The organism is Microbacterium lacus (assembly GCF_044794305.1).
Taxonomy (GTDB): Bacteria; Actinomycetota; Actinomycetes; order Actinomycetales; family Microbacteriaceae; genus Microbacterium; species Microbacterium lacus_B.
This window is the reverse complement of record NZ_CP084996.1, coordinates 228,011-343,353: the sequence shown is the minus strand read 5'-3', so window position 1 is coordinate 343,353 and position 115,343 is coordinate 228,011. Positions and strand designations below refer to the sequence as shown.

Here is a 115,343-nt window from a genome sequence, read left to right as displayed (position 1 = left end):
ATTGGTGCCGTTCGCACGGCACTCACTCTGCTGAGCCTCGGATTGGCGGGCGCTCTGTCGCTCCTCGCACTCGGTTCCGTGCGTATGGCCCGCAAAGTCGTGACCCCCGCTGTCCGGGTTCCCGATACCCGCATCATGGCGCTCGACACATCTGCGCAGACGATCACGCTGAGCCGGACACCCGATACCGAGCTTCCGGGTCGGTACGGACTCTTCACCACAGGAACCTCCTCGTATCTCAAACTCGGTTCCGTGCTCGCCCAGGACGCCACGAGCGTGAAGCGCAAGCTGCTCACCGAGGTGGGCACTGACGGCCATCTGGGCGCCGAGGCCACCTTCAGCGGCTGGTACTACATCCGCCCCGAAGAGCTTCACCTGCCGTACTCGCCCGAGCTGATCGGGTCGGGTGTCGGACCCTGCCCCGCATGGCTGTTCCCGGCGAGCGGAGGCACGAGCGACGTCTGGGTCATTCAGGTGCACGGTCGCGGAACAACGCGCTCGGAGTGCCTTCGGGCCGTGCCGGTGTTTCAGGCGTTGGGGATCACGTCTCTTCTGGTCTCGTACCGCAACGACGGCGAGGCCCCCCGCAGCCGAAGCGGCACCTACACGCTAGGAGCAACCGAGTGGCGTGACGTGGACGCCGCCGTCGGCTTCGCCCGGCGTCGCGGCGCGCGGCGCATCATCCTCATGGGGTGGTCGATGGGCGGCGCGATCGCTCTGCAGCTCGCGCTCAACTCCGCGCACCGCGCTTCGATCGCCGGCGTGATCCTTGAGTCACCCGTGATCGACTGGCGAGTGGTGCTCGACTACCAGGCACGGATGCTGCGGGTCCCCGCCGCTGTCAGCGGACTGGCGATGGGCGCGTTGCAAAGCGAGTGGGCCACCACGGTGACCGGCGCGAGCACAGCGATCCCGTTCGACCGACTCGATGTGGTCGCCCGGGCCGATGAACTGCGTCACCCGATCCTCATCCTGCACAGCGATGACGATGGCTTCGTGCCGTCGACCGCCTCACACGACCTGGTAGTCGCGAGACCCGATCTGGTGGAGCTGCAGGTCTTCGAGGTCGCCCGCCATACGAAGCTCTGGAATTACGACCAGGAACGCTGGAGCAGCAGCATCCGCTCGTGGCTCGAAGCTCGAGACCTCACGAACGTCTGACGCGCTTCTGCCGTCACGCCCGCTTGGCGCGCACCTGACGTTTCGTGCGCATGAGCATCCCGGTCATCCCTGAGATCCGCAACGGCGACACCGCGCGGGTGAGGCCGATGGTCTGCGGAAAGTCATCCGGGATGCTCAGAACCTCGTCGGCGCTCAGTCCGTGAATACCCTGCGCCAGAATGCTCGCGAACCCTCGGGTCGTCGGCGCTTCGGCGGGAGCCGTGGCGTACATCGCCACGCGATCGCCGTCATCGACGTCGACGATGATGTAGACCGGCGACTGGCACTCCACGACACGTTCTCGGAGCTCAGGGTGATCCTCATACTCGGCAGGCACGGGGGGCAATTCGTATGAGAATTCCAGAAGCAACTGCAGGCGATCGGTCTCGGGTAGCTCCAGGAACTCGTCGCGAATCTCGGCGAGCTTCGCCGGAAGGATCGTCTCGGTCACCTGATCAACTCTTCCATGCTCACTCTCGCGTCAGCGCGCGGAAATTTCGCCGGGCTCGTCGCCGGTCACGATGGGAACACGCACCGCGCTGCCCCACTCGGTCCACGAGCCGTCATAGTTGCGCACCGTGTCGAACCCGAGCAGATGGCGCAGGACGAACCACGTGTGGCTCGAGCGCTCGCCGATGCGGCAGTAGGCGACGATTTCGTCACCGTCGCTCAGTCCGGCTTCGCCGCGGTAGATGGCGTCGAGTTCCGCGCGGGTCTTGAATCCGCCGTCCTCGGCTACCGCCCGGCCCCACGGCACGCTCTGCGCGGACGGAATGTGCCCCGCGCGAAGGGCACCCTCTTCGGGGTACGCCGGCGCCGTGGTGCGCGTGCCGTTGTACTCCTCGGGGGATCGGACATCGATCAGCGGGTTGCCAAGGTGCACGAGAACGTCGTCCCTGTACGCCCGCAACAGGGTGTCGTTGCGCTCGACGACGGGATAGTCGGTCGGCGCCGGGGTCGAGGCATCCGTCGTCATCGGACGCCCCTGGGCGATCCACGCGTCGCGGCCGCCGTCGAGCAGTCGCACGTCTTCGTGCCCGAAGAGAGAGAAGACCCACAGGGCGTAGGCGGCCCACCAGTTGTTCTTGTCGCCGTAGATGACGACCGTGTCATCGCGGCTGATGCCCTTGCGGCTCAGAAGTTCGGCGAAGCCCGCACCGTCGACGTAATCGCGCACGACGGGGTCGTTCAACTCGGTGTGCCAGTCGACCTTGACGGCGCCGGGGATGTGACCGGTTTCGTACAGCAGCACGTCTTCGTCGGATTCGACGACGACAAGACCGGGGGTTCCGAGGCGAGCCTGCAGCCATTCCCCGGTGACCAGGCGACCGGGCTCGGAGTACTCAGCGAACTTGGGGGATGACGTGTCGAGTTCGACGGGCATCGGGGGCTCCTCGGGTCGGGGTGGAATGGGGGGACGGCGGTAGGGTGGAACCGTCCCTCTTGACCTTAAGTCCCGCGCAGGGGGAGCGCATTCCCTCGGTAAAGGGACGACACAGGATCGGGCACGAAAAAGATCACCATGGCAGCGCCCGCGACTCAGACCGGCATCGTTCATCTGACTGCCCTCACCCCGCAACTCAGTGGCGCGGAGATGGTCGCGGCGCTCACCCCTCCACCCCAGTTCGCTGACGCCAGGTTCGACACCTATCGCGCCGACCCTGCCTTCCCCTCTCAGCAGGAGGCAAAGGACGCGCTGATGATCTTCAGCGGCGTAGGCCCGGCTGAAGCGAAAGGCGGGTTGTTTCGCCGGACCAAGCGTGCCCCCGAGGTCAAGCCCGGTGTCTATCTCGACGGCGGCTTCGGTGTGGGCAAGACTCACCTCTTGGCCGCGATCTATCACGCACTCCCGGCACGCAGAAAGTACTTCGGATCGTTCATCGAGTACACGGCCCTGGTCGGTGCTCTGGGCTACAAGAACACCGTCGACCTCTTTCGCGGGGCCGACCTGCTCTGCATCGACGAGTTCGAACTCGATGATCCCGGCGACACGATGGTGATGACGCGACTCCTCGCCGAGCTCGTCGCCTCGGGCACCCGGCTCGCCGCCACCTCCAACACCCCACCGAACGCCCTCGGCGAGGGACGATTCGCCGCGCAAGACTTTCTGCGCGAGATCCATGCGATGTCGGCAAGCTTCGAAACCCTCCGGATCGACGGCACCGACTACCGCCAGCGCGCGGTCGACGGGCACGCCGCCGCACTTGCGCCCGCCGAGTACGAGGCGACGATTGCGGATGCTGCGCGCACAGGTCTCGTATCGGATGACGACTTCTCTGCTCTCGTGGCTCACCTCGCGCAGGTGCACCCCTCTCGCTATATCCGATTGATCGAGGGTCTCTCGACCGTGGGTCTGCGCGATGTGGTGCCGTTCACCGACCAGTCGGCGGCCCTGAGATTCGTCGCGTTCATCGACCGGGTCTATGACGCGCAGCTGCCGATTCGTGCGACCGGAGTATCGCTGGATGCGGTGTTCCCCGAAGAAATGCTGGCCGGCGGGTACCGCAAGAAGTACCTGCGCGCGACCTCGCGATTGGTCGCCTCTACTCTCGCGTGATGATCTCCGCACCGTGGCTGGAGTCATTCGCGGCGCGCTCCCGCTTGGACGAAACGTGATGTTTACGCGGGGGGGCATCGCGTAACCGACCCGAAACACGACTCTGACCGCACCGGAAACCGCGACTGGTGACACTGGGGGAACCCGACGCGCTCTGGCGTCACTGCAGAGAGGTTTTCTCCGAGATGGATCAAGGAAATACAGCATTCATCCTGATATGCGCGGCGCTTGTGCTGCTGATGACGCCTGGATTGGCGTTCTTCTACGGCGGCCTGGTCAAGGCCAAGAGCGTGATCAGCATGATGATGCTCAGCTTCGGAGCCATGGGGCTCATCGGCGTCCTCTGGGTCGTCTACGGCTACGCCATCGCATTCCCCGGCGCGGAAGGCGTCGTCTTCCCGTGGTCGATCGATGGATCGGCCATCGGCCTGACGAGCCTGCTCGAGGTGCCTGAGGGAGCGGCCTACCCGCCGCTCGCCTTCGTCGCCTTCCAAGCCACGTTCGCCATCATCACCGTTGCGCTCGTTTCGGGCGCGATCGCCGACCGGGCCAAGTTCGGCTCGTGGATGATCTTCGCCGCCATCTGGGCCACGATCGTCTACTTCCCGGTCGCGAGCTGGGTCTTCAACTTCGGCCTGGCCGATGACGGCAGCTTCGCGTACGGCGGATGGATCACCTACGGCATGCAGGAGACCTTCGGTCTCGGCGCGATCGACTTCGCCGGTGGTACCGCCGTTCACATCAACGCGGGTGCGGCGGCTCTGGCCCTCGCGCTCGTCCTGGGCAAGCGCGTCGGTTTCCAGAAGGGCGTCCACGTCCCTCACAACCCGCCGTTCGTCCTCCTGGGTGCCGGCCTGCTGTGGTTCGGCTGGTTCGGCTTCAACGCGGGCTCTGAGCTCGCCGCTGACGGTGTCGCAGCTCTCGCGTTCGTCAACACGATCGCCGCTCCCGCCGCCGCACTGCTGGCATGGTTGCTCGTCGAGAAGTTCAAGGATGGCAAGCCGACCTCGGTCGGTGCAGCTTCGGGCGCAGTGGCCGGTCTGGTCGCGATCACCCCGGCGTGCGCTTCGCTGACGCCCGGCTGGGCGATTCTGCTCGGTTTCATCGCCGGTGCGGTCTGCGCCCTGGCGATCGAGCTGAAGTTCAAGCTCGGCTTCGACGACTCGCTCGACGTCGTGGGCATCCACCTCGTCGGTGGTCTCATCGGAACGCTGTACCTGGGCTTCTTCGCCACCGGCACCGGCCTGTTCACCGGTGGAGACGGAACGCAGCTGCTCGTTCAGGCGATCGCAGCGTTCGCAGTCCTCGCCTACTCCTTCGTGCTGGCCTACATCATCGGCTTCGCGATCGAGAAGACGATCGGCTTCCGTGTCAAGAACGAAGACGAGATCGCGGGCATCGACACCATCGTTCACGGCGAAGAGGGCTACGTCCTCGCCGACTCGAAGGCGTAATACTCCGCGTCACATTCGGAAGGGCGCCGCATCTGGCCTGCGGCGCCCTTTCGTGTGCCCTGGAGCCGTGTGGCAGGGTAGCGGTGTGGCACAGCAACAGGGCATCCTCGGCGCGATTGTCCGCATGTTCTTCCCGAATCGCGGGCAGGCAGCCGGCAAGGGCGTCGCGTCTGCTCCGCAGGCACCAGGGGGCGTCCTCGACGAGCCTGGGCGCACTCGCGGGACCGAGACGATCGAAGTACGACCTCCGGCGCGCGATGCGCTCGTCATGTCGTACGCGCCGAATCGCGACGGTGATCCCGACGCGGGCGAGATCGTGTGGACCTGGGTGCCCTACACCGAGAACGACGGCCGAGGTAAGGACCGCCCCGTGCTCGTCATCGGTCGCCAGAGCGCAGACCGCGTCTATGCCGTGCGACTGACCAGCAAGGCACACGAAGGCGACCGGGACTTTCTGCCGATCGGCTCAGGCCCATGGGACTCACAGGGCCGGCCGTCGTGGATCGACATCGAGCAGGTCTACAGCGTGCACGCCGAGGGCATGCGGCGCGAGGCATCCGCCCTCGACCTCGATCGATTTGTGAAGGTGGCTGGCGCGCTACAACGACGCTACGGCTGGTCGGCAAGCGCCTGAGAGAGGGGTCGCCCCGATGGGTCGACCCCTGCTACGACCCCATGATCAATTGACGGCGTAGACGACACCGCTGATGAGGATCGCGACGATCGTGGTCCACCCGACGATCGCGATCGCCTGCCAGATCAGGATGCGGGCCTTGCCGACGCCGGCTGCGGCCAGCATCGTCGCCGTGAACTGCGTGGGAAGCAAGAGCGGCCCGAGCAGGCTCACTCCCGGCACGCCGTAGCGCTCAAACGCCCGCTGGAACTTCTGTGATCGCGTCGAGGTCGACACCTCGGGCTGCCCCGGCTCCGAGTCGATCAGCTCACCGGACCCTGCCGCAACACGCGCGCGCTGTCGAGCAACTACAGCTTCGCGCGCACCTGATCCGAGAAGCACGAGCGCGGCGACGCACACGAAATTGCCGATGATCGCGGCAACGACGGCGACAACCGGATGCACTCCGCCGATGATGCCGATCGTCGCGGCTCCCTCGCCTTCGATGAACGGAATGGCGCCGGCCAAGGCGACGATCAGCGGCTGGACGATCTCGGGGACTTGCGCCACAAGATCCTGGAAGTTTTCGATGAGGTTCATATCGCTCCTGTCGATGTCGGCGAGAGATGTCGGTGACCTCTGCGTGGGATGACCCCAGTCCACCTGCTCGTGCGGGAGTCGGGAAGTGTCCGATTGTCACCGGTTTCCGGGCGCTTCACCCGCCGGATCCATGACATCTGTCATGCCCATATGGTGGACGAATGGTCCGTGATCCCGCCTCCGTCGCCGACGAGGTCGCCGTGCGCGGTGCGCTTCGCCTGACTCGGGGTATCACGGCGACGTGGTGGTACACGTTCACCGCGATCATGTTCTTCGAGATCATGCTTGTGGCGGTCTGGGTGGGAACGCTCTTCGGCGGCGGCTTTGCGGCGTTACCTGTGCAGATTGTCACATTCGGTGGACTGCTGTGGTTCGCATCGACCATCCCGCTTCTGCTCGATTACCGGCACCGCACGGGTGGCGTCATCTTCGCGCGTTGGCGCCGACTGGTCGTGCCCCTCACGATCGCGGTGGCCTTCGGAGTCGCAGCGGGGATCTCTACGGGAATCTGGCTCATCGCGGTCCTCCCCGTGGTGCAGTCGCTGTCGCTCCTGGACTGGCAGCCGGGTGTGCGGCTGCGGGCGGTGATGGCGGGCACCGTGTTGCTGGGAGCGCTCTGGGTCGTCGACGCAAGCGGAGCGTTCGCGGGTGCCGCGGACCTCGACGGCGGTGCCAGCTGGTGGCTCCTCGGCTTCTACTCAACCTCCCTACCTGCGATGACGGTCGTGTCGCTGTGGTGGTGGGACGTGCTGGTCACCCTGGATCGCGCCCGCGCGTCCGAGGCGCGGCTCGCCGCAACGCAGGAACGCCTGCGTGTGGCCACAGACGTGCACGACCTGCAGGGACATCATCTCCAGGTCATCGCGCTTCAGCTCGAGCTCGCGGAGCGACTGATGTCGCGTGATCCCGACGCCGCGCTAGAACAGCTGCGAGCCGGACGAGCCAGCGTGGACGAAGCCCGCCAGGGCACACGGGATCTCGCTCTACAGTTCCGCTCGGTGCCGCTCCGCGACGAGCTCGCGAACGCCGTGGATCTTCTGCGCGCCGCCGGGATCACCGCCGACGCCACCGTTGACCGCGACGTGGCGCGTGCCCCCGCGAACGTCTTGGGCCCGGTCATCCGCGAGACCACAACCAACGTCCTGCGTCAGAGCGCCGGTAGCTGGGCTCGCCTGGCCCTCGAGCGAACCGCGAACGGCTGGCGCTACGAGATCTCGAACGACAGCGACGGCGAGGCTAGCGCGAGCACTGATGGCGCCGGACTCGAAGGAATCGCGCGCCGCGCTGAGGAAGCCGGGGGATCGCTCGACATTCGCCGCGAGAAGCAGACCTTCGCGCTGAGCGTCACCGTTCCAGATCAGCAGGAGGGCGCGCCGTGATCACCGTGCTCCTTGCCGACGACGAAGCCATGATCCGATCCGCCCTCGCTGCGCTGCTCCGTCTGGAGGACGACATCGACGTCGTCGCCGAGTGCGCGGACGGTGCCGAAGCGCTGGCCGAGGCTACGAGACTCAAGCCGGACATCTGCCTCTTGGATCTCGAGATGCCCTACCTCGACGGGGTGGAGGTGGCCGAGCGGCTGCGCCGCGCCGTTGCGACCCGGTGCATCGTGGTAACCCGCCACGCTCGCCCCGGAGTGCTACGCCGCGCACTCGCGTCTGGTGTCGCAGGCTTTCTCCCCAAATCGAGGGGAGCCGACCAAGTGGCTATGGTCATTCGACGCGTAGCCGGCGGCGCGAGGTACGTCGATCCTGAAGTAGCGGCCGACGCGCTCAGCGATGAACGCTGTCCGCTGACGGATCGCGAGTTGGACGTCCTCCGAGCGGGACGCCGAGGTGAGACGACGAGTGAGATCGCGCGCACGCTGTCGCTCGCCCCGGGGACAGTGCGCAACCACATCTCCGCGGTGCTCGCGAAGCTTGCGGTCAGCACACGCCAACAAGCGACCCTGCTCGCCGAGGAACGTGGCTGGCTCTGACGAAGAATGTGGTGGGCGATACCAGACTCGAACTGATGACCTCTTCCGTGTGAAGGAAGCGCGCTACCAACTGCGCCAATCGCCCAACGATCCTCGCGGATCGAGTCTCGATACTACCGGATGCCTCGGGTCTGACCGAACGCAGAACACCGGACACGCGCACGGCCCTCTCGGTTTGGCGCTTGCCAATTCGTCGGCTAAAGTCATTCAAGCGCCCGGAGCAATTCGGGAGCACGCGGATGTAGCGCAGTGGTAGCGCATAACCTTGCCAAGGTTAGGGTCGCGAGTTCGAATCTCGTCATCCGCTCGAGTGCAGAGGTCTCTCTCCGGAGAGATTTACGACACGTGGGTCGAACCACACACGGTGGCGTGGCCGAGCGGCTAGGCACCGGCCTGCAAAGCCGTTTACACGGGTTCGAATCCCGTCGCCACCTCCACTCATCAACTGAACAGCCCTCACGGGCGCGATTGGCGCAGCGGTAGCGCGCTTCCCTGACACGGAAGAGGTCACTGGTTCGATCCCAGTATCGCGCACAGATGAACCCCCGCCCCGGCGGGGGTTTCGTGCGTTCATGGCGCTATTCTCGCGGCATGGCCTCCGAGCTCGCGATAGCAATCCGTGAAGCCCTGCGGGATTCGGCGAACCCCGCACTCGCACCGGGTCAGCAGGCGTACATGAAGTCCGCCATGCCGTTCCTGGGAGTTCGGCTGCCCGAGGTCCGGCGAATCGCGCGGGTCGAAGCGAAGGTCACGGCGGATCCGGGGGAGTTGCTCGCGCTTGCGCTCGAGCTGTGGAACGAGGCATCGCACCGCGAAGAGCGATATGCGGCGCTTGCCGTGCTCGGAACGCGCCCGTTGCGGGGCAACCTCGCCCTGCTGCCGATGATCGACCACATGGTGCGCTCCGGACAGTGGTGGGACTTCACGGACGATCTCGCGCATCGCCTCGCGGAACTCCACGACGCCGAACCGGAAGAGACAGCTCAGATCGTGCGGGAGTGGAGCACGGACAAGGACGTCTGGATGCGTCGCATCGCGATCATTTCGCAGCTCGGTCGCCGGGACCGCGTGGATCGTGAGCTGCTCGCAGATCTTCTCCATCCGAACCTCTCCGACCGCGAGTTCTTCATCCGTAAGGCGATCGGCTGGTCTCTGCGCGAGTACGCGCGCGTCGATCCAGACTGGGTGCGCGCCTACGTCGAGGCCCACGATATGAGTCCATTGAGCCGGCGCGAGGCGCTCAAGCACTTCTGAGGTCGGCTCATCGACGGCTCGCTCCAGATGTGTCCCACGCGACGGTAGATTTGATTCCACGCCTTCTTCTGGAGTTTCTGTGACTGACCTTGCCATCCCCGCGGATGTGACCTACCCCGCCGACGGGTTCGCACTTTTTCCGTCCCGCTCTGTTGTCGCGCTGCGCGTGAACGGAGACCTCAAGGATCTCGCCACGGTGGTGAACGAGACGGATGCTGTCGAGCCCGTGACGGTCGACAGCCCGGACGGTCTCAGCATCCTGCGCCATTCGACGGCGCACGTGCTCGCCCAAGCAGTCCAGCGAATCCGCCCGCAGGCGAATCTCGGCATCGGGCCGCCGATAGAGAATGGCTTCTACTACGACTTCGGCGTGGAAGAACCTTTCACGCCCGATGACCTCAAGTCCATCAAGAAAGAGATGGAACGGATCGTCCGCGAGAACCAACGGTTCGTGCGCCGAGTCATCTCCGACGACGACGCCCGCACCGAACTCGCCGACGAGCCGTTCAAGCTCGAGCTCATCGGCCTCAAGGGAGGGGCAGACAAGACCGAAGGCGCGTCCGTCGAGGTGGGCGGCGCGGAACTCACGATCTACGACAACGTAGACCGCGACGGCGAGACGGTCTGGAAAGACCTCTGCCGCGGGCCCCACGTGCCCGGCACGCGCCTGATCGGCAACGGCTGGGACCTCACCCGCATCGCCGGGGCGTACTGGCGCGGGAGCGAGAAGAACCCGCAACTGCAGCGCATCTATGGCACGGCGTGGCCGACGAAGGACGAGCTTCGCGCCTACCAGGAGCGCCTCGCCGAAGCGGCCAAGCGCGATCACCGAAAGCTCGGCAAAGAGCTCGACCTGTTCTCGTTCCCCGATGAGATCGGCTCGGGACTCTCGGTCTGGCACCCGCGCGGCGGCATCGTCCGTCAAGAGATGGAGCAGCACGCCCTGCGTCGCCATCGCGCCGCCGGCTACACCTACGTCTACACGCCGCACATCTCGAAGCAGGATCTCTTCCTGACCTCGAACCACCTCGTCACGTACAAGGAGGGGATGTTCCCGCCCATTCACATGGATGAGGAACGCGACGAGCACGGAGAGATCACCAAGGCCGGGGTGGATTACTACCTCAAGCCCATGAACTGCCCGATGCACATCCTGATCTACAAGGAACGTGCCCGCAGCTACCGCGACCTTCCGATGCGTCTTGCCGAGAACGGCACGGTGTACCGCAACGAGCTCTCGGGCGCGCTGCACGGTCTCACGCGCGTGCGAGGCTTCACTCAGGACGATTCGCACCTGTTCGTCACTCCCGAGCAGCTCGAGGCCGAAACGATGCGCGTGCTCGAGTTCGTCATGTCAATGCTGCGCGACTTCGGGCTCGATGACTTCGAACTCGAACTGTCGATGCGCGACGACGAGAAGTCGAAGTGGATCGGGTCGGACGAGTTCTGGGAGTACTCGACGCAGGCACTGCGCAACGTCGCTCAGGCGAGTGGCGTGAAGTACACCGAGGTGCCGGGTGAGGCTGCGTTCTACGGCCCGAAGATCGATCTCAAGACGCGCGATGCGATCGGGCGAGTGTGGCAACTCTCGACCGTTCAGGTGGATGTGAATCTGCCCGAGCGCTTCGACCTGGAGTTCACCGACCGTGACGGCCAGAAAAAGCGGCCGATCATGATCCACCGTGCGCTCTTCGGCTCGATCGAGCGCTTCTTCGCGATCCTGCTCGAGCACTACGCCGGTGCCTTCCCCGTGTGGCTGGCGCCTTTGCAGGTCGTGGGCATCCCCGTCGCCGAAGAGTACGCCGACTATCTCGGCGACGTTGTTGCCGCGCTGAGCGCCGAGGGTGTGCGCGCCGAACTCGACCACAGCGACGAGCGCATGCAGAAGAAGATCCGTAACCACACGACCGGCAAGGTTCCGATTCTGCTGATCGCGGGGGAGCAGGACCGCTCGGGCAAGACTGTGTCGTTCCGCTTTCGAGACGGCACGCAGGAGAACGGTGTGCCGATCGCGGTCGCGGTTCGCCGCATCCGCGAAGTCATCGCCTCGCACGCACTCGTGAACACGGCAGTAGACCTGGCGTGAGCGAAGAAGAACTCATCGACGCGTCGCGCTTGGCCGGTGTGCCGGACGAGTTCCAACGTCTGTGGACCCCGCACCGGATGGCGTACATCCAGGCAGGCCCACAGGTCCTGCGCGATGCGTGTCCGTTCTGCGCGGCGCCCGATCTAGCGGACTCGGAAGGGCTGATCGTTGCGCGCGGGCGCACGGCCTACGTCCTGCTGAACCTGTTCCCGTACAACTCCGGACACCTTTTGGTGTGCCCGTACCGGCACATCGGACAGTACGACGAGGCAACCCCCGAAGAGGTCGCCGAGATTGGCGTGCTCACCCAGATCGGCATGCGCGTACTCCGGACAGTCTCACGTTGCGACGGCTTCAACATCGGCATGAATCAGGGCGCGGTTGCCGGCGCCGGCGTCGACGAGCACCTCCATCAGCACATCGTGCCGCGGTGGCGCGCAGACGCGAACTTCTTCCCGATCATCGCGAAGACCAAGGCGCTCCCGCAGCTGTTGGGCGAGGTCCGCGAGGCCGTCGCGCAGGCCTGGCCCGCCTGACTCCCCAGCGTTTGCGCGCACAACCGCAGGTTGCTCGTGCAACACGCCGCTCCCGCGGCGCGATGCGCGGCCTGTCGGGGGCGAAGCCGCAGTTATGCACACCAGCCGCGCGATCGCGGCGAGAGTCAGCGGAGCTGGCGGGCGGTGAACTGCATCCGGGGGTGCGCGTAAGCCTCTTGCGACTCGACCAGCTGAAGCTCACGCTCGCCGGAGTTGTGCGTGTACTCCAGCAGGTCGAACACGCTCGACGCCGTGCGCTCGAGTGCGACCTGGGCATCTTTCGTCGCGACGTATTGCGCGGTGAACAGCGCCGCGGTCACATCGCCCGAGCCGTTAGCCTTTATCGGAAGCCGAGGCGTCTGCACGATCCACGCGCCGGAGTCGTCCGCCACAAGCATCTCGATCGTGTCGGGTTCGCGGTCGGGCCGCTCGACACTCGTCACGAGCACCGTTCGCGGGCCCATGGCCCGGGCAGCATCGACGGAATCGAGCGTGGAAGCGATCGTGTCGGGTTCGGTTCCGGTGAGGAACCCCAACTCGAACTGGTTCGGGGTGATGATGTCCGCCACCGGAACGACGCGCTCTCGCAGCAGGACGGGGATCGCAGGGGCAACGAAGCATCCGGACTTCGCATTTCCCATCACCGGGTCACAGGCGTACTTCGCCGCGGGGTTGGCGGCTTTCACCCGTGCGACGGCGTCGACGATGACCTCGCCGATGCCTTCGCCACCCTGGTAGCCCGACAGGATGACATCGATCTCGGGGAAGACTCCGCGCTCCTCGATGCCGGTCAGCACCTCGCGAACGTCGGCCGGATCGATCATCGGTCCGCGCCACGCACCGTACCCGGTGTGGTTGGAGAAGTTCACCGTGTAGACGGGCAGCACTTCCACACCGATGCGCTGGAGCGGAAAGACGGCCGCGGAGTTGCCGACGTGCCCGTAGGCGACCGCCGACTGGATCGAGAGGATCTTCACTGGTCGATCATCCCACCCCGCCATCCCAGCACGCCGCGCACCGTACGCGATGGCACTTCCACCCCGTGACGCTGGACGACACGGAGAACGATGGGCCGCATCCCGCCCACTTAGAATTGACGCATGACTGAGAGCACCCCCCAGGTTGGCACCGGCCGCGTCAAGCGCGGCCTGGCGGAGATGTTGAAGGGCGGCGTCATCATGGACGTCGTCACCGTCGAGCAGGCGAAGATCGCGGAGGATGCCGGCGCCGTCGCCGTCATGGCACTCGAGCGGGTTCCGGCCGACATTCGCGCACAGGGTGGGGTGTCGCGCATGAGTGACCCCGACATGATCGACGGCATCATCGAGGCCGTCTCGATCCCCGTGATGGCCAAGGCTCGCATCGGTCACTTCGTCGAGGCACAGATTCTGCAGCAACTCGGCGTCGATTACATCGACGAGTCCGAAGTGCTCTCGCCTGCCGATTACATCAACCACATCGACAAGTGGAAGTTCACGGTCCCGTTCGTCTGCGGCGCCACCAACCTCGGCGAGGCCCTCCGCCGCATCAACGAGGGTGCAGCGATGATCCGCTCCAAGGGCGAGGCCGGCACCGGTGACGTCTCGGAAGCCACGAAGCACATCCGCACCATCTCGCGCGAGATCAACCGGCTCACGTCGATGACGAAGGACGAGCTTTACGTCGCGGCGAAGGAGTTGCAGGCACCATACGAGCTCGTCGCCGAGGTCGCAGATACGGGGAAGCTCCCGGTCGTCATGTTCGTCGCCGGTGGTGTCGCGACCCCGGCCGATGCCGCGATGATGATGCAGCTCGGCGCCGACGGCGTCTTCGTCGGCTCGGGAATTTTCAAGTCCGGCAACCCGGCAGAGCGTGCCGCGGCGATCGTCAAGGCCACGACGTTCTTCGATGACCCCAAGGTTGTCGCAGAGGTTTCGCGTGGGCTCGGCGAGGCCATGGTCGGCATCAACGTCAGCGACCTTCCGGCACCGCACCGGCTCGCCGAGCGCGGCTGGTAACGCCGGGCGCGGCACAGAGTGGTTGAACCTCGACGCGTCGGCGTACTCGCGCTGCAGGGCGACGTTCGTGAGCACCTGCGCGTCTTGAGCGATCTCGGCGCGGACGTCACCGTCGTTCGGCGGCCGGAGGAACTTGCCGACGTCGAAGGGCTGGTAATCCCGGGCGGCGAGTCCAGCGTGATCGACAAGCTCTCTCGTGCCTTCGGTATGCGCGAGCCGATCCGCGCGGCGATCGCCGACGGTCTCGCGGTCTACGGGACGTGCGCGGGTCTCATTCTCTTGGCGGATCGCATCACCGGCGGAATCGAGGGTCAGCAGACCTTCGGCGGGCTCGACGTCACCGTGCGCCGAAACGCCTTCGGCGGCCAAGTCGACTCGTTCGAGACGGACCTTGACGTCCCTGTGTTGGGGCCCGACCCCGTACATGCGGTCTTCATCCGAGCGCCGCTGGTCGAGCAGATCGGAGAGGGCGTCGAGTCACTCGCCACACTGGCGGATGGACGCATCGTCGCGGTGCGTCAGGGCCGACTGATCGGGACTGCGTTCCACCCCGAAGTCAGCGGCGAGCACCGGTTCCACCAACTCTTTCTCGACACCGTCGCACAGCACCGGTGATACGGCCCACACCGGCTAGGTTTTTCGCATGACGATCAACGACTGGTGGCGCGATCACCCCGAGGAGCGGTATTGGATGATCGCGCCCTCTCGCGGAATCGTCGGTGAAGCACTGACGGCCCCCAAAGCGCGTGGAGAGAGCCGATTCGAGTGGTCGCACGAGCTCGTCGGGTTCACCCAGCCGGGCGACACGCTGTTCGTGTGGGACCGGACGATGGGAGCCGCGGGAATCGGCGCCTGGGGAAGAGTGCTGGGTCCGCTCGGAGAAGAGAAGAGGACGCGCCGCGGAGAATCACTCGTGCACTGGCGTATGCCCGTGAGCGATACGGTGCGCCTCGCGAACCCGATCACGCTATCTGCTCTGCGTCGGATCGGCGGTGAGATCGTCGCCATCCGCGATGAGATCAAAGAGTCGATCGAGGGTCCGGTCTACTTCCCGTTTGTCGGCGCTACCGACACCCTGACGCCGGCCCCGGCGTACCTGTCGAAGGTGCCGCGCGACCTCGTCGCTCTCCTGTCTTCGAGGTTCGGTTTCGAGTTCGCGCTCTGAGGTCGCGACCTTAGACTGGAGAGCATGTCCGGCCACTCCAAGTGGGCGACGACCAAGCACAAGAAGGCGATCATCGATTCGCGACGTGCCAAGTCGTTCGCCAAACTCATCAAGAACATCGAAGTCGCAGCCAAACTCGGCGGTGCAGACCTCGCAGGCAACCCGACCTTGTACGACGCCATCCAAAAGGCGAAGAAGACGTCGGTCCCGAACGACAACATCGATCGCGCGGTCAAGCGAGGCGCCGGCATCGGCGGCGAAGCCATCGAGTACATCTCGATCATGTACGAGGCTTACGGCCCGAACGGTGTGGCGTTGATGGTCGAGTGCCTCACCGACAACAAGAACCGCGCCGCCGCCGAAGTTCGCACCGCGCTCAGCCGCAACGGTGCGACCCTCGCCGACCCGGGAAGCGTCGCCTACAACTTCACCCGCAAGGGAGTGATCGTCGTTTCGGGCGAAGGCACCACCGAAGACGACGTCATGCTTGCGGTGCTCGAAGCTGGTGCCGAAGAGGTCGAGCCCCACGCACAAGGTTTCGAGGTCATCACCGAGGCGCACGATCTCGTGACTGTACGCACGGCATTGCAGGATGCCGGCATTGACTACGAGTCCGCCGACGTCGAGTTCGTTCCGAATCTGAAGGTGGAGGTCGACGCCGACACCGCCCGCAAGGTCTTCCGGATCATCGATGCGCTCGAAGACAGCGACGACGTGCAGAACGTCTTCAGCAACTTCGATCTCACCGCCGAAGTTCAGGCCGAACTCGAGGCCGACGACTGAGCTTCCCCTGGCGCGCCTGTGCCTGGAGAGTGAGCGACCCGCCTAGCGTGGGAGGGTGGCTTCCCGCTCGGTTCTGCGTGTGCTCGGTGTCGACCCCGGGCTGACTCGCTGTGGCGTGGGAGTGGTGGATGTCGCGGCCGATCGCTCCGCCACACTTGTGCACGTGGGCGTCATCCGCTCAGATGCACATGCGCCGATCGAACAGCGACTTGCCCTGATCGCCGCCGGAATTCGGTCGGTGATCGACACTCACCGCCCACACGTCGTCGCTGTGGAGCGCGTCTTCGCTCAGCACAACACACACTCGGTCATGGGGACGGCGCAGGCCAGCGGCGTCGCTCTTCTGATCGCGGGAGAGAGCGGTCTCCCTGCGGCAACGCATACGCCCACCGAGATCAAAGCTGCGATCACCGGGTACGGCGCCGCCGACAAGCGCCAGGTCCAACAGATGGTCGCGCGCATTCTCCGACTCGACGCGGTGCCGCAACCCGCTGATGCCGCGGACGCACTGGCGATCGCGCTGTGTCACGCGTGGCGAGGAGAGGGCACGACATCCCCGGGCGCCGCACCTCGCACGGCGAGTATGACACCGGCCCAGCGGGCGTGGGCGGGCGCGGAACGCGCGGCCCGCCGGTAAGCGTGTCGCTCGAACAAATCTGCGAAGCCGCGCCTAGGCTCGGAGAATGATCTCCTCCGTCCGCGGCACCGCTGTGCACGTCGATACGGACTCGCTCGTGGTCGAAGTCGGCGGAGTGGGTCTACATGTCGCCATCACACCCCAACTCGCGCGGGCAACACCCGTCGGTGCCTCGGTACTCCTTCACACCACGCTCATTGTTCGTGAAGACGCACTCTCGCTCTTCGGCTTCGAGACACGTGACGACCTCGCCGTTTTCACGCAGCTGATCGGCGTCACCGGCGTCGGTCCGAAATCAGCGCTCGGTGTCCTCGCCACGCTCACGGTGGGCCAGATCGCCGACGCCGTCGATGCTGACGACGATGCACCGTTCCGCCGCGTGTCGGGAATCGGACCGAAGACCGCCAAGCTGATCGTCGTTCAATTGGCAGGCAAGCTCTCTCAGGTGCGATCTGCGACGGCACCGACGGCACCGCCCCGAGATACCGCCGCCCAGGTGCTGCAAGCCCTCATCGGTCTGGGCTGGACGGAGCGCACGGCGGCAGAGGCCGTAGCATCCGTCGCCGAAAGCGCATCGGACTCCGACCGCGCATCCGTCCCCGCGCTCTTGCGAATGTCGCTGGCTTTGCTCGGTCCAGCCCGCAAGGAGCATGCCGGTGGATGATTTTCGGGATGCGGCAGAACCAATAGACGAGATCGAACTCGCCGTCGAAGGAGCACTCCGCCCTGCATCATTGGCTGAGTTCGTCGGTCAGCAGAAAGTTCGCGGCCAATTGCAGTTGCTGTTGGATGCTGCGCGAATGCAGCAGCGTCCGCCTGACCACATTCTGTTGTCTGGCCCCCCAGGGCTCGGCAAGACCACGCTGGCGATGATCGTCGCCCACGAGAGCGGCAGAGCTCTGCGGCTCTCCAGCGGCCCTGCGATACAGCACGCGGGCGACCTCGCGGCGCTGCTGTCGAGCCTGACTCCCGGAGAAGTCCTCTTCATCGACGAGGTGCACCGCATGGCGCGCGCGGCCGAAGAGATGCTGTACCTCGCGATGGAGGACTTCCGCATCGACATCATGGTGGGCAAGGGCGCCGGAGCTACGAGCATTCCGCTCGACCTCGCGCCCTTCACCTTGGTCGGCGCCACGACGCGCTCGGGTCTCTTGCCCAACCCGCTGCGTGACCGATTCGGATTCACCGCCCACCTCGAGTACTACGAACCGCACGAACTGGAGCGCGTCGTCGAACGGTCGGCATCGATGCTCGGTGTGCGGATGCCCGCAGCGGCGCGGGCAGAGATCGGACGGCGCTCCCGCGGCACTCCCCGCATCGCGAACAGGCTGCTTCGTCGTGTCCGCGATTACGCCCTCGTCCACGGCGCTGGAACCGAGGCGGACATCGAGACGGTGGATGCCGCCCTCGACCTCTACGACGTCGATCGCATCGGTCTCGACCGACTCGATCGTGCTGTGTTGGATGCTCTCATCCGGCGCTTTCGAGGGGGACCAGTGGGGCTCAGCACGCTCGCGGTCTCGGTCGGCGAAGAAGCCGAAACCATCGAATCTGTGGTTGAGCCGTATCTCGTCCGCATCGGGTTCATGGGGCGCACTCCGCGCGGCCGAATCGCGACCCCGGAGGCATTCGCGCATCTGGGCATGGGGGTCTCCGAGGCAGTCCTAGGGTTCGATGACCTATAATCGCTGAAGGCTTTCGCCCCACCCCCCTTCTCAAGGCAGTGCCGCCTGGTGCGCGCCTCATCCGAAAGGTGCTCCCAACTTCATGAACCTCGCGATCTTCTTCGAGCAGTACGGCTTGATCATCCTTGTCATTGCGCTGTTGGGCTTCATGTTCTGGAGTTCCCGTCGACGGATGCAGAAGCAGAAGGTCGAGCAGGAAGCCAAGGCACGTCAGACCGTTCCTGGCGCCGAAGTCCTCCTGCAGGGTGGTCTTTACGGCACGATCGTCTCGTACGATCCCGACAACCTCGACCAGCCGGCCATCGTCGAGCTCGCTCCCGGCGTGGAGATCAAGGTTCACAGCCAGGCCATTCTGCGCATTGTGAACCCCACCGAGGACGCGGTCACCGAGGACGAGTTCCTCGCCGCGGAAGAGAGCCACAACGAGTATGGCGAGGCAGTCGCGCTCGGCGAGATCTCGTCGATCAGCGATGACCAGCACCGGGCTGCGGCCGATCACAACGCGTCCGACCCCGACGTTGAAACCGACACCAAGCCCAAGGCCTGACCTTCCGCCCTCACCTGGGCGTCTTTAGAAAGCTGAATCGTGGCGACATCCACCCCCGTCCGGCATGCCTGGCGTGCGCTGATCGCTCTTCTGATCACCACGGCAGTCCTGTTCGGCATCAACGCGCTCGGCGTGTACGTCCTCAAGGACGCCGATGGCAATCCCCAGAGTTCCTGGTCACCTGAACTCGCCCTTGACCTTCAGGGCGGCACGCAGATCATCCTCGAGGCACAGACGGCCGACGGCGTCGATCCCACGACGGAACAGATGAACCAGGCCGTCACCATCATCCGTCAGCGCGTGGATGCTTCGGGCGTCGGTGAAGCGGATGTCACCACCGAGGGCGGCAGCAACATCGTCGTCCAGATTCCCGGACAGGCAGATCAAGCCACACGCGACCGGATTGAAGCCTCTGCCCAATTGCAGCTGCGCGGTGTGCTCTACGCCGGAAACCCGGCCACGACGTTCGTCGGCGAGGATGGCCAAGAGACTCCCTTCCCGACTCCTGATCCCGCCCTGGAGTCGACGCCTTCGCCTGCCCCTACGAACGGCAGCGACCCGGCCTGGATCACCCCCGCACTGCAGGCCGAGTTCCTTGCCTATGACTGCGCAGACCCGGCCAATGATCCGGCCAACGCGCCCGCTGATGAGCCGCTGATCACGTGTGACATCGACGGCGTCTACAAGTACATCCTCGGCCCGGTGGAACTCGACGGATCGTCCATCTCCGACGCCACCTTCGGTCTTCAGCAGAACGACGGACGATGGGCCGTCAACCTCGTCTTCGACGGCGAGGGGTCGACCGCCTTCGGTGAGATCAGCCAGCGCCTCTACGGCGCCGAGCCGCCGCTGAACCAGTTCGCGTTCGTGCTCGACGGCTCGGTGCTCTCCGCTCCGTCGATGAACGGAGTCATCCTCGACGGCAAGCCGTCCATCACCGGAAGCTTCACGCAAGAGACCGCCAAGACGCTCGCCGATCAGCTCAAGTACGGCGCGCTTCCGTTGAGCTTCGCCGTGGTGAGCTCCGACACGATCTCGGCTACCCTCGGTTCGCAACAGCTCCAGATCGGTCTGATCGCAGGCCTCATCGGACTGGCGCTCGTCGCGATCTACTCGCTGATCGTTTACCGCGCACTCGGGTTCGTCATCATCGCATCGCTGATCGTGATGGGTGTCCTCACCTACCTCGCCATCTGCATTCTCGCGTGGCGCATGGGCTTCCGCTTGTCGCTTGCAGGTGTGGCGGGTCTGATCGTCTCGATCGGATTCACTGCTGACTCGTTCATCATCTACTTCGAACGAATACGAGACGAACTCCGCGACGGAAAGTCGATCACGGGCGCTGTCGAGGACGGGTGGGATCGCGCCAAGCGCACGATCTACATCTCGAAGTCGATCAACATCCTGGCAGCCGTCGTGCTCTACATCCTCGCGGACGCGACAGTGAAGGGTTTCGCGTTCACGCTCGGTCTCACCACGGTCATCGACGTGTTTATCTTCATCCTGTTCACTCACCCCGTGATGCAGCTGCTTGCCCGCACGAAGTTCTTCGGGTCGGGGCATCCGCTCTCCGGAATGGACCCGGCCGCCCTCGGTGCCGTGTATCGCGGTCGTGCGCAGTTCCGTGCGCCGGTCAGCGCAAAGGGCTCGACCGCCGCAGATCGACGAATCTCCAAGGCTCACGGCGAAGCGGTCCGCAGGCAGACAATCGCGGAGCGAAAGCAAGCAGAGCTCAACGCTGCGGGCTCCGACCGAGATAAAACGACCTCGAAGGTCAAGGAGGGAGAGCTCTGATGGCGCGTTCCATGAGCCAGCTCGGCAACGACCTCTACACCGGCAAGACGTCCTTCCCCTTCGTGGGGCGTCGCCGCCTGTGGTTCATCATCGCCGCGATACTTGTGATCGGCTCTGCACTGGTGCCGTTGGTGCGCCCGATGCAGTTCTCGATCGAATTCACCGGCGGATCGCAGTTCACCGTTTCAGGGCTATCCAACCCGACCCAGTCGGTGGCAACCGACGCGGTGCAATCCGTCGTCCCGGACGCCACCACGAAGGTGACGACCGTCGGCGGCACCGCCATCCGCGTGCAGACCGATCAGCTGAGCCCGGAAGAGACCCAAGAAGTCAGCGCGGCGCTCGCTGAGGCCTATGGCGTTCCCGAAAGCGAAGTCACGTCCTCGTTCATCGGCCCCAGCTGGGGTGCCGACGTCACACGGCAGTCGCTGTGGGGATTGGCGATCTTCCTCGCCCTGACCTTCTTGATCCTGGCTCTGTACTTCCGCACCTGGAAGATGTCTGCTGCGGCGATCATCGGCCTCGTCGACGTACTGGTCATCACCATCGGTATCTACGCGCTCTTCGGCTTCGAGATCTCGCCTGCGGCCGTCATCGGGTTCTTGACGATTCTCTCGTACGCGCTCTATGACACGACGGTCGTCTTCGACAAGATTCGAGAGAATACGACCGAAGACGGCGAAGTTTCGGGGCGGACGTTCGGAGAATCGGTCAACCTCGCGGTGAATCAGACTCTCGTACGGTCGATCAACACGACGGTGGTTGCGGTCCTCCCCACGGGTGCGATTCTCTTCATCGGTGCGTTCTGGCTCGGCGCTGAGACGCTCACCGACATTTCGTTGTCGATCTTCATCGGAACGATTGTTGCGGCCTACTCGACGATCTTCGTCGCTGCTCCGCTCTATTCGCTCCTGCGTGAAACCGAACCTGCGGTGAAGGCGCGCGACGAGCGCGTGCGTGCCGCGCGTGAACTGGCCCGCGTACCCGCGTGAGGAAAGGGGCGACCCCAGCCCGGGCGTAGGATTGAGTGATCCGGCGGAGGGAGGAGACAGGTGACTGAGACCGTCCCTCCCGCGCAGTCTTCGTCACTCCGGCGCCTGGTGCCGAGGATCTTCTCTCGTTCGGTTCGTCGCGACGGTGTGGAGCAATTGCTTCGCACCGTTCGCACACACCACCCCAAGGGTGATCTGTCGATCATCGAGCGTGCGTATGCGACGGCTGATGTCGCCCACGCGGGGCAGACGCGTCAAAGCGGCGAGCCGTACATCACGCACCCGCTCGCGGTGGCGCAGATCCTGGCCGAGCTGGGCCTCGGCCCGAAGGCGATCGCTGCCGCCCTGCTGCACGACACGGTCGAAGACACCGGGTACGCCCTCGACACTCTCACCGCCGAGTTCGGTGATGAGGTCGCAATGCTCGTGGATGGCGTCACCAAACTCGACAAGGTCAAGTACGGCGAAAGCGCGCAGGCAGAGACCGTCCGCAAGATGATCGTTGCGATGTCGCGAGACATTCGCGTGCTCCTGATCAAGCTGGCCGACCGCCTGCACAACGCGAGGACGTGGGGATTCGTTCCGCCCGAGAAGGCGCACAAAAAGGCCACCGAGACTCTCGAGATCTACGCTCCGCTGGCACACCGTCTTGGCATTCAGGCGATCAAGTCCGAGCTCGAAGACCTCTCGTTCGCGGTGCTGCATCCCAAGCTCTACGTCGAGATCGAAAGTCTCGTCAAGCAGCGCACACCGCAGCGCGAACAGTACGTCCAAAACGTGATCGATTCCGTCGACGAGGATCTACGCACACTGCGCATCCGTGGACGCGTGATGGGCCGCCCCAAACAGCTCTACTCCGTGTACCAGAAGATGGTCGTGCGGGGCCGCGAGTTCGACGACATCTACGACCTCATCGGCATCCGCATCCTCGTGGGGAGCGTCCGCGACTGCTATGCGGTCCTGGGTGCCATCCACGCCCGCTGGACGCCGCTGCCTGGTCGGTTCAAGGACTACATCGCCACCCCGAAGTTCAACCTGTACCAGTCGCTTCACACCACGGTCATCGGTCCGGGCGGTCGCACAGTCGAGATCCAGATCCGTACGAACGAAATGCATCAGCAGGCCGAGTTCGGTGTTGCCGCGCACTGGAAGTACAAGGAACGTCAGGCGGGCGGCAAGGCCGGAGCCAAGTCGGTGGATGCCGACATGGCGTGGCTCGCGCATATCTCGGACTGGCAGGCCGAAACGGCCGACCCGGGGGAGTTCCTCGATTCGCTCCGGTTCGAGATCGGCGCAAAAGAGGTCTACGTCTTCACCCCGAAGGGGAGGGTCATCGGCCTTCCCACCGGCGCGACGCCGGTGGACTTCGCCTACGCGGTGCATACCGAGGTCGGCCACCGTACCATGGGTGCGAAGGTCAACGGACGCCTCGTTCCGCTGGAATCCGAGCTTGTCAGCGGCGACGTCGTCGAGGTGTTCACCTCGAAGAATCCGGATGCGAGCCCCAGTCAGGACTGGCTCGGATTCGTCAAGAGCACCCGAGCGCGCAGCAAGATTCGCGGATGGTTCACCAAGGAGCGCCGTGAAGAGGCGCTAGAGCAAGGCAAGGAAGCCATCGCACGTGCGATGCGGCGCCAGAACCTCCCGCTGCAGCGGTTGATGAACCAGGACTCGTTCACCGAGGTCGCCCAGCAACTTCGTTACGAGGACGTCTCTGCCCTGTACGCCGCCGTCGGCGAAGGGCACGTGTCGACTCAGTCGGTGATCGAGAAGGTCACGGCGCTGATCAGCGCCAACGAGACGGCGACCGGCCCGATCGAGATGCCGCAAGTAGGGCGCCCACGCGCGCCTCGCGGGGGGGACTCCGGGGTACTGGTGCGCGGCGCTCCGGACATCCTGGTAAAGCTCGCGAAGTGTTGCACCCCGGTTCCTGGCGATCAGATCATCGGCTTCGTCACACGGGGAAGCGGCGTGTCGGTGCACCGTGGGGATTGCACGAATGTGAAGTCACTGCTGGATGACCCCGACCGCATCATCGATGTCGAGTGGGCACCTACCACCAAGAGCATCTTCCTCGTGCAGATTCAGATCGAGGCCCTCGACCGTTCGGGCCTGCTCAGCGATGTGACGCGCGTGCTGAGTGAGCACCACGTCAACATCCTTTCGGCCACCGTTTCGACGACCAACGACCGCCTGGCGCTCAGTCGTTTCGTTTTCGAGATGGGAGACATCGTTCACCTTGAGCGTGTGCTCAACGCCGTTCGGCGCATCGACGCCGTCTACGACGTGTACCGCGTCACGTCGTCATAGCGGATTCACGCTCGCCCAAACCCTGGAGAAACGCCAGGGCGGGCCGCTTGTGGGGGAGTACTCCACTCCTCTTGAGCCACGCGATCGACTCCGCGCGGAGACCGGGGAATCGCTCCGACATCTGACGCGCAGCGCACGCATGAAGGTCGTCATTCACCCGAGCTAAGTCGACGAGCGTGCGCTCGGGTGTGGTGACCCACACCCCGCCGATCAAGAGCAGATCGTCAAGAGCGACATTGGTGTCGCGATAGACGATTCGGCGGCTCAGAACGTGATTCACCCGTCGGCTCACCGCGCGTTGCACGGTGTGCCGCGCGGGCGGCTCGTCCACACCCCCGTGGATCCACGCCGCGCTCAGGTGCGTCGCAGCGAGCGTGACCCCGAGCGTGCCGCGGAGCGACCCTGCTCGAAGTCCACGGGTCTCGACGGCGTCAGCCGGAATGTAGGCATCGCCGAGCTCAACGAGGTCGCCATCCAGTCGCGCAGCGGAAAGTTCGGCGACCGAAAGACGGTCGCCAGCGAAGTACAAGAACGGAGATGCCATGTATCGAAGTGTGCAGGAGCGAGACCTGCCCCGATACGCGGAACGGCCGGGTTGTGGACAACCCGGCCGTTCTTGATCACGAGGAGGAGCGGTCAGCCACCCAACGCCGTCAGCCATGCGCGACGTGCGTCGAGGGCCTCGCTCGCCGCAGCGATCGCACGCTTGTCGCCGGATGCCTTCGCCGCCGTAAGCTCGTCCTCCAACTTGCCGATCGCCTCGGTCAGCTGGCGCGTCATGTCGTTGGCACGCGCCTTCGTCTCGGGGTTGTTGCGCTTCCAATCGGACTCTTCGCGCGTGCGTAGGGCCTGCTCGATCTTCCGAAGGTCGTCGTCAAGCCCACGCTCGACGTCGCGCGGGAAGACACGGCCGATGTCATCCCATCGGCGCTGCACGCTGGTCAGCAGGGCGCGCGCCTTGGCGATGTCGGACTCGTCGGCCACAGTGCGCGCCTCGACGAGGAGTTCACGCTTCGCGTCGATCTTCTCGCGGGACGCCTGGACATCGGCCGCTTCACGCTCGATCCGCGCGCCGTAGAGTGCGTCACCCGCGGCCTTGAACCGGGCCCACAGTGCGTCATCAGCCTTCTTGCCGGCACGGCCTGCGCTCTTCCACTCCTCGAGCAGATCCCGGTAGGCGCCGATCCCCTCCTCACCCTTGGGTGCGAGGGCCTCAGCCTTCTCGACGAGCTTGGTCTTGCGGTCACGCACCGACTTGTGAGCGTCGTCGAGCTGCGCGTAGAACTCACGGCGGTTCTTGTCGACGATCGCGCGGGCGTCACGGAATCGCTTCCACAGTTGCTGGCCGGTCGTCTTCGGTAGCCGCGGGCCGTTCTGCTGGTGCGCCTGCCACTGGTCAAACATCGCCGAGAGATCAGCCGACGCCTGCTTCCACTGCACCGACTTCGGGTCGCGCGCGGCTAGCGCCTCGGCCTTCTCCACAAGCTCGGTACGCTCGCGCACGGCGGCGTCTACCGCTTCACGATTGGCAGCGGCCTCGGTTGCTGAGGCGGCGCTGAGCGCCTGCGAAAGCTTGGCGACACGTGCCTCCAAGCTCGCGAGGTCACCAACGGCCGCAGCATCCTTCAGTTTTCCTTCGACGATGCGGGCTGCCGAACGGATGTCGGACGCCGAAGCTCCGCCACGATGGTGACGAACCTCGAGCAGCCCGACCTCGCTGGCGAGATCGGAGTACTTGCGCTCGAAGTAGGCGAGTGCTTCTTCGGCGGATCCGTCGGGATACTGTCCGACAACGCGCCACCCCGCCGCTTCGCGGACAGAGACGGTGCCGTCTTCGTCGACCTTGCCCCAGGGTTCTTTCGACGAGGCGGGTGTCAGGTCTGCGACCTCGGATGCCTCGGCCTCTGACTCGCTGACCTCGGGCTCGCTGGCCGCGACGTCTACGTCCGGCGTGGACGGGTCGTGCTCAGCGTCAGCTTCGAGCGGTGCGTCGACCTCAGGTTCAGCCGTGACGATCACATCTTCTGTGACGGGATCGGAAGCTGCGCTGTCGGCGACGGATTCAGGAGTGGATTCGGGGGTGGCTTCTGCGTTAGCAGTCACGGGATGCACCTCAATGCGGCGCTTGCCGCCTGTGGGGGATGGACGACAACAAGCCTATCGCGACGTTATTCGCTTGCGCTCGGCTCAGGGCTCGGAGTCTCACTCACCGTCGGCGTAGGTGAGAGAGTCGGCGTGGACGACGTCGTGGGAGTCGGCGACGGCGCACCCGGGCCGGCGGTGAAATACACCGTCTGCGCAATCACGATGGCGAGAATTACTGCGCCACCGGCGATGGCCGCAATCAGGTTGTCGCGGACGCGGCGACGCTGCCGACCGTCGTGGAAGGCCTGGCGGGCCTGGTAGACGCGTGCGCGCTCACGGGCCTCACGGCTACCGCGGTCTTTGCCACCGGTCGTCACGGGTCCTCCCTCTTCCCAGGGCATCCTGGGCCGCGTTGATCCTATGCAGTGCGAGCGGCGCCGACCAAACCTCGCGCCGACATAAGCAGCGCCCCGCCGCGTCGGCGGTCGCGACTAGCCTGGTTAAGTGCAAGGACAGACCGCGCTCTTCCAAGGGCAGACACCCCTCGCTGTGCGCATGCGTCCGACCTCACTGGACGAAGTCGCAGGGCAAGATCACCTGCTGCGCCGCGGTTCACCGTTAGTGGCGCTCGCCGATCCGGATGCTTCGACCCGGGCCGCAGCATCCGTCATTCTGTGGGGACCTCCCGGGACCGGAAAGACCACTCTTGCGCAAGCGATCGCCCGCTCATCGGGCCGACGGTTCGTGGAACTGTCGGCGGTGACGGCTGGTGTCAAAGACGTGCGCGAAGTCATGCAGGAGGCACTCACCCAGCGCGATCTGTACGGGCAGTCGACAATCCTGTTCCTTGACGAGATCCACCGCTTCACCAAAGCCCAGCAAGACGCCCTACTACCGGGTGTCGAGAATGGCTGGGTCGTGCTGATCGCCGCGACAACCGAGAACCCCTCGTTCTCGGTAATCTCGCCGCTCCTCTCGCGGTCGCTTCTGCTCACGCTCAAACCGCTGACGGACGCGGACGTCTCGACCCTGCTCGAGCGCGCTGTGACGGATGCGCGGGGACTCGCTGGTGCCGTAACTCTGACCGATGAAGCCCGAGATGCGATCGTGCGACTGGCGTCGGGTGATGCGCGGCGGGCACTGACGACTCTCGAGGCCGCCGCCGGCCTCGCCGGCGACGCCGAAGACGCGGACGACGTGCCAGCGATCACACCTGAGCAGATCTCACAGGCCGTCGATCGAGCGCTCCTGCGGTATGACCGACAAGGGGACGAGCACTACGACGTCATCAGCGCGTTCATCAAATCCATCCGCGGATCGGATGTCGACGCAGCAATGCACTACCTCGCGCGCATGATCGAGGCGGGGGAGGACCCCCGGTTCATTGCCCGCCGGCTGATCATCTCTGCGGCCGAAGACATCGGGCTTGCCGATCCGCATGCGCTGCCGCTCGCGATCGCCGCCGCAGACGCCGTGCAGTTCATCGGCATGCCCGAGGGGCGCATCCCTCTCGCCGAGGCCACCGCCTACCTCGCGACGACCGCCAAATCCAACGCCGCGTACCTCGCCATCGACAAGGCCATCGCCGATGTTCGCGCTGGCGGGTTCGGGCGGGTTCCCCCGCCGCTGCGGGACGCGCACTATCCCGGTGCGAAGCGCCTCGGCCACGGCAAGGGCTACGTGTATCCGCACGACTCCGACATCGGCGTCGTCGCGCAACAACATCTGCCCGACGAGCTCACTGGCCGCCGCTACTACGAGCCCACGAACCACGGCGCAGAACGCGACGTTCAGGCTCGTCTCGAGAAGATCCGAAAGATCCTCGAAGGAAACTGAGGGCTGATCGGGGCGAAGTCCGGCAGATGCTAGACTTGACCGGCACGAAACGGAGTTTTCGGGCATCCCCTCTCTTCTTCACTACCTTCCGGCGTGCCCCGGCGTGCAGTCCAGAAGGGCGAAGAGAGGCGATACGTCCGCGAGCCGTGAAAGACACGGCCGCGTCATTGGAAGGAATCTTCGTGGCAACGAAGTCCCAGGACCGCCGCAAGGTGCGCCTCTCGCGCGCTCTCGGCATCGCCCTTACCCCCAAGGCCGCCCGCTACCTCGAGAAGCGTCCCTACGCTCCGGGCGAGCACGGCCGCACCAAGCGCAAGCAGGACAGCGACTACGCCGTCCGCCTTCGCGAGAAGCAGCGTCTGCGCGAGCAGTACGGCATCCGCGAGAAGCAGATGCGCAACACCTTCAACGAGGCACGTCGCAAGGACGGCCTGACCGGTGAGAACCTGGTCGAGCTGCTCGAAATGCGTCTGGACGCCCTCGTGCTCCGCTCGGGTTTCGCCCGCACCACGGCACAGGCTCGCCAGCTCGTCGTGCACCGTCACATCCTCGTTGACGGCGAGACCGTGGACCGCCCCTCCTTCCGCGTGAAGCCGGGTCAGCTCATCCACGTCCGCGCAAAGTCCGAGGGCACAGAGCCCTTCCAGGTTGCAGCAGCCGGCGGTCACGCCGACGTCCTGCCCCCGGTTCCGGCTTACATCGAGGTCGAGCTCGACAAGCTGCAGTCCCGTCTCGTGCGTCGCCCCAAGCGCGCCGAGGTTCCGGTCGTCTGTGACGTCCAGCTCGTTGTTGAGTATTACGCGGCGCGCTAGCGAGATTTCGCAAGATCGAAGGGCGTCGGGGAAACCCGGCGCCCTTCGGCGTTTCCGCCTACGATGGACAGGTGCCGCGCGCTGGCGGCCCGCGAGGGAGTGGTGTCATGAAGAATGTGTTCTGGTTCCTGTTCGGCATCGCCGGTGGGTTCGTTCTGGCACATGTGGTCAACAAAGACCCGCGAGGTCACGAGGTTCTCGCCGAGGTCGACGCGCGTATCAGCGAGTTCACCGACCGCATCGGTGACGCCTACCGCGAGCAGGAGTCCCGCTTCGCCGGCATCGTTGAAGAAGTAAAGGATGCCGCCGCCGACGCCGCAGGCGCTGTCAAGGACGTAGCATCCGATGCCGCCGGAACCGTCAAGAACGCCGCATCCGACGCTCTCGATTCCGCGAACGACGCGGCACGCAAGCTCACCGACTGACTCTCTTCACCCGTCGCTTCGGCGCGCTTCGCGCCGCGCATTCTTGAGGAATCCCCACGCATGAAGACCGCCGAGATCGCTCAGCGCTACCTGGACTACTTCGAGAAGAACGGCCACGTCATCGTGCCGTCGGCCTCTCTCGTCACCGATGATCCGGCTCTCCTGTTCACCGTCGCCGGCATGGTGCCCTTCATCCCGTACCTGAGTGGCGACGTGCCCGCGCCCTACAAGCGCGCGGCGGACGTGCAGAAGTGCCTGCGCACGCTCGACATCGAGGAAGTCGGTCACACGCCCCGCCACGGCACGTTCTTCCAGATGCTCGGCAACTGGTCGTTCGGCGACTACTTCAAAGAGGGTGCCATCCGCTTCGCGTGGGAGCTGCTGACGACCCCCGACGCAGAGGGCGGCCTCGGGTTCGACCCCAAGGATCTGTGGGTCACCGTCTACGAAGACGACGATGAAGCGCACGACCTCTGGCTGACGCTCACGAACCTGCCCGAAGAGCGCATCCAGCGTCTTGGGAAAGACACGAACTACTGGTCGACCGGCCTGCCCGGCCCCGCGGGACCGTGCTCCGAGATCTTCTTCGACCGTGGTCCCGCGTACGGCGTCGATGGCGGCCCCGCCACCGACGATGACCGCTACGTCGAGATCTGGAACCTCGTGTTCATGCAGTACGAGATCACCAACGTGCAGTCGAAGTACGACTTCGACATCGCGGGGGAGCTGCCGAACAAGAACATCGACACCGGCATGGGTCTCGAGCGCGTCGCGTTCATCAAGCAGGGCGTCGACAACATGTACGAGACCGACCAGGTGCGGCCGGTCCTTGACAAGGCTGTGGAGCTCTCGGGACGCACCTACGGCGCGGTACACGAGGACGACGTCCGTTTCCGGGTCGTCGCCGACCACGTGCGCTCATCGCTGATGCTTCTCTCGGACGGCGTCACGCCCTCGAACGACGGTCGCGGGTACATCCTGCGCCGCCTCATGCGTCGCGCGATCCGTTCGATGCGACTGCTCGGTGTCGACGGACCGACCTTCAAGGATCTCTTCGCTGCGTCCCGCGACGCGATGAAAGACGCTTACCCGATCGTGGTCGAGGACTACGCGCGCATCGAGCAGTACGCCCTCGCCGAAGAGGCGACGTTCCTGCGCACGCTCGCCGCGGGTGAGGTACTTCTCGACGACTCCGTCGCGGACGCGAAGGCAACGGGCCGCCCGACCATCGGTGGCCCGGAGGCATTCCTCCTCCACGACACCTACGGCTTCCCGATCGACCTCACGCTCGAGATCGCCGAAGAGGCGGGTCTCACCGTCGATCGCGCGGCATTCGATGAGCTCATGCTCGAGCAGCGCACCCGGGCGAAGGCTGACGCTCGCGCGCGCAAGCGCCAGCTGGCCGATACAAGCGTCTACCGCGATCTGCGCGCGCAGGGCGAGACGATCTTCACCGGCTTCACCGACCTCGAAACCGAATCGAGCATTCTCGGGATCCTCGTCGACGGCGTGTCGGTCGATCGCGCAACGAGCGGCCAGATCGCCGAGGTCATTCTCGCGGAGACCGCCCTGTACGCCGAGTCCGGTGGACAGGTCGCCGATAAGGGTGTCATCGTCGGCCCCGGCTTCGAACTCGAGGTTCTCGACGTGCAGCGGCCGGTCGCCGGCCTGATCAGCCACACCGTGGAAGTGACCACCGGAGAAGTCGGCGTGGGCCAGCCGGCGACGACGGTGGTGGATGCTGTAAACCGCCGTGCGGCACAGCAGGCGCACTCCGCGACCCATCTGGTACATGCCGCACTCCGGGACACCCTGGGCAAGACCGCGACACAGGCTGGTTCGCTGAACCGCGCCGGCTACTTACGATTCGACTTCTCGTGGGGTCAAGCCCTTTCGGACTCGACGAAGAGCGAGATCGAAGAGATCGCCAACAACGCCGTGCGCGACAACCTCGAGGTCACCACGCGAGTGCTCGCGCTAGACGAGGCGAAGGCCCTCGGCGCACAGGCGCTGTTCGGTGAAAAGTACGGCGAGGTGGTCCGCATGGTCGACATCGGTGGCCCCTGGTCACGCGAGCTCTGCGGTGGCACGCACGTTGCTGCGAGCGCCCAGATCGGACTCATCAACCTCGTCGGCGAATCGTCGGTCGGAGCATCCAACCGTCGCGTGGAAGCGCTCGTCGGCCTTGACGCCTTCCGATCGCTCGCCGCAGAGCGGGCTCTCGTCTCACAGCTCACCTCGACGCTCAAGACGCCTAGAGAGCAGCTTCCGGCGCGCATCGCCGAACTCACGGCAAGCCTGAAGGCCGCCGAGAAGAAGATCGCTGCGTTCGAGGCGAAGGCCCTCGGTGACCGCGCTCCGCAACTGGCGGGAGCCGCGACGGCGGTTGGCAACTTCCGCGTGGTGGCAGAGAATGCCGGAGTCGCGGCCTCGGGTGACGACGTCCGCACGCTCGCGCTCCAGGTGCGCGACCGCCTGGGCACCGATCCTGCTGTCGTCGCGATCGGCGCAGAGGTGGGCGGACGGCCCGTCGTGATCGTCGCCACGAACGACGCAGCTCGCAGTGCCGGCGCCAAAGCCGGAGTACTCGCAAAGGCCGCCGCCGGGATCCTCGGTGGCGGGGGAGGCGGCCGCGATGACGTCGCTCAAGGCGGTGGGGCGGATGCTTCGGCACTCACCGCGGCCCTCGCGGGCATCACTGCAGCTCTCGAGGCTGTGTGAGCGGGTTCCGACGGGGCACGCGGCTGGGCATCGATGTCGGCCGGGCTCGCATCGGCGTCGCAAAGTGCGATCCTGACGGGCTTCTGGCCACGCCGGTAGAGACCGTTCCGCGCAACGAGGGATCGATCGCGCGCATCCTCGTGCTCGCAGACGAGTACTCGGCGACCGAGATTCTCGTCGGGCTGCCCCTCAACATGCGCGGCGAAGATACGGCCTCCACCGTCGATTCCCGGGAGTTCGCGGCGGCGCTGGCAGAGGCATCCGCCCTTCCTGTCCGACTGGTGGATGAGCGCCTGAGCACGGTCTCTGCGCACGCTGTTCTAAGAGATTCGGGCAGATCACAGCGTTCATCTCGTAGCATTGTGGATCAGGTCGCCGCCGTCGTGCTTCTGCAACAAGCTCTCGATGTCGAGAAGAGCACAGGCACCCCGGCCGGTACCCCCGTTCTCCAGGAGCCCGCCTGAATATGCCCGATCCCACATTCGACGATCCGTTCGCGGAACTGTTCGGCAAGCTTCCCGACCCTCGCGCACGCGATGCCGCCTCACCTCCGTCCGTCGAGTCGCCAACCGCACGTGACGCGCCACCGTCGTCGAAGAGCACCGCGCCGCTCTCACGACGCGCTGCGCGAGAGGCGGCAAACGGCCAGACGGGCCCTGTCGCACCGACAACACCTTCCGCGCCGCAGACCCCTGAGCCCGTTTCAGCACCCGCGTCAGCGCCTGTTTCAGCGCCTGCGTCGGTTCCACCCGTAGAGGAGCACGACCCGGCGGATGCCTGGCTCTTGGCCGGCGCGGCGCGCGGGGGAGCGAATCGCTACAGCGCTGCGTCTGCACCGGGCACTGGCTACGCGCGCACCGGGTCCGGGCCGATCGCGATGGCAGCGGCCTCGCGCTCCACCGAGACTCCTACGGGATCGACGCTGGAAGATCTCTTCACCGGCAGTGTCTCGACCGATGACCTCGGATCGGTGCCTCCTCCGCGTGACAAGCGCAAGCGACGCATCGGCGGCTGGATCGCCCTCGGCGTCGTGCTGGCCCTGATCGGCGGAATCATCGCTGGCGGGTTCTACGTGTGGAGCAACTACGAAGACAACATCCGCGAACTCATGGGGTGGGAAGAGCCCAATGACTACGCGGACGGGCTCGCCACGGGCGAAGCGGTCCTGACGATCAACGAGGGTGACATCCCCACGACGATCTCGCAGTCGCTGTTCGACGCAGGCGTGACGATGACCCCGACGTCGTTCTACGACATGCTCATCAAGACGTCGCAGAACCCCACGTTCTACCCCGGCGTGTACGCAATGCAGCAGAAGATGACCTCCGCTGCCGCTCTCGCGGCTTTGCAGGATCCAGCGAATAGGCTCGAGAATTCCGCTCTCATTCCCGAAGGCCTGACCGTTGATCAAACACTGACGATCCTCGCCGACGGCGTGGGGATCCCGCTCGAAGACCTGAATGCCGCCGTGGCCGACCCCGCCGCCTACGGTATTCCGGTCGATCAGGCAGTCGTCGCAGCGGGCGGTAACCCGCTCGAGGGCTGGCTGTTCCCCGCGATGTACACCTTCAATCCCGGGGTCACCGCGCCTGAGGTCATCCAGACCCTGGTGAATCGAACGATCAGCTCGCTCGACGGCGCGGGTGTGCCCGTCGAACGGCGCCAAGAGATCCTCACGACCGCCGCGATCATTCAGCGCGAAGCGCGCTACGCCGAAGACATGGCGAAGGTGTCGCGGGTCATCCAGAACCGAATGGATCCGAACAACCAAGAGACGTTCGGCTACCTGCAGATGGACTCGACCGCGCAGTACGGCTACGGCGAGTTGAACGCCGGGAGCGTCAGCACCTCCGAAGAGGCGCAATACGACAACAACCCGTGGAACACGTACGTGCTACAGGGATTGCCGGTCGGGCCGATCGCCAACCCCGGAGACGTCGCGATCGAAGCGGCGATGAACCCACCCGAGGGCGATTGGCTGTACTTCGTGACGGTGAACCTCAACACCGGCGAGACGGTGTTCACCTCCAATTACGCCGACCACAATCGCGCCGTAGAGCAGTGGTTGTCGTGGTGCGCGGATAACCCAGGTTCCGGGTGCTGAACGAGCACTCGACCAGCCTCGAGGTGTGGGGTGACCCGATTGCGCACAGCAAGTCACCCGTGATTCACCGTGCTGCCTACGCAGTGCTCGGCCTTGATTGGTCGTATGACGGACGTCGGGTCGACGAGCATTCCTTCGGTGCGACATTGAACACCGCCGAAACATCGTGGCGCGGGCTATCGGTGACCTATCCGTTGAAGGCGAAGGCGTTTGCCGCCGCGACGAGCCGTCACCCGCGGGCTGAACTGACAGGCGCCGTCAACACGCTGCGCGCGACGACAGTCGGCCCGCGCGGCTTCAACACCGACGTCGATGGGCTTATCGGCGCGTTGCGAGACTCGTCGATCGAATCGGTCGATCGTGCGCGCATCGTCGGCGCCGGCGCGACGGCGAGTTCCGCGTTGGTCGCACTGGCCACGCTGGGCGCGCGTTCGATCCACGTGGTCGCGCGCAGGCCGGACGCAGTCCTGCCTCTTGTCGAACTCGGTGACCGCCTCGGGGTCACCGTGGTGGCAGCATCCTTCGCCGAAAGCTCTTTCGCCCACGCAGACGTGACGATTTCGACTCTTCCGGGTGATGTTCGGATAGCGGATGCCGCAGCCCAGTCCCTCGCAGAATCAGGCGGATTCCTGCTGGACGTCGTCTACGGCACGTGGCCGACGCCCCTCGCGAGCGCATGGGAGAGCGCGGGCAGAAGCGCCGTCTCGGGGCTCGGGATGCTGCTGCACCAGGCTCTCGTGCAGGTGCGCATCTTCGTTCACGGCGACCCGGATGTTGCCGTCGATGACGAAGTCCTCGTCCTCGCCGCGATGCGCCTGGCGGTCGTGGGAGACTAGAGCAATGCTCCGCGTGCTCACGGCCGGCGAATCGCACGGCCCAGAACTCGTCGCCATCATGGAAGGCCTGCCCTCGGGCGTGCCGATCTCCCGTGCCGCGATCCAAGCCGACCTCGCCCGTCGCAAGCTCGGCTATGGCCGCGGTTCGCGAATGAAGTTCGAGGAGGACGAGCTTTCGATCTCGTCCGGCGTCGTCCACGGCCTCAGTCTCGGTAGCCCGATCGCCCTGCGTATCGGGAACACCGAGTGGCCGAAGTGGGTTGAGGTGATGAGCCCCGACCCTGTGGATCTCACCGACAAGTCCCGCGGTCGTGGCGCCGCCCTGACGCGTCCGCGCCCAGGCCACGCCGACCTCGTCGGCATGCAGAAGTACGACTTCGATGAAGCACGGCCAATTCTCGAACGGGCGAGCGCGCGTGAGACCGCCGCTCGTGTTGCCCTCGGTGCCGTCGCCCGTGGCTTTTTGGGCGAGCTCGGCATCCGACTGGTCAGCCACACACTCTCAATCGGGCCGGTGCGGGTGCCCGACGGCTCGGCATTGCCGACGCCCGACGACGTCGACACGCTCGACGCCGACCTGTTGCGCTGCTTCGACCCGGCCACCTCCGAAGCGATGGTCGCCGAAGTCGACGCCGCCCGCAAGGACGGCGACACCCTCGGCGGAATCGTCGAGGTGCTCGCGTACGGCCTGCCGCCCGGGCTCGGCTCGCATGTGCACTGGGATCGCCGCCTCGATGCGAAGCTTGCGCACGCGATCATGAGCATTCAGGCGATCAAGGGTGTCGAGGTCGGCGACGGCTTCGAGACCACTCGGCGTCGCGGTTCGGCCGCACACGACGAACTCTTCGTCACCGACGATGGCATCACGCGCTCGTCCGACAAGGCCGGCGGTACCGAAGGCGGAATGTCTACAGGCACGGTGCTGCGCGTGCGTGCGGGTATGAAGCCCATCGCCACGATTCCCAAGGCTTTGCGCACGGTGGATGTCTCCACCGGCGACACTGCGGCCGCCCACCACCAGCGTTCTGATGTGTGCGCCGTCCCGGCCGCAGGTGTGGTCGCCGAGGCGATGGTCGCGATCGTGCTGGCTGAAGTGGTGCTCGAGAAGTTCGGTGGCGACAGCGTCGGCGAGACGCGCCGCAACCTTCAAAGCTACCTCGCGGCGATACCCGCGACGCTACGCACCACCGACGCGAGCGACGCCGCGCTGGCCAATGACCTCGCCCTTTAGCACGGTCGTCCTGATCGGGCCGATGGGCGCCGGCAAGACAAGCGTCGGTCGGCGTGTCGCGAAGCGGTTGGGTCGCCCGTTCTTCGACTCCGACATTGCGGTCAAACTGGCCCACGGTCCGATCGAAGACATATTCGCGACGTCCGGAGAAGCGCACTTCCGCGAGTTGGAACGCGCGGCTGTCCGCGAGGGTCTCGCTACAGGTGGCGTCGTGTCTCTCGGGGGAGGAGCCGTGCTGGATGCAGCAACCCGCGCAGATCTCGCCCACCACCGGGTCGCTCTGCTGACCGTCGAGTCGACAATCGTCGCAGCGCGGGTGAAGGGCTCGCTACGCCCGCTCCTGCAGGGCGAGGATGCCGCCGCGCGGTGGAACGACATCTACCGCGAGCGACTGCCCATCTACGAAGAACTGGCGGATGCCACATTCGACACCTCCCACGGCCCCTTGCAGGACGTGGTTGATGCCGTGACCCAGTGGGTGCGCAGCACCGAAGACGAGGAGAACGTGTGAGCGATACGACGACGATCAGTGTGAGCGGCGACGCGCAGTACGACATCACCGTGGGCCGCGGCATCCTGTCGACACTCGGCGACGTCCTGCCCCCCGACGCGCGCAAAGTGCTCATCGTTCACCCGCCGACGCTGTCGGCGCAGGCCGAGAGCTTGCGCGCACACCTTGGCGGCGACAGGCAGGTGCTGCTGGCCGAGATTCCCGATGCCGAGCAGGGCAAGCGCATCGAGGTTGCCTCGTTCTGCTGGCAGGTCATGGGTCAATCAGACTTCACGCGCAACGACGTCGTGATCGGCTTCGGCGGGGGAGCGGTGACTGACCTTGCGGGCTTCGTCGCGGCTACCTGGTTGCGCGGCGTCGCCGTCGTTCAGGTGCCGACGACGGTCCTCGGGATGGTCGACGCGGCGGTCGGAGGCAAAACCGGCATCAACACCAACGAGGGCAAGAATCTCGTCGGCGCGTTCTGGCCCCCGACGGCCGTGATCTGCGATCTCGACCTGCTCGACACGCTTTCGCGTCACGAGACGGTCGCCGGCTACGCCGAGGTCGTCAAAGCAGGCTTCATCTGGGCTCCCGAGATTCTCGACCTGATCGAGGCCGATCACGAGGCGGCGACCGATCCGCGCAGCGATGCCTTCCGCCGCACGATCGAGCTCGCGATCGACATGAAGGCCAAGGTAGTCAGCGACGATTTTCGCGAGGCAGGACTTCGCGAGATCCTCAACTATGGGCACACACTCGGACACGCGATCGAACACGCCGAGCGCTACCGCTGGCGCCACGGTGCGGCGATCTCGGTCGGTATGGTCTTCGCCGCGGAGCTTTCGCGTCTTGCAGGGCGGCTTCCGGATGCCGCAGCCCAGCGTCACCGCGACATCCTGACCACTCTCGGCCTGCCGACGACGTACCGCGCCGGGGCATGGGCGACACTCAAGGCGACGATGCAGCGCGACAAGAAGACGCGAAGCGGGATGCTGCGCTTCATCGTGCTGGACGACATCGCGCGGCCCACCGTCCTCCAAGCGCCGGATGAGTCATTGCTGTTCGCGGCGTACCAAGAGGTCGGGGCGTAGGTGCGATCTGGTCGCGGCGAAGCATCCGCTAGGTTCGGGGCATGACGACCCCGCGCCGCCTGCTGCTCGTGAACGGCCCCAACCTCAATCTGCTCGGCACGCGTGAGCCCGAGATCTACGGGACGGCAACCCTGACCGACGTCGAGCGAATTGTGTCGGATGCCGCGACCCTCCGCGACTTCGAAGTTCGCGCCGTTCAGAGCAATCACGAAGGCGTACTGATCGACGCCATCCACGCCGCGCGCGATGACTGCGCCGGCATCGTCATCAACCCCAGCGGCCTGACTCACACTTCCGTCATCCTGCGGGATGCCCTCACCGCGGTCGCGGTGCCGGTGGCCGAGGTTCACATCACGAACGTCTACGAACGTGAGGCGTTTCGTCACCATTCGTACGTGCACGACGTCGCGGTTGTCCACGTGATCGGCGAGGGCGTCTCAGGTTACGCCACCGCCACACTCGCACTTCTGGACGTAATCGAGCAGGTCGCCGCGGGCTGAAGAGTACGGTCCGAATGCCTCGCCGCGATCCTTCACGGTGGCTGTGGGCGAGGCATCCCGTAGAATCGAACGTCGGCGCGTCTCTTTGCTGTGCGAAATGCACACCGCGCCCCACTGACACGAACGGATTCCCACCCTCATGGCTTCGACTGCAGACATCAAGAACGGCGTCGTCCTTTCGATCGACGGACAGCTGTGGAACGTCATCGAGTTCCAGCATGTCAAGCCGGGCAAGGGTGGCGCGTTCGTCCGCACCAAGCTCAAGAACGTCGTCTCGGGTAAGACGGTCGACCGCACGTACAACGCCGGCGCGAAGATCGAGATCGAGAACGTCGACCGTCGCGATTTCACCTACCTCTACAACGACGGCGAAGGCTTCGTCTTCATGGACGTCGAGGACTACGACCAGCTCACCGTCCCCGCAGCTGTTGTCGGCGATGCGTCGAACTTCCTGCTTGAGAACCAGCAGGTCCAGATCGCACTGAACAACGGCAACCCGCTGTACATCGATCTGCCGGCGTCCGTCGTGCTCGAGATCACGTACACCGAGCCCGGTCTGCAGGGTGACCGCTCGTCGGCGGGCACCAAGCCTGCGACAGTAGAGACCGGGTACGAGATCCAGGTTCCGCTGTTCCTCGAAACCGGCACCAAGGTCAAGGTCGACACCCGCACGGGTGACTACCTCGGCCGCATCAGCTGATCGGGCCGCGCCCACTTATGAGTGCACGCACGAAGGCGCGCAAACGCGCGCTCGACATCCTCTTTCAGGCCGACGTTCGTGGCGATCAGGTCGCGACGGTGCTGGCCGCTGAGGCCAAACGCGCTGCGAGCGAACCCTCGCGCGAAGCGTCCTGGTTGTACGCCCGTGAGATCGTCGACGGCGTCATCGACAACGGCGACGCCATCGACGAGCAGATCACCACGTTCGCCAAGGACTGGTCCTTGGAACGGATGCCGGCGGTCGACCGCGCGGTGCTCCGCATCGCTGTGTGGGAGATCCTCTACAACGACGAGGTGCCCGCCGCCGTGGCCATCGATGAGGCCGTTGATCTCGCCAAGGAATACTCGGCCGACGAGTCCGGCCCGTTTGTGCACGGAGTACTCGGTCGCATCGCGCGCGCGTCCTGACCTCTCCGAATCGCAGCGTCGGCGGTCAAGGCGATGATGGATGCTGTGAACCCCCCGTTCGTCGATGACGCACACCTGCGCCGCTTGGGCGTGGGTGGAGCGTACGAACGAGGCTCGGCGTACTTCCGCGACGGCGCAGTGCGCAATGTGAAGTGGGACTCCCACGAGCACTTCCTTCGCGCGACGGTGGATGGCGGCGGTCCGCAGCCATACCACTGCATGATTCGACTAGATGTGAGCTCCGCGGATCGTCCGGTCATGTCGGCGGCCTGCACGTGTCCGGTGCAGCGCGACTGTAAGCACACGGTCGCCGCGCTGCTGGCGTCGAACCAGAACTTCGGAGGCGCGGCACCTGAACGCGCGCCGATCGAAGCATGGCGAACGCTCGTTGCAGTTTCCGATGCTCGCGCCGTCGTAGGTCCGCGGCTGTTGGCCCTGGGCGTGGAGCTCCGCCAACGAGTGCGTCGTTCCAGCTCGGCCTGGGCGCCGATCCGTGTCGAGACGGCAACCGCTCGGGGGCTACATACGTTCGGATCGGATGTACTCGTGGGTTTGCGTCCCCTCGAAGGCGGCTCTCGGCCCGGCACATGGATCAAGGGCCAGGTGTCGTGGGAGAGTCTGCGACGACCCGGGCATGGGAGCGATCCGCGGCAGTCGCGGTGGTTCGCTGAGCTGTTCAGCATCGCGCGCGACATTCGCACGCTCGGCACGTTTACGGATGCCTCGGAGTGGGTCACGCTCGACGATGTCGAATCCGGCCTTTTCTGGGGGCATCTCGACTCGGCTCGCAACCTCGGGGTTCCGCTGATCGCCACCAAGCGCACGCAGAGCGTGCGTGTGACGTCCGAGGCATCCGTCTCGATACAGGCGTCGTCCAACGCGTCGGGCATCACGCTTACGCCAGAAGTGATCATCGACGGCGAGGCGGTCGACACAGCGAGCGTTCGACCCATCGGTGGCATCGGGTTGTACTCGTTTGTGGTACATCGCGAAACGATCGCGCTCACGCTCGCGCCCGCCGCAGTGCCCCCAGCGGCATCCGCCCTTCTCGCGGGAAAAGAGCCCATCGTCGTCCCCGCGAAAGACGCCGACGAGTTCGTTCGCGACCACCTCCCGGCGCTGGTCAGACAAGTGGCCGTGCGAGCGACCGGCATCGAGGTGCCTGACCCCGCAACGCCCACCCTGCGAATATCAGTGCACTTTGCCCCATCTCACCGCCTCGACTTCACCCTCGCCTGGACCTACCCTGCAGCCGAGTCCTTCGCACTCGGAACGCCGACGTCGCCGGGGCGCGACGCCCTGGCCGAAGAAGCGATCCGCTCCCACGTCGAAGGTGTGTGGACGCAGAGCACGACCGTGCCGTTCGCTGCGACCGGCACGCTCACCGGCCTCGAGGCGGCGGCGTTCTCGGCGAACGCGCTCCCGCAGCTCGAGGCGATCGGTGACGTCACTCTCGTGGTCTCCGGGTCCCGTCCGCGTTACCGCGAACTCACCGGCGACCCGCACATCACAGTGACAACGGTTGATTCGCCCGATCCCGACTGGTTCGACCTCGGCATCATGGTCACGATCGACGGACGGGTCATCCCGTTCACGTCGCTGTTCACTGCTCTCTCGCGCGGGAAGAAGAAGCTTCTCCTGAGCGATGGCGGCTACTTCTCGCTGTCGCATCCCGCTCTCGGGCGGCTGCGCGACCTCATCGATGAAGCCGGAACGCTCGCCGAATGGGAGACCGGCCCACGCATCAGCCGCTACCAGACCGCGCTGTGGTCGGACTTCGAAGATGTCGCGGATGAGACTGATCCCGCCGTGTCATGGCGGGCGACGGCCGCGGCACTGCGCGACGCGGATGCTGTGCCGGAGACGCCCCTGTCTTCCACACTTCGTGCGGCGCTCCGCCCGTACCAGCGCGCCGGGTTCAACTGGCTAGCCTTCCTCTGGCAACACCGTCTCGGTGGGATCCTCGCCGACGACATGGGTCTCGGCAAGACCCTCCAGATGTTGGCGCTGATCGCGCACGCCCGCGAGTCCGGTGAGACCCGACCATTCCTCGTGGTCGCTCCCACCTCGGTCCTGTCGACCTGGAAGAACGAGGCCGCACGGTTCACTCCTGACCTCAACATCGAGATCTTGGGCGCCACGCGCGCAAAGCGCGGAACGACGGTGGCGGATGCTGCCGCCACCGCCGATGTCGTCATCACCAGCTACACCGTCCTGCGCCTGGACACCGAAGGTTTCGCAGAGGTCGAGTGGGCGGGCGTGGTCCTCGATGAGGCGCAGTTCGTCAAGAACGCCGCAACGCGGGCGCATCGAGCGGTCCGCGATCTTCGCACCGACGTCATCTTCGCGATCACTGGAACCCCGCTCGAGAACAGCCTGACCGAGCTGTGGGCGCTGCTCTCGCTCACTTCTCCCGGGCTCTTCGCTTCGGCTCGGCGCTTCCGCGACGAGTACGTCGGTCCGATTGAGAACGGCAAGGTGCCAGAAAACGAAGAGGGCGGTGAGTATCGCGCGGCCCGGCTTGCCCGGCTGCGCCGCCGCATCCGCCCTCTCGTTCTTCGGCGGACGAAAGAGCTCGTGGCGCCCGAACTCCCACCGAAGCAGGAACAGGAGATCCGGGTAGAACTTGGCGCCGCGCATCGTGCGCTCTACGACGCCGTGCTGCAGCGCGAGCGGCAGAAAGTACTCGGACTTCTGGACGACCTCGATCGCAACCGGTTCATCGTCTTCCGATCGCTGACACTGCTCCGGATGCTGAGCCTGGCGCCGGGACTGGTGGACCCCGCGCACGCGCATATCACCCCGAGCAAACTCGACGCGTTGTTCGAGCAGCTGGATGAGGTTCTGGCCGAGGGGCACCGAGCCCTGGTGTTCAGCCAGTTCACGTCGTTCCTCGCGCTGGTCGCCGTCCGACTCGAGCAACGCGGCATCCCGTACGCGTATCTCGACGGGTCGACCCGCGATCGCGATGCGGCCGTGGCGGCGTTTCGCGAGGGCGAGGCGCCGGTGTTCCTCGTGAGTCTGAAGGCAGGCGGATTCGGCCTCACACTCACCGAAGCCGACTACGTCTTCTTGCTCGATCCGTGGTGGAACCCCGCCGCGGAGGCTCAGGCGGTCGACCGCGCCCACCGCATCGGACAGACCCGGAGTGTCATGGTCTATCGCCTGATCGCCGACGGGACGATCGAAGAGAAGGTGATGGCGCTGCAGCGCCGGAAGGCGCGGCTGTTTCAGTCTGTGATGGATGACGACGCACTTTTCGGTGGCGCGCTCACTGCCGACGACATCCGAGGTCTGTTCGACGAGGGAACGTAGACTGGGCAAGGAAGGAGCGAGCATGCGCATCACGGGTCTCGGCCACGCCGGAATGTTCATCGAGACAGCGGGGGGAAGCATTCTGTGCGACCCGGTGATCGGGCCTTCCTTCTTCGGCTCCTGGTTTCCGTTCCCCGACAACCGGGGCCTTGACTGGGAGCGATTCGGTAGGGCCGACTTCCTCTACATCTCGCACCGCCACCGCGACCACTTCGATCCGGCGCTGATGAAGAAGTACATCTCGACCGACGTCAGAGTGCTCCTGCCCGACTACCCGACCGACGACCTGGAGCAGGATCTGCGTGGCCTCGGCTACGACAACATCATCTACACCCAGTCGGGTGTGCCGCTGGAGTTCGGCGATCTGAAGGTCATGGTGACGCCGCTCCGGGCTCCCAGCGACGGCCCGATCGGGGACTCGAGCCTCTCGGTCGACGACGGCACCGCGAGCATCCTGAACCAGAACGATTCGCACCCGCTCGACCTCGAGAAGCTGCTGTCGTTCTCCCACCCCGAGGCGTACTTCACCCAGACTTCCGGCGCGATCTGGTGGCCGATGGTCTACGACCTCCCCCAGGACGCGAAGCAGAACTTCGCCCGTCTCAAGCGCGATGCGCAGAACAAGCGGGCGATGTATTACATCGAGAAGGTGGATGCTGAGCACGTCTTCCCGATGGCAGGACCGCCGATGTTCCTGCGCGAAGATCTCTTCCGCTTCAACGGCTTCGGCCTCGAGGACGACTCGATCTTCACCGATTCCCGTCAGTTCCTCGCGCATATGAAAGAGCAGCGTCCCGAGCAGAAGGGGTACGAGTTCGTCCCCGGCACGGTAGTCGAACTCACCCACGGCGAAATCTCGGTAACGCAGTCCCTGTACACGGACGCCGAGATCGACCGGATGTTCGACGACAAGTGGGCCTACCTCGCCGCGCAGCGAGACGCGCGACAGAGCGAGATCGCTGCGGAAGAAGCATCCCGCGCCGCAATCCTGCCGCCCGACGAGATGCTCGCCGCGATCAGGGATTGGTGGGAGCCGCTGCTGCGCCGCGCGCGCACGATCCGCAACGGGGTCGGCGGCAACGTGAGGTTCCGCATCGGTGACCTCGACATGGTGGTGGACTTCCCGAAAGCCAAGGTGCGCGAGTACGCGGGGGAGGAGTGCATCTACTGGTACACGATCCCCGCTGACCTGGTCTCAACGAACATCGCTGAGCACGAGATCGACTGGTCGAACTCGATCTTCCTGTCGATGCAGTTCGAAGTCGGCCGCAGCGGCAAGTTCAACGAGTTCCTCACCACCTTCCTCAAGTGCCTCTCGCGCGATCGGATCGAGTACGTCGAGAACTGGTACTCCGAGCAGTCCGATCAAACCGAAGACGCGCAGCTTGGCGAATGGATCGTGCAACGCCGGTGCCCGCACCTGCGCGCCGACCTCACGAAGACCGCGAAGATCGAAGACGGTGTGCTTACGTGCAGCCTGCACGACTGGAAATGGGATCTCGCTTCGGGCAGGTGCCTCACGACTCAGGGCCACCCGATCCGCTCGAGCCTCGCCGACGAGGACGTGCGGCAGGGATCGGTGTCGGCGGTTTCTTGAGCCGTCCACGTATCACAGCGCGATCTTCTCGTTCTTGATTCTCAGGTCCGCATGTCGCGGGCCAGACAATCACCGAGGAGTGACGTCATGACCACTGTTCCCGCCTCACGCGGCGCCGCCGGCGTCGCGTTGCCCGCTCGCCCCAGCGGCACACATCCCGTCCGCGCCGCGCTCGCCTTCGAAGCACGCGCAGAAGCCGGCCTCAAGGCCCTGCTGGAGCGCTGGAGCGTTCCCGCACTCCGAGTCGCACTGGGCGCTGTCTTCGCCGTCTTCGGCGCACTCAAGCTCATTCCGGGTGCGAGCCCACTCGAGGCGCTGGTCATGCAGACATGGGACAAGCTCACTTTCGGCATCGTCGGCGGCCAGACCGCGATGATCGCCACCGCCACGATCGAGGTCACTGCCGGAATTCTGCTCATCATCGGCGGCGCATTCGCTCGCGTCGGTCTGGTCGTACTCGTCCTCGCGTTCGTGGGCATCCTGTCACCGCTCGTGCTGCTTCCGCAGGACGTCTACTCCGCCGCTGGCCCCACGCTGACGGGGCAGTACATCATGAAGAACGCCGTCCTGATTACGGCGGCACTGGTCATCGCGTCGAAGGTGCTGCACGGCCCGAAGAAGGCGTGAGGGCCAGTTCATCCATCAACGCCACACAGCAGCATGGCGGGCCGGTCCGAGCGCGGACCGGCCCGCCATGCGACTAGACTGGGTGGGCACCAGCAACCTTTAACACCGTCCTGTGAGGCGGAGAAGGGAGCGGCAGATGAGCACGCGAACCGTGTTGCACGAAGCCGACATTGCCCGAGCGTTGACTCGGATCTCGCACGAGATCCTTGAGTCGAACAAGGGGCCCGACGGTCTGATCCTTCTCGGAATTCCCACGCGAGGCGTCGCACTCGCGCACCGGATCGCAACCCTCGTCGGCGAGTTCTCGGACACCACCATCCCCACGGGCGCGCTCGACGTCACGATGTACCGGGACGACCTCCACAGGAACCCCACGCGCGCGCCGCAACCCACGCAGATTCCCGCCGGTGGGATCGACGGCAAGACCGTGGTGCTCGTCGATGACGTGCTCTTCTCCGGGCGCAGCATCCGTTCCGCGCTCGATGCACTCCAAGACATCGGGCGGCCCGCAGCCGTGCGCCTCGCGATCCTCGTTGATCGAGGCCATCGGGACCTGCCCATCCGCCCCGACTTCGTCGGCAAGAACCTGCCGAGCTCCCGCGACGAGCGCGTGAATGTGCGCCTCGCCGATGTTGACGGCATCGAGGAGGTGACGATCGAATCATGAGGCACCTGCTCGATACGAAGACACTCTCGCGCGCAGACGCGCTGCGCATCCTCGATGTTGCCGAGGACATGGCCGACACCCAGCAGCGTGAGGTCAAAAAACTTCCGACGCTGCGCGGCAAGACGGTCGTCAACCTCTTCTTCGAGGACTCCACCCGCACCCGCATCTCGTTCGAGGCCGCAGCGAAGCGCCTCTCGGCCGACGTGATCAACTTCTCGGCCAAGGGCTCGAGTGTCTCCAAGGGAGAGTCGCTTCAAGACACCGCGCAGACACTGCAGGCGATGGGGGCGGATGCTGTCGTCATTCGCCACGGTGCGTCCGGCGCTCCTCGAACACTCGCGACGAGCGGCTGGATCACGGCGGGTGTGGTCAACGCGGGCGACGGCACGCACGAGCATCCGACCCAGGCGCTCTTGGATGCCTTCACGATCCGCAACCGCCGTCACGGTGCCGACAGCCGCGGGCGCGACCTTGAGGGCATGCGAGTCACGATCGTCGGTGACATCCTGCATTCGCGCGTCGCGCGTTCGAACGTGTGGTTGTTGTCGACACTCGGTGCCGAGGTCACGCTCGTCGCACCACCAACCCTGGTGCCGCAGGATGTCTCGGCCTGGCCCGCCCGCGTGCGGTACAACCTCGATGACGCCATTGACGCAGACCCCGATGCACTCATGATGCTGCGCATTCAGTCCGAACGGATGAATGCGGCGTATTTCCCCACTGAACGGGAGTATTCCCGCCGCTGGGGACTCGACCCCGCACGGCTCGCACGGCTCGGTGCCGATAGCATGGTCATGCACCCCGGCCCGATGAACCGCGGCCTGGAGATCTCTGCCGAGGCGGCCGATTCGGCTCGCTCCACGGTGCTCGCACAAGTGACCAACGGCGTGTCGGTGCGCATGGCGGTGCTGTATCTGCTTCTGGCAGGCACCAGCGGCGAAACGGAGGACGCACGATGAGCGAAGTATTCCTGTTTCGAGGGGCGCGCCCAGAAGGCGGCGAAAGCGCTGACCTCATTGTCGACGGCGGAACGATTGTCGAGGCCGGCGCCGGTCTTTCGCGGTCCGGTGCGACGGTGATCGATGTCGACGGCCTCGTCGCGCTTCCTGGCTTGGTCGATCTGCATACGCACCTGCGCGAGCCCGGGTTCGAGGCATCCGAAACCGTCTTGACCGGATCGCGCGCCGCGGCGGCGGGCGGCTACACCGCCGTATTCGCGATGCCCAACACCTCCCCGGTTGCAGACACCGCCGGCGTGGTCGAGCAAGAACTCGCGCTCGGCGAAGCCGCGGGGTACGTCACCGTTCAGCCCATCGGCGCGGTGACGGTCGGGCAGAAGGGTGAGCGGCTCGCCGAACTCGGCGCCATGGCGGATTCGCGCGCTCGCGTGCGCGTGTTCAGCGACGACGGCTTCTGCGTCTGGGATCCGCTGATCATGCGGCGAGCGCTGGAGTACGTGAAAGCGTTCGACGGTGTCATCGCTCAGCATGCGCAAGACCCTCGGCTGACCGAGGGGGCGCAACTCAACGAGGGTGCGATCTCAGCAGAGCTCGGGCTTGCGGGTTGGCCTGCCGTCGCCGAGGAGTCGATCATCGCGCGCGATGTGCTGCTGGCCGAGCACGTGGGGTCACGCCTGCACGTCTGTCACCTCTCGACTGCCGGTTCGGTCGAGATCATCCGCTGGGCCAAAGAGCGTGGCGTGAACGTCACTGCTGAAGTCACTCCGCATCACCTCCTGCTGACCGACGAACTGGCGCGTGGGTATGACGCCCGGTTCAAGGTCAACCCGCCGCTGCGGCGTGAAGAGGATGTCATGGCTGTTCGTGAGGGCCTGGCCGACGGCACGATCGACATCGTCGCGACCGATCACGCCCCGCACCCCGCCGAGGCCAAGGCCTGCGAGTGGCAGGCAGCCGCCAACGGGATGGTGGGACTCGAGAGCGCATTGCGGGTCGTGCAGGTCGCCATGGTCGACACCGGGATGCTGAGCTGGAGCGACGTCGCACGCGTGATGTCGCGTGAGCCCGCCCGCATCGGTCGCCTGAGTGGCCACGGCACTCCGCTCGTTGCCGGGCAGCCCGCGTCGCTCACGTTCTACGACCCTGAGCCGATCCGCCCATTCGGAGTGGTCGATCTGAAGGGCCGCAGTCACAACTCGCCCTACCTCGGCAGGGAACTTCCGGGCGAAGTACGGTGGACACTCCACCGCGGAGTGCCGACGGTGGTCAACGGTGCGCTCCTGGATACTCCCGGAGTGCGATCGTGACCCGCGAGGCCGCGATCGCGGTGATGATCACGATCGCCATACTGATCGTCGCTCTGGGGGCCTTCGGCTGGTGGCGGCGCACGCGCCGCGACCGTGGCACGTCTGCGCCCTTCGGCGAAGCGCCTGATTCGGCACACGAGCTCAGTCGCTTCACCGTGCTCTATGTGGCCACTACCCGGCATGGCGAGCCCCTGGAACGCTTGGCAATCCGTGGTCTGGGCTACCGATCGCGCGGGACGGTGACCGTCGCGGACTCAGGCGTCGCGCTCGACCTCACCGGGCAGCCTCGTATGTTCTTCGCCACGGGCCGACTCCTCGATGTCGCCCAGGCGACCGTGGCCATCGACCGCGTGGTCGAACGTGACGGTCTCACGCGCCTCACGTGGCGCACCGACGATGACACCATCGTCGACTCCTACCTTCGCCCTCAGGATGCTTCGGCGCTCGCTCTTGCGGACGCCGTGCGAAGCATCCTGACCCCTACACCGACGGGAAACGACGCATGATCTCGCCGCATCTCCAACCACCCGCTGTTCTCGTGCTCGAGGATGGCACCCGCCACACCGGCCGCTCCTACGGCGCGGAGGGCACCACACTCGGTGAGGTCGTCTTCGCCACGGGGATGACCGGTTATCAAGAGACCCTGACCGATCCTTCCTACGCCGGACAGATCGTGCTGCAGACCGCTCCGCACATCGGCAACACCGGCATGAACGACGAAGACCCCGAGTCTCGGCGCATCTGGGTCGCTGGGTACATCGTGCGCGACCCCTCGCGCGTCGTGTCGAACTGGCGCGCTGACGAATCTCTCGACGAGGCGCTGATCACCGACGGGATCGTCGGCATCAGCGGAATCGACACACGCGCGGTCACCCGCCACATCCGTTCCGCCGGCAGCATGCGCGGCGGAATCTTCTCGGGCGAAGCGGCATCGCTGGACGCCGAACAGCAGCTTGCACTCGTACGCGAAGCGCCCGAGATGTCAGGTCAGAACCTCTCGGCCGCCGTATCGGTCACCGCCGCAGAGGTTACCGAAGCTGTGGGGGAGCGGGTCGGCAACCTCGCCGTCCTGGACTTGGGCGTGAAGCAGGCCACCGTCGACAACCTCGCGTTGCGCGGGTTCGAAGTGCATGTCCTTCCGCAAGACGTCACGATCGATGGCATTCGTGCGATCGACCCGGTCGCCGTGTTCTACTCCAACGGGCCCGGTGACCCCGCAGCATCCGGCGACCACGTCGCGCTCCTGCGCGCGGTCCTCGATGACCGCCTGCCGTTCTTCGGGATCTGCTTCGGCAACCAACTGCTCGGCCGTGCACTCGGACTGGACACATACAAGCTGCCGTTCGGCCACCGCGGCATCAACCAGCCTGTGCTCGACAAGACCACCGGCCGCGTCGAGATCACCGCGCACAACCACGGGTTCGCCGTGGACGCCCCCCGCGAGGGCGCCTTCGACTCACCCAACGGCTATGGACAGGTCGAAGTGAGCCACATCGGCCTCAACGACAACGTCGTCGAGGGCCTGCGTGCACTCGAAATCCCGGCCTTCTCGGTGCAGTACCACCCGGAGGCAGCCGCCGGACCCCACGACGCCAACTACCTCTTCGACCGATTCCGTGACCTCGTCGTCGCGACTCTGAAGGAAAAGAATGCCTAAGCGCGACGACATCAAGAGTGTCCTGGTCATCGGATCTGGCCCGATCGTCATCGGCCAGGCCTGCGAGTTCGACTACTCGGGCACCCAGGCGTGCCGAGTGCTCCGCGAAGAGGGCGTGCGCGTCATCCTGGTCAACTCGAACCCGGCCACGATCATGACCGACCCCGATTTCGCCGACGCCACCTACATCGAGCCCATCACGTGGCAGGTGATCGAGACAATCATTGCCAAAGAGAAGCCGGACGCGATCCTGCCGACACTGGGTGGCCAGACCGCGCTGAACGCGGCGATCGATCTGCACAACAACGGCGTTCTCGAGAAGTACGACGTCGAACTGATCGGGGCGAACTTCGAAGCGATCAACAAGGGCGAAGACCGCCAGATCTTCAAGCAGTTGGTGTTGGATGCGGGAGCCGATGTCGCCGACAGCCGGATCGCGCACACCATGGACGAAGTGCTCGCCGCCGCTGACGAACTCGGCTACCCGATGGTTGTGCGCCCGTCGTTCACGATGGGCGGGCTCGGCTCGGGTTTCGCGTACGACGAGAAGGACCTCCGCCGCATCGCCGGCGCGGGCCTGCGCGATTCGCCGACCACCGAGGTGCTCCTCGAGGAGTCGATCCTCGGATGGAAAGAGTATGAGCTCGAACTCATGCGCGACACCGCCGATAACACTGTGGTCGTCTGCTCGATCGAGAACGTCGACCCGGTGGGCGTGCACACCGGTGACTCGATCACGGTCGCTCCGGCGCTGACCCTCACCGACCGTGAGTACCAGAAGCTCCGTGACATCGGCATCGACATCATCCGCGCCGTCGGCGTCGATACCGGTGGGTGCAACATCCAGTTCGCCGTGAACCCCGACACCGGACGCATCATCGTGATCGAGATGAACCCGCGCGTCTCGCGGTCTTCTGCGCTGGCTTCGAAGGCGACGGGCTTCCCCATCGCCAAGATCGCCGCGAAGCTCGCCATCGGCTACCGCCTCGATGAGATCCCCAACGACATCACCAAGGTGACCCCCGCAAGCTTCGAGCCCACACTCGACTACGTCGTGGTGAAGGTGCCCCGGTTCAACTTCGAGAAGTTCCCCGCGGCCGACACCACACTGACCACGACCATGAAGTCCGTCGGTGAGGCCATGGCGATCGGCCGCAACTACGCGACCGCACTGCAGAAGGCGCTCCGTTCGCTCGAGAAACGCGGGTCGAGCTTTCACTGGGGCGATGAGACCCGCTCGGCCGAGGAGCTGCTCGAGATTTCGCGCAAGCCCACCGATGGCCGCATCGTGGTGCTCCAGCAGGCGCTTCGCAAGGGCGCGACTGTCGAGCAGGCCTTCGAGGCCACCAAGATCGACCCGTGGTTCCTCGATCAGATCGTGCTGATCAACGAGGTTGCAGCCTTCGTCGCGGACGCAGATGATCTGGACGAAGGCACCTTGCGCCTCGCGAAGGAGCACGGCTTCAGCGATGTGCAGATCGCGCAGCTGCGGGGGATCGGCGAGACCGAGGTCCGCAGCATCCGGTACGCCGCAGGCCTACGGCCCGTCTACAAGACGGTCGACACGTGTGCGGGGGAGTTCCCGGCGCTCACGCCGTATCACTACTCCAGCTACGACTTCGAGACAGAGGTGACGCCCTCCGAGCGCACCAAGGTCGTCATCATCGGCTCCGGTCCCAACCGCATCGGCCAGGGCGTCGAGTTCGACTACTCGTGCGTGCACGCCTCGTTCGCACTCTCGGACGCCGGCTACGAGACCATCATGGTCAACTGCAACCCCGAGACGGTCTCGACGGACTACGACACCTCTGACCGGTTGTACTTCGAGCCGCTCACACTCGAAGACGTGCTCGAGGTTCTGTACGCCGAAGCACAGTCCGGCAAGATCCTCGGCGTGATCTGCCAGCTCGGTGGACAGACGCCTCTGGGTCTCGCCAAGGGCATCGAAGAAGCCGGCTACACGATTCTCGGCACGAGTCCGGCCGCGATCGATCTCGCCGAGGAGCGCGAGCTGTTCTCGCAGCTACTCGATGCAGCCGGCCTCATCGCGCCACGCCACGGCACGGCGATCAACGCGGACGGCGCCGTGCTCATCGCCGAAGAGATCGGGTACCCCGTGCTCGTGCGCCCGAGCTTCGTCCTCGGCGGACGCGGCATGGAAATCGTCTACGACACCGCGAGCCTGCGCGAGTACTTCGTGCGCACCGCCGGCGAGGTCATCATCGGGGAGGGGATGCCGCTCCTGGTCGACCGCTTCCTCGATGACGCGATCGAACTCGACGTCGATGCCCTCTATGACGGTAACGAGCTGTACATCGGCGGCGTGATGGAGCACCTCGAAGAGGCCGGCATCCATTCCGGCGACTCCAGCTGCACGCTGCCTCCAGTGAGCCTCGGCCGCACCGAGGTCGACCGGGTGCGCGAAGCCACCCTGGCCATCGCTCGGGGAGTGGGGGTCCGCGGGCTGCTCAACGTCCAGTTCGCGATCTCGGCGGGCGTGCTCTATGTGATCGAGGCGAACCCTCGCGCGAGCCGCACCGTGCCCTTCGTGTCGAAGGCGCTCGGAATCCCGCTCGCAAAGGCGGCGAGCCGCATCATGGCGGGCTCGACGATCGCCGAGCTCAAGGCCGAGGGAATGTTGCCGCCGCAGGACGGCTCTCGCGTGCCTCTGGACGCTCCGGTGGCCGTCAAGGAAGCAGTGCTGCCGTTCAAGCGGTTCCGCACCGCCGACGGCCAAACCGTGGACTCGATCCTCGGCCCCGAGATGCGCTCGACGGGCGAGGTCATGGGGATCGACCGCGACTTCCCGACGGCGTTCGCCAAGTCGCAGGAGGCCGCGTATGGCGGTCTTCCGTTGACGGGGACGGTCTTCATCTCGGTCGCCGATAGCGACAAGCGTGCCGTGATCCTCCCCGCGCACCGCCTGCAAGAACTCGGCTTCACGCTCGTCGCGACCGAGGGCACCGCAGAAATCCTCGCCCGCAACGGCATCGAGGTGACGGTCGTGAACAAGTACTCCGACACACAGGAGTCCGGGGCATCCAACATCGTCGACCTCATCAATGCGGGCGATATCGACATCGTCGTGAATACCCCGAGCGGTGGCACGGCTCGTGCCGACGGCTACGAGATCCGCGCGGCCGCAGTCGCCGGAGACAAGGCGCTGTTCACCACCATGGCGGTCCTCGGTGCGGCTGTCAGCGCTCTTCCGGTGCTGCGCGAAGGATTCCGAGTGAGGAGCCTGCAGGAGTACGCGGCGGATCGAGCGGCGCGCGCGTGACAGGCTTCGGAGCGCGGTTACGCACGGCTCTCGACCTCTACGGGCCCCTGTGCGTCGGAATCGATCCGCACACCCACCTGCTGGAGCAGTGGGGGTTGGATGCCGCGGCATCCGGTGCTCGTGACTTCGGACTCCGGGTCGTCGAGGCGGCGGCCGGGCGGGTTGGTGTCGTCAAACCGCAGGTGGCGTTCTTCGAGGCGTATGGGTCTGCGGGCTTCGCCGCGCTCGAGGACGTCCTTGCTGCCGCACGCGATGCCGGGCTCGTCATCATCGCCGATGCCAAGCGTGGCGACATCGGTTCGACGATGGATGGGTACGCGGCCGCGTGGCTGACCCCCGGTTCTCCGCTGGAAGCAGACGCGGTGACGCTCAGCCCCTATCTCGGGCCGGACTCGCTCCGCGAGACCCTCACCTTCGCCGTGCGTCACGGCAAGGGCGCGTTCGTCTTGGCGGCGACGAGCAATCCCGAAGCGTACGCCGTGCAGAGTGCGCGCACGATCGATGTCGCGTCGACGCAGGACCAGTCCGTCGCTGAGCGGGTCGCGCGCGATGTCTCGTGGATCAACGGCTCCGCCGCCTTCGAGGGTGGCCTGGGCCCGATCGGACTCGTCGTGGGCGCGACTGTCGACCGCACGGCACTCGGACTGCCCGACGAAGCCCTTCGCGGTGCACCCCTGCTCGCTCCCGGATTCGGGGCGCAGGGTGCGGCCCCGGCCGACCTGCAGAAGCTCTTCGGGGCGCTCTCACCCAATGTCGTCGCCTCCGAGAGTCGCAGTGTGCTCTCCGCCGGACCGACTGCACTCCCCGCGCGCATCGCAGAGCGCACGGCGATGTACCGTGGAAGCTCCCATGGCTGATTCACGCACACCCCCCGATGTTGACCGGGTCGCGGCATCCCGTCGCGCCGTCGCAGCACGCCGCGAACGCGCCGCGCTGAAAAGAGACGTCACGATGCGCGTCATTTCGCCGCAGGAGCTCCTGCGGCGAGCGCTGGGCGCCCCGGATTCTGCGGCCGGCGCCATGCGCGTGACCGAGTTCCTCACCGCGATCCCCGCGATCGGCGCCGGCAAACGCGACCGAATTCTCGCTGATCTTGAGATCTCTCCCGTCAAGCGACTCGGGGGTCTCGGTGCACGCCAGCGAACCGTGCTGCGAGCCTTCCTCGACGAGCGCGTGCCAGAGGTCGAGCCCCGCGGTGGTCGTAGCCGACTCGTCGTGCTCGCCGGCCCCACAGCTGTGGGCAAGGGAACGGTCGCCGCACACATCAAGGCACACCACCCCGAGATCCACCTGTCGGTCTCGGCGACCACGCGAGCGCCTCGCCCGGGCGAAGTCGACGGTGAGCATTACTTCTTCGTGGACGACTCGGAGTTTGACCGCATGATCGCTGCCGGTGAGCTTCTGGAGCATGCGACGGTCCACAACGCGTATCGCTATGGCACGCCGCGTGCTCCGATCGACACTGCGCTCGCTCAGGGTCACGCTGTTCTGCTCGAGATCGATCTGCAAGGCGCCCGCCAGGTGCGTGCGGCAGAGCCGTCAGCAACCCTCGTGTTCCTGCTCCCGCCCAGCTGGGACGAACTCGTTCAACGACTTGTCGGGCGCGGCACAGAGGGCGATGCCGAGCGTGCCCGCCGCTTGAAAACCGCCAAGACCGAACTCGCGTCACAGAATGAGTTCGACTTCCGAGTCGTCAACGACGACGTGGCGCGCGCCGCGGCCGCGGTGGCAGAACTCGCCGAGTAACTCACGGACGCGGGGGAGCACCCGTCTGGCGTAGAATGGTGGGATGCCTCGGCACCGCCGAGCCCAGATCCACGCACTCGCGTCTTCAACGCCGTATCCGAACCAGGAGGTTTCCCATGGCCGGAACCAACCAGGGAATCATTGATCCCCCCATCGACAGCCTGCTCGAAAAGGTCGACTCGAAGTACCAGCTCGTGATTTTCGCGTCCAAGCGTGCGCGCCAGATCAACGACTACTACTCCGATCTTCACGAGGGCAACTTGTTCGACAACGTGGGCCCGCTCGTGGACTCGAACGTCGAAGACAAGCCGCTGACGATCGCTCTGCACGAGATCCACGAAGACAAGCTGCGTCTGCGTCCGATCGCAGAGTAACCATTTCGCTGTGATGCCCCCGAGGCGGCTCTGTCCGCCTTCGGGGGCATACTTATGTGTGCCCGCAACCGACCTGGAGTATCGATGACCGAACTGCGCCTGTTCACATCCGAGTCCGTGACCGAGGGCCACCCCGACAAGATCTGCGACCAGATCTCGGACGCGATCCTCGATGCGATCATCACCGATGATCCCGATGGGCGCGTCGCGGTCGAGACGCTCGTCACGACCGGTCTCGTGCATGTGGCCGGTGAAGTCTCCACGAGCGCATACGTCGAGATTCCGGCGATCGTGCGCAAGGTCGTCAACCGTATCGGCTACACCTCGAGCGAGGCCGGCTTCGACGGCAACTCTTGCGGAGTGAGCATCTCGATCGGTGCACAGTCGTCCGACATCGCCGCCGGTGTTGACAAGGCCTTTGAGCGTCGCGAAGACGGCTCAGAAGACCCCCACGACTTCCAGGGCGCGGGCGATCAGGGAATCATGTTCGGCTACGCCACCGATGAGACACCACAGCTCATGCCGATGGCGATCTGGACGGCGCACCGCATGGCCGAGCGGCTCGCGGAGGTGCGCAAGTCGGGTGAACTGGCCTTCCTCCGCCCCGACGGCAAGACCCAGGTGACCTTGGGCTATGACGGGTCGGTTCCGAAGACGGTGCAAGCTGTTGTGCTGTCCACTCAGCACCACGGCGACATCGACCTTGAAGATGTGCGCACCGAGGTGCGGCGTGCTGTCATCGATCCTGTGCTCGCCGAAACGGGCCTCGAGCAGCCGAACGTCAAGTACTACGTCAACCCGGCCGGTCCCTTCGTGATCGGTGGCCCCAAGGGCGACGCGGGCCTCACGGGCCGCAAGATCATCATCGACACCTATGGTGGCGCGGCGCGCCACGGTGGCGGGGCCTTCAGCGGCAAAGACCCGTCAAAGGTCGATCGTTCGGCCGCGTACGCGATGCGCTGGGTGGCCAAGAACGTGGTCGCCGCCGGTCTCGCGAAGCGCCTCGAGGTGCAAGTCGCGTACGCGATCGGCAAGGCTCAGCCCGTCGGTCTTTACGTTGAGTCGTTCGGTACGGGGACCCTGTCAGATAAAGCGATTGCACGGGCGATCCGCGAGGTGTTCGACCTGCGCCCGCGCGCGATCATCGAACAGCTCGACCTGTTGCGCCCCATCTACGCGCAGACTGCCGCGTACGGGCACTTCGGCCGCGAGCTGCCCGATTTCACCTGGGAGCGCACCGACCGCGCAGCAGATCTGCGCTCAGCCGCCGGAATCTGAGGTGTCTGCGCGGCGCGTCGCGCGCGTGCTGATCGATTCGCCCCTGCCCCAGCTCGACCGTCTCTTCGACTACGTCGTTCCCTTGAGTCTTCTCGAACAGGCGCAGCCCGGGGTCCGCGTGCGCGTGCCGTTGCGCACGGCTGGTCGAGTCGTGGACGGCTATCTGGTCGAGCTGGCCGATGAAGATGACGCCGACCGGCCACTGTCTGAGCTCGACGACGTCGTATCGCCCGTCGCGGTGCTCACCCCGGCGCTCTACGCGCTGGCGAGGCGCGCGGCCGACCGAGCGGCGGGGTCCGCCAGTGACATCCTTCGGCTGGCGATTCCGCGTCGGATGGTGCGCGCAGAGAAGGCTTGGCTCGCCGGGGAAGAGGCATCCGCCCTCGCGGTCTCGGACGAATCCGTCACCCGATCCTCGAAAACCCTCGCAGGCTTTCCCTCGCTCGCAGAGGAACTGTCGAACGGTGCGCGCGTGGCCGTGGATGCTGCACCCGGCCTTGTGCGGTTGCCCGATGGTACCGACGTCGGCGCCTGGGCGGCCCTTCTCGCCGCTGCCGGCGTGCAGACGCTCGCGCGTGGCAGGAGCGCGATCCTCGTTGTCCCCGATCACCGGGACCAGGCCCAACTCGTCGCGGCGCTGTCAGCGATCGCGCCAGCGGGTTCAGTGATCGAGACCGACGCACGGCAAAGCGCACCGGCGCGCTACGCCGCGTTCCTCCGCACGCTGAGTAGAGTGCCGTGCATCGTGGTCGGTAATCGCTCGGCCGTCTATGCACCAGTGCACGAACTCGGTCTCATCGCGCTCTGGGACGACGGCGACTCGCTCCTGTCAGAGCCCCTGAGCCCCGGAGTTCATGCACGCGATGCGGCCCTCATCCGGCAAGAACTCGACGGCGGGGCACTCCTCTTCGCCGGTCACACGCGCACGAGCGACGTGGAACGACTGGTCTCGGTCGGCTGGGTGACCGAGATCACCGCGAAGCGGCGCACAAGTCCACGGGTCGTGCTGAGCGCGACGCGCGAGGGGGAGTCGCGGGGCGCCAGGGTCCCGTCTGCCGCCTTCGCCGCCGCGCGCGAAGCACTAGCCCACGGGCCGGTACTCGTACAGGTGGCGCGTCCCGGCTATGCGCCGGTACTCGTCTGCGCCGAGTGCCGCAACCCGGCGCGTTGTCCACACTGCGCGGGGCCCCTCCAGGCCGCGCGAGCGGGCGCGGTGCCGGTCTGCGGCTGGTGTGGCCGCTCAGCGCACGCCTGGACGTGCCCGGAGTGTTCCTCCACCAAGCTCCGGATGGCTTCCGCCGGGAGCGAGCGCACCGCCGACGAACTGGGCCGCGCCTTTCCCGGGGTGCGGATCATCGTTGCCGACGGAGAACACCAGGTGCTGCGTATCGATGACCGGCCGGCGCTCGTCGTCGCGACCCGTGGGGCAGAGCCGATCGCCACCGGAGGCTACCGAGCAATCGTGCTGCTGGATGGCGACCGGATGCTGATGGCCGACGATCTTCGTATCGGTGAGTCGTGCCTGAGGTGGTGGAGCAACGCCGCCGCTCTCGCCGCTCCCGGTGCGCCCGTTCACCTGGTCGGAGTCGCAGGCCCGGTTGCTCGTGCCTTGGCCACCTGGACCCAGCCCGCCTACGCTCGGGCGGAGCTCGCCGATCGAGCACCGCTCCGCATGCCGCCGACCGTGCGCGTCGCGAGCGTCGAAGGCGAACAGCGCAGCGTGCTCGGTGTGGTCGAGCACCTACGCAGCGAGGGAATCGTCGCAGATGCCGACGCGCTCGGGCCCGTGACAAGCGACAACGGCGTGCGAGCACTCGTGCGGTTCGACTACGGCCACGGAAGCCGCGCGTCCGAGATCCTTCGCGCTGCGGTCGTTGCCGAAGCGCTGAAGTCCCGTCGCAGACCCGCGAAGGGGCGACCACCGACGCCCCGCAATACACTCAGAGTGCGGGTCGATGTACCCGATCTTGACCTGTAAGGACAACTTCATGCGCCTCGTCTTCGCCGGGACGCCGTTTGCCGCGGTGCCATCGCTACAGCGGCTCGCGGCATCCACCCACGACATCGCCGCAGTGGTCACCCGACGTGACGCTCCCCTCGGACGCAAACGGGTCATCACGCCGTCGCCGGTCGCCTCTGCGGCGACCGAACTGGGCCTCGAGGTGATCCGCACGGATCGCCTCGACGCGGCAGCCACCGAGACGATCTCGGGGCTCGCTGCCGAACTCGGAGTGATCGTGGCCTATGGCGGGCTGGTGCGCGAACCTCTGCTGTCACACCCGCCGCACGGCTGGATCAACCTGCACTTTTCGCTCCTCCCGCGTTGGCGCGGTGCGGCTCCGGTTCAGCATGCGCTCATCGCCGGTGACCGCATGACGGGCGCAAGCGTGTTCCAGCTCGTGGCCGAGCTCGATGCGGGCGAGGTCTTCGCTGAGCGGTCGGTCACCATCCCTTCCTCTGCCACGGCCGGAGACGTGCTCGAATCGCTCGCCGGGGTCGGGGCCGAGCTCCTGCTCGAGGTCGTGGATGCGATCGCCGACGGCACAGCCGTGGCCGTTCCGCAGGTAGGCACACCGACGCTTGCGCCGAAACTGTCCGACGAAGACGGTCGCATCCGTTGGACCGATGCAGCGGAGGGCGTGCTCGGCCGCATCCGGGGGACCACCCCCGAGCCTGGCGCCCATACGACAATGGACGGAGCTCGCCTGAAGATCCTGGCGGTCGCAGACGCCCCGGCGGACGCGCCGACACTGATGCCGGGCGCTCTCGTGGGCGTCGGAACGACCGTGCTGGTCGGTACCGGCACGCGACCGATCGCTCTGGAGACGATTCAGCCGGCCGGAAAGGGAGCCATGCGCGCAATGGACTGGTGGCGCGGGCTTCGCGTCGAGAATCCGGTGGTGGGCTCGTGAGCCCCGTTCAGCCATCGAGGCGAGTCGCCTTCGAGACGGTGCGTGCGGTGCACGAATCGGATGCGTTCGCCAACCTTCTTCTTCCGGTGGCGATCAGGCGTGCGGGGCTCAACACCGCTGACGCTGCCCTCGCCACAGAACTGACCTACGGAACCCTCCGGCGCGAGGGCACCTACGACGCCGTCATCGCCTCGGCCGCGGGTCGTGGCGTGGACGAGATCGATCCCGCCGTCCTTGACGCGTTGCGGCTCGGAGCCCACCAGCTCCTCTCGACACGTGTGCCCTCGCACGCGGCGGTGAACGAGTCGGTCGAGCTCGCCCGCTCGGCCGGGAGTCGCGGCGCAGCCGGGTTCGCGAATGCCGTGCTCCGGCGCATCACGCGTGACACTCCGGGGGACTGGATGTCACGCATCGCCGAATCCGCCCGCTCCGACGACGAACGACTCGGACTCGTCTTCTCTCATCCTGTCTGGGTCGTGCGCGCGTTCCGGCGGGCTCTTGCGGCCGAGGGACGGGCCGACGAACTCGAAGCGTTGCTCGCCGCCGACAATGCTTCCCCCCGGGTGACGATGGCCGCGCTCCCCGGTCTTGCGGAGGTACCCGACGACGTTCGCCGCACGCCGTACTCGCCCTTCGGATTCCGCCTAGGTGGCGGCGACCCCGAAACGACGATCCGCGAAGCCGGTGGACGCGTGCGCGTACAGGACGAGGGTTCGCAGCTCGCGGCCCTCGCGCTGACCCGCGCAACCCCGATCGCAGCGGGCGAACGCTGGCTCGACCTGTGTGCCGGGCCGGGCGGCAAGACGGCGATCCTCGCGGCTGAAGCACTGGCAAGCGGCGCGATTCTCGAGGCCAACGAGATCTCCCCGGCACGCGCCGGGCTTGTCCGCAACGCCATCGCCGGCATCCCGCTCGACGTTCCCGTTTCCGAAGAAGACGGCCGTACACGAGCGGACGACGCGCCCGATACCTACGATCGCATCCTCGTCGATGCGCCGTGCACGGGGCTCGGCGCCCTGCGAAGGCGACCCGAAGCGCGCTGGCGGAAGTCACCCGCCGACGTCCCCGAACTGACCGCGCTACAGCGCGAGTTGCTCTCCAGTTCGGTGAGCGCCCTGAAGCCCGGAGGAATTGTCGCCTACGTCACGTGCTCGCCGCACTTGGCCGAAACTGCCGGTGTCGTCGCCGATGTCCGGCGGGAGTGGGGGGCAGCGCTCGAGGAGGTGTCGGCGCGGGAAGTGCTTCAGCGCATCAGTACAGCCGACCCCGTGCTCGGCGAGCAAGCCGACGGGTCGGGACGCGCACAGCTCTGGCCGCACCGGCACAATACCGACGCGATGTCGATCTCGCTGCTGCGCCGGGTATGACGTCGTTCACTGCGTGAGCTGAAAGCCCTCGGGCATATCGTCGAACTCCGCGCGCAGGGCGGACAGGGCGCCGGGGTGCACGCGGCCGAGTTCGCGGGCGTCCACGATCACCGGGGTTCCGGCCGACGCGGATCCCACGAGATCCCGCAGGACTGCGGCGACCCGTTCCGTGCCGGCGAAACCCAGCTCGCCACCGAGTGTGACCCGCAGTCCGCCACCCTGATTCGCCTGCACGTGCACGCCCGGTGCACCCAGACCTTCGTGCGTGTCGAGCAGATGCATCCCGAAACTCTCCGACAGGGTGCGCACGACCGCGCTTGCGCGCACGCTGTTGCCGTGCTCGTCCAGCCGAGGGCTGAAAGCAGCGACCCCGAATTGCGACGGTGCGACCGCGAGCAGACCGCCGCTCACGCCACTCTTGGCCGGGACACCGACGCGCAGGAGCCATTCTCCGGAGAAGTCATACATTCCGCAGCTCGACATCACCGAGAGCACATGACGTGCCGACGTCTCGCTCACCACGCGTGCACCGGTGACGGGATTGACCCCTCCGAAGGCGAGGGTCGCCGACATGACCGCGAGGTCGCGGACGCTGACGAGCACCGAACACTGACGAAAATACGATTCGACGGTGTCGTCGACCGGACCTTCGAAGATGCCGTGCGAGCGGAGGAGGTGGGCAAGGGCCCGGTTACGGTCGCCGGTGGCAGACTCCGAGGCGTACACCGATTCGTCGATCCACAGCGACCGGCCGGCGAACGCCGAGAGCGTGGCGACGATCCGCCCTGTCCGATCGTCGACGTCTGTGCCCTCAATCAGCGACGTTGTCGCAATGGCGCCCGCGTTGACCATCGGGTTGACGGGCCGACCGGTGATGTCCTCAAGACTGATCGCATTGAAGGGCTCGCCGCTCGGCTCTGCCCCCACATGGTCGAGCACCGCATCGAGGCCACGCTCCTCCAATGCCAGGGCCAGGACGAACGGCTTGGAGATCGACTGAATCGTGAACTGCACGCGATCGTCGCCCACACTGCGCACCCGTCCGCGCGGGCCGACCACCGCGAGCGCCAGCTGATCGGGGTCAGCGGTGGCAAGTTGGGGGATGTAGTTCGCGACCTCTCCGGCATCGAGGGGACGGACTTCTTCGAGTACGCGCTCAAGCACGGCGCTGATGGGGTCCACGGCTCGACCATAATGGACGCGTGCACAGCGACGCCCCCGGAGCCCATGACGGCGTCCGCATCAACCCCAGCATCCTGGCCGCAGACTTCGCGAACATGGAGGCATCCCTCGCCCGCATTCAGGGCGCGGACTTCGTCCACGTCGACGTGATGGACAACCATTTCGTGCCCAACCTCACGTTCGGGCCGCAGATGGTGCGGCGGATCCAAGAAACGAGCACCGTTCCGCTCGATGTGCATCTGATGATCGAGGCGCCCGAACGCTGGGCTCCCGAATACGCAGAACTCGGCGCAGCATCCGTCACTTTTCACCTCGAAGCATCCGCCGAACCGGTCACGCTCGCTCGTCGGTTGCGCGCGATGGGCGCCCGCGCGGGTGTCGCGGTCAAACCCGCCACACCGGTCGAGAACCTCTACGACGTGCTCGACGAGTTCGACCAGATCCTCGTCATGACCGTTGAACCGGGATTCGGCGGTCAGTCCTTCATGCCCGAGACCATGCCCAAGCTCACCGCGCTGGCTGCCGAGGCACGACGTCGAGGCTCGGCGGTGTGGCTCCAGGTCGACGGTGGCATCGGCGAGTCGACGATCGCACAGGCTGCCGAGGCGGGTGCCGATACGTTCGTCGCCGGGTCTGCGGTGTTTGGGGCATCCGATCCCGATGCGGCGATCACCTCACTCCGTGCGGCCGCGGCGTCACATCGTCACGCGCACTGAAGGGGCGATACCCTTGCAGGGTGAAGACGTTCGACACTCTGTTCGCTGAGCTGGCCGCGAAGGCCGCCGAGCGACCCGAAGGATCGGGGACGGTCGCGCAGCTGGACGCCGGCGTACACGCCATCGGTAAGAAGATCGTCGAAGAAGCGGCCGAGGTATGGATGGCCGCCGAGTACGAGTCGACGGATGCGGCAGCCGAAGAGATTTCGCAGCTGCTGTACCACCTGCAGGTGATGATGCTCGCGAAAGGACTGACCCCCGAGGATGTCTACCGACATCTGTGAGCTGCAGCCCACCGACCGTCCTGAAACCTGAAAGCCATCCCGCCATGCTGCGTATTGCTGTGCCGAACAAGGGGTCGCTCGCCGACACCGCTGCCGAATTGCTCCAAGAGGCGGGGTACAGCGGTCGCCGAGACCCGAAGGACCTCCACGTCATCGATCCGGCGAACGAGGTCGAGTTCTTCTACCTCCGCCCGAAAGACATCGCCACATACGTCGGCTCTGGCGCCCTGGATGTCGGCATCACCGGCCGTGACCTGCTGCTGGACGCGCGGATGCCGGGAGCCAAAGAGATCGAAGCGCTGGGCTTCGCCGGCTCGACGTTCCGATTCGCCGCACCGACCGGGACCTTCTCGAGCATTGAAGACCTCGACGGCGCTCGGGTGGCGACGTCCTACCCGGGCCTTGTGGATGCCTTCCTCGACCAGCGGGGTATTGCGGTTGACCTCGTCCCGTTGGACGGGGCCGTCGAGTCGGCCGTACGCCTCGGCGTCGCCGATGCGATCGCCGACGTCGTCGAGACCGGCACCACGTTGCGCCAGGCGGGCCTCGAGATATTCGGTCCGGTCATCCTGCAGTCCGAAGCGGTTCTCATCCAGTCACCGGCGGCCGCAGAAGGCACCGAAACGCTCCTCCGCCGTCTGCGCGGCGTCATGGTCGCCCGGCGGTACGTGCTGATTGACTACGACCTCCCCGCCGATCTCATCGACGCCGCTGTCGCTCTCGCGCCTGGCATCGAGTCCCCGACGATCTCACCGTTGCGCGATGAGACATGGGTCGCGGTGCGGGTGATGGTGGCGCGCAACGGCGTGAACCAGATCATGGACGCCCTGTACGCGATCGGCGCCCGAGCCATCCTGGTCACGGCTATTCACAACGCGAGGCTCTGATGAGTCTCGTGTGTCGCGTCATCCCGTGTCTGGATGTCGCCGCCGGACGCGTCGTGAAGGGCGTCAACTTCGAGAACCTCCGCGATATGGGCGACCCCGTCGAACTCGCCCGGGAGTACTTCGCCCAGGGCGCTGATGAACTCACCTTCCTCGACGTGACCGCAACTGTCGACGATCGCGCGACGACGTACGACGTTGTTCGCCGGACGGCCGAGGAGGTCTTCATCCCGCTGACGGTGGGCGGGGGAGTGCGCAGCGCTGAGGATGTCGCCCGACTGCTGTCGGTCGGTGCCGACAAGATCGGTGTCAACTCCGCCGCGATCGCTCGGCCGACACTCATCGATGACATCGCAGACCGCTTCGGGGCGCAGGTTCTCGTGCTTTCACTCGATGTGAAGCGAACCCTTCGCGGGCCGTCCGAGCGGATTCCTTCGGGGTTCGTGGTGACGACCCACGGCGGCCGCACCGAGACTGATCTCGATGCCCTGGCTTGGGCCCGCGAGGCGATCGAGCGCGGTGCCGGTGAACTGCTGGTGAACTCCATCGATGCCGACGGCACCAAGCAGGGATTCGACCTCGAACTCGTCGGTCTCATGCGCGAGCTCTCCAGCGTTCCCGTCATCGCTTCGGGCGGCGCGGGGCGGGCCGAAGACTTCTCGCCGGCGATCCGTGCGGGCGCGGACGCTGTGCTGGCAGCATCCGTCTTCCACTCCGGACAGCTGACCGTCGGCGACGTCAAGGCAGCGATGATGGCCGACGGCATCGAGGTGCGCACATGAGCGACGACCTCGACGCGCGCATCGCTCGAGTCACCTTCACCGACCAGGGGCTCGTTGCGGCGATCATTCAGCAGTGGGACACCCGCGAAGTGCTGATGCTGGGATGGATGGATGCTGAAGCCCTGCGCCGCACACTGACCGATGGCCGCGTGACTTTCTGGTCTCGCTCCCGCGGCGAGTACTGGCGCAAGGGCGATACCTCGGGCCACGTGCAGTACGTGCGCGGTGCGCGGCTCGACTGCGACGGCGACGCGATCCTGATCGACGTCGAGCAGGTGGGACCCGCCTGCCACACCGGCACCCGCACGTGCTTCGATGCCGACGATCTGCACCCGGACGTGACCGGCCTGGGGCACCCGCGATGAACCGCCGCGGTCGCCTCCTCGCCGTGCTCGTCGCGGTCGCGGTCGGGTCGTTCGGCGTGATCTCCTCCACACAGACCTGGCTCACCGTCGTGCTCGACGACGGCTCCGCCCAGGCGTTATCCGTCGCGGGCGACGCGGCTCTCCCTGTGCTCGCACCGCTCAGCCTCGCCGTGCTCGCACTCGGGGGCGCGTTAGCGGTGGTCGGACCGGTGCTGCGATACGTGTTCGGCGCGCTCACGGTCGCGATCGCCGCAACCCTGGCGGCGCTCACGTGGCCCATCGTCACCGGCCCTGGGGCGACGCATGTCGCATCGTCGGTCACCGAGGCGACCGGCATCACCGGCGAGGCCGCGGTCGGGCAACTCATCGCGTCGATCACCACCACGCCGTGGCCCGCGGTGACCTTGGCCGCGTGGGTCCTCCTGCTGGGGAGCGGCGTCCTGACATTCGTGACCGCGCACCGCTGGGCCGGGGGAGGCCGCCGGTTTCGGACGGAGTCCGCGACTCCGAATTCCGTTGCCTCACCCGCTGGATCGTCACGCCCGCACGACGCGATCGACGACTGGGATGACCTCTCACGTGGCGACGATCCCACGAGGTGACCGCTAGACTGGGCACACCCGCGACACTCGGAGGAGCACCATGAGCAACGACATCGGCGACCCTGGCCACGGACACTCGCCGGCTGCGTGGACGGCCGTCGTGATCATGCTCGTAGCCGTTGCGCTGGGCACCCTTTTCTACTGGCTCGACCTGCCGGTTCTGGTCTGGGCATCCGCCGGTCTGCTCGTTGTCGGCCTCATCGTCGGGTGGGTCATGTCCAAGAGCGGCTATGGCGTGAACGGGACGAAGTACACCCCGAAAGCGCATTGACGTGCTCGCCGACCTGACGGCCGGCGCGGTTCAGGATGCCGAGGCTCGCTCTGCCGAAAGGCCACTCGCGAACGTAGAGCGCGCCGCTCTCGCTCACGCTCCTGCTCTCGACGCCCGCCTTGCACTCGCACCCGCCGACGGTGTGAAGATCATCGCCGAAGTCAAGCGCGCCAGTCCGTCGCGCGGTGACCTCGCCGCCATCCCCGACCCTGCCCTCCAGGCGCGTCTGTACGAACAGGGGGGTGCCTCCGCGATCTCGGTTCTCACCGAGGGACGCAAGTTCAAAGGCAGCCTCGCCGACCTCGAAGCAGTGCGGGCCGCGGTGGGTGTTCCGGTGCTGCGCAAGGACTTCATCGCCACGGAGTACCAGGTTCTCGAAGCGCGCGCCGCCGGCGCCGACCTCGTGTTGCTGATCGTGGCGGCGCTCGCACAACCCGTCCTGACGCGCCTGCACTCGCTGATTCTCGATCTCGGAATGACCCCGCTCGTCGAGGCGCACTCCGCCTCGGAGGTCGACACCGCCGTAGACCTCGGTGCCGACCTGATCGGCATCAACGCCCGCGACCTTTCGTCGTTCGCGCTGGACCGCGACCTGTTCGGCAAACTCGCCGGCCGAATCCCCGCGAGCGCTGTGCGCATCGCCGAATCCGCCGTCCTCGTCCCCGACGACGTCGCCCACTACCGCGCCGCTGGCGCCGATGTCGTGCTGGTGGGAGAAGCGCTCGTGACGAATGACCCGATCACGACGCTTTCCGCCTTCCTCGCCGCCGGCGCCACGGCGAACGACCGAAGGGACTCGTTATGAGTCTGCGCGAAGCATCCGGACCATATTTCGGCGATTTCGGCGGACGATACATGCCCGAGTCACTCATTGCCGCGATTGATGAACTCACGGCGGAGTACGAAGCGGCGAAGGCAGATCCTGCTTTTCACAGCGAGTTCGTGCGCCTCTTGCGCACCTACGCCGGACGACCGTCGATCATCACCGAAGTTCCGCGGTTCGCCGAGCACGCCGGTGGCGCGCGGGTCTTCCTCAAGCGTGAAGACCTCAACCACACCGGTTCGCACAAGATCAACAACGTCCTCGGGCAGGCGCTGCTCACCCAGCGACTGGGTAAGACCCGTGTGATCGCCGAAACCGGGGCCGGTCAGCACGGCGTCGCCACCGCGACTGCCGCTGCGCTGTTCGGTTTCGACTGCACGATCTACATGGGCGAGGTCGACACCGAGCGTCAGGCGTTGAACGTCGCCCGCATGCGACTGCTCGGTGCCGAGGTCGTCGCCGTGAAGACCGGCTCGCGCACGCTCAAGGACGCCATCAACGACGCGTACCGCGACTGGGTTGCCTCAGTCGAGAACACCAACTACATCTTCGGCACCGCCGCGGGTCCGCACCCGTTCCCGGCGATGGTCCGCGACTTCCAGAAGGTCATCGGCGACGAGGCTCGGGCGCAACTGCTCGAAGAGGTCGGCCGCCTTCCCGACGCCGTCATCGCCTGCGTCGGCGGCGGCTCGAACGCGATCGGCATGTTCGACGCGTTCTTGGACGACGCGGACGTGAAGCTCTACGGCGTGGAGGCGGCCGGCGACGGCGTCGACACCGATCGGCACGCCGCATCCATCGAACGCGGACGAGTCGGAGTGCTGCACGGCGCGAAGACCTTCGTCCTTCAGGATGAGGACGGCCAGACGACGGAATCGCACTCGATCTCGGCAGGCCTCGATTACCCCGGGGTGGGCCCCGAGCACTCGTGGCTCGCAGCGATCGGCCGTGCGGAGTACATTCCCGCGACCGATGACGAGGCGATGCAGGCATTGCGACTGCTCTCGCAGACCGAAGGGATCATTCCCGCGATCGAGACAGCGCACGCCCTCGCGGGCGCGCTCCGCCTGGGACGCGAGATGGGACCCGATGCGGTGCTCGCCATCTGCCTTTCTGGGCGCGGCGACAAAGACATGGACACCGCCGCACGCTACTTCGACCTCTACGACGGAGCGAACGCATGACCTCGCGCGTAGCCGCAGCGATTGCCGCCGCCAAGGCCGAGGGCAGGGGAGCGTTCGTGGGCTATCTGCCCCTCGGCTTCCCCGACCTGCAGGCAAGCATCGACGCCGCGGTGGTGCTCGCCGAGAGCGGCGCCGACATCCTCGAGCTCGGCCCGCCGTACTCCGACCCGGTGATGGACGGGACGGTCATCCAAGAAGCCACCCAGCACGCTCTCGCCGGTGGCTTCCGCCTGCGCGACACCTTCACCGCCGTGCGTGCGATCGCCGAGCGGGTCGACGTCCCGATCCTCGTCATGACTTACTGGAACCCCGTGCTCCAGTACGGCGTCGACCGCTACGCCGATGACCTGCTCGCCGCCGGCGGCGCGGGCCTGATCACTCCCGACATCACGCCGGACGCAGCATCCGAGTGGATCTCTGCCAGCGAGCGCACCGGTCTCGACCGCGTGTTCCTCGCGGCACCCACATCGACCGACGAGCGACTGGCGATGATCGTCGCGAACTCGACGGGTTTCGTCTACACGGTCTCAACGATGGGCATCACCGGCGAACGTGCGGAGTTGGATGCTGCCGCCCGCACACTCGTCGCGCGTTTGCGCGAGCACGGCGCCGAGCACGCGTGCGTCGGCATCGGCATCTCGACTGCCGACCAGGTCACGAGCGTGCTCGAGTATGCCGACGGAGCGATCGTCGGCACCGCGCTCGTCCGCGCATTGCGAGACGGCGGCCTCTCTGGACTGGCGGAGACCACTCGCGCACTCACCGCAGGCACCCAGAGCCCGGCGAACTAGACTTCCTCCAGCGGCTCTCACCGCCCCTCCCTCCAGCAAGGACACGTTCCCCATGATCACCGCCGCCAGCCTTCTTACGCAGGGCGTCGCCACCAGCATTCCGAGCCCCGAGATCTCGGGCGTTCAACTCGGGCCGTTCTTCATCCACTTCTACGCCCTATGCATCATCACCGGAATCATCGCCGCGGTGCTGCTGACGAACCACCGTCTGACCAAGCGGGGCGCCGAACCGTGGGTCGTGATCGACATCGTGCTGATCGCCATTCCGCTCGGAATCATCGGTGCGCGGATCTATCACGTGGTCACTCACCCCACCTTCTACTTCGGTCCGGGCACCAATTTCTGGGAGGTCTTCGCCATCTGGAATGGTGGCATCGCGATCTACGGAGCGTTGATCGGCGGTGCGATCGGCGCGTGGCTCGGCTGCAAGTGGACCGGCATCCGGTTCTGGAGCTTCGCCGATGCCCTCGCCCCTGGCCTGCTGCTTGCTCAGGCGTTCGGGCGTTTCGGCAACTGGTTCAACCAGGAACTCTTCGGCCTGCCGACCGATCTGCCCTGGGGGCTCGAGATCGATTCCGACAACCCTGCGTTCCCGGCGGGCCTTCCCGAAGGCACGCTCTTCCATCCCACCTTCCTCTACGAAGTCATCTGGAACGTCCTCGGCGTGCTCGTCTTGCTCTACATCGGCCGCCGCTTCCACCTCCAGTGGGGTCGTCTGTTCGCCGTCTACCTCATGTGGTACAGCGCAGGTCGCATCGTGTGGGAGTCGATTCGCATCGATCCGAGCGAGATCTTCTTCGGCATCCGCACCAACGTGTGGGCCGCGATCTTCGGCGTCGTCATCGGACTCGTGCTGTTCTTCGTCCAGAAGCGTCGCCACCCGGGCATCGAGCCTTCGCCGTATATGCCGGGTCGTGAGCCGAAGTCAGATGGCACGGTACAATCGCAGAACGACTACGTCGATGTGAGTGAACCGCCCACAGATGAAGTCTCAGAAGGCACCGCCACAAGCACTGTCGCCACGAAGTAGCGCACGCATTCGCGAGCACGGGCCGACGTCGTCCCACCTTTAGCATCAATGTGAGGACGGTAGGTATGGCTTCGATGACCTCGTTCCCGGTCAAGCAGGGCATGTACAACCCCGCTTTCGAGAAGGACGCCTGTGGCTTGGCCATGGTGACGACCCTGCGCGGCGAAGCCGGCCACGACATCATCGAACTGGCGCTGACAGCGCTGCGCAATCTCGAACACCGCGGCGCGATCGGCAGTGACGCAGGTACCGGCGACGGTGCAGGCATCCTGACGCAGATGCCGGATGCATTCCTCCGCGCTGTCGTCGGCTTCGAGCTCCCTCCCGTCGGTGAGTACGCCGCGGGCATGATCTTCCTGCCGCGTGACGACGAGGAACGAGCGGCTCAAAAAGAGGGCATCGAGCGGATCGCGGCATCCGAAGGTCTCACCGTTCTCGGCTGGCGCACCGTGCCGACCGACGAAGAGCACCTCGGCAAGCTGGCGTTCAACGCGCGTCCGGTCTTCGAGCAGATCTTCATCTCGCACCCCGACGCGCTGTCCGGGATCGCACTCGACCGGCGCACCTTCCGTATTCGCAAGCGTTCACGCACGGAACTCGGCGCGTACTTCGTCTCGCTGTCGTGCCGGACGCTCGGCTACAAAGGCATGGTCACGACGCTGCAGCTCGAGCCGTTCTATCCCGACCTGTCGGATGAGCGCTTCGCTTCAGAGCTCGCTGTCGTGCACTCTCGCTATTCCACGAACACGTTCCCCTCGTGGCCACTCGCCCAGCCGTTGCGCATGCTCGCGCACAACGGCGAGATCAACACCGTCGGCGGCAACCGCAATTGGATGCGAGCGCGCCAGTCGCAGCTCGAGTCCGAACTGCTGGGCGACATCCGTCCGCTCCTGCCGATCTGCACGGAGGGCGCGAGCGACTCTGCGTCGTTCGATGAGGTTCTGGAGCTTCTGACTCTCACGGGCCGTAGCCTGCCGCACGCCATCATGATGATGGTGCCCGAAGCGTATGAGAAGCAGGCTCAGATCGACCCGCAGCTGCGTGCCTTCTACGACTATCACTCGATGCAGATGGAGCCCTGGGACGGCCCGGCCGCGCTCATCTTCACGGACGGAACGCTTGTCGGAGCGACCCTGGACCGCAACGGCCTGCGTCCCGGCCGCTGGACCGAAACCACCGATGGACTCATCGTCATCGGCAGTGAGACCGGCGTCCTCGACTTCGCGCCCGAGCGCATCAAGCGGCGCGGGCGGCTGCGCCCCGGTCGCATGTTCCTCGTCGACACCGCTCAGCGCCGGATCATCGAAGACGACGAGATCAAGGCCGAGCTCGCAGCTCTCGAACCCTGGCAGGAGTGGTTGGACGCAGGGCGGGTTCGCCTCGCAGACCTGCCCGAGCGCGAGCACATCGTGCACCCGATCGCCTCGATCACCCGCCGTCAGCGCACGTTCGGGTACACCGAAGAAGAGGTCAGGGTTCTGCTGACCCCGATGGGGCAGACCGGAGCCGAGCCGTTGGGCGCGATGGGCTCCGACACGCCGGTGGCAGTCCTCAGCGACCGTCCGCGCCTGCTCTTCGACTACTTCACGCAGCAGTTCGCACAGGTGACGAACCCTCCGTTGGACTCGATCCGCGAAGAAGTGGTGACGTCGCTCGCCCTGGGACTCGGCCCGGAGAAGAACCTGCTCGAGTGGGGCCCCGACCACGCGCGAAGCATCACCCTGGACTTTCCCGTCATCGACAACGACGAACTCGCGAAGATCCAGCACGTTCACAGTGCTCTGCCCGGTCGCTCCTCGGTCACGATTCGTGGGCTCTACCGCGTCGAGTCCGGCGCGAAGGGTATGCAGAAGCGCCTCGCGCAGATGTGCAAAGAGGTCGACCAGGCGATCGAGGACGGTGCGGAGTTCATCGTGCTCTCCGACCGAGACTCGAACAAGGACCTCGCTCCCATCCCGTCGCTGCTCATGCTCGCGGCGGTGCACCACCACCTCATCCGCAACGAGACACGCATGCGCGTGGGGCTCGTGGTCGAAGCCGGTGACGTCCGCGAAGTCCACCACGTCGCGACCCTCATCGGCTACGGCGCATCGGCGGTGAACCCGTACCTTGCGATGGAGACCGTCGAGTACCTCGTCCGCGCGGGGTACATCACCCGCATCACGCCCGAGAAGGCCGTCCGCAACCTGATCTACGCGCTCGGCAAGGGAGTGCTGAAGATCATGTCGAAGATGGGCATCTCGACGGTGTCCTCCTACGCGGGCGCCCAGGTGTTCGAAGCGGTCGGGCTCTCCGAAGAGTTCATCGAGACGTACTTCACCGGCACCGAGTCCAAGCTCGGTGGCATCGGCCTCGACGTCATCGCGACCGAGAATGCACACCGCCACACGTACGCCTATCCGCAGGATGCCGCAGTCCGTGCGCACGAGCGGTTGTGGACCGGCGGCGAGTACCAGTGGCGCCGTGACGGATCGCCGCATCTCTTCAACCCCGACACGGTCTTCCGACTCCAGCACTCGACGCGCACCCGTCGGTACGACATCTTCCGCGAGTACACCAAGCTCGTCGACGATCAGGCGCAGGAACTCAAGACGCTGCGAGGCCTGTTCCGCCTGCGCACCGAGGGCCGGCCCTCGATCCCCATCGACGATGTCGAGCCCGTATCGGCCATCGTCAAGCGGTTCTCCACGGGCGCGATGAGCTACGGCTCCATCTCGAAAGAGGCACACGAGACGCTTGCCATCGCGATGAACCGCATCGGCGGCAAGTCCAACACCGGCGAAGGCGGCGAAGACGTCGACCGCCTGCTCGACCCCGAGCGCCGCAGCGCGATCAAGCAGGTCGCGTCGGGCCGGTTCGGCGTGACGAGCCTCTACCTCACGCAGGCAGAAGACATCCAGATCAAGCTCGCCCAGGGTGCGAAGCCGGGGGAGGGCGGCCAGTTGCCGCCCACGAAGGTGTACCCGTGGATCGCGCGCACGCGCGGCGGTACGGCCGGTGTCGGCCTCATCTCTCCGCCGCCGCACCACGACATCTACTCGATCGAAGACCTCAAGCAGCTGATCTTCGACCTGAAGCGCGCCAACCCGCTCGCTCGGGTGCATGTGAAACTCGTGAGCCAATCGGGCATCGGCGCGGTCGCTGCGGGCACCGCGAAGGCTCTTGCCGACGTCATCCTCGTCTCCGGGCACGACGGCGGTACCGGTGCGAGCCCGATGAACTCGCTCAAGCACGCGGGAACCCCGTGGGAGCTGGGGCTGGCAGAGACGCAGCAGACCCTCATGCTCAACAACATGCGCGACCGCGTGGTCGTGCAGGTCGACGGGCAGCTCAAGACGGGCCGCGATGTCATCATCGGTGCCCTGCTCGGGGCCGAGGAGTTCGGCTTTGCGACCGCGCCGCTCGTTGTCTCCGGTTGCATCATGATGCGCGTCTGCCATCTCGACACCTGCCCGGTGGGTGTCGCGACCCAGAACCCCGTCCTGCGCGAGCGGTTCGCCGGCAAGCCCGAGTTCGTCGTGAACTTCATGGAATTCATCGCCGAAGAGGTCCGTGAGCACCTCGCTGCGCTCGGATTCCGCAGTCTGGATGAGATCATCGGCCACCACGAGCTTCTCGACGTCGACGGTGCCGTTCAGCACTGGAAGGCCGGTGGAATGGACCTCGCGCCGATTCTCGCCGGTCCCGACTTCGGCGAAGACCAGTCGCGAAGGAACACCCGCGCGCAGGACCACGAACTCGACAAGCACTTCGATGTCGCCGTGATCGAACGCGCTGGTGGCGTGCTCGTGGACGGCGGACACATCGAGATCGATCTTCCGATCCGCAACACCGAGCGCGCCGTCGGCACCCTGCTGGGTCACCATGTGACACGGGCGCATGGCGAGAACGGGCTGCCGTCGGGGTCGATCGAGATCAATCTCACGGGCTCGGCCGGCCAATCCTTCGGCGCGTTCATGCCGGCAGGAATCACCCTGCGCCTCGAGGGCGACTCGAACGACTACGTCGGCAAGGGTCTGTCCGGCGGGCAGATCGTGATCCGCCCGCCGCGCGGAGCAAGTTTCGATGCGTCGAAGAACGTCATCGCAGGAAACGTGATCGGCTACGGCGCGACGCAGGGAACGATGTTCCTGAGCGGTGTCGTGGGGGAGCGGTTCTTCGTGCGCAACTCCGGTGCGACCGCGGTGGTCGAAGGAGTGGGCGACCACGCGCTCGAGTACATGACCGGAGGTCTTGCCGTGATCCTCGGCGCCACGGGCCGCAACCTCGGCGCGGGAATGTCGGGCGGAACTGCCTACATCTACAAACTCGACACTGCGTTGGTCAACCGCGAGGCGATCGCCGCCGGTGAGCTCGAACTGGGCCCCCTCGGCTCGGGCGACGCCGAGATCCTCCGCGATCTGCTGACCCAGCACGTTGCCGAGACGGACTCGCTGCTCGCAGCATCCCTTCTCGATTCCTTCGATTCCGAGGTCGAGAACTTCGTGCGCGTTCTCCCGCGTGACTACGCAGCCGTGCTGCAAACCCGACAAGATGCCGTGGCCGAGGGGCTGGACCCCGACGGCGATGTCGTCTGGAACCGCATCCTGGAGGTGACGGGTGGCTGACCCGAAGGGCTTTCTCAAGGTAACCGAACGCGAGTTGCCGCCTCGGCGCCCCGTACCGGTGCGCATCATGGACTGGAAAGAGGTCTATGAGCAGGGCGACTCTGCGACGCTCCGACGACAGGCCGGGCGCTGCATGGACTGCGGTGTTCCCTTCTGTCACCAGGGGTGTCCGCTCGGCAACTTGATCCCGGAGTGGAACGACCTCACCTGGCGCGGCGAAGGACGCGCCGCGATCGAGCGACTCCACGCGACGAACAACTTCCCGGAGTTCACCGGTCGACTGTGCCCTGCGCCGTGCGAAAGCTCGTGCGTGCTCGGCATCAACCAGCCTGCCGTGACGATCAAGCAGATCGAGGTCTCCATCATCGACGAGGCGTTCGGCAAAGGCTGGGTCGAACCCGAGCCGCCGGGACGCCTCACCGGCAAAACCGTGGCAGTCGTGGGCTCGGGCCCTGCGGGCCTCGCTGCCGCTCAGCAGCTCACACGCGCCGGCCACACGGTCGCGGTGTATGAACGAGACGACCGCATCGGCGGGCTCCTGCGGTACGGAATCCCCGACTTCAAGATGGAGAAGAAGCACCTCGAGTCGCGCCTTCGCCAGATGCAGGACGAGGGCACCCGCTTCCGCGCGGGGGTCGCCATCGGTACGGACATCACCTGGAGCGACCTGCGTGCGCGCTACGACGCGGTCGTGATCGCCACGGGCGCAACCATCCCGAGGGAGCTGCCGATTCCGGGCCGCGATCTCGCCGGGGTGCACTTCGCGATGGAGTACCTCGTCGAATCCAACAAGGCGACAGCTGGCGATTCGGTCCCACACCAGATCTCCGCAGCAGGCAAGCACGTGGTCGTCATCGGCGGCGGTGACACCGGCGCCGACTGCATCGGTACCGCGCACCGCCAGGGCGCGCTCAGCGTTACCAATCTCGCCATCGGCAAGCAGCCCCCGGGCGATCGACCCGAAACGCAGCCGTGGCCCATGGCCCCGACGCTTTTCGAGGTGTCCTCGGCGCACGAAGAGGGCGGCGAGCGCGCCTATCTGGCGTCGACCGTCGAGTTCCTCGGCAACGATGTGGGCGAAGTCCGCGCGTTGCGGGTCGCAGAGACCGAGTTCGTCGATGGACGTCGTGTGCCCAAGAGCGGCACCGAGCGCGACATCCCTGCCGACCTCGTGCTCATCGCGATGGGCTTCACCGGTCCCGAGCGCGCGGACCTCGAAGACCAGCTCGGCGCTCAGTTCACGGAGCGCGGCAACGTAGGCCGCGACGACCAGTACCTCACCACGGCATCGGGCACTTTCGTCGCGGGCGACGCTGGACGCGGACAGTCGCTGATCGTCTGGGCCATCGCCGAGGGTCGCGCAGCGGCCGCGAGCGTGGATGCCTATCTCATGGGTGAGACCGAATTGCCTTCGCCCGTCCGCCCGACCGATGTCGCCATCGGTCTCCAGCACGCGTAGTCTGGCCACGGCCTTTCTGCCACCTACCCCACCGGAGAGTTCACGGATGAGACGCGCCAAGATCGTTGCAACACTGGGTCCCGCCACATCGACGTACGAAATGGTTCGCGCCATCATCGACGCCGGTGTGGACGTCGCCCGACTCAATCTGAGTCACGGGGACTACTCGGTCCACGAGAACAACTTCGCAAACGTCCGCAAGGCGGCAGACGACGCCGGCCGCGCGGTCGCCGTGCTGGTCGATCTGCAAGGACCGAAGATCCGCCTCGGCAAGTTCGAGAACGGCCCCCACGACCTCGCTGAGGGCGACATCTTCAAGATCACCACCGACGACATCCTCGGCACGAAAGAGATCGTCTCGACGACGTTCAACGGCCTGCCCGCTGACGTCACGCCGGGCGACTTCCTCCTCATCGACGACGGCAAGGTGCGCGTCGAGGTCACCGAGGTCGAAGGATCGGTCGTCACCACGAAGGTGATCGTGGCCGGTGCGGTTTCGAACAACAAGGGCATCAACCTCCCGGGTGTGGCCGTGAACGTTCCTGCCCTCTCCGAGAAGGATGAGGCCGACCTGCGATGGGGACTCCAGGCGGGCTGCGACATCGTCGCCCTGTCGTTCGTCCGCAGCGCGAAAGACGTCCAGCGTGTCCACGTGATCATGGCCGAAGAGGGACGTCGCGTTCCGGTTATTGCAAAGATCGAGAAGCCCCAGGCTGTCGAGAACCTCGAAGAGATCATCGACGCCTTCGACGGCATCATGGTCGCCCGTGGCGACCTCGGTGTCGAGCTTCCGCTCGAGGCTGTTCCGATCGTGCAGAAGCGCGCTGTCGAGCTGTGCCGCCGGATGGCGAAGCCCGTCATCGTCGCCACCCAGATGCTCGAGTCGATGATCGACAACCCGGTCCCCACGCGTGCCGAAACCAGTGACGTCGCCAACGCCGTGCTGGATGGTGCCGACGCGGTGATGCTCTCGGGCGAGACCAGCGTCGGCAAGTATCCCGTCGGTGTCGTCGAAACCATGGCTCGCATTGTGGCCTCAACCGAAGACCACGGCCTCGAGCGCATCGCTCCGCTGACCAACAAGCCCCGTACGCAGGGTGGTGCGATCACACTGGCCGCCATGGAGGTCGCCGACTTCGTCGAGGCGAAGTACCTCTGTGTCTTCACCGAGTCGGGCGACACCGCGCGTCGCATGTCGCGCCTGCGCCCGAAGATCCCCATGATCGGCTTCGCCACCGAGCCGGCCATCCGTCGCCGCATGGCGCTCACGTGGGGCGTGCAGTCCACGCTTGTCGAGCATGTCGCACACACCGACCGGATGTTCATCCAGGTGGATGACTACTTCCTGTCCAACGATCTCGCAAAGGTCGGAGACAAGGTCGTCGTCATTTCGGGATCCCCTCCCGGAATCATCGGCTCCACCAACGACATCCGCATCCACAAGATCGGTGACGCCGTGCACGGCAAGGCACCGATCTACAAGACCAGCGACTGAATCAACACGCTGCAACGGTCGCGCTCACTATGCTGAACGCGACCGTTGTCGTGTATCTGAGAAGGAGCCGTCATTGTGATCTGGGATCTGCTGTGGTTCTCCCTGTGGAGCTTCTTCTTCGTCGCCTACCTGTGCGTGCTCATCTACGTCGTGATCGACATCTTCCGCGATCACGATCTCAGTGGCGGTCTGAAGGCCGTCTGGATCGTTTTCCTTGTGTTCGTGCCGTTCGTCACTTCGCTCGTGTACGTCATCGCGCGAGGCAAGGGAATGGCGGAGCGTTCGGCCGTCCGCTCGGGCGTCGTCGCCGAACAGGACAGCTACCACCCACGCGCGTCAGCCAATCCCACCGACGACATCGCCCAGGCTGCTGCGCTCCTCGCGGCGGGCACGATCACTCAGGGAGAGTTCGACGCTCTCAAGAGCAAGGCTCTCGGCAACCAATACTTCGGCGCCTGAGCCCGAGGCGAGTCTGTACCGGTGGTGGGAGTCGAACCCACACGCCCTTTCGGGCAACCGAGTTTGAGTCGGTCGCGTCTGCCATTCCGCCACACCGGCGCGTGCAGGCCATCCGCACGTCCGAGAATCGACCATACCGTAGGATTGCTCCTGTGACTGAGTTCGACCAGCCCGCAGAGGCAACGACCAACGCCCCCCGACGCGTCGTTGTCGCGGAGGATGAGTCGCTCATCCGCCTCGACATCGTCGAGATCCTCCGTGACAACGGCTTCGATGTTGTCGGAGAGGCCGGTGACGGCGAGACCGCCGTGCAACTGGCGACCGAGCTTCGCCCCGACCTCGTCATCATGGACGTCAAGATGCCGCAGCTCGATGGCATCTCCGCAGCCGAGAAGCTGAGCAAGAACCACATCGCTCCGGTTGTGCTGCTGACGGCATTCAGCCAGAAGGAGCTCGTCGAGCGGGCGAGCGAAGCGGGGGCCCTCGCGTACGTCGTGAAGCCCTTCACCCCGAACGACCTGCTGCCGGCGATCGAGATCGCCCTGGCTCGCTACGAGCAGATCATCACGCTCGAGGCCGAGGTCGCCGACATGGTGGAGCGCTTCGAGACGCGCAAGCTCGTCGACCGTGCCAAGGGTCTGCTCAACGAGAAGATGGGTCTCACCGAGCCCGAGGCGTTCCGCTGGATCCAGAAGGCATCCATGGATCGCCGCCTGACCATGCAGGATGTGGCCAAGGCCATCATCGAGCAGCTGGCTCCGAAGAAGGCGTAACGCCTATAGATCGCGGATCATGTTCGTGATCCGGATCGTCGAGAGCCTGCGGCCCTCTTCGTCGCTCACTGCGATTTCGTGAACGGCGACGCTTCGGCCGAGGTGCACCGGCGTGCACACGCCGGTGACGATGCCCGACGTCGCCGAACGCGTGTGCGTGGCATTGATATCAACTCCGACGGCCAAACGGCCGTGCCCCGCGTGCAGGTTCGCAGCCATCGACCCGAGTGATTCACCGAGAACGACATAAGCGCCACCGTGCATGAGCCCCACGGGCTGAGTGTTGCCCTCTACGGGCATGGTCGCGACGCAGCGATCCACCGTGAATTCGACGAACTCTATGCCCATCTTGTCGGCGAGAGCACCCAATCCGCGCCGCGCCGCCCACTCCATTCCGTTGACGTCGGCGGGAGGAAGATCACTCATGAGGGGCTCCTTCGATGGCGCGGCGCGGGGTGTCGGATGCGCTGACTAGAGTGTCAGAGTGACGGACTCCGCAAAGCCTACCCTTCTCGTCGTCGACGGCCATTCGCTGGCGTACCGGGCCTTCTTCGCCCTCCCCGTCGACAACTTCACGACGAAAGACGGCCAGCACACGAACGGCATTTACGGGTTTCTCGCGATGCTGATCAACCTCATCAAGGCCGAGAAGCCCACGCACTTGGCGGTCGCATTCGACACCTCGCGTGAGTCTTTCCGCACGCGCGAGTATTCCGATTACAAGGCAAACCGTTCCGAGACTCCGTCCGAGTTCAAGGGTCAGATCCCGCTTCTTCAGGACTGCCTGGCCGCGATGAGTATTCAGGTCTTGCAGAAGCCCGATTTCGAAGCCGACGACATCCTCGCCACGCTCGCTACACAGGGCGCCGCGCAGGGTTACAACGTTCTGGTCTGCTCAGGCGACCGTGACACGATTCAGCTCGTCACCGACGACGTCACGCTGCTCTACCCCAACGTCCAGGGCGTCTCCCAGCTCAAGCGGTACGACACAGATGCCGTGATCGAACGTTACGGCGTGCGGCCCGAGCAGTATCCCGACATCGCGGCACTCGTCGGCGAAACGAGCGACAATCTTCCCGGTGTGCCTAAGGTCGGCGAGAAGACGGCGGTCAAGTGGCTGACGCAGTTTGGCTCGCTCGACGCGCTGTTGGACGGTGCGGACGGCGTCACGGGTGTCGTGGGCAACAATCTGCGCGAGCACATCGACGCCGTGCGCCGCAACCGCACGCTCAACCGGCTGTTGACCGACGTCGAACTGCCGGTGACGGTTACCGACCTCGAAGTGCAACCCATGGACGCACAGGCCGTACGCGACATCTTCGCTCGGCTGGAGTTCAAGTCACTGATTCCGCGGGTAGCCGAGCTCGCCGGCATTGAGCAGCAGATGGCGGCCGTCACTTCAGCCGCTGCGATGCTCGCTCCCGTGGCTGTCGAGCCGTCGCCGTCCGACCTCGCCGCATGGCTCGACGAGGCCTCCGGCGAAGTGGCGGTCACCGTAACAGTCGACGGCGGTCTTCCGCACCGCGTCGGTTTTTCTACGGCGGATGCTTCCGCCGAAGCGACCTGGAACGCCGAGGTGGCAGCATCCCTCACCCCCTGGTTGTCATCGGACGCGCCCAAGGTGTTCAGCGACGCGAAGTCGCAGGTGAAGGCTCTTCGCCGCGCGGGAGTCGTACTCGGCGGGTTGACTTTCGACATCATCGTCGCCGGATGGTTGATGCGCCCGAGCTTCCCCGACAAGACGCTCGCACACCTCGTCGATCGCTATCTGGACGAGAAGCTGCCCGAGGCAGATCCCACCCAGCTCGTGCCCGAGACCGAAGGCGCAACGCCCGGGCAGTTGTCCTGGTACACGCTGCGGGTGGCCGCCAAAGTGCGCGAAGAGCTCGCTCCGAGCGTGGCATCCGTCCTCCACGACATCGAGCTCCCTACGCTGCAGGCACTCGCCGATATGGAGCTCGCCGGCGTCGCGGTGTCGCACGCCAAACTGTCGGGCTTCTCGTCCGAACTCGCGGAGCGCGCCGACGCGATCGCGCAGGACGCGTACGCGACCATCGGTCGAGAGGTGAACCTGGGGTCGCCCAAGCAGCTGCAAGAGGTGCTGTTCGAAGAACTTCTCCTCCCGAAGACCCGCAAGACCAAGACGGGCTACTCCACCGACGCCGCGGTGCTCGCCGATCTTCAAGAGAGCAACCCGCACCCTTTCCTCGACCAGTTGCTGCAACACCGCGAAGCCACCAAGCTCCGGCAGATCATCGAGTCGCTCGACACCGCCATCGGTCCGGACGGGCGCGTGCACACGACATATGTGCAGACCGGCAGCCAGACGGGCAGGCTCTCGAGCACAGACCCCAACCTGCAGAACATCCCGGTGCGCACCGACGAGAGCAAGCGCATCCGCGAAGCGTTCGAGGTGGGGGACGGCTATGAGACCCTGCTGACCGCCGACTACTCCCAGATCGAGATGCGCATCATGGCGCATCTTTCGGCCGACCCCGGTCTCGTCGAGGCGTTCAACTCGGGCGAGGACCTCCACCGATTCGTCGGCGCACGGGTCTTCGCTGTCGATCCTTCCGAGGTCACCCCGGCGATGCGTACGAAGGTCAAGGCGATGTCATACGGGCTGGTCTACGGACTCTCGGCGTTCGGTTTGTCCAAGCAATTGCGTATCGAGCAGTCCGAGGCCAAGCAGCTCATGATGGAGTACTTCGCGCGATTCGGTGCCGTGCGCGACTATCTGCGCTCGTCGGTCGAGCAAGCGCGCATCGACGGCTACACCGAGACGATCTTCGGCCGCCGTCGACCCTTCCCTGACCTGACGAGCCCGAACCGCGTTCTGCGCGAGAACGCCGAGCGCGCCGCACTCAACGCGCCGATTCAGGGCAGCGCCGCCGACATCATGAAGATCGCCCTGTTCCACATCCACCACGACTTCGCGGCCGAGAACCTGCGCTCACGGGTGCTCATGCAGATCCACGATGAGCTCGTCGTCGAGATCGCGCCGGGGGAGTGGGATGCTGCCGAGAAGATCGTTCGCGAGCGGATGGGCGACGCGGCTGACCTCACGGTTCCGCTCGACGTGCAGATCGGCCGGGGCTCGGACTGGAACATCGCGGGCCATTGAGCTCACGCGGGTTCACGCCCGCGCGGTTGGACGGCGCGAACGCGGATGCCTAGGCTCGAAGGCATGACTGATGCACCGCGCACCCCCACGCCGATCGACACGATCGCTGACGCATGGGTGGACACCCTCGCCGAACTCGAACCCTCGCTCGCGACCTACATCGGTCGATTCGAGTACAACGATCGCTTCGGCGACTATTCACCCGCAGGGCAGGAGCGTCTCGCCGACGAGGCGCGCACTGTCCTCACCGCGCTCGACGCAGCGACCCCCGTCGACGCCATCGACGCAGTGACGAAAGAGGATCTCTCTCGGGACCTCCGCCTGGAGCTGGATCTCTACGACGCGAAGGCACACCTGCGCGACCTCAATGTGATTGCATCGCCGGTGCAGAACATTCGTGCCGTCTTCGACCTCATGCCCACCGCCAGCGTCGACGACTGGTCGGTCATCTCGACGCGTTTGAGCGCTGTTCCCGGCGCGATCAGCGCGTACATCGAGACACTCCGCGAAGGCATCGCCGAAGGCGTTGTTCCGGCACGGCGACAGGTGACCGAAACGGTTACCCAAATCGCCCGTTACACCGCAAAGGACGGTTTCTTCGCGACGTTCGCCGGTGATGCTGCCCCCCGTGAGGGTCAATTGCCCGCCTCGATCGCGCGTGATCTCGCCGATAACTCGAACGCCGCCCGCGTGGCCTACGACGAGCTGGCCCAGTTCCTCGCGACAGAGCTCGCACCCGCTGCTCCCGAGAAGGATGCTGTCGGACGCGAGCTCTATGCCCTGCACTCCCGCAGGTTCCTCGGCGCGACGATCGACCTCGACGAGACCTACGAGTGGGGCCGCGAAGAGCTCGCACGCATGGTTGCGGAGCAGACCTCGATCGCGAACGAGATCAAGGCCGGCGCGAGCGTCGAAGAGGCGGTCGAGTTTCTCGAAGCAGACGCATCACGCAAGCTGGTCGGCACCGAAGCGCTGCAGCGGTGGATGCAGGAGACCAGTGACCGCGCGGTCGAAGAGCTCGGTCGCAGTCACTTCGACATCGCGGAACCGATCCGCCGGCTGGAGTGCATGATCGCGCCGACGAAAGAAGGCGGGATCTACTACACCGGCCCTACCGATGACTTCTCGCGTCCGGGCCGGATGTGGTGGTCAGTGCCCGAGGGCGTCGAGACCTTCGATACGTGGCGCGAGCTCACGACCGTGTACCACGAGGGAATTCCCGGGCACCACCTGCAGATCGCGCAGGCCGTGTACAACCGCGCACAGCTGAATTCCTGGCGTCGTCTGCTCGGCGGAACGTCGGGCCATGCCGAGGGGTGGGCGCTCTACGCGGAGCGTCTGATGGAGCAGCTCGGCTACCTGGATGACCCGGCAGACCGGCTCGGGATGCTCGACGGACAGCGCATGCGTGCCGCTCGTGTGGTGCTCGACATCGGTGTGCACCTCGAGAAGCCGCGACTGGACGGCGAGGGTACGTGGGACCACGACTACGCCCTCGACTTCATGCGCCACAACGTCAACATGTCGGACGAGTTCGTTCAGTTCGAGGTGAACCGCTACCTCGGCTGGCCCGGACAGGCGCCGTCCTACAAGGTGGGTCAGCGCATCTGGGAACAGCTGCGCGATGACGTCAAGGCTCGCGAGGGCGCCGACTTCGACATCAAGGCCTTCCACAAGCGCGCACTCGACATCGGCGGTGTCGGGCTCGACACCCTGAAGGCGGCGTTGGCTTCCTGACCGGGAATGGGACGAGGCCGGGGGAGGTTCACATTCACATGAATGAAATCGAACTCGGCCTCGACACTTTCGGTGACGTCACCCGCGGGGTGGACGGACAGCTTCTGTCGGATGCCGAGACCATCCGCAATGTGATCGCACAGGCGGTACTCGCCGACGAGGTCGGCCTGTCGTTCTTCGGCGTGGGGGAGCACCACCGTCACGAGTTCGCGATCTCGAGCCCGGAGATCGTGCTGGCGGCCGCTGCATCCGTCACGAAGCAGATCCATCTCGGGACCGCGGTCACCGTGCTCTCCAGCGATGACCCCGTGCGCGTATACGAGAAGTTCGCGACCTTGGATGCCGTGAGCAACGGGCGCGCCGAGGTCATCCTCGGGCGGGGTTCGTTCATCGAGTCTTTTCCGCTGTTCGGATACGACCTGCGCGACTACGAGGTGCTGTTCGAGGAGAAACTCGATCTCTTCTCCCAGTTGATCACCGAGAAGCCGGTCACCTGGCAGGGCACCACCCGGGCATCGCTCGAGAACGCCGATGTCTACCCGAAGACCGAATCGGGGCTGAAGGCGTGGGTCGGCGTCGGTGGCAGCCCCGAGTCCGTCGTTCGCACCGCACGCTACGGGTACGGGCTGATGCTGGCGATCATCGGGGGACCGTCACACCGCTTTCGCCCGTTCGTCGATCTGTATCACCGCTCGCTGGACTCGTTTGGACGCGAGACACTGCCGGTGGGCATCCACTCGCCGGGTCACATCGCCGAGACCGACCAGCAGGCGTGGGACGAGGCCTACGACGGTTTCGAAGCGCTCAACAACACGATCGGGCGCGAGCGTGGCTGGCCTCCGTACAACCGCCTGCGCTTCCAGCACGACGTGGGGCCTGAGGGCGCCATCTACGCCGGGTCACCCGAAACGGTGGCGCGCAAGATCGCCGACACGGTCCGCACGCTCGGGGCTCAGCGCTTCGACATGAAGTTCTCGACCGGAACGCTCTCGCACGAGCACATGATGCGGTCCATCGAGTTGTACGGCACGAAAGTCGCCCCACTCGTCCGCGACATGCTCGCGTAGCTCACGGGCCGGCGACGGCATCCGTACGATGTCGCTATGACCGACGCCGAGACCGTTCAGGCATCCACTCTCTCCGAGCGCCTCGACGCACTGCCCTTCACCCGGCGACACCTCAAGGTGCTCACCGGCTCGGGACTCGGCTGGGCGTTGGACGCGATGGACGTCGGGCTGATCTCCTTCATCATCGCCGCGCTCGCGGTGCAGTGGAGTCTTGAGCCCACCGAAACAGCGTGGATCGCCGCCATCGGGTTCGTCGGTATGGCCATCGGCGCCACTGTGGGCGGACTGCTGGCCGATCGGCTGGGGAGGCGCCAGGTCTTCGCGGCGACGCTGCTGATCTACGGCCTCGCGACGGGAGCCAGCGCCCTCGTCGGCGGACTGACTGCGCTGCTCATCCTGCGCTTCCTGGTGGGGCTGGGTCTCGGTGCGGAGCTGCCGGTCGCCTCGACGTATGTCAGCGAGTTCGCGCCCGCGCGCATACGCGGACGCCTGATCGTGATTCTGGAGGCGTTCTGGGCCGTGGGCTGGACGGCCGCAGCGCTCATCGGCTTCTTCGTGATTCCCGGCTCCGACAACGGATGGCGGTGGGCATTCGCGATCGGCGCGATTCCGGCGCTGTACGCCCTGATCGTGCGTTGGGGGTTGCCCGAGTCACCGCGCTGGCTCGAACGCCAGGGCAAGAGCGCTCAGGCCGAGGCCATCGTCGTCTCGTTCGAGCAGTCGGCGGGGGTCACCTCTCCGACACACACCACGCCGTCGCCGCCGCCCGCGAAAGCCGCGTCCGCCCGCGCGCGACTCGCCGCGCTCTGGTCTACAGAGTTCCGCATCCGCACGGCGAGCCTCTGGCTGGTGTGGTTCTGCGTCAATTTCTCGTACTACGGCGCCTTCATCTGGATTCCCTCGATCCTCGTCTCGCAGGGCTATGACCTCGTGCGGTCCTTCGGCTTCACGCTCATCATCACGCTCGCTCAGCTCCCGGGCTATGCGGTCGCGGCCTGGCTCATCGAGGTGTGGGGGCGCCGCCTGACGCTCTCGGTCTTTCTGGTGGGATCCGCGATCGCAGCAATCTTCTTCGGCACCGCCACGACCGAGAGTGCGGTGATCGCCGCCGGCATGGCGCTGTCGTTCTTCAACCTCGGCGCATGGGGCGCGCTGTACGCCGTCACTCCCGAGCTGTACCCGACCTCTCTGCGCGCGACCGGATCAGGCTGGGCTGCCGGCGTCGGGCGGATCGCCTCGATCGTCGCACCGCTGACCGTGCCGGTGGTGCTCGTGGCGGGCGGAGCGCCGATGCTCTTCGTGGTCTTCGCGGTGTTCTTCGCGATCGCCGCGATCGCCGCCTGGGGGCTCGTGGACCGCAAAGGCGAGGCTCTCGACGACCGCTGAGCGCGCCGTAGGCTGGGGACGTGGCATCCATTCGTTTCGTCGCTATCGGAGACTCCTTCACCGAGGGGGTGGGAGATGACCTTCCTGATGGTCGCGTCCGCGGGTGGGCTGATCTTGTCGCGCAGGGATGGGCGGATGCTTCGGCACAGCCCATCGAGTACGCGAACCTCGCCATCCGGGGCAAGCTCGTCTGGCCGATCGTCGAACAGCAACTCGAGCCGGCCCTCGCGCTGAAGCCGACGCACCTGTCATTCAACGGTGGCGGAAACGACATGTTGCGCCCGCGCTCGAGCGTGTCGCGCATCGTGGACGCGTTCACGCACGTCATGCGGCGGTGCGACGAAGAAGGCGTGCAGCTGATCCTGCTGTCGGGAGCGAACCCGTCGGGTCAACTCCCGCTCGGACCGGTTTTCCAGCGGCGCGGCGACATCCTCACTGCAGCGGTCAGCAAGAGGATTGAAGACCGGCCCGACATCATGCGGGCATTCAACTGGCCCGATCGAGAGCTCTCGACACCGCCCTACTGGTCTCAGGACCGCCTCCACATGAATTCCCGCGGTCACCACCGCGTGGCTGCGCGTGTGCTCACCGCGGCGGGGATCGAGCCGCCCGCCGACTGGTGGTCGCTCCCTCAGCTACCGCTCATTTCTCCGCGCGGAGCGGCGTACTACCGCGAGTACGTCGGGCCTTGGGTACGGCGCCGCCTGACCGGCACCTCATCGGGCGACAACCGCGAGCCGAAGCATCCGGAGTGGATCACGGTCGGCTGACCGCGTAGACGAGTTCGGCGAACTGCGCGTTCTGACGCACGGATTGCAGGCGCAGGCGATCTGCACCGAGCACGCGGGGCAGAAGAGACCGGCCCGAACCCAGCGTCGCCGGCGCGACAGAGACGCGGAGTTCGTCCAGCAGTCCGGCATCGGCGAACTGGCCGGCGAGATCGCCGCCACCGACGACCCACACGTCGCGATCACCGGCGGCGGCCATGATCTCGTCCCAGTGCTTCTGGGGGGTGCCGCTGACGAATCGCACGTCTGCGCCGGGGACGGATGGGAGCTCTCGCGTGGTGAAGACGTAGGTCGGGCGTGAGCCGTAGAAACCCGGCCACTTCTCGGGGTGTGTCACGAGGTCTTCGTGCTCGAGCACCCACTCGTATGTGGTGGAGCCTTGGACGATCACCCCCACTCCTTCGAGGAAGACGTCGAATTCTGCGGCGCCGTCACCTCGTTCGACGACGAAGAGCCAATCCAATGAATCGTGCTCGTCCGCAAGGAAGCCGTCGAGGGTAGTGGCGGTGTTGTAGATCACTCGTGGCATGCCGATAACGGTAGCGGCCGGGTCGGACACTGGACAGGTATTCAACCATCTGGTATTTTACTAATCAGTTGAACACGAAGGGAGACGCGATGGCGACCGATCAACTCAGCCTGACCTTTTCGGCACTGTCCGACCCCACGCGTCGCGCACTCCTGGCCCGCCTCGCCGGGGGAGAGGCGACCGTCAACGAGCTCGCTGAGCCGTTCGAGATGACCCTGGCCGCCATCTCGAAACACCTGCGCGTCCTCGAGGGCGCGGGTTTGATCAGCCGCAGCAAGGATGCGCAGTATCGACCTGCTCGGCTCGACGCCCGGCCACTGGCGGCTGCATCCGAATGGATCGGCGACTACGCCCGCTTCTGGGAAGCGAATATGGACGCCCTCGACAGCTACCTGAATGCACTGCAACAACTCACCACGAACACCCCATCCACCGCAGGAGAAACCAAATGACTGAGTACTTCACCATCACCCGCGAACTCGCCGCTCCCCGCGCGCTTGTCTTCGAGACGCTTACGCGCCCCGAGCACTTCGCCGTCTGGTTCGGCACCGCGGCCGTCGAGGTGCCGCAGGACTCGCTCACGATGGATGTTCGCCCCGGTGGTGACTTCCGCGCGGTGATGCTGCTGCCCGACGGCAACCGGATCAACTGGTCGGGGGAGTACATCGCCGTCGACCCGCCCTCGCACCTTGCGATGACTCTCTCGGATCAGCCCGGCGATGACGCGGGACTGCCTGTGCTGTTCGACCTCGAAGAAACCGACACCGGCACACGCTTGACGATCCGACAGGACCGCGCAGACTTCAGCGACGAGCAGGTCGAGATGACGATCGAGGGCTACAACGCCTTCATCGACGACATCGCGAACTTGCTGACGCGCCTTCAATCGGACGCCAGCGCCTGAGCGCGGTCTAAAGTGCGCCGGGGCGGCGCAGTGCCTCCATCGCGAGGGCGCTGCCCGCTTCGGCGGCCGCGAGGGCATCCGCGCCGGCGAGAACGGCGACAAGGTAGCCCGCGGCGAACGCGTCGCCGGCACCCGTCGAATCCAGCACATCATCGACGCGCTCGACCGCGACCTCGGCGGTCACCCCGCCGTGCCGCACGTGCACGGGGTCGCCGCCCCGCTTGACGACGAAGACTCCCGAGGGACGCAGCATCCATTCGTCTGCGAGCGCAGCCTCGTCTGCGTTCGCGAAGGTCACGGACGGGCCGATCGCGTCGAGCATCTCAGCGAGAAGGTCGGGTCCGAGATCACGCATCGTCGCGGTACTCGACAAATCGAGACTGATCGGGATGCCCCGACCTCCCACTCTCGCGCACATGTCCAGCAGAGCCGCCCGTGTCGTGGGCGCCGCGAAGCCGTAGAGCGGCAGATGCACCCAGTCGGAGCCTTCCCACCAGTCATCGTCGATGGTGTCCAGCTCGGCAGAGGCGCCGCGGTCGGTGATCATCGTGCGCTCGCCGTCGTCATCGACGAGGATCACGATCGCGCCGGTTCGTCCCACGCGTTGCACGCGCACCTCGACTCCCGAGTTCTCGAGTTGACGCGCGAGCGTCTCACCGAGGGTGTCGTCGCCGACTCGACCGATGAATCGCACCGGATGCTGCGGCGCCGCCGCGACGGCAACGTTCGCGGCACTCCCGCCACGCGTGAGGCGCACTTCGGCGGTGTTGTCGGTTCCGCGCTCCAATCGTGCGCCGCCCAGGACGATGAGATCGGCGACGAGATCGCCGATGACGGTCAGCATCAGACCGCCGACGAGACCGCGGAGAGGGCGAGCGCGATCTGGGCCCCCAGTTCGACGTTGCCGCGGTACACCGCGACATTGACGTCGAGACTGCGGCCGCCGGTCTCGCGCTGCATGAAGTCGAGCAGGAACGGAGTGGTGTCATGCCCCGACACCCCGTGCTCCTCGGCCGCGGCGAGCGCCCGTGCGAGCACGTCGTCGTGCAACTCGGTGTCGAGCTGGAGGTCTTCGGGGACGGGGTTTGCCACGAGCAGCGTCGACGAAATGCCCAGCCCATCGCGGACGCTCGACACGCGGGCGATTTCGTCGGGGGAGGAGACGGAGTACTCGATGTCGTAGCCGGAGTCCGAGATGTAGAAACCCGGGTAGTCCGTCGTCCGATAGCCGACCACGGCGAGATTGAGCGACTCCAGCCGTTCGAGCGTCAAAGGGATGTCGAGGATCGACTTGACACCGGCGCTGACGACGACGAGGGGGAGCGTCGCGAGTGTGCCGAGGTCGGCCGACTCGTCGAAGGTCTCCTGGGCCCGGCGATGCACCCCTCCGAGACCGCCGGTGGAGAACACCCGGACGCCGGCCAGATGCGCCAGATACGCGGTCGCGGCGACGGTCGTGCCGGCGCTCAGCCCTTTGACCGCGGCAACCGCGAGGTCGCGCAGGCTCGCCTTGACCACCCCGTCGGCCGTGGAGAGGTGCTTGATCTCGGCAGGGGAGAGGCCCACGGTCGGTACACCATCCACGACCCCGATCGTGGCCGGAACCACCCCCAGCGAACGCACACGGTTCTCAGCCTCGGTCGCGACCTCGAGATTGCGCGGCCTGGGCAGGCCGTGCGTGAAGATCGTCGATTCGAGCGCCAGCACCGGCTGTCCGGCGTCGACGGCGGCGCGCACCTCGGGTGAGATGGCGAGAGGGGCAGAAGCCACGGCGGTTCCCTTCGAATGGATGTCTCCACAGTACAAAGCAACTGGTCGCATCAAAGGCACTGTCCCGCCTATACAGAGCACGCACCTGTTGTCAACGCCTTGCGCGTACTCACAGCGCTTGGCAACGTTGTCCGGTGGACGAACACGTCCCATCACGAGTGGCTCACGCCACACCACGAAAGGACAGCACATGAGTATCGGAGCTGGCATCCTGCTCTTCGTCATCGGAGCGATCCTTGCCTTCGCCGTCAACGTCGAGGTCGAATGGGCGAACCTCGACATGATCGGCTACATCCTGATGGGCGCGGGCGCGCTCATCGCGCTGATCGGCATCGTCCTGCTGGCACGCCGCCGTCAGTCTGACACCGTCACCCGCACCGCCGTCGACCCGGCCGCAGGCGAGCAGGTCACCCGCAAGACCACACGTTCGACTGACGACACCGCCGGCCTCTGACCGCTCGGCGCTCCCGGTGGCTACTCGTAGCCGATGAGCCACCGGATGCCGAATCGATCGGTCACCCGACCGTCGTGTGCGCCCCACGGGCGCTCCTGCAGCGGATCTGACACGACCCCACCATCTGAAAGCTTGGCGAACCACCGAGCGAGGGTGGTGGGGTCTGCTGTTCCCAGCAGCGAAAAGACGGCGCCCTCGATGCGAACAGCATCTTCATCGGGGCCGGCGTCGGCACCGAAGAGGTTGACATCCCCCGAAAGGATGCCGTGGGCAACGGCGTTCGCCGGGCCATCGGTGCGGCCGAAGTCGGCGTACGTGTGCAGCGCGAGGTCACCGCCGAAGACGCCGTGGTAGAACGTCAGCGCCTCTGTTGCCGTGCCCGGAAAGAAGAGATAAGGAACCAGTCCAGCCATTCGCCGACTGTACACCCGGGGCCTCGACACGTTCATTGACGCGTCGAGCGGGTGCGCTTCGGCGGATCCATACCCAGGTGAATGCGCGTGCGCTTGCGCTCGATCACGATGAAGACGATGCCGAGAATCCATAGCGGAAACTGGGTGAGGAACGCCAGTCGGAAGGCATCCAGCGAATACGTCGCCGTTGTTCCCGCGCCCTGGAGGTCGAGTGCGAGTCCGATCATGAAGATCGCGATCAGCGCCGCGAGGAACCCGCCCGCGTTGGTGAGGCCGGTCGCCGTACTCAGTCGGTGCGCGGGGTTGTGTGTGCGTGCGTGGTCGAATGCGATCATCGACGCCGGTCCGCCCATCGCGAGGCCTACAGCGAGCACGATGAGCAGCCACAGGGGAGCGGGGCCGGGGTAGAGGATTACCGCGAGCCACACGGCCATCTGTGTGATGACGGCGGGGAGCACCAGTCCGCGCGAGCGGTGGTGTGGCATTCGCCGAGAGAGTTCACCCATGACGGGGCCGAGCGCCATACCTACGATCACGTAGATCGAGAGAATGGATGCAGCTTCCGCCGTTGATCGCCCCTCTCCGGCGGTGAGGAACGGCATTCCCCACAACAGCACGAATGCGGTGCCGGCAAAGGGCGACGCGAAATGGGACCAGAAGGCGAGCCGAGTACCCGGGTGCGCCCAGGCCGCGCGAATGCCGACGCCGGTATCGATCGACGACGTCACGATGCGAATGGCACCCGTGTCGGTGTTGACGCTGACGTCGGCGGAGCGGTTCTCGGGATGATTGCGGATGACCGCGAAGACAAGGACCGCGAAGAGGATGCCGAGACCGGCGATACTGCCGAATGTGATCGACCACGACGTGGCGTGCAGCAGCGCCGCCAGAGGAATCAGGGCGATGAGCTGGCCGGTTTGCCCGAGGATGCCCGTGAATTGCACCATGATGGGGCCGCGCTGCGCGGGAAACCACGTCGCAATGAGGCGCAACACGCTCGGAAAGACCGCTGCGTCACCCGCACCGAGGAGCATCCGGGCAAAGATTGCGACGCCCACGTTGGGGGAGAACGCCATCGTCAGCTGACCGGCAGCCATCAGGATCATCCCGATCGTCATGATCGGTCGGGAGCCGAATCTGTCGAGGAGGACGCCGATCGGAATCTGCATTCCGCCGTAGACGGCCAATTGCACGACGGCGAACATAGACAGGGTCGAGGCATCCGCCATGAAACGATCTGCCGCGTCAACGCCGACCGCACTCAACGACGAACGGTTCGTAATCGCGAGCACGTACGCTGCGACACCGATCGACCAGATGACCCACGCGCGGAGCGACGGTGAGGAGGAGATGGAGACGGTCACGGCGATCCGGGAGTGAGGGAGTGGATACTGCCAGCGTACCTCGCGGCTCGAATCCCTAAGTTGACATAATGTGCATTATCAGCGAACGACCGATCGCTAGCCGAGCTGGATTCTTGGTCCGGAACGCCCCTTCTCTAGGCTCGAAGCATGTTGGAGTCGCTGACCGGGTTCGTCGTCGTCGGCGTCGCCATCCTGGTGGGCTGGATCATCGGGCGTATCGACCTTCTCGGCGAACACGCGAAACCGGTGCTCGCGCGCCTGACGTTCTTCGTCCTGTCGCCGTTCTTGCTGTTCGTCGTACTGGCCCAGGCTGATGTCCGCACGCTGTTCTCCGCACTTCTGCCGGTGGCTGCCATCGCCGCGGTGTCGATCTTCGTGATCTATGCGCTGATCGCCCGGCTCGCCTGGAGGCGCCCGCTCGGCGAAATCGTCATCGGTGCGCTGAGTTCCGGGCAGGTCAACTCCAACAACATCGGCATTCCCTTGTCGCTGTACCTGCTCGGCAGTGCCGCCTACCCGGCGCCGGTGATCCTGTTGCAACTGCTGATCTTCACACCGATCACGATGACGATCCTGGATGCCGTCACCCACGGCCGCACCTCGCCGGGGCGCGCGCTCGTGCGCACGATCTCGAACCCGATCGTCCTGGGGTCGCTGCTCGGGACCATCGTGTCGATCAGTGGGATCGAGTTGCCGTCGGTGGTCCTGGAGCCCGCGATGCTCATCGCAAACGCCTGCGTGCCCGTCATGCTGATCAGTTACGGCATCTCTCTCTACGGACAGCGCGTCCTCGCGCCATCCGGGCGCCGGCGCGACGTGATCCTCGCAACGACACTCAAGCTCGTCGCCATGCCGCTGATCGCGTGGGTGGTCGCGCAGTTCGTGTTCGGTCTGTCGGAGCGTGATGTGCTCATCGTCGTCGTCCTAGCGGCCCTCCCGACCGCACAGAACGTCTTCAACTATTCGCAGCGCTACGGGATCGGCGAAGCGATCTCGCGCGACACGATCTTCCTCACGACCATCGGGTGCGTCCCGGTGCTCATCGCGGCAACCCTGATCCTCGGTTGACGCGTCAACTGCGGAGGAACCCGCGCCGAAAACTGCTCAGTGACGCGATCATGACCCGCACGCCGCTGTCGTCGCGCATGACCGTGAACAGAGTGTGCGAGCATCCACGGCATCGCACGATCGCCGCGACCTCGTCGATCTCTACGATCGCTTCAGCGAGCGGCGCCTGCGAATCGCAGCCCGCGCACACGCCGATGATCGTCGTCACATCACCCGTGAACACGTCCGACAGCAGCCCGGCGAGGACATTTCCGTCGACCGTCGTTGCCGCGATCTCGGCCCTCATCACGCACCTCCGAATCGTTCGGTCTTGATTTGTGCGGCCGAATGGCCGAGTTGCACGAGCGCGTCTGCGACGTGTTCGACGAATCCCGTCGGCCCGCAGACATAGATCGTCGGATGCTTCTCCCGCGGCCACACCGCGTCTGCGATGGCCGCAGCATCCAGTCGTCCCACGCGTCCTTCCCACCCGTCCGGCGCCGAACGTGTATACGCCCACGTGAGATCGACGCCCCCGGGCCCACTCGCATCGTCGAGCAATTCGCGATATATCGCGTCCTGCGCGCGTCGAACAGAGTAGAGAAGTCGGACGGATGCCGCGGCCCCGGCGTCCGTCGCCGCCCGCACCATCGCGGCAAGCGGCACAATTCCCGACCCTCCCGCGATCAGTTGAACAGGCGCGTCGCCTTCGGCGCGCCAGACGAAGTAGCCACCGAGAGGACCTTTCACCTCGAGTTGGTCGCCGAGCACGACGTCCCGCACCAGATAGGGCGAAACCTCACCGTCGGGCACCTCATCCACCGCGAGTTCGATCGTCGCGCTGTGCCCATAGGAGCCGAGCGAGTAAGAACGCACGGCTTGATAGCCATCCTCCGCCGTCAGTCGGACGTCGACGTGCTGGCCCGCATCGCTCCCCGGCCAATCTTCGACGGCGAGCTGGAGGACACGAGCAGTCGCGGTCACGTCGTCGATCTTCGCGATCGTCGCCGACCGCCACCCGCCGACGATCACCAATAGCGCTCCTCCGTCCACGGGTCGCCATGCATGTTGTACCCGTTCTGCTCCCAGAATCCGGGGGCATCCTCGTCTATCAATTCCAGGCCGCGCACCCACTTCGCGCTCTTCCAGAAGTAGAGGTGCGGAACCAGCAGTCGCGCGGGTCCACCGTGTTCGGGGTCGAGAGGCTCTCCGTCGAACTCGAAGGCAACCCACGATCTGCCGCCGAGCAGATCTTCGAGGGGAACATTGGTTGTGTACCCGCCGTAGCAGTGGGCCATCGCGGCCGCAGCATCTGTTTCGACGTGCTCCATCAGGGTGTCGAGCGAGACACCGCGCCACGACGTGTCGAGCTTCGACCAGCGGGTGACGCAGTGGATGTCGGTGTCGACGTCCTCGATCGGGAGCTCCAAGAACTGCTCCCACGTCCACGAGACGGAGGAGCCGGACTCGTTGCGGATCGTGAAAGTCCACTCCGACGTGTCCACCTGCGGAGTGGGACCTGCCGACAGGACCGGAAAGTCATCGGTCAGATACTGGCCAGGTGGCAGCCGCGGATCGCTCTCTCGACGGCGTGCGCCGAATCCTCTTGAAAAGACCGCCATCTCTCCCCCACGCGGTTCGGAGTGTTCTCACGCTCACGCTAACGTGATCACGCCACTCGGCGCGAGGGTAGGCGCCTCCGGAGGTGTTCTACGGATGCCTCGACACACGCCGTTACTTCTCCCGCGTTCTTCACCCTCGGGTCTAGGCTTTAGCCGCATCTCGTTCAGCAAACTCCCAGAAAGGACACTCACATGTCCACCTCCCCCGCTGAAACCTCAGCAGTAAACGGCATCCGCACAGCGCTCGGAATCGGCGGCGTGCTGTCGGTCATCGTCGGTATCTTGATCCTGGTGTGGCCCGGTAAGACCGCAATGGTCGTCGCCGCCATCATCGCGATCTACGCGATCGCCGCTGGTCTCGTCTACGCGGGCCTCGGCATTTTCTCCAAGTCGAAGGGCGGGTGGGCGCGCGTCGGTCACATCGCACTCGGCATCCTGTTCATCATCGCCGGTGTGATCGCGTTCGCGAATCTTGGCGCTACGACCACGTGGCTCGCGATCTTCATCGGCATCCTCGTCGGAATCATGTGGATCATCGAAGGAATCGTTTCGCTCTCCACGCTCGGTGACGCGAGCTCCAAGGGATGGACGATCTTCTTCGCGATCCTCAGCCTGATCGCTGGTATCGTGCTGCTCTTCTCGCCGCTCTACATCGTCGCTCTCTGGTGGGTGCTCGGCATCTCGCTGGTCGTGCTGGGCATCATCCAGATCGTTCGCGCGTTCACCTTCTCGGCGAAGAGCCTGTAACAGATCGAGAAGTACGAATGAGGGGCCTCGAGGATCGTCCTCGAGGCCCCTCCTTCCGTGCCTCATACTCAGCTTGAGGGGAGCATCCGCGCCCACCACTCGAGCACCGCAGCGAACCGCTCGACGCGGTGCCGTGGCTGCCCCGCCCGTGTGAGCTCGTGGTTCTCGCCCGGAAAGACCAACATCTCTGCGGGTGTCCCCTGGCGCTTCAGCGCCGCGTAGTACCGAGTGGCCTGCTCCAGCGGGCATCGGAAGTCCAGTTCGGAGTGCAGCACCAGAGTCGGTGTGGTCACCTGAGCGACAACCGCCGCAGGGCTCTGCCGGGCGATGTCGTCGGCCGACGTGCCGACGTACTCGTCACCGAAGAACGTACCGATGTCGCTGGTGCCCTGAAAGGACGTCGGGTCCAAGAACCCGCGCTCCACGATCGCACCGGCGAAGCGGTGCTCGTGCGCGATGATCCACGCTGTGAGGTAGCCGCCGTACGATCCGCCCATGATTCCGACGCGATCGCCGTCCAGGCGCTCATCGGACGCGATCACTGCGTCGAAGAAGTCCATCACGTCATTCATGTCGAGCGTGCCCATCCGCTGACGAATGCTGCGCCCGTGCGCCCGTCCGTACCCTGCTGATCCGCGGGGATTGCTGTAGACCACGGCGTACCCTGCATCGACCAGCACCTGAGTCTCGTCGAAGAGGTGTATGCCGTAAGACGCATACGGCCCACCGTGGATCTGGAGGATCACCGGGAACGGCCCCTCCCCGGCTGGCGTTGCGACCCACCCGTGGACCGGGTAGCCGTCGCGACCGGCGACTTCGAGTTCGACGGGCACGACGATGTCGCTCGCGGCCGCCCCTCCCCCGAAGGCCGTGAGGGTGCGGGGCGTGTCCTCAGTCTCGACGAGAACAAGCTCGCCATACGACTCCGGAGTGGCTACGGCAGCGACCACTTTGTCGCCCGCGACGCCGTGCCCGAGCACCTCGACGTCGCCGCCGAGAAACTCAGCGACCTCTCCCCCGCGCGAGACCCGCAGCATCCGTACGCGTCCTCGACGGCGATCCTGCACGACGAAGTCGTCGCCTATCGGCGAGATGTGGCTGCCCACTTCGCCCAGATCAATCGTCTCGGCGTCCGTGAGTCGGCGAGGGCCATCGGACTCGACGATCCAGAGCGCGACGCCGGGGGCAACGAAGTCGACCCCAGCCGGCCCAACATCTGCCGCGAGGAGCGCGATGGTTCCGTCGTCGGCGACGGCGACCTCACTGATCGAGAGGTTCGCATCGCGGCCGATGATCACACGCACACGCGACCCGTCGAGCGGCACCGCAATCAGGCGGGAGCGCAGATCAGGGCGTTCTTCTGCGGGGTCATCGGGCACTGTCAGGATGTCGTCGCCGGCGAAAGTCACACCAGAGTGCGAGACGGAGCCCTCGGTGAGCCTGCGAGGCTCCGACGGGATGAGCTTCTTCTTCGGCGGCTTCTCGTCCTCGCCGCCCACAGCCGCGGCGGGCTCGTAGAAGGGCTCGGCATCCGTCGTGGGCACAGGAACGACGAAGACGTGGCCGGGGCGATCGGCGACATAGCCGAGGCCGTTGGCATGCCACCGCACACCGGTGATGTGACGGGGTGCCTCCGCCGAGGCATCCAACCCCTCCACACTGCCGTAGCGACCCTTCTCCGGGACCCGCGCGATGAACGCCAGCGACGCTCCGTCAGGCGACCAGTCGAACGCGCTCACACCGAGAGGCCCATCGGTAACCTGAACCGGCTCGCCGCCGGCGGGATCGACGACGTGAAGCTGAGGCTTGCCCTTGGCGTCTGACCGGAGGAATGCAAGGCGCGTGTCGTCGGGCGACAGTCGCGGGGCCGTATCTGCCACTCCTCTGGTCAGTCTGCGCGGTGCCTCGTCGGGCAGATCGATGCGCCAGAGCTGACCGACCGCTCGATTGGCTGCGAGGTCGGGGCGCGATGTCGCGAACACGACGAATCCACCGTGCGAAGCGAGAGCGGGCCGACCGACCGAGATGAGCTTCTCGATGTCTGTGGCGCGCACCCGTCACTCCCCGGCGAACGAGTCGGTGTCACCGACCAGCCGCGTGTTGTCGGCAGGCACCGGCTCCACGGTCGCGAGCGCGACCTCGGCGGCAAATTCTGAGACGTTGTAGAGCTTTCCGGCGGACTCACGCCGTGCGGAGATCGCCCCCGGGTTCGCGCGCTCAAGCAGGGTCGCGGTGATGGTCCCCTCGATCATGTCGCCCGAGACCACCACGAAGCTCACGCCCTTTTCGGCCAGCGCCGGAATCCGCTCGCGCAGAGCGTCTTCGCCTGCACGCTTGGACAGAGCGACGGGCTCGTACTCGGGCATGGTCGGAGTCGTCCGGATGAAGTGCGCCTGGTGGCTCGTGACGAAGACGACCCGCGCGCCGTCGTTCAGCACAGGCAGTGCGGTCTCGAGAACGCGCACTTGCGCGTCACGGTTGAGCTGCAGCGCGTAGTCCTCAGCCATGCCGGACTCCATACCGCCGGACGCATTCAGCACGAGTATGTCCAGGCCACCGAACGTTTCCCGCACTGAATCGAACATCGCCTGCACCGAGTCGGCATCGGTGAGGTCGGCTCCGACGGCGAGTACCTCCACTCCGAGTCCGCGCAACTGTCCGGCGAGCTTCTCTGCGCGCGGAGCCTTGTTACGGTAATTGATCACGACGTTCGCGCCGGCCTCGGCGAGGTAACGGGCCGTATCGGCACCGATTCCACGCGACGAACCTGTTACGAGGGCGGTTTTACCGGCGAGCGAGCCGGCTGGGAGAAGGGTGGATGTCTCGGTCACGCCTCGACCCTACCTGCTAGGTTCGAAGACAAGGAGGCACACCGTGGAGCTCATCCAGACGATTGAACAGTGGGCATGGATCGGGTGGCTCGTGCTGATCCTGTTGTTCCTGGTGATCGAGATGCTCACTCTCGATTTCACTTTCCTGATGCTCAGCATCGGTGGCGTCGCGGGCCTCGGCACCGATCTTCTCGGCGGGCCGATCTGGCTTCAGGTCGTTGTCGCCGCCGTCGTGGCGGCGATTCTGCTCCTCGCGTTGCGTCCACCGCTGCTGCGCCGTTTGCGCCGAGGCGAAGATCCGACCCTCTCGAACATGGATCGGCTGATTGAACTTCCGGGAACTGTCGTGTCGACGGTCACCGGGCTCGGTGGTCAGGTCAAGCTCTCCAACGGCGACCTCTGGACCGCTCGTGCTCCCGAAGGCACCACGCTCACTCCCGGAACTCCCATCCGGGTCACCCGAATCGACGGCGCCACCGCCGTCGTCCGCCCCGCTCAAGAAACTGAGTCCCCCCTCGCATGAATCTCGACGAGAACATCATTCCCACCGCGATCGGCTGGATCCTCGCGCTCGCAGTCTTCATCTTCGTGTTCGTCACGATCGTGCGGTCGATCCGGATCATCCCGCAGGCGAACGCCGGGGTTGTCGAACGTCTCGGCCGCTACCACAAGACGCTTTTGCCCGGACTCAACGTCCTCGTCCCGTTCATCGATCGCGTGCGTCCGCTCATCGACCTCCGCGAGCAGGTGGTGTCGTTCCCGCCTCAGCCCGTGATCACCGAAGACAACCTCGTCGTGTCGATCGATACCGTCGTGTACTTCCAGGTGACGGATGCCCGCGCCGCAACCTATGAGATCGCCAACTATCTCGGCGCCGTCGAGCAGCTCACGACGACCACGCTCCGTAACGTCGTGGGTGGCCTCAACCTCGAAGAGGCGCTCACGAGCCGCGACAACATCAACAACCAGCTGCGCGCGGTCCTCGATGAGGCCACCGGCAAGTGGGGCATCCGAGTCGGCCGCGTCGAGCTGAAGGCGATCGATCCGCCGCACTCGATCCAGGACTCGATGGAGAAGCAGATGCGCGCCGAGCGAGAGCGCCGCGCGACGATCCTGACGGCCGAGGGCTCGAAGCAGTCCCAGATCCTCGAAGCCGAGGGCCGCAGGCAAGCCCAGATCCTCGAAGCCGAGGGCGACAAGACAGCGGCAGTGCTTCGTGCGCAGGGCGAGTCCGAGGCGATCCAGATGGTCTTCGGTGCCATCCACGCGGGCGATCCCGATGAGAAGCTCCTGGCGTACCAATACCTGCAGACTCTGCCGAAGATCGCCGACAGCGCCTCGAGCAAGCTCTGGATCATCCCGAGTGAGCTCACCGAAGCGCTCAAGGGCATCGGTGACGCGTTCGGCGGGCGGGCGGCGGGCGATCCCGATCGTCCACGCACGCCGGCCTCGACCGCGGCCGCGGATGAGGCGCTCGAGGCGGCTCGCGAAGCAGCCACGGCCGCGGACGTCATCGCGGCCGAAGCGAAGGCTGTTGCGCCGAGTGTCGGCGCCTCGGGTGGCTCTGCCCCGGGCGCCGCGCCCACCGATGCCTGATCCGAAGCATCCCTTCTTCACCTCCCCCGGCCCGCGAGTCCTCGCTCATCGCGGACTCGTCACACCGGGCGCCGCGGCTCAGGGCATGGCCGAGAACTCCTTTGCCGCCGTCGCCGCCGCGCACGCGGCGGGGATCGCCTACGTCGAATCGGACTGCCACCTGACGAGCGACGGCGTCGTGGTGCTGTTCCACGACGCCGACCTCTCGCGGGTGACCGGTGACCCGCGCATGGTGGCGGATGTCTCGCTCGTCGAGCTCGCAACGCTCATGGAGAGCCGGGGCGGATTGATCACCCTTGAACAGGCCCTCGAATCCTTCCCTACCCTGCACTTCAACCTCGACGTGAAGGTCGCTTCAGCGGCGGCGGCCGTAGGAGGCCAGATCGCCGAACACGGTGCCCGCGTGCTGGTCACGAGCTTCTCGGATTCCCATCGAAAGCAGGCGTTGGATGCGGCGGCGCGAGCCGGCGGTGACGTCACACCCGCGACATCCGCCGGAACGGGCACCATCGCCCGGCTTCTGGCCGCTCTCCCCCTGCGCTCCTCTCGCCTCACGCGCCGCGTCCTGGCAGGTGTGCATGCCCTGCAGGTGCCCGAACGGCACGGGCGCCTGCGTGTGCTCACCCCGCGGCTCATTGCCGCGGCCCATGACGCGGACGTGGAAGTCCACGTCTGGACGGTGAATGACCCGGCCGACATGCAACGGCTCATCGCGATGGGTGTGGACGGGATCGTGACCGATCGCGCAGACGTCGCCCGCGATGTCCTCAGCCCCTGAGCATCAACTGTGAGTGGGCCGAGGCCTTGCCCGTTCGCATCATCTACCCAGGTCACCGCGCTATACCTGTAGAAGCGACGAGAGGACCACACAATGGCAGACCGCAGCCTGCGCGGCATTCGACTCGGCGCCCAGAGCTTACAGAGCGAAGAGGGCGTCGTGTTCCATGAACGCGCACAGCACACCTATACCTGCACGTCCTGTGGACGTGACACGACGTTGACCTTCGCGGCCGACGCCGAACTCCCCGAAGCGTGGGAGTGCCGGACGTGCGGCGCAGAGGCGCTCCGTCAGATCGGTGACGGCACCACCGCCGAGGTCGATCACTCCGGCGACAAGGTCGCCCGTAGTCACTGGGACATGCTGCTGGAACGCCGCACGCTTCCCGAGCTCGAGGAACTGCTCGAAGAGCGTCTCGCCTACGTCCGCGCACGCCGCGGCGCCGGTGAAGATGTCTCGCTCACCAAGCTGAGCGCCTGAGCATCACCGCATCTGCGTGACGCCGGCCCCTTCGGGGGTCGGCGTTTTCGTCGTGCGCCGCGAACTGACCCGCGCCGCGATGCCGAGTGCGATCAGGGCCGCCAGGCTCCCCCACCCGAGGAAGAACTTCACCCACGGCCCGACGATGACGGCGGGGGTGATCCCTGTGCGGAGCGGCACCTCGGTGAGCATGGCTCCAGGCTCATCAGCCGGCAGGGCGTCGATCGTCTGACCATCAGGGGCGATGACCTGGCTCGTCCCGACCGTCGAAAGGTTGACGACCGAGCGCCCCGTTTCGATCGCCCGCATACGGGCGAACGCGAGCTGCTGAAGGTTCTCGTCGGTATTCCGGAAGTCGGCGTTGTTGGTCTGGAACATGTAGACCTCTGCTCCGCCGCGAGCTGCCTCCCAGATCACGTCGTCATAGATCACGTCGAAGCAGATCGCCAGCCCGATTCCCACGCCATCGAGGTCGAAGAGCGGCGGGTTGGTGCCGGGCGTGTACTCGCGCTGGATCAGTCCGATGAGGTCGGGCGCGAGCTTCTCGAAGAACCAGCGATCGGGGACATACTCCCCCATCGGCACCGGGTTCGCTTTGTCGTGTAGTTGGACGGCGCCTTCGCTCGCGATCCAGAGCATCGAGGTGTTGAACGTGTCGTCCCCGCGCGTGGTCGCCGCGTTGACGATCAACGGCGCCTCGACGCGCTCCGAGAACGCGTTCAACACTGCCGCTGTGCTCTCGTTGGCGAGCGGGTCGGAGTCGATGCCTCCCTCGGGCCACAGCACAACATCGACGTCTTCACCGATCAGGGGGGCGGATGCTGCGAGCTGAGCGTTCAGCACTGCGTTTCGATCGCGCTCATCGAAGTAGCCGGACGGCCCGTTGCCCTGCACCGCCCCGACACGCATCTCACCCGAAGGAGTCGTCGGAAATGCCGGAATCAGCACGAGGAGCGCCGCCGTCACAACCGCCGGCGCCGCCGTCCGAGCATCACGCCACGCGCCGCGGCGGAGCCATTCGATCACAGCGGCCGTGAACGCCACCATCAGGAACGTCAGGCCTGCGACCCCCACCCACGAGGCAAGGTGCGCGAGCGGACTCTCGGACTGGCTCATGCCGAGTCGTGCCCACGGAAAGCCGGTGTAAGGCCATGAGTCAATGAAGAGTTCACGCGCGGTCCACAACCCCGCGATCAGCAAGGGAAGCCCGATGAGCTGTGCCCACCGACCGGGGAACACCCGCGGAAGAAGTCGGTAGGCCAGCACGATGAGGATGGAGCCCACTCCCATGAAGATGGTCTCCAAGCCCGCCAGTGCGAACCAGGGCACCACGCCGAGATACCGGGTGATCCACATGATGTGGATCAGATAGAACGAGGCTCCGAACACCATGCCGACCAGGAGCCCCGACCACACACCGCGCCCGATGAGCGCGACTAGCGAGAGGCCCACGCCGACGAACGCCAGAGGCCACCAGCCCACGGCCGGGTAGGCGAGATCCAGGATGCCCCCGGCTACGGCCGAAACCATGACCGCGGCCCACAGCGGAAGCAGTGGGTTTCGGCGGCGTTCTGCGGCAGGCACGCACCGAGCCTAGTTCGCCGGGGCTGGGTGTCTGCTCAGACGGACGAATACGAAACGATCCCCCGGCGCACCGAATCCAGTGCGGCCCGAGCCGTGCGTGCGAGTGCCGACTCGGCGACGAGCGAGAGTTGATCGAGCAGGTCGATCGTCTGCTTCGACCACCGGACGAAATCTCCCGCGGCCATGTCTGCTTCGACCAGGACGCGATCGAGAGCCGCACCCCGGGCCCAGGAGTACATCGCCTGCGAAAGTCCGGCAGCGACCGGCTCAGAGCCTGGCAGGCGGTGATCCTTCTCGAGATCGTCCAACTTCTGCCAAAGGTCTTGCGTGTCACTCAGCGCTTGCCGGAAGGCACCCCGTGGCAGGCCCCGCTCCCCCGGCGCTGCCTCATCGCGGCGAGGCTCGTAAACCAGAGCGCATGCCAGAGCAGCGAGGGACGGAGCATCCAACCCGTTCCACAGCCCCTGACGGAGCGACTCGGCCACCAACAAGTCACGCTCACCATAGATGCGACGCATTGTTCGACCGGCTTCGGTGAGGCTCGTCGCTCCCTCGTCATCGACGGCGACGTAGTCGAGTTCGGTGAGCACGTCGACGACGCGGTCGAAGATGCGCGCTACGGTACCGGTGCGCGTATCGATCTGCTGGCGGATCTTGTCGACCGTGCGGCGCAGACGCCAGTAGCGCTCGGCCCAGCGTGCGTGGTTTTCGCGGTCGGGGCACTGGTGGCACGCGTGCCGCTGCATGCGCCGACGGAGGCCACCAATCTCTTTCTGTCGCTTCTCCCGGGTTCCCCGTGAGGCGCCCGCGTCTTTGCGATTGAGCTTCTCGAGGTCGCTGAGGTCCCGCCGAATGGTGGAGTAATCGGTGAAGTCCCCCCGATCACAGGTCATCGCCTTTTCGTAGCCGGCGAGCGACTCCTCCTGCTCGCGTACCTGCCGGGCGAGGCCTACGACCGCGCGGTCGGCCTGAAACTGGGCGAACGACGATTCGAGGATCTTGCGCGCCTGCGGCCGCCCGAACTGATCGATCAGATTCACGGCCATGTTGTAGGTCGGGCGGAAGCTCGAGTTGAGCGGATACGTACGCCGGGATGCGAGAGCGGCGACCGCCTGGGGATCGAGACCCTCGGTCCACTGGACGACGGCATGTCCTTCAACGTCGATTCCACGGCGGCCCGCACGCCCGGTGATCTGGGTGTACTCGCCGGAGGTGATCGCGACCCGCGCCTCGCCGTTGAACTTCTCGAGCTTCTCCAACACCACCGTGCGTGCGGGCATGTTGATGCCGAGCGCCAGCGTCTCGGTCGCGAACACGACCTTCACGAGCTTGCGTCGGAAGAGCTCTTCGACCACCTCCTTGAATGCAGGGAGCAGCCCTGCATGGTGGGCGGCGATGCCCCGCTCGAGGTTGTCCTTCCACTCGTAGAAGCCCAGGACGGCCAGGTCTTCATCCAACAGCGTGCGCGTACGTTCGTCCACGAGAGCACGGATCTCGGCGCGCTCTTCGGGCGTGGTGAGCTTCACGCCCGAGCGGCGCACCTGCTCAACGGCCGCATCGCAACCCACCCGACTGAAAATGAAGAATATCGCTGGCAGGAGCGTCGACCGAGCGAGAAGCTGAACGACATCGGGGCGGTCCATCCGCTCGATTCGCTGAGCGTTGGCTGAGCGCATCGGACGCTTTCCGCCCTTGAGCGGTCGATGGCGCTGAGCTTCGTAGCCGCTCTTCTGGCCCGAACTGCGCATCGATTGCACGCGCCTGTTGTTGTCAAAGTTGGCGCCCTTGACGCTGCGCATGCGCATGAGCTCTTGGTTGACCTGCGCGGTGGCGATGCCTGCGCGGTCGTCGAAGAGCGGCAGGAGATCGCCGCGCACGAGGACATGCTGCTCGAGCGGGACGGGGCGGGTCTCGGAGACGATCACCTCGGTGTCGCCGCGCACCGTGTCGAGCCAGTCGCCGAACTCCTCGGCATTGGACACTGTCGCCGACAGTGAGATCAGCTTCACGGCGGACGGCAGGTGGATGATGACCTCCTCCCACACCGCACCGCGGAAGCGGTCGGCCAGGTAATGCACCTCGTCCATCACGACGTATCGCAGCCCTCGCAGGGCCGGCGAATCCGCGTAGAGCATGTTGCGCAGCACTTCGGTCGTCATCACCACGATGCGCGCGTTGCCGTTGATGTTCGTATCGCCGGTCAGCAGCCCCACGTCATCGGCGCCGTAGGTCTCGACGAGCTCGCGGAACTTCTGATTCGACAGCGCCTTCATGGGCGTCGTGTAGAACGCCTTGAGACCGGGCTCCCGCATGGCGAGATGGATCGCGAACTCCCCGACGATGGTCTTTCCCGCACCGGTCGGCGCGGCGACCAACACGCTGCGACCGGCCTCGAGACCGTGGCATCCGGCGATCTGAAACGGATCGAGATCGAATTTCTGGGATGCTGCGAACTCAGCGGTGATCGGATAGTCCCGGTCGTTCTGCACAGCGGCGCGGGCGCGCGCGTACCGCTCGGCTGGACCGGGATCGCTCACGCGGCGATCTCTGGCGGCAGGATGGCGGCGTCGCGCTTGGCGCGTCGCTTGTCGAAGATCAGCGAGAGACCCGCAGCCGCGAAGAAGAGCACCGTGAGGATGCCCGAGAGCATGAGCATGCTCACCACGTCAGCCGCCGGTGTCGCCAGCGCAGAGAAGATCACGGCAATGAGGATCGCCACGCGCCAGCCCTTGAGGATCGCCCGACCGCTCATCACGCCGGCGACGTTGAGCGCGACCAGGAAGACCGGGAGCACGAACGAGATCCCCACGACGATGAGGAGTTTGAACACGAAGTCGTAGTAATAGCTGGCTTCGAAGAACGATGCGCCGCCGTCGGGGACGAAGCCCGCCATCAGTTCGACGATATGCGGCATCACCACCAGCCCGAGCCAACAACCCGCGAAGAACAGCGGGACCGCGGCAGCGACGAAAGCGATCGTGTACTTGATCTCTTTGCGGGTGAGTCCGGGCATGATGAATGCCCAGACCTGCCACAGCCAGATAGGCGCCGACAGCAGAATGCCGATAGCGAACGACATGCGCAGGCGCAGATCGAAAGCACCTGTCACCGTGCTGAACATCAATTCGACCTTGGCCTCATCGCCGTCACGCTCGGCGATAACCCGGAGCGGTTCGGTGATGAGCGCGATGACCCAATCGGTGATGAAGAACGCGATCACCATGCCGACGACGAGCGCCAGCGCAGCGTACATAAGGCGCTTGCGGAACTCGACGAGGTGCTCGCCAAGCGACATCCGCTTTTCGCGCCGCGGCGCGTCGAAGTCGTCGACGCGCGGCGCCTGGGCCGTTGCCATCGCGGCTCAGGAAGTCTTGGTGTCTGAAGTTCCGCCCGCGTCGGCGCGGACCTCAGTGGCAACGGGCGCCTCGACAGAAGCGACGGTGGGATTTACTCCATCGGCGGGCTTGTCTTCTTCTTTCATGGCCTTCATCTCACCCTTGAAGACGCGCGCGGACTGACCCATGCTCTTGGCAAGTGCAGGAAGCTTCGCGGCGCCGAAGAGCAGCAGAATGACCGCGAGGATGATCAGGAAGTGCCAACCAGTTAAACCCTGAAGCATGTCGATGTCCTTTCGGCGGGTGCACTCAGTGTACCCCGTGGATCAGCGGTACTGCGCGAGCCCGGCTTCTGCCCATTCGGCCGCAGCACGGCGTGCGGACTCGGGTTCGATGATCTCGCCCACCCCGCCCAGTCGGGTAGCCAATCGGCGCAGACTGAACTCGTCGGCCACGCGAATCGTCGCGATTGTGACTCCGTCGGTCGTCTCGCGAATGGCGCGATCGAGGTAGTCCTGAAGGAGCGAGGAGGCTTCTTCACTGAACTGCAGGCGAACCGTGACGTCGCCGGCTGTTCCCGGGGCGAACCACGCGGGCACCGGGTCTTCGCCGTGCGCGATACGGATGTCGGTCAACTCGAGATCCGACACCCGGTCGAGGTGGAAGGTGCGCATCGACTCGCGCAGATGACACCAGCCCTGCAGGTACCACTGACCGCTCGCCATGTGCACCTTCACCGGATCAACGGTGCGTGTGGTGGCCCCCGCATTGGGCGCCTTATAGGTGAACGAAACGGCCACGTGTTGCCGCAACGCCCGCGCAACCTTCGAACGCACCTCATCTACCGGCGCTGGTACGACGATCACGTCCGCTGGTGTGCTGGACGCTCCCCTTGCGAGCTTTGCGAGCAGACCGGTGAAAATGCCGCTGTCGCCGACCCCCGGGATTGCCCGAGCCACCTGCAGTCCCGCGAGCAGGGCTGCGGCCTCGCGAGCGGTGAGCTTGGGAGCCCGTTCGAGCCCGACGCTGTTCGTGATCACGACGATGTCGCGTTCGTCGAGCAGGTCCCAATCGATGTCGAACAGATCGTTCGCCATCTGCCAGTACCCACCGTCACCCGGAAGCCCGATGACGGTGAGCTTCTCGACCATCGCGCGCATGTGCGCGTCAGAGACCCCGAACTCGTCAGCGGCCTCGGTGATCGAAACCTCGCCCTTGCCGATGAGATAGGGAACCAGCTGCAGCATGATCTGAGCACGGTCAGTGGCGACCAGCGGCTTGCGCGTGGTCATCGGGCACCTCCGTGCACATGGAGTGCCGCCTCGAGACGCGCGATGACCTGATCGCGCAGTTCGGGCGGTTCGACGACGCGCACCTCGGGTCCGTACGAGGCCAGCTCATCGGCGAGGATGTGAATGTCGACGAACGGCAGGCGGATGCCCTGTTCTGCAGGGGTTGCGCGCCTGCTGAGCCGCAGAGCCGCTTCGGTGCCCGGGTTGACCTCGAGAAGTGCCGCGTTGCGCGCGGCGACGTCTTCGAGACCGCTGAGCGCCTTCTCTCCTGCGTCCGCGCGGAGGGATGCGGGGAAAGTCTCACGCGTGATCTCGACCGCCCCGACGATGCGCGCGAGCAGAAAGGTTCGCTCGGCCCCCGCATCGAGATCGTTGCCGAAAACATGCCAGCGCGCTTCATACTCAATGAGCGCGAGTGGCTGCACCCGACGCGCACGCGGGGCGTCCTCACCCGGCTTGAGGTAGGAGAAGTGGACCACCTTGGTCTGCTCGATCGCCTGCTGCAGAGCGGGAAAGGCCGGATCGCGCAGGCTGATACGCGGCGAGTAGCCGATGATCGGCTCGTCCACCGGAATCCCGAGCGCGAGGATCTTGCGCAGACCGCTCCGCGCGTCAGAGGAGAGTGAACTCTCGCTCCACACTCCGCCGGCCAGGTTCAGCAGAGCGAGCTCCGCCGGAGTGAACATGATGTCTTCGGGAAGGACGTACTCCGACGTGGGGACGCGGTAGCGAGCTTCGCGAAGATCGTCCGGGTCAGCACGCTCGCCGAGCGTTTCGATCGGCACGCCGAGCCCACGAAGGGCCTCTTTGTCGCGCTCGAACATCTTCTCGAGGGCATCCTTGGACGCTCCCGCTTCGCTTTGCTCGCGGTAGCCCGACACCGACGTGAGGATCGCGTCCTTCGTGATTCCCTGCTCGGTGGCCATGAGGGCAACCACGAGATTCACCAGCCGCTCTTCGGGAGGGCTCTTGGCGAGGTCTTTGGCGGGCACCCATTCATCCTAGGCGGCGTGCCGCACGAGGGAACGAACGAGCGAGTGTGGCGGGATTACTGCTCGACGGCCGGGTCGAGTCCGAGAATGTCGATGACGAAGACGAGGGTCGAGTTCGCGGGAATCGTACCCTGCGCCAGGTCGCCGTAGCCGTCCTCGGGCGGGATCACGACCATCACCTGCGACCCGACTGTCTGGCCCTCGAGTGCTTCGGCGAACCCGGGCACGACTCCGTCAAGCGTGAGCGACGCCGGGGCTGCCTCCCAGCTCGAGTCGAAGACCGTGCGCTCTGCCCACGTCACACCGGTGTAGTGCACACGGACGGGCACCTCGCCTGTGACCTCTGGACCGTCGCCGCGCTTGAGTACCTGAACCGTGGTCTCGGTGGGAACACTTGCATCGGGAATGATGATGCCCGGCTGCCCGGACGGCGCGAGCACAACCGTGGGTAGTCCGTTGCCGGAGGTGAAGACGGGGGCACCGTTCGCGCGTGCGAGGTACACCTGACGAAGATCCACCACAGCGACGGCGGATTCGTCTTCGCGGAGGCCCATTCCCGCCGCCGTTTCCGGCTCGATATCGCCCGGGGCGAGCGCCACGACCACCCGCGAACCCTCGGTCGCGCACTCGAGCGCGTCAGTGATCGCCGGAATCGCTTGGCCGAGCTGCGAGAGCTGGAATGCCGGCTCGAGGCTTCCGGCATAGACCGTCTCACCGGTGTTGCCACCGACGACCTCGAGGTCCAGCACGACGAGTTGCTCATCAGTGGTGAGGGCGTTGCCCTCGCCGACGACGACGTCGCTGATGGCCGTGCCCTCGGTGTGGAACGGCGTGTAGACCGCGGGCTCGGCCGCAGCATCCAGATCATCCGATACCGAGACGAGATCCGTCACCGACGATGCCGAACTGAGCGGCCGCGGGCAGGCATCTGACCCCGGAAGCGAACAGCCGGCGAGGCCTACAGTGATGAGGCCGAGGACGGCGATCGCCGCGGGAAGCACTGGGATCTTCTGCACCGCAACAGTTTAGGCGTCCGGGGCGGTTTCGCCGGACGCGGCGGCGATTCGTGCACCGCCTGCGGCCTTCTGCGCCTCGCGCACACGCTTTCGCAGGTTCTTGTCGGTGATCTGACGGTCGCCCACGGCACCGGGCGTCCACAGTTCGACGTCTTCATCGCCATAGCTCGACTTCGACGCGCGACGCTTCTGCTCGGGGGGCACCGCTCCCGGCGCGAGCCGCCGCGCCCACAGCAGAAAGCCGGTGTGCGCGATCATGCGGTGGTCGGGGCGTACTGCGAGACCCTCAACGTGCCAACCGCGCACCATGGTCTCGTTCGCGTCGGGTTCGGTGAACAGCCCGGTGGCACGAATGTATTCCGCGACACGGCTGAGCTGGGTGGCGGTGGCGACGTAGCAGAGCACTACGCCCCCCGGGGTGAGCGCATCGGCGACGACGTCGATGCACTCCCACGGCGCGAGCATGTCAAGAACGACACGATCGACGGATGCTGGCGCCACCGTCGCCGGCAACGCTTCGACGAGATCGCCGATGACGACGTCCCAGTTCTCGGGAACACCCCCGAGGAACGTCTCGACGTTGGCCTGGGCGACCTCGGCGAACTCCGCACGGCGCTCGAACGAGACCAGCCGACCCGTGGAGCCCAGAGCGCGCAGGAGCCAGAGCGAGAGCGCGCCCGAACCGACGCCGGCCTCGACGACGACCGCGCCCGGGAAGACATCGGCCTCCGCAATGATCTGAGCGGCATCCTTCGGATAGATGATCGCTGCACCGCGCGGCATCGACATGACGAAGTCGCGCAGCAACGGCCGAAGTGCAAGGTACTCGTGCCCCCCGCTCCCCGTAACGACCGAACCGTCGGGAGCCCCGATGAGCGCGGTGTGCCTGAGCACTCCGTGGTGCGTGTGCAGCTCGCCGTCCTCGCGTAGCGTGATGGTCTGCAACTTGCCCTTCGGCCCGGTCAACTGCACGCGGTCACCGACTCGAAACGGGCCGCTCGGGCGTTCGATCAGTCGGTCAGTCATTCGCGGGCCCCTTCGGCGGCACGGTGAGCGGCGTGGAAAGCTGTCACGTCCGAAACAGTCTTGCCTTCGAGCGACCCCCACACCGTGTGGGCGCCGGCACCCACGAGCGACACCATCAACGGCACACCGATCGTGGCGGCACCGGAGGCCACCGCCGAGCGCAGGCCGTTCGGGGAGTCCTCGATCGCGACGACCTCGGCGGGCGTGACGCTCAGCGCGTCGCATGCCTGCAGGTAGGGGTCGGGGTACGGCTTGGGGCGAGTAGCGTCGTCGCCTGCGATGACGATGTCGAACGCCTCGAAATCCATGAGTTCCACGACGGTCTCCGCCATCCGTCGCATCGACATCGTGACCAGCGCGGTCTTTATTCCTTCGGCGCGCAGGTTCGCGAGCAGCTCGCGCGCACCGGGGCGGAAGGGTACTCCCGTGGTCTTCAGCTGAACCATGACGTCATCGGTGAGGTGGTCGATGATGTCGTGGACGCCCATCCGCACTCCTGCGGCTTGAAAGATACGGGCCGAGTCTTCGAGGCCCATGCCCACCAGCGCCAGCCCTTGCTCGTGGGACCAGGTACCGCCGTGCGCATCGACGAGTCGGGTTTCTGCGGCCATCCAGTAGGGCTCGGTGTCGACGAGCGTCCCATCCATGTCCCACAGCACAGCAGCTAACGTCGGCTCATTCACTGCACTATATTACCGAGCGTTGCCGAGCGCGGTTGCCCGGCGCGTCCCCGCGCGCACTGGGCACACGCCGGGCACACGACCCCGCCGGGGACGGTCGCGGCATATCCTGGGAGGCACACCCGAAAGGGTGCGCGGAGGAGGTTACGTGGACGGTTTGGGTCGCAGAGTGCTCGTTGCAGCATTCGACGGATGGAACGACGCGGGTGAGGCGGCTTCGGCCGCGGTCGCTCACCTGCGCGAAACCGGCGCCTACGACTCCGTGTTCTCGGTCGACCCCGAACTCTACTTCGATTATCAGTACACCCGCCCGCTGGTCTCGACCGACGCGGAGGGGCGCCGGCAGTTGCGGTGGCCGGAAGCCACCATCCTTCGTCCGACCAAGACGACACGGGGCGGCACCCAGCTGTGGCTTCTCACTGGAGTCGAACCCGCCCGGGCATGGCAGGCCTTCGCAAGCGAGTTCCTCGATGTGGCGCTGCGCGAAGACATCACGGGTTTCGTCTCGCTCGGCTCGATGATGTCGGACGTTCCCCACACGCGCCCGATCTCGATTTTCGCAGGCAGCGACAGCGAACACGTGCGCACGGCGCTCAGTCTCGAGCGCAGCACCTACGAGGGCCCGGTGGGCATTCTCAGCGTCCTCGGACACGCAGCCGATGCCGCAGGCATCCCCTCAGCAAGCCTGTGGGCGAGCGTTCCGCACTACGTCGCGGGTCACACACCGTCACCCAAGGCCACGCTGGCACTGATCGATCGACTCGAAGACATCACCGGCGCAACCATTCCGCGCCGGGACCTCGCGGCCGCAGCGACGACGTGGGAAGCATCCATCGACGCCGCCGCGGCGGACGATGAAGAGATGACGGAGTACATCCATCAGCTCGAGCGCACCCGCGACACGTGGGATTCTCCCGAGGCCTCCGGAGACGCGATCGCGCAGGAGTTCGAGCGCTACCTTCGCCACGGCGGCGACGGACCGACCAAGCCCGGGCGCGACGAACCACGACGCTGACCACGCTACTGAGCGTGACTCAGGGCTGAAGGACCCCCGTGGCCAGCAAGATCAGGATCGTGACACCCAGCACGATTCGGTAGATCACGAACGGCAAGAAGCTGCGCTTGGAGATGTAGCTCATGAAGAACGCGATCACTCCGAGCGCCACCAGGAACGCCACACCGGTCGCCACGGCAGTCTCACCGAGGGTGAAAACGCTCGGCTCGTTCCAGCTCTTGGCAAGCTGGTAGAAGCCCGAGCCGAAGACGGCCGGAATCGCCAGGAGGAAGGCGTATCGTGCGGCAGCCGCGCGCTCGTAGCCCATGAAGAGTCCGGCCGTGATGGTTCCACCTGAACGCGAAACACCGGGGATCAGCGCGAGGGATTGCGCGAAGCCGTAGATCACACCGTCACCCACGGTGAGGTCGTTCAGCTTGCGCTTTTTCGCGCCGACGTGGTCGGCGATACCCAGCAGCACCCCGAAGAAGATCAACATGCCGGCGATGATCCAGAGCGAGCGGAACGTCGTTTCGATCTGGTCTTGGAAGAGGAGTCCGAGAACCACGATCGGGATGCTGCCGATGATGATCAGCCAGCCCATCCGTGCGTCCGGGTCGTTGCGCGGAATCTTGCCGACAAGCGAACGGAACCAATTGCCGATGATCTTCACGATGTCGCGCCAGAAGAACAGTACGACGGCCGCCTCCGTGCCGATCTGCGTGATCGCTGTGAAGGCCGCGCCCGGATCTTCCGCGCCGGGCAGGAACTCGCCGAGGATGCGCAGGTGCGCGCTCGATGAGATCGGCAGAAACTCGGTCAGGCCCTGGACCAGGCCCAAGATGATCGCCTCAAGGAGGTGCATGGGCGCCTTTCAGTAGGTGCGAAGCAGGTCGGCGAGAACGCATTGGCCGAAAACGAGCGCCTCGAGGGGAACACGCTCATCGACGCCGTGGAACATTCCGGTGAAGTCGAGATCGGCGGGCAGTCGCAGCGGCGCGAAGCCGTAGCCGGTGATTCCGAGCGCCGCGAGCGCCTTGTTGTCGGTGCCGCCGCCGAGCAGGTAGGGGATCACGGGGACGCCCGGGTCGTGCCTGTTCAGCGCGCCAACCATGGCGTCGACGAGGTCTCCCTCGAACGGGACCTCGAGACCGATGTCCTGGTGGACGATCTGCACCTCGACACCGTCGCCCACGATGCGCTGGATGTCGGCAAGGGCGGCTTCTTCGGTGCCCGGCAGCACTCTCACGTCGATCAATGCTTCGGCGCGATCGGGAATCACGTTGTGCTTGTAACCCGCGGTGAGCCCCGTCGGGTTGGTCGTAGTCCGCAGCGACGAACGGAGGAATCCGGATGCTGCGCCCGCCGCTTGCGCGAGCGCGTCGGGGTCGTCCGTCGAACCGCCGGTGAGGGCCGCGAGACCCTCGACCATCGCGTGCGTCGTCGCGGTCATGGCGACCGGCCACTCGGTGCGCCCCAGGGCGGCGACCGCCTCAGCGAGTGCAGTTACCGCGTTGTCGCGGTGAAAGGCGGAACCGTGGGCGGCGCGGCCTCGGGCCGCGAGGCGAATCCAGATCAGGGCCTTCTCCCCCACCTGCAGGAGGTACGCACGACGGTCTCCCACCGCAACGGAGTAGCCGCCGACCTCGCTGATCGCCTCGGTGGCGCCCGCGAACCATTCGGGCTTGTCGGTGACTACAAGCGCCGATCCTTCGACCCCGCCGTTCTCTTCGTCGGCGAAGAACACCAGAATGAGGTCGCGCTCAGGCTGCTCCCCTGCGCGAAGAATCTCGGCGACAGCGGTCAAGATCATGGCGTTCATGTCCTTCATGTCGACCGCACCTCGACCCCACAGCATCCCCCCTCGAATCTCTCCGGCGAACGGGTCGACGCTCCAATCGGCCGCGATGGCGGGCACGACGTCGAGGTGGCCGTGCAGCACGAGCGCGGGCTTGTCACTGTTGCGGCCAGGTACGCGAGCCATCACGTTCGTGCGGTTCGCGATCGGCTCGTAGTACTCCGGTGTGAGGCCCAGTTCGGCGAGATACGCCCCGACGTATTCGGCCGCGTCACGCTCACCGTGTGCACGTCCGCCACCGTAGTTGGTCGTATCGAACCGAATCAGATCTCGCGCAACGCGCACGACCTCGGGCAGGTCGGTTTCGGTCGAAGGCATGCCGACAAACTTACCTCGGCCGTGTAACGCCAATGCGACGAGCGGGTTGCCCCTGATGGGTTGACACCCTCGTCTACGGGACGGCCGTGAAACGACTCAGGGCCTTCTCTCGAAGGCCCTGAGTCGTTCTGTGCGCGAAGGGGGACTTGAACCCCCACGCCCTTACGGGCACTAGCACCTCAAGCTAGCGCGTCTACCTATTCCGCCACCCGCGCAGGATGATTGTGGTTTTGCAACCGAGGAACGACATTACCATGTCTACGCCCGGCCAGAGAATCGCACTCACCCCATCGAGACTCCGAACGCGAGACCGAGAAGATACGTCACCGCCGCGGCGCCGAACCCGATCGCGAGCTGGCGCAGACCTCGACGAAGGGGCGGACCACCCGACAGCACGCCAACGCTGGCCCCGGTCGCCAGCAGTGCGATACCCACCAACACCAGCGCGATCACGACCGCAGCGGTGCCCGAGAAGCCGAAAATCCACGGCAGAACCGGGATGATGGCTCCGGACGCGAAGAACAAGAAGCTCGAAAGCGCGGCTCTCCACGCGCTGCCGACCGCCTCGTGTTCGTCGGCGATTTCGATCTCTCGCTGATAGGGCTGTGCGCGGTCGGCTTCGTGCGCCGCGGCCAGGACGATCCGCGCCTTCGCGAGTGCCTCAGGCAGAGGCATCCCCCGCGTTCGATACACCAGGGCAAGTTCGTTCGCGTCGAGGTCGAGATCGGGCAGGACATCGTCGGCGAAATTGTTGGGTTCGGTCGCCGCCAGCAGTTCGCGCTGCGAGCGCACCGAGACGAACTCGCCCGCACCCATCGAGAGCGCACCGGCGAGAAGACCGGCGATGCCGCTGAACAGCACGAACTGGGGCGCGACCCCGGCAGCACCGATGCCCATGACCAACGCGAGGTTGGAGACGAGCCCGTCGTTGGCGCCGAACACAGCGGCGCGGAACGTGCCGCTGAGGCGGCGGCGACCGCGCGCAGCGAGACCGCGCACGACCTCGCCGTGGATCTTTTCATCGGCAGCCATCGCGGGGGTGGCCGACGGATCCCGCCCGTAGGGCGAACGTGCTTCGGCGTTCTGAGCGAGCGCCAACACGAAAATCGAGCCAAAGGTGCGGGCCATCCACCCCAGCACGCGGGTTCTGACATCGGCAGGGGGCAATCGAGCGGGTTCTCCGCCGAGCAGGCTCAGCCAGTGCGCCTCATGGCGACCTTCGGCCTCGGCGAGCGCGAGCAGAATTTCACGCTCCTCCCCCGCGCGTCGGGTGGCGAGGTGCCGGTAGACCTGGGCCTCTGCACGCTCGTTGACGAGATACTGCGCCCAGCGGCGCCGGTCACGGGCGGTGGGTGTTTCGGGCGCGCTCAAGCAAGCCTCCGGGCGGCGACGGGTGAGGGGATGCTT

111 protein-coding genes and 6 tRNA genes (1 of these 117 cut by a window edge) are annotated in these 115,343 nt (G+C 65.8%); 83 read left to right on the top strand and 34 right to left on the bottom strand.

The genetic code is table 11. The annotated features are described in order from the left end of the window. Positions 1-1,161, top strand: the 3' portion of a protein-coding gene (locus LG299_RS01710) for an alpha/beta hydrolase family protein (RefSeq protein ID WP_404432925.1). 48 nt of this gene lie to the left of the window's left edge; the window shows 1,161 of its 1,209 coding nt (coding positions 49-1,209); the start codon falls outside the window, past its left edge; it ends in the stop codon at positions 1,159-1,161. Positions 1,162-1,174: 13 nt separating this feature from the next. Here the strand turns inward: LG299_RS01710 and LG299_RS01705 are convergent, their stop codons facing one another. After that, positions 1,175-1,612, bottom strand: coding sequence for a SufE family protein (locus tag LG299_RS01705; RefSeq protein ID WP_404432923.1), 438 nt, complete (start codon positions 1,610-1,612; stop codon positions 1,175-1,177). Between the two features lie 30 nt (positions 1,613-1,642). Continuing rightward, positions 1,643-2,545 carry a sulfurtransferase gene (locus tag LG299_RS01700; protein WP_404432921.1) on the bottom strand — a complete coding sequence of 301 codons (903 nt, stop codon included), beginning with the start codon at positions 2,543-2,545 and terminating at the stop codon, positions 1,643-1,645. Between the two features lie 138 nt (positions 2,546-2,683). Here LG299_RS01700 and zapE point away from each other — a divergent pair, with 138 nt between their 5' ends. From zapE to LG299_RS01685, 3 genes are all read left to right on the top strand, one after another. Beyond that, positions 2,684-3,718 (top strand): cell division protein ZapE, encoded by a 1,035-nt coding sequence (gene zapE / locus LG299_RS01695; protein ID WP_404432919.1) that lies wholly within the window; start codon positions 2,684-2,686, stop codon positions 3,716-3,718. A 185-nt stretch (positions 3,719-3,903) separates the two neighbouring features. Further along, positions 3,904-5,172 (top strand): ammonium transporter, encoded by a 1,269-nt coding sequence (locus LG299_RS01690; RefSeq protein WP_404432917.1) that lies wholly within the window; start codon positions 3,904-3,906, stop codon positions 5,170-5,172. Between the two features lie 85 nt (positions 5,173-5,257). Next, entirely contained in the window at positions 5,258-5,806 is a 549-nt protein-coding gene (locus tag LG299_RS01685) for a type II toxin-antitoxin system PemK/MazF family toxin (RefSeq protein ID WP_404432915.1), read from the top strand. A gap of 45 nt (positions 5,807-5,851) precedes the next feature. Here the strand turns inward: LG299_RS01685 and LG299_RS01680 are convergent, their stop codons facing one another. After that, the gene (locus LG299_RS01680; RefSeq protein ID WP_404432913.1) at positions 5,852-6,385 is read right to left on the bottom strand and encodes a small multidrug efflux protein; all 534 of its coding nucleotides are present in this window, start codon (positions 6,383-6,385) and stop codon (positions 5,852-5,854) included. Positions 6,386-6,546: 161 nt separating this feature from the next. Between LG299_RS01680 and LG299_RS01675 the strand changes: the two genes are divergently transcribed. Together LG299_RS01675 and LG299_RS01670 are read left to right on the top strand one after the other, a co-directional pair. Then, complete coding sequence (locus LG299_RS01675; RefSeq protein ID WP_404432911.1) at positions 6,547-7,764, top strand: sensor histidine kinase; 1,218 nt, start codon at positions 6,547-6,549, stop codon at positions 7,762-7,764. Continuing rightward, a complete protein-coding gene (locus LG299_RS01670; protein ID WP_404432909.1) occupies positions 7,761-8,363 on the top strand; it encodes a response regulator in 603 nt (200 codons plus the stop codon). Before LG299_RS01675 ends, LG299_RS01670 begins: the two co-directional genes overlap by 4 nt. Positions 8,364-8,372: 9 nt before the next feature. On the opposite strand, the gene LG299_RS01665 is transcribed toward LG299_RS01670, so the two are convergent. Then, positions 8,373-8,448: transfer RNA gene (locus tag LG299_RS01665), tRNA-Val, on the bottom strand. Between the two features lie 150 nt (positions 8,449-8,598). Between LG299_RS01665 and LG299_RS01660 the strand changes: the two genes are divergently transcribed. From LG299_RS01660 to LG299_RS01635, 6 genes are all read left to right on the top strand, one after another. Continuing rightward, a tRNA-Gly gene (locus LG299_RS01660) sits at positions 8,599-8,670 on the top strand. A 56-nt stretch (positions 8,671-8,726) separates the two neighbouring features. Then, positions 8,727-8,800, top strand: a tRNA-Cys gene (locus tag LG299_RS01655). Between the two features lie 25 nt (positions 8,801-8,825). Further along, positions 8,826-8,897 (top strand) — tRNA-Val (locus tag LG299_RS01650). Positions 8,898-8,954: 57 nt separating this feature from the next. Next, the gene (locus LG299_RS01645; protein ID WP_404432907.1) at positions 8,955-9,617 is read left to right on the top strand and encodes a DNA alkylation repair protein; all 663 of its coding nucleotides are present in this window, start codon (positions 8,955-8,957) and stop codon (positions 9,615-9,617) included. 79 nt (positions 9,618-9,696) lie between these two features. Continuing rightward, complete coding sequence (gene thrS / locus LG299_RS01640) at positions 9,697-11,703, top strand: threonine--tRNA ligase (RefSeq protein ID WP_404432905.1); 2,007 nt, start codon at positions 9,697-9,699, stop codon at positions 11,701-11,703. Further along, positions 11,700-12,239, top strand: coding sequence for an HIT family protein (locus LG299_RS01635; protein ID WP_404432903.1), 540 nt, complete (start codon positions 11,700-11,702; stop codon positions 12,237-12,239). The genes thrS and LG299_RS01635 overlap by 4 nt, the downstream gene beginning before the upstream one ends. Before the next feature lie 125 nt (positions 12,240-12,364). Here LG299_RS01635 and pdxY read toward each other — a convergent pair whose 3' ends face one another. Next, entirely contained in the window at positions 12,365-13,216 is an 852-nt protein-coding gene (pdxY, locus tag LG299_RS01630) for a pyridoxal kinase PdxY (protein WP_404432901.1), read from the bottom strand. Between the two features lie 123 nt (positions 13,217-13,339). On the opposite strand from pdxY, the gene pdxS reads away from it, so the two are divergent. From pdxS to LG299_RS01575, 11 genes are all read left to right on the top strand, one after another. Then, on the top strand, positions 13,340-14,236 hold the full coding sequence (pdxS, locus tag LG299_RS01625; RefSeq protein WP_404432899.1) for a pyridoxal 5'-phosphate synthase lyase subunit PdxS: 897 nt from the start codon (positions 13,340-13,342) through the stop codon (positions 14,234-14,236). 18 nt (positions 14,237-14,254) lie between these two features. After that, on the top strand, positions 14,255-14,851 hold the full coding sequence (gene pdxT, locus LG299_RS01620; RefSeq protein ID WP_404432897.1) for a pyridoxal 5'-phosphate synthase glutaminase subunit PdxT: 597 nt from the start codon (positions 14,255-14,257) through the stop codon (positions 14,849-14,851). 28 nt (positions 14,852-14,879) lie between these two features. Next, positions 14,880-15,401 (top strand): hypothetical protein, encoded by a 522-nt coding sequence (locus LG299_RS01615; protein ID WP_404432895.1) that lies wholly within the window; start codon positions 14,880-14,882, stop codon positions 15,399-15,401. 24 nt (positions 15,402-15,425) lie between these two features. Beyond that, on the top strand, positions 15,426-16,184 hold the full coding sequence (locus LG299_RS01610) for a YebC/PmpR family DNA-binding transcriptional regulator (protein WP_404432893.1): 759 nt from the start codon (positions 15,426-15,428) through the stop codon (positions 16,182-16,184). 55 nt (positions 16,185-16,239) lie between these two features. Next, positions 16,240-16,821 (top strand): crossover junction endodeoxyribonuclease RuvC, encoded by a 582-nt coding sequence (ruvC, locus tag LG299_RS01605; protein WP_404432891.1) that lies wholly within the window; start codon positions 16,240-16,242, stop codon positions 16,819-16,821. A 46-nt stretch (positions 16,822-16,867) separates the two neighbouring features. Then, positions 16,868-17,485 (top strand): Holliday junction branch migration protein RuvA, encoded by a 618-nt coding sequence (gene ruvA / locus LG299_RS01600; RefSeq protein WP_404432889.1) that lies wholly within the window; start codon positions 16,868-16,870, stop codon positions 17,483-17,485. Further along, entirely contained in the window at positions 17,472-18,506 is a 1,035-nt protein-coding gene (gene ruvB, locus LG299_RS01595) for a Holliday junction branch migration DNA helicase RuvB (RefSeq protein WP_404432887.1), read from the top strand. Before ruvA ends, ruvB begins: the two co-directional genes overlap by 14 nt. Before the next feature lie 82 nt (positions 18,507-18,588). Continuing rightward, entirely contained in the window at positions 18,589-19,053 is a 465-nt protein-coding gene (gene yajC / locus LG299_RS01590) for a preprotein translocase subunit YajC (protein ID WP_404432885.1), read from the top strand. Between the two features lie 39 nt (positions 19,054-19,092). Then, positions 19,093-20,847: a protein translocase subunit SecD gene (secD, locus tag LG299_RS01585; protein WP_404432883.1), complete on the top strand. Its 1,755-nt coding sequence runs from the start codon at positions 19,093-19,095 to the stop codon at positions 20,845-20,847. Beyond that, a complete protein-coding gene (gene secF / locus LG299_RS01580; RefSeq protein WP_404432881.1) occupies positions 20,847-21,839 on the top strand; it encodes a protein translocase subunit SecF in 993 nt (330 codons plus the stop codon). The genes secD and secF overlap by 1 nt, the downstream gene beginning before the upstream one ends. Positions 21,840-21,899: 60 nt before the next feature. After that, the gene (locus LG299_RS01575; protein ID WP_404432879.1) at positions 21,900-24,149 is read left to right on the top strand and encodes a RelA/SpoT family protein; all 2,250 of its coding nucleotides are present in this window, start codon (positions 21,900-21,902) and stop codon (positions 24,147-24,149) included. Here LG299_RS01575 and LG299_RS01570 read toward each other — a convergent pair. From LG299_RS01570 to LG299_RS01560, 3 genes are all read right to left on the bottom strand, one after another. Beyond that, positions 24,136-24,693, bottom strand: coding sequence for a type IV toxin-antitoxin system AbiEi family antitoxin (locus LG299_RS01570; protein WP_404432877.1), 558 nt, complete (start codon positions 24,691-24,693; stop codon positions 24,136-24,138). The two genes, LG299_RS01575 and LG299_RS01570, sit on opposite strands and share 14 nt — an antisense overlap. Positions 24,694-24,785: 92 nt before the next feature. Next, positions 24,786-26,252 carry a DUF349 domain-containing protein gene (locus tag LG299_RS01565; RefSeq protein ID WP_404432875.1) on the bottom strand — a complete coding sequence of 489 codons (1,467 nt, stop codon included), beginning with the start codon at positions 26,250-26,252 and terminating at the stop codon, positions 24,786-24,788. Positions 26,253-26,317: 65 nt separating this feature from the next. Next, positions 26,318-26,635 carry a dioxygenase gene (locus tag LG299_RS01560; RefSeq protein WP_404432873.1) on the bottom strand — a complete coding sequence of 106 codons (318 nt, stop codon included), beginning with the start codon at positions 26,633-26,635 and terminating at the stop codon, positions 26,318-26,320. Positions 26,636-26,789: 154 nt separating this feature from the next. Between LG299_RS01560 and LG299_RS01555 the strand changes: the two genes are divergently transcribed. The 29 genes from LG299_RS01555 to LG299_RS01415 all read left to right on the top strand — a co-directional run bounded on the left by LG299_RS01555 (position 26,790) and on the right by LG299_RS01415 (position 60,497). Further along, complete coding sequence (locus LG299_RS01555; protein ID WP_404434764.1) at positions 26,790-28,070, top strand: replication-associated recombination protein A; 1,281 nt, start codon at positions 26,790-26,792, stop codon at positions 28,068-28,070. Between the two features lie 182 nt (positions 28,071-28,252). Beyond that, entirely contained in the window at positions 28,253-28,882 is a 630-nt protein-coding gene (gene rpsD / locus LG299_RS01550; protein WP_404432871.1) for a 30S ribosomal protein S4, read from the top strand. Positions 28,883-28,989: 107 nt separating this feature from the next. Beyond that, positions 28,990-29,307 carry an ATPase gene (locus tag LG299_RS01545; protein ID WP_404432869.1) on the top strand — a complete coding sequence of 106 codons (318 nt, stop codon included), beginning with the start codon at positions 28,990-28,992 and terminating at the stop codon, positions 29,305-29,307. 60 nt (positions 29,308-29,367) lie between these two features. Then, positions 29,368-32,028, top strand: coding sequence for an alanine--tRNA ligase (alaS, locus tag LG299_RS01540; protein ID WP_404432867.1), 2,661 nt, complete (start codon positions 29,368-29,370; stop codon positions 32,026-32,028). After that, on the top strand, positions 32,025-32,492 hold the full coding sequence (gene ruvX / locus LG299_RS01535; RefSeq protein WP_404432865.1) for a Holliday junction resolvase RuvX: 468 nt from the start codon (positions 32,025-32,027) through the stop codon (positions 32,490-32,492). Before alaS ends, ruvX begins: the two co-directional genes overlap by 4 nt. 2 nt (positions 32,493-32,494) lie before the next feature. Then, positions 32,495-34,132 carry an endolytic transglycosylase MltG gene (gene mltG, locus LG299_RS01530; RefSeq protein ID WP_404432863.1) on the top strand — a complete coding sequence of 546 codons (1,638 nt, stop codon included), beginning with the start codon at positions 32,495-32,497 and terminating at the stop codon, positions 34,130-34,132. Further along, positions 34,126-34,968 carry a shikimate dehydrogenase gene (locus tag LG299_RS01525; protein ID WP_404432861.1) on the top strand — a complete coding sequence of 281 codons (843 nt, stop codon included), beginning with the start codon at positions 34,126-34,128 and terminating at the stop codon, positions 34,966-34,968. The genes mltG and LG299_RS01525 overlap by 7 nt, the downstream gene beginning before the upstream one ends. 4 nt (positions 34,969-34,972) lie before the next feature. Then, entirely contained in the window at positions 34,973-36,199 is a 1,227-nt protein-coding gene (aroC, locus tag LG299_RS01520) for a chorismate synthase (protein ID WP_404432859.1), read from the top strand. Continuing rightward, positions 36,183-36,710 carry a shikimate kinase gene (locus LG299_RS01515; protein WP_404432857.1) on the top strand — a complete coding sequence of 176 codons (528 nt, stop codon included), beginning with the start codon at positions 36,183-36,185 and terminating at the stop codon, positions 36,708-36,710. Before aroC ends, LG299_RS01515 begins: the two co-directional genes overlap by 17 nt. Continuing rightward, complete coding sequence (gene aroB / locus LG299_RS01510; RefSeq protein WP_404432855.1) at positions 36,707-37,783, top strand: 3-dehydroquinate synthase; 1,077 nt, start codon at positions 36,707-36,709, stop codon at positions 37,781-37,783. The genes LG299_RS01515 and aroB overlap by 4 nt, the downstream gene beginning before the upstream one ends. Before the next feature lie 41 nt (positions 37,784-37,824). Next, on the top strand, positions 37,825-38,283 hold the full coding sequence (gene aroQ, locus LG299_RS01505) for a type II 3-dehydroquinate dehydratase (protein WP_404432853.1): 459 nt from the start codon (positions 37,825-37,827) through the stop codon (positions 38,281-38,283). 139 nt (positions 38,284-38,422) lie between these two features. Then, complete coding sequence (gene efp, locus LG299_RS01500; protein ID WP_404432851.1) at positions 38,423-38,983, top strand: elongation factor P; 561 nt, start codon at positions 38,423-38,425, stop codon at positions 38,981-38,983. 17 nt (positions 38,984-39,000) lie between these two features. Further along, positions 39,001-39,411: a transcription antitermination factor NusB gene (gene nusB / locus LG299_RS01495; protein ID WP_404432849.1), complete on the top strand. Its 411-nt coding sequence runs from the start codon at positions 39,001-39,003 to the stop codon at positions 39,409-39,411. Between the two features lie 45 nt (positions 39,412-39,456). Beyond that, positions 39,457-42,726, top strand: coding sequence for an SNF2-related protein (locus LG299_RS01490; RefSeq protein ID WP_404432847.1), 3,270 nt, complete (start codon positions 39,457-39,459; stop codon positions 42,724-42,726). Positions 42,727-42,748: 22 nt separating this feature from the next. Beyond that, the gene (locus LG299_RS01485) at positions 42,749-44,323 is read left to right on the top strand and encodes a Rieske 2Fe-2S domain-containing protein (RefSeq protein ID WP_404432845.1); all 1,575 of its coding nucleotides are present in this window, start codon (positions 42,749-42,751) and stop codon (positions 44,321-44,323) included. Positions 44,324-44,410: 87 nt separating this feature from the next. After that, positions 44,411-44,950, top strand: a complete 540-nt coding sequence (locus LG299_RS01480) for a DoxX family protein (protein WP_404432843.1) — start codon at positions 44,411-44,413, stop codon at positions 44,948-44,950. A 136-nt stretch (positions 44,951-45,086) separates the two neighbouring features. Next, positions 45,087-45,617: a bifunctional pyr operon transcriptional regulator/uracil phosphoribosyltransferase PyrR gene (gene pyrR, locus LG299_RS01475; RefSeq protein WP_404432841.1), complete on the top strand. Its 531-nt coding sequence runs from the start codon at positions 45,087-45,089 to the stop codon at positions 45,615-45,617. Continuing rightward, entirely contained in the window at positions 45,614-46,576 is a 963-nt protein-coding gene (locus tag LG299_RS01470; protein ID WP_404432839.1) for an aspartate carbamoyltransferase catalytic subunit, read from the top strand. Before pyrR ends, LG299_RS01470 begins: the two co-directional genes overlap by 4 nt. Then, positions 46,573-47,883 (top strand): dihydroorotase, encoded by a 1,311-nt coding sequence (locus LG299_RS01465; protein ID WP_404432837.1) that lies wholly within the window; start codon positions 46,573-46,575, stop codon positions 47,881-47,883. Before LG299_RS01470 ends, LG299_RS01465 begins: the two co-directional genes overlap by 4 nt. Continuing rightward, positions 47,880-48,389: a hypothetical protein gene (locus tag LG299_RS01460; protein WP_404432835.1), complete on the top strand. Its 510-nt coding sequence runs from the start codon at positions 47,880-47,882 to the stop codon at positions 48,387-48,389. The genes LG299_RS01465 and LG299_RS01460 overlap by 4 nt, the downstream gene beginning before the upstream one ends. Next, complete coding sequence (gene carA / locus LG299_RS01455) at positions 48,386-49,540, top strand: glutamine-hydrolyzing carbamoyl-phosphate synthase small subunit (protein ID WP_404432833.1); 1,155 nt, start codon at positions 48,386-48,388, stop codon at positions 49,538-49,540. The genes LG299_RS01460 and carA overlap by 4 nt, the downstream gene beginning before the upstream one ends. Next, complete coding sequence (gene carB / locus LG299_RS01450; RefSeq protein ID WP_404432831.1) at positions 49,533-52,820, top strand: carbamoyl-phosphate synthase large subunit; 3,288 nt, start codon at positions 49,533-49,535, stop codon at positions 52,818-52,820. Before carA ends, carB begins: the two co-directional genes overlap by 8 nt. Then, positions 52,817-53,677, top strand: coding sequence for an orotidine-5'-phosphate decarboxylase (pyrF, locus tag LG299_RS01445; RefSeq protein ID WP_404432829.1), 861 nt, complete (start codon positions 52,817-52,819; stop codon positions 53,675-53,677). The genes carB and pyrF overlap by 4 nt, the downstream gene beginning before the upstream one ends. Then, positions 53,670-54,566, top strand: coding sequence for a guanylate kinase (gene gmk / locus LG299_RS01440; protein WP_404432827.1), 897 nt, complete (start codon positions 53,670-53,672; stop codon positions 54,564-54,566). Before pyrF ends, gmk begins: the two co-directional genes overlap by 8 nt. A gap of 116 nt (positions 54,567-54,682) precedes the next feature. Then, positions 54,683-54,940 (top strand): DNA-directed RNA polymerase subunit omega, encoded by a 258-nt coding sequence (gene rpoZ, locus LG299_RS01435; protein WP_404432825.1) that lies wholly within the window; start codon positions 54,683-54,685, stop codon positions 54,938-54,940. 84 nt (positions 54,941-55,024) lie between these two features. Then, positions 55,025-56,218, top strand: a complete 1,194-nt coding sequence (metK, locus tag LG299_RS01430) for a methionine adenosyltransferase (protein WP_404432823.1) — start codon at positions 55,025-55,027, stop codon at positions 56,216-56,218. Between the two features lies 1 nt (position 56,219). Further along, positions 56,220-58,196 carry a primosomal protein N' gene (locus LG299_RS01425; protein ID WP_404432821.1) on the top strand — a complete coding sequence of 659 codons (1,977 nt, stop codon included), beginning with the start codon at positions 56,220-56,222 and terminating at the stop codon, positions 58,194-58,196. Positions 58,197-58,206: 10 nt separating this feature from the next. Then, on the top strand, positions 58,207-59,130 hold the full coding sequence (fmt, locus tag LG299_RS01420) for a methionyl-tRNA formyltransferase (protein WP_404432819.1): 924 nt from the start codon (positions 58,207-58,209) through the stop codon (positions 59,128-59,130). Continuing rightward, complete coding sequence (locus LG299_RS01415) at positions 59,127-60,497, top strand: RsmB/NOP family class I SAM-dependent RNA methyltransferase (protein ID WP_404432817.1); 1,371 nt, start codon at positions 59,127-59,129, stop codon at positions 60,495-60,497. Before fmt ends, LG299_RS01415 begins: the two co-directional genes overlap by 4 nt. A gap of 6 nt (positions 60,498-60,503) precedes the next feature. Here LG299_RS01415 and glsA read toward each other — a convergent pair whose 3' ends face one another. Beyond that, positions 60,504-61,679, bottom strand: a complete 1,176-nt coding sequence (gene glsA, locus LG299_RS01410) for a glutaminase A (protein ID WP_404432815.1) — start codon at positions 61,677-61,679, stop codon at positions 60,504-60,506. Between the two features lie 95 nt (positions 61,680-61,774). Here glsA and rpe point away from each other — a divergent pair, with 95 nt between their 5' ends. From rpe to LG299_RS01335, 15 genes are all read left to right on the top strand, one after another. Then, on the top strand, positions 61,775-62,395 hold the full coding sequence (gene rpe, locus LG299_RS01405) for a ribulose-phosphate 3-epimerase (protein WP_404434763.1): 621 nt from the start codon (positions 61,775-61,777) through the stop codon (positions 62,393-62,395). Positions 62,396-62,415: 20 nt separating this feature from the next. Continuing rightward, complete coding sequence (locus tag LG299_RS01400) at positions 62,416-62,679, top strand: phosphoribosyl-ATP diphosphatase (RefSeq protein ID WP_404432813.1); 264 nt, start codon at positions 62,416-62,418, stop codon at positions 62,677-62,679. 44 nt (positions 62,680-62,723) lie between these two features. Beyond that, positions 62,724-63,566, top strand: coding sequence for an ATP phosphoribosyltransferase (gene hisG, locus LG299_RS01395; RefSeq protein ID WP_404432811.1), 843 nt, complete (start codon positions 62,724-62,726; stop codon positions 63,564-63,566). Continuing rightward, the gene (hisF, locus tag LG299_RS01390; protein ID WP_404432809.1) at positions 63,566-64,345 is read left to right on the top strand and encodes an imidazole glycerol phosphate synthase subunit HisF; all 780 of its coding nucleotides are present in this window, start codon (positions 63,566-63,568) and stop codon (positions 64,343-64,345) included. Before hisG ends, hisF begins: the two co-directional genes overlap by 1 nt. Next, complete coding sequence (gene hisI, locus LG299_RS01385) at positions 64,342-64,710, top strand: phosphoribosyl-AMP cyclohydrolase (RefSeq protein WP_404432807.1); 369 nt, start codon at positions 64,342-64,344, stop codon at positions 64,708-64,710. The genes hisF and hisI overlap by 4 nt, the downstream gene beginning before the upstream one ends. Continuing rightward, a complete protein-coding gene (locus LG299_RS01380; RefSeq protein ID WP_404432805.1) occupies positions 64,707-65,312 on the top strand; it encodes a Trp biosynthesis-associated membrane protein in 606 nt (201 codons plus the stop codon). Before hisI ends, LG299_RS01380 begins: the two co-directional genes overlap by 4 nt. A gap of 40 nt (positions 65,313-65,352) precedes the next feature. Further along, positions 65,353-65,583: a DUF6704 family protein gene (locus LG299_RS01375; RefSeq protein WP_404432803.1), complete on the top strand. Its 231-nt coding sequence runs from the start codon at positions 65,353-65,355 to the stop codon at positions 65,581-65,583. A gap of 1 nt (position 65,584) precedes the next feature. Further along, positions 65,585-66,388 carry an indole-3-glycerol phosphate synthase TrpC gene (gene trpC, locus LG299_RS01370; RefSeq protein ID WP_404432801.1) on the top strand — a complete coding sequence of 268 codons (804 nt, stop codon included), beginning with the start codon at positions 65,585-65,587 and terminating at the stop codon, positions 66,386-66,388. Then, positions 66,385-67,590 carry a tryptophan synthase subunit beta gene (gene trpB, locus LG299_RS01365; RefSeq protein ID WP_404432799.1) on the top strand — a complete coding sequence of 402 codons (1,206 nt, stop codon included), beginning with the start codon at positions 66,385-66,387 and terminating at the stop codon, positions 67,588-67,590. The genes trpC and trpB overlap by 4 nt, the downstream gene beginning before the upstream one ends. Continuing rightward, on the top strand, positions 67,587-68,381 hold the full coding sequence (gene trpA, locus LG299_RS01360; RefSeq protein WP_404432797.1) for a tryptophan synthase subunit alpha: 795 nt from the start codon (positions 67,587-67,589) through the stop codon (positions 68,379-68,381). The genes trpB and trpA overlap by 4 nt, the downstream gene beginning before the upstream one ends. Before the next feature lie 52 nt (positions 68,382-68,433). Beyond that, entirely contained in the window at positions 68,434-69,411 is a 978-nt protein-coding gene (gene lgt, locus LG299_RS01355; protein ID WP_404432795.1) for a prolipoprotein diacylglyceryl transferase, read from the top strand. 65 nt (positions 69,412-69,476) lie between these two features. Further along, entirely contained in the window at positions 69,477-74,018 is a 4,542-nt protein-coding gene (gltB, locus tag LG299_RS01350; RefSeq protein ID WP_404432793.1) for a glutamate synthase large subunit, read from the top strand. Then, entirely contained in the window at positions 74,011-75,477 is a 1,467-nt protein-coding gene (locus LG299_RS01345) for a glutamate synthase subunit beta (protein ID WP_404432791.1), read from the top strand. Before gltB ends, LG299_RS01345 begins: the two co-directional genes overlap by 8 nt. A 46-nt stretch (positions 75,478-75,523) precedes the next feature. Then, the gene (gene pyk, locus LG299_RS01340) at positions 75,524-76,972 is read left to right on the top strand and encodes a pyruvate kinase (RefSeq protein ID WP_404432789.1); all 1,449 of its coding nucleotides are present in this window, start codon (positions 75,524-75,526) and stop codon (positions 76,970-76,972) included. 75 nt (positions 76,973-77,047) lie between these two features. Further along, positions 77,048-77,431, top strand: a complete 384-nt coding sequence (locus tag LG299_RS01335; protein ID WP_404432787.1) for a PLDc N-terminal domain-containing protein — start codon at positions 77,048-77,050, stop codon at positions 77,429-77,431. 16 nt (positions 77,432-77,447) lie between these two features. On the opposite strand, the gene LG299_RS01330 is transcribed toward LG299_RS01335, so the two are convergent. Continuing rightward, positions 77,448-77,530: transfer RNA gene (locus LG299_RS01330), tRNA-Leu, on the bottom strand. Positions 77,531-77,583: 53 nt separating this feature from the next. Between LG299_RS01330 and LG299_RS01325 the strand changes: the two genes are divergently transcribed. Then, entirely contained in the window at positions 77,584-78,204 is a 621-nt protein-coding gene (locus LG299_RS01325) for an ANTAR domain-containing response regulator (protein WP_404432785.1), read from the top strand. A gap of 3 nt (positions 78,205-78,207) precedes the next feature. On the opposite strand, the gene LG299_RS01320 is transcribed toward LG299_RS01325, so the two are convergent. Beyond that, on the bottom strand, positions 78,208-78,630 hold the full coding sequence (locus LG299_RS01320; protein ID WP_404432783.1) for a hotdog fold thioesterase: 423 nt from the start codon (positions 78,628-78,630) through the stop codon (positions 78,208-78,210). Positions 78,631-78,688: 58 nt separating this feature from the next. Between LG299_RS01320 and polA the strand changes: the two genes are divergently transcribed. From polA to LG299_RS01295, 5 genes are all read left to right on the top strand, one after another. Next, positions 78,689-81,328: a DNA polymerase I gene (polA, locus tag LG299_RS01315; protein WP_404432781.1), complete on the top strand. Its 2,640-nt coding sequence runs from the start codon at positions 78,689-78,691 to the stop codon at positions 81,326-81,328. Between the two features lie 63 nt (positions 81,329-81,391). Beyond that, the gene (locus LG299_RS01310) at positions 81,392-83,065 is read left to right on the top strand and encodes a DUF885 domain-containing protein (RefSeq protein ID WP_404432779.1); all 1,674 of its coding nucleotides are present in this window, start codon (positions 81,392-81,394) and stop codon (positions 83,063-83,065) included. A 38-nt stretch (positions 83,066-83,103) separates the two neighbouring features. After that, the gene (locus tag LG299_RS01305; protein ID WP_404432777.1) at positions 83,104-84,132 is read left to right on the top strand and encodes an LLM class flavin-dependent oxidoreductase; all 1,029 of its coding nucleotides are present in this window, start codon (positions 83,104-83,106) and stop codon (positions 84,130-84,132) included. Positions 84,133-84,168: 36 nt separating this feature from the next. Then, positions 84,169-85,518 carry an MFS transporter gene (locus LG299_RS01300; RefSeq protein ID WP_404432775.1) on the top strand — a complete coding sequence of 450 codons (1,350 nt, stop codon included), beginning with the start codon at positions 84,169-84,171 and terminating at the stop codon, positions 85,516-85,518. Between the two features lie 20 nt (positions 85,519-85,538). Then, positions 85,539-86,288 carry an SGNH/GDSL hydrolase family protein gene (locus LG299_RS01295; protein ID WP_404432773.1) on the top strand — a complete coding sequence of 250 codons (750 nt, stop codon included), beginning with the start codon at positions 85,539-85,541 and terminating at the stop codon, positions 86,286-86,288. On the opposite strand, the gene LG299_RS01290 is transcribed toward LG299_RS01295, so the two are convergent. Next, a complete protein-coding gene (locus tag LG299_RS01290) occupies positions 86,275-86,835 on the bottom strand; it encodes a dihydrofolate reductase family protein (protein WP_404432771.1) in 561 nt (186 codons plus the stop codon). The two genes, LG299_RS01295 and LG299_RS01290, sit on opposite strands and share 14 nt — an antisense overlap. 89 nt (positions 86,836-86,924) lie before the next feature. On the opposite strand from LG299_RS01290, the gene LG299_RS01285 reads away from it, so the two are divergent. After that, positions 86,925-87,287, top strand: a complete 363-nt coding sequence (locus tag LG299_RS01285; RefSeq protein WP_404432769.1) for an ArsR/SmtB family transcription factor — start codon at positions 86,925-86,927, stop codon at positions 87,285-87,287. Then, the gene (locus tag LG299_RS01280) at positions 87,284-87,739 is read left to right on the top strand and encodes an SRPBCC domain-containing protein (RefSeq protein ID WP_404432767.1); all 456 of its coding nucleotides are present in this window, start codon (positions 87,284-87,286) and stop codon (positions 87,737-87,739) included. Before LG299_RS01285 ends, LG299_RS01280 begins: the two co-directional genes overlap by 4 nt. A 7-nt stretch (positions 87,740-87,746) precedes the next feature. On the opposite strand, the gene LG299_RS01275 is transcribed toward LG299_RS01280, so the two are convergent. Both LG299_RS01275 and LG299_RS01270 read right to left on the bottom strand, forming a co-directional pair. Next, positions 87,747-88,583, bottom strand: a complete 837-nt coding sequence (locus tag LG299_RS01275; protein ID WP_404432765.1) for a carbohydrate kinase family protein — start codon at positions 88,581-88,583, stop codon at positions 87,747-87,749. Then, positions 88,583-89,509 carry a pseudouridine-5'-phosphate glycosidase gene (locus tag LG299_RS01270; RefSeq protein WP_404432763.1) on the bottom strand — a complete coding sequence of 309 codons (927 nt, stop codon included), beginning with the start codon at positions 89,507-89,509 and terminating at the stop codon, positions 88,583-88,585. Before LG299_RS01270 ends, LG299_RS01275 begins: the two co-directional genes overlap by 1 nt. 190 nt (positions 89,510-89,699) lie before the next feature. Here LG299_RS01270 and LG299_RS01265 point away from each other — a divergent pair, with 190 nt between their 5' ends. Further along, complete coding sequence (locus tag LG299_RS01265; protein WP_404432761.1) at positions 89,700-89,963, top strand: DUF6458 family protein; 264 nt, start codon at positions 89,700-89,702, stop codon at positions 89,961-89,963. A gap of 20 nt (positions 89,964-89,983) precedes the next feature. Here the strand turns inward: LG299_RS01265 and LG299_RS01260 are convergent, their stop codons facing one another. Next, positions 89,984-90,376: a VOC family protein gene (locus LG299_RS01260; protein WP_404432759.1), complete on the bottom strand. Its 393-nt coding sequence runs from the start codon at positions 90,374-90,376 to the stop codon at positions 89,984-89,986. Positions 90,377-90,408: 32 nt separating this feature from the next. After that, the gene (locus LG299_RS01255; protein ID WP_404432757.1) at positions 90,409-91,740 is read right to left on the bottom strand and encodes a nitrate/nitrite transporter; all 1,332 of its coding nucleotides are present in this window, start codon (positions 91,738-91,740) and stop codon (positions 90,409-90,411) included. Positions 91,741-91,887: 147 nt separating this feature from the next. Here LG299_RS01255 and LG299_RS01250 point away from each other — a divergent pair, with 147 nt between their 5' ends. Then, positions 91,888-92,808, top strand: coding sequence for an AEC family transporter (locus tag LG299_RS01250; RefSeq protein WP_404432755.1), 921 nt, complete (start codon positions 91,888-91,890; stop codon positions 92,806-92,808). A 4-nt stretch (positions 92,809-92,812) separates the two neighbouring features. On the opposite strand, the gene LG299_RS01245 is transcribed toward LG299_RS01250, so the two are convergent. From LG299_RS01245 to LG299_RS01235, 3 genes are read right to left on the bottom strand one after another with little or no spacing between them, the layout of a single operon-like run. Next, complete coding sequence (locus LG299_RS01245) at positions 92,813-93,094, bottom strand: DUF6510 family protein (protein WP_404432753.1); 282 nt, start codon at positions 93,092-93,094, stop codon at positions 92,813-92,815. Further along, complete coding sequence (locus tag LG299_RS01240) at positions 93,094-93,840, bottom strand: FAD-binding oxidoreductase (protein WP_404432751.1); 747 nt, start codon at positions 93,838-93,840, stop codon at positions 93,094-93,096. The genes LG299_RS01245 and LG299_RS01240 overlap by 1 nt, the downstream gene beginning before the upstream one ends. Continuing rightward, positions 93,816-94,409, bottom strand: coding sequence for a sulfite oxidase-like oxidoreductase (locus LG299_RS01235; RefSeq protein ID WP_404432749.1), 594 nt, complete (start codon positions 94,407-94,409; stop codon positions 93,816-93,818). Before LG299_RS01235 ends, LG299_RS01240 begins: the two co-directional genes overlap by 25 nt. 192 nt (positions 94,410-94,601) lie before the next feature. Here LG299_RS01235 and LG299_RS01230 point away from each other — a divergent pair, with 192 nt between their 5' ends. Next, the gene (locus LG299_RS01230) at positions 94,602-95,156 is read left to right on the top strand and encodes an HdeD family acid-resistance protein (protein WP_404432747.1); all 555 of its coding nucleotides are present in this window, start codon (positions 94,602-94,604) and stop codon (positions 95,154-95,156) included. A 68-nt stretch (positions 95,157-95,224) separates the two neighbouring features. Here the strand turns inward: LG299_RS01230 and LG299_RS01225 are convergent, their stop codons facing one another. Together LG299_RS01225 and LG299_RS01220 are read right to left on the bottom strand one after the other, a co-directional pair. Continuing rightward, positions 95,225-97,210 carry a S9 family peptidase gene (locus LG299_RS01225; RefSeq protein ID WP_404432745.1) on the bottom strand — a complete coding sequence of 662 codons (1,986 nt, stop codon included), beginning with the start codon at positions 97,208-97,210 and terminating at the stop codon, positions 95,225-95,227. A 3-nt stretch (positions 97,211-97,213) separates the two neighbouring features. Continuing rightward, entirely contained in the window at positions 97,214-97,987 is a 774-nt protein-coding gene (locus LG299_RS01220; RefSeq protein WP_404432743.1) for an SDR family oxidoreductase, read from the bottom strand. Between the two features lie 43 nt (positions 97,988-98,030). Here LG299_RS01220 and LG299_RS01215 point away from each other — a divergent pair, with 43 nt between their 5' ends. From LG299_RS01215 to LG299_RS01200, 4 genes are all read left to right on the top strand, one after another. Further along, positions 98,031-98,510 (top strand): NfeD family protein, encoded by a 480-nt coding sequence (locus LG299_RS01215; protein WP_404432741.1) that lies wholly within the window; start codon positions 98,031-98,033, stop codon positions 98,508-98,510. Further along, complete coding sequence (locus LG299_RS01210; protein ID WP_404432739.1) at positions 98,507-99,583, top strand: SPFH domain-containing protein; 1,077 nt, start codon at positions 98,507-98,509, stop codon at positions 99,581-99,583. The genes LG299_RS01215 and LG299_RS01210 overlap by 4 nt, the downstream gene beginning before the upstream one ends. Then, positions 99,576-100,361 carry a glycerophosphodiester phosphodiesterase family protein gene (locus LG299_RS01205; RefSeq protein WP_404432737.1) on the top strand — a complete coding sequence of 262 codons (786 nt, stop codon included), beginning with the start codon at positions 99,576-99,578 and terminating at the stop codon, positions 100,359-100,361. The genes LG299_RS01210 and LG299_RS01205 overlap by 8 nt, the downstream gene beginning before the upstream one ends. Positions 100,362-100,454: 93 nt before the next feature. After that, on the top strand, positions 100,455-100,841 hold the full coding sequence (locus tag LG299_RS01200; protein ID WP_404432735.1) for an RNA polymerase-binding protein RbpA: 387 nt from the start codon (positions 100,455-100,457) through the stop codon (positions 100,839-100,841). Between the two features lie 3 nt (positions 100,842-100,844). Here the strand turns inward: LG299_RS01200 and lnt are convergent, their stop codons facing one another. The 9 genes from lnt to LG299_RS01155 all read right to left on the bottom strand — a co-directional run bounded on the left by lnt (position 100,845) and on the right by LG299_RS01155 (position 110,769). After that, on the bottom strand, positions 100,845-102,371 hold the full coding sequence (lnt, locus tag LG299_RS01195; protein ID WP_404434762.1) for an apolipoprotein N-acyltransferase: 1,527 nt from the start codon (positions 102,369-102,371) through the stop codon (positions 100,845-100,847). 89 nt (positions 102,372-102,460) lie between these two features. Beyond that, complete coding sequence (locus LG299_RS01190; RefSeq protein ID WP_404432733.1) at positions 102,461-104,962, bottom strand: DEAD/DEAH box helicase; 2,502 nt, start codon at positions 104,960-104,962, stop codon at positions 102,461-102,463. Then, positions 104,959-105,780 carry a twin-arginine translocase subunit TatC gene (tatC, locus tag LG299_RS01185; RefSeq protein WP_404432731.1) on the bottom strand — a complete coding sequence of 274 codons (822 nt, stop codon included), beginning with the start codon at positions 105,778-105,780 and terminating at the stop codon, positions 104,959-104,961. Before tatC ends, LG299_RS01190 begins: the two co-directional genes overlap by 4 nt. A 6-nt stretch (positions 105,781-105,786) precedes the next feature. Continuing rightward, positions 105,787-106,044, bottom strand: a complete 258-nt coding sequence (gene tatA / locus LG299_RS01180; protein ID WP_404432729.1) for a twin-arginine translocase TatA/TatE family subunit — start codon at positions 106,042-106,044, stop codon at positions 105,787-105,789. A 42-nt stretch (positions 106,045-106,086) separates the two neighbouring features. Then, positions 106,087-107,052, bottom strand: coding sequence for a helix-turn-helix transcriptional regulator (locus LG299_RS01175; RefSeq protein WP_404432727.1), 966 nt, complete (start codon positions 107,050-107,052; stop codon positions 106,087-106,089). Beyond that, complete coding sequence (locus LG299_RS01170; protein ID WP_404432725.1) at positions 107,049-108,044, bottom strand: helix-turn-helix transcriptional regulator; 996 nt, start codon at positions 108,042-108,044, stop codon at positions 107,049-107,051. The genes LG299_RS01175 and LG299_RS01170 overlap by 4 nt, the downstream gene beginning before the upstream one ends. Positions 108,045-108,100: 56 nt before the next feature. After that, positions 108,101-109,060, bottom strand: coding sequence for an FKBP-type peptidyl-prolyl cis-trans isomerase (locus tag LG299_RS01165; protein ID WP_404432723.1), 960 nt, complete (start codon positions 109,058-109,060; stop codon positions 108,101-108,103). Positions 109,061-109,069: 9 nt separating this feature from the next. Next, positions 109,070-110,086, bottom strand: coding sequence for a tRNA (adenine-N1)-methyltransferase (locus tag LG299_RS01160; RefSeq protein WP_404432721.1), 1,017 nt, complete (start codon positions 110,084-110,086; stop codon positions 109,070-109,072). Further along, positions 110,083-110,769 carry an HAD family hydrolase gene (locus LG299_RS01155; protein ID WP_404432719.1) on the bottom strand — a complete coding sequence of 229 codons (687 nt, stop codon included), beginning with the start codon at positions 110,767-110,769 and terminating at the stop codon, positions 110,083-110,085. Before LG299_RS01155 ends, LG299_RS01160 begins: the two co-directional genes overlap by 4 nt. A gap of 145 nt (positions 110,770-110,914) precedes the next feature. Here LG299_RS01155 and LG299_RS01150 point away from each other — a divergent pair, with 145 nt between their 5' ends. After that, on the top strand, positions 110,915-111,781 hold the full coding sequence (locus LG299_RS01150; protein ID WP_404432717.1) for a PAC2 family protein: 867 nt from the start codon (positions 110,915-110,917) through the stop codon (positions 111,779-111,781). Positions 111,782-111,800: 19 nt separating this feature from the next. Here LG299_RS01150 and LG299_RS01145 read toward each other — a convergent pair whose 3' ends face one another. The 4 genes from LG299_RS01145 to LG299_RS01130 form a co-directional block, all read right to left on the bottom strand. Continuing rightward, positions 111,801-112,625: an undecaprenyl-diphosphate phosphatase gene (locus tag LG299_RS01145; RefSeq protein WP_404432715.1), complete on the bottom strand. Its 825-nt coding sequence runs from the start codon at positions 112,623-112,625 to the stop codon at positions 111,801-111,803. 9 nt (positions 112,626-112,634) lie between these two features. Beyond that, positions 112,635-113,936: a M20/M25/M40 family metallo-hydrolase gene (locus tag LG299_RS01140; protein WP_404432713.1), complete on the bottom strand. Its 1,302-nt coding sequence runs from the start codon at positions 113,934-113,936 to the stop codon at positions 112,635-112,637. Between the two features lie 131 nt (positions 113,937-114,067). Then, a tRNA-Leu gene (locus LG299_RS01135) sits at positions 114,068-114,151 on the bottom strand. A gap of 67 nt (positions 114,152-114,218) precedes the next feature. After that, positions 114,219-115,307 carry a VIT1/CCC1 family protein gene (locus LG299_RS01130; RefSeq protein WP_404432711.1) on the bottom strand — a complete coding sequence of 363 codons (1,089 nt, stop codon included), beginning with the start codon at positions 115,305-115,307 and terminating at the stop codon, positions 114,219-114,221. Positions 115,308-115,343: the final 36 nt, after the last annotated feature.

Excerpts from the sequence above, each read along its gene's own strand:
- LG299_RS01700 (WP_404432921.1), bottom strand. The coding sequence starts at position 2,545 with ATGCCCGTCGAACTCGACACGTCATCCCCCAAGTTCGCTGAGTACTCC.
- zapE (WP_404432919.1), top strand. The coding sequence starts at position 2,684 with ATGGCAGCGCCCGCGACTCAGACCGGCATCGTTCATCTGACTGCCCTC.
- LG299_RS01690 (WP_404432917.1), top strand. The coding sequence starts at position 3,904 with ATGGATCAAGGAAATACAGCATTCATCCTGATATGCGCGGCGCTTGTG.
- LG299_RS01680 (WP_404432913.1), bottom strand. The coding sequence starts at position 6,385 with ATGAACCTCATCGAAAACTTCCAGGATCTTGTGGCGCAAGTCCCCGAG.
- LG299_RS01675 (WP_404432911.1), top strand. The coding sequence starts at position 6,547 with ATGGTCCGTGATCCCGCCTCCGTCGCCGACGAGGTCGCCGTGCGCGGT.
- LG299_RS01645 (WP_404432907.1), top strand. The coding sequence starts at position 8,955 with ATGGCCTCCGAGCTCGCGATAGCAATCCGTGAAGCCCTGCGGGATTCG.
- pdxS (WP_404432899.1), top strand. The coding sequence starts at position 13,340 with ATGACTGAGAGCACCCCCCAGGTTGGCACCGGCCGCGTCAAGCGCGGC.
- LG299_RS01615 (WP_404432895.1), top strand. The coding sequence starts at position 14,880 with ATGACGATCAACGACTGGTGGCGCGATCACCCCGAGGAGCGGTATTGG.
- LG299_RS01610 (WP_404432893.1), top strand. The coding sequence starts at position 15,426 with ATGTCCGGCCACTCCAAGTGGGCGACGACCAAGCACAAGAAGGCGATC.
- ruvA (WP_404432889.1), top strand. The coding sequence starts at position 16,868 with ATGATCTCCTCCGTCCGCGGCACCGCTGTGCACGTCGATACGGACTCG.
- ruvB (WP_404432887.1), top strand. The coding sequence starts at position 17,472 with ATGCCGGTGGATGATTTTCGGGATGCGGCAGAACCAATAGACGAGATC.
- yajC (WP_404432885.1), top strand. The coding sequence starts at position 18,589 with ATGAACCTCGCGATCTTCTTCGAGCAGTACGGCTTGATCATCCTTGTC.
- secF (WP_404432881.1), top strand. The coding sequence starts at position 20,847 with ATGGCGCGTTCCATGAGCCAGCTCGGCAACGACCTCTACACCGGCAAG.
- LG299_RS01570 (WP_404432877.1), bottom strand. The coding sequence starts at position 24,693 with ATGGCATCTCCGTTCTTGTACTTCGCTGGCGACCGTCTTTCGGTCGCC.
- LG299_RS01560 (WP_404432873.1), bottom strand. The coding sequence starts at position 26,635 with ATGCCCTGGGAAGAGGGAGGACCCGTGACGACCGGTGGCAAAGACCGC.
- LG299_RS01555 (WP_404434764.1), top strand. The coding sequence starts at position 26,790 with ATGCGTCCGACCTCACTGGACGAAGTCGCAGGGCAAGATCACCTGCTG.
- LG299_RS01545 (WP_404432869.1), top strand. The coding sequence starts at position 28,990 with ATGAAGAATGTGTTCTGGTTCCTGTTCGGCATCGCCGGTGGGTTCGTT.
- alaS (WP_404432867.1), top strand. The coding sequence starts at position 29,368 with ATGAAGACCGCCGAGATCGCTCAGCGCTACCTGGACTACTTCGAGAAG.
- mltG (WP_404432863.1), top strand. The coding sequence starts at position 32,495 with ATGCCCGATCCCACATTCGACGATCCGTTCGCGGAACTGTTCGGCAAG.
- aroC (WP_404432859.1), top strand. The coding sequence starts at position 34,973 with ATGCTCCGCGTGCTCACGGCCGGCGAATCGCACGGCCCAGAACTCGTC.
- LG299_RS01515 (WP_404432857.1), top strand. The coding sequence starts at position 36,183 with ATGACCTCGCCCTTTAGCACGGTCGTCCTGATCGGGCCGATGGGCGCC.
- aroQ (WP_404432853.1), top strand. The coding sequence starts at position 37,825 with ATGACGACCCCGCGCCGCCTGCTGCTCGTGAACGGCCCCAACCTCAAT.
- efp (WP_404432851.1), top strand. The coding sequence starts at position 38,423 with ATGGCTTCGACTGCAGACATCAAGAACGGCGTCGTCCTTTCGATCGAC.
- nusB (WP_404432849.1), top strand. The coding sequence starts at position 39,001 with ATGAGTGCACGCACGAAGGCGCGCAAACGCGCGCTCGACATCCTCTTT.
- LG299_RS01485 (WP_404432845.1), top strand. The coding sequence starts at position 42,749 with ATGCGCATCACGGGTCTCGGCCACGCCGGAATGTTCATCGAGACAGCG.
- LG299_RS01480 (WP_404432843.1), top strand. The coding sequence starts at position 44,411 with ATGACCACTGTTCCCGCCTCACGCGGCGCCGCCGGCGTCGCGTTGCCC.
- pyrR (WP_404432841.1), top strand. The coding sequence starts at position 45,087 with ATGAGCACGCGAACCGTGTTGCACGAAGCCGACATTGCCCGAGCGTTG.
- LG299_RS01470 (WP_404432839.1), top strand. The coding sequence starts at position 45,614 with ATGAGGCACCTGCTCGATACGAAGACACTCTCGCGCGCAGACGCGCTG.
- LG299_RS01465 (WP_404432837.1), top strand. The coding sequence starts at position 46,573 with ATGAGCGAAGTATTCCTGTTTCGAGGGGCGCGCCCAGAAGGCGGCGAA.
- carA (WP_404432833.1), top strand. The coding sequence starts at position 48,386 with ATGATCTCGCCGCATCTCCAACCACCCGCTGTTCTCGTGCTCGAGGAT.
- carB (WP_404432831.1), top strand. The coding sequence starts at position 49,533 with ATGCCTAAGCGCGACGACATCAAGAGTGTCCTGGTCATCGGATCTGGC.
- gmk (WP_404432827.1), top strand. The coding sequence starts at position 53,670 with ATGGCTGATTCACGCACACCCCCCGATGTTGACCGGGTCGCGGCATCC.
- rpoZ (WP_404432825.1), top strand. The coding sequence starts at position 54,683 with ATGGCCGGAACCAACCAGGGAATCATTGATCCCCCCATCGACAGCCTG.
- metK (WP_404432823.1), top strand. The coding sequence starts at position 55,025 with ATGACCGAACTGCGCCTGTTCACATCCGAGTCCGTGACCGAGGGCCAC.
- fmt (WP_404432819.1), top strand. The coding sequence starts at position 58,207 with ATGCGCCTCGTCTTCGCCGGGACGCCGTTTGCCGCGGTGCCATCGCTA.
- rpe (WP_404434763.1), top strand. The coding sequence starts at position 61,775 with ATGGAGGCATCCCTCGCCCGCATTCAGGGCGCGGACTTCGTCCACGTC.
- hisG (WP_404432811.1), top strand. The coding sequence starts at position 62,724 with ATGCTGCGTATTGCTGTGCCGAACAAGGGGTCGCTCGCCGACACCGCT.
- hisF (WP_404432809.1), top strand. The coding sequence starts at position 63,566 with ATGAGTCTCGTGTGTCGCGTCATCCCGTGTCTGGATGTCGCCGCCGGA.
- hisI (WP_404432807.1), top strand. The coding sequence starts at position 64,342 with ATGAGCGACGACCTCGACGCGCGCATCGCTCGAGTCACCTTCACCGAC.
- LG299_RS01380 (WP_404432805.1), top strand. The coding sequence starts at position 64,707 with ATGAACCGCCGCGGTCGCCTCCTCGCCGTGCTCGTCGCGGTCGCGGTC.
- LG299_RS01375 (WP_404432803.1), top strand. The coding sequence starts at position 65,353 with ATGAGCAACGACATCGGCGACCCTGGCCACGGACACTCGCCGGCTGCG.
- trpB (WP_404432799.1), top strand. The coding sequence starts at position 66,385 with ATGAGTCTGCGCGAAGCATCCGGACCATATTTCGGCGATTTCGGCGGA.
- trpA (WP_404432797.1), top strand. The coding sequence starts at position 67,587 with ATGACCTCGCGCGTAGCCGCAGCGATTGCCGCCGCCAAGGCCGAGGGC.
- lgt (WP_404432795.1), top strand. The coding sequence starts at position 68,434 with ATGATCACCGCCGCCAGCCTTCTTACGCAGGGCGTCGCCACCAGCATT.
- gltB (WP_404432793.1), top strand. The coding sequence starts at position 69,477 with ATGGCTTCGATGACCTCGTTCCCGGTCAAGCAGGGCATGTACAACCCC.
- pyk (WP_404432789.1), top strand. The coding sequence starts at position 75,524 with ATGAGACGCGCCAAGATCGTTGCAACACTGGGTCCCGCCACATCGACG.
- LG299_RS01320 (WP_404432783.1), bottom strand. The coding sequence starts at position 78,630 with ATGAGTGATCTTCCTCCCGCCGACGTCAACGGAATGGAGTGGGCGGCG.
- LG299_RS01310 (WP_404432779.1), top strand. The coding sequence starts at position 81,392 with ATGACTGATGCACCGCGCACCCCCACGCCGATCGACACGATCGCTGAC.
- LG299_RS01305 (WP_404432777.1), top strand. The coding sequence starts at position 83,104 with ATGAATGAAATCGAACTCGGCCTCGACACTTTCGGTGACGTCACCCGC.
- LG299_RS01300 (WP_404432775.1), top strand. The coding sequence starts at position 84,169 with ATGACCGACGCCGAGACCGTTCAGGCATCCACTCTCTCCGAGCGCCTC.
- LG299_RS01290 (WP_404432771.1), bottom strand. The coding sequence starts at position 86,835 with ATGCCACGAGTGATCTACAACACCGCCACTACCCTCGACGGCTTCCTT.
- LG299_RS01285 (WP_404432769.1), top strand. The coding sequence starts at position 86,925 with ATGGCGACCGATCAACTCAGCCTGACCTTTTCGGCACTGTCCGACCCC.
- LG299_RS01280 (WP_404432767.1), top strand. The coding sequence starts at position 87,284 with ATGACTGAGTACTTCACCATCACCCGCGAACTCGCCGCTCCCCGCGCG.
- LG299_RS01275 (WP_404432765.1), bottom strand. The coding sequence starts at position 88,583 with ATGCTGACCGTCATCGGCGATCTCGTCGCCGATCTCATCGTCCTGGGC.
- LG299_RS01265 (WP_404432761.1), top strand. The coding sequence starts at position 89,700 with ATGAGTATCGGAGCTGGCATCCTGCTCTTCGTCATCGGAGCGATCCTT.
- LG299_RS01260 (WP_404432759.1), bottom strand. The coding sequence starts at position 90,376 with ATGGCTGGACTGGTTCCTTATCTCTTCTTTCCGGGCACGGCAACAGAG.
- LG299_RS01250 (WP_404432755.1), top strand. The coding sequence starts at position 91,888 with ATGTTGGAGTCGCTGACCGGGTTCGTCGTCGTCGGCGTCGCCATCCTG.
- LG299_RS01245 (WP_404432753.1), bottom strand. The coding sequence starts at position 93,094 with ATGAGGGCCGAGATCGCGGCAACGACGGTCGACGGAAATGTCCTCGCC.
- LG299_RS01235 (WP_404432749.1), bottom strand. The coding sequence starts at position 94,409 with ATGGCGGTCTTTTCAAGAGGATTCGGCGCACGCCGTCGAGAGAGCGAT.
- LG299_RS01230 (WP_404432747.1), top strand. The coding sequence starts at position 94,602 with ATGTCCACCTCCCCCGCTGAAACCTCAGCAGTAAACGGCATCCGCACA.
- LG299_RS01210 (WP_404432739.1), top strand. The coding sequence starts at position 98,507 with ATGAATCTCGACGAGAACATCATTCCCACCGCGATCGGCTGGATCCTC.
- LG299_RS01205 (WP_404432737.1), top strand. The coding sequence starts at position 99,576 with ATGCCTGATCCGAAGCATCCCTTCTTCACCTCCCCCGGCCCGCGAGTC.
- LG299_RS01200 (WP_404432735.1), top strand. The coding sequence starts at position 100,455 with ATGGCAGACCGCAGCCTGCGCGGCATTCGACTCGGCGCCCAGAGCTTA.
- lnt (WP_404434762.1), bottom strand. The coding sequence starts at position 102,371 with ATGGTTTCGGCCGTAGCCGGGGGCATCCTGGATCTCGCCTACCCGGCC.
- tatC (WP_404432731.1), bottom strand. The coding sequence starts at position 105,780 with ATGGCAACGGCCCAGGCGCCGCGCGTCGACGACTTCGACGCGCCGCGG.
- tatA (WP_404432729.1), bottom strand. The coding sequence starts at position 106,044 with ATGCTTCAGGGTTTAACTGGTTGGCACTTCCTGATCATCCTCGCGGTC.
- LG299_RS01175 (WP_404432727.1), bottom strand. The coding sequence starts at position 107,052 with ATGACCACGCGCAAGCCGCTGGTCGCCACTGACCGTGCTCAGATCATG.
- LG299_RS01160 (WP_404432721.1), bottom strand. The coding sequence starts at position 110,086 with ATGACTGACCGACTGATCGAACGCCCGAGCGGCCCGTTTCGAGTCGGT.
- LG299_RS01145 (WP_404432715.1), bottom strand. The coding sequence starts at position 112,625 with ATGCACCTCCTTGAGGCGATCATCTTGGGCCTGGTCCAGGGCCTGACC.
- LG299_RS01140 (WP_404432713.1), bottom strand. The coding sequence starts at position 113,936 with ATGCCTTCGACCGAAACCGACCTGCCCGAGGTCGTGCGCGTTGCGCGA.